Origin of the sequence: Janthinobacterium sp. SUN206 (assembly GCF_030587305.1) — a bacterium.
Classification (GTDB): domain Bacteria; phylum Pseudomonadota; class Gammaproteobacteria; order Burkholderiales; family Burkholderiaceae_D; genus Janthinobacterium; species Janthinobacterium kumbetense.
This window is the reverse complement of the sequence record NZ_JAPWIB010000005.1, coordinates 230,687-344,673: the sequence shown is the minus strand read 5'-3', so window position 1 is coordinate 344,673 and position 113,987 is coordinate 230,687. Positions and strand designations below refer to the sequence as shown.

The window sequence follows — 113,987 nt, the reverse complement described above, 5'->3', positions numbered from 1 at the left end:
ACGCAAACCGTGCATGGCGATCCTTTCGATGGAATAGTCAAAATCATAGCCTGTTTCCCATGCAAAAAGCATCCCGGAACTTTTTTGCATGCGGACAAAAAATCGGCCTATAGTTTCACGACCCCGTGCCGCGCGTACGCCAAGGAGATTGCCATGCAACTGGAAGCGCTGTTCCAGCAACCCCACGCCCTGCCTGCCGCCCCGAAGATCGTCGATGAACTGGTGCGCAGTTTCGACAACCCCGCCATCGCCACCGAAGACATCGCGCGCCAGCTGGGAGCGGACCCGGCCTTGAGCGCCAAACTGCTGCGGCTGGCCAATTCAGCCTATTACCACGTCTCGCGCAGCATCGGCACGGTGGAAGACGCCGTGCTCATGCTCGGCTTTGTTACCGTGCGCACCCTCGTCATCAGCTCGGGCCTGGTCAGCGGCTTCAAGGCCGTGCCCGGCCTGAACCTGCCGCAATTCTGGCGCTACAGCCTGCACAGCGCCGTGTCGGCCCGCTGGATCGCCAGGCAGACGGGCGACAACCAGGACCTGGCGTTCACCATCGGCATGATGCATGCGATCGGCCAACTGGTGATCCATGCCGCCATGCCCGAGCAAGCCATGCAGCTCGACAAGATCGCCCCGCCCCTCGATGCGCGCCGGCTCGACGCGGAGCGGGTCTCGCTGGGCTATGACTATGCACAGGTGGGCGCCGAACTGGCGCGCCGCTGGAAGTTCCCCGGCGCCTTTGCCGACGCCATCGCCGCCTTTCCCGACCCGCTGGCCAAGGCGCCGCTGAACCGCCTGGCCGCCATCATCCACCTGGCCGCCTGGCGCGCCCGCATCGATGAAAACGCCCTGAGCAATGAAGAAATCATCGCCTGCTACCCCGGCAACGTGGCCGAAGCGCTGGGTTTGCCGCCCTCGGTACTGGTCGACAAGATGCCGCCGCCAGCCGAACTGAGCGCGGGATTGGAAGAACTCGTCAAATAAATCCCCCACCGCCGGCATCGCCGACCCTGCATCCATGCGGGTTTGCGGACGATTCCGGCGGATCGCCAAAATTATCCAAATTATTTTCACTTTTTTTTCAAAAACACCCTCAAGTTCCCGTTAAGCACGCCGTTAATCTAGACAAGCGGTAATCCATTCACTAGTTACGGGTGTGCTCATGACCTCCAACGACGTTCTCTCGATGTATGAAAATATTGCAGGAATGACCAATAAAATGGTCGTGGCCGCACGTTCGAGCGACTGGAATGACTTGGATGCCCTGGAAAACCAGTGCGCCAGCGCCGCCAGCACGGTCATGACGGGCAAGGTGCCCGCCCAGGCCGGCGCCTCGCGCCTGCGCAAGATCGACTTGCTCAAGCAAATCCTGGCCAACGACCGCGAAATCCGCACCATCACGGAACCGTGGATGACGCAGTTGCCGAACGCCATGCAAGGTTCGCGCGCCCGCATGTAAGTCATATGGCAGCGCCAGAAACGACAAAAGCACCCGCGGGTGCTTTTTTTACGTCTGCCGCCTTGCCGGGGAGCGCGCCATCTGCGGCGCTCGGGAAACAAGGAGGGGGAATTTGGAAGGCGAGCCCCAGGTATCTCCTGGCGTCGCCTCGCTGCCGGTTGCATCCGGCGTTCGCGAGCACATCGTCGGCATCGCGAACCGCTTCCAGACCCAGGCGTTTATGCAACGCTACACCTGTTTGCCGCGCCACACTATCGTTGGTGACTGCGCCAGGCTGGGGCTGTTTTGTCGTAGAGCAAGTCCACTGAATTAATCATATCACCATATTTAAGAAACAGGCAACACGCGATACAAGCATTTTTCTGTCTTTTTTCAATATCTTTTTTTATATCAAATTCCGGCGCCGCCTTGTCGCAGCCATTGCAACATCATCAACGCGAGAACGGCTCCGGTTCCGGCTCGTCCGCCGCCCCCTCCTCCACCGCCTCCGTCAGCACGGGCGCCTCCTTCTTCTTGCGGCCGAATGGCTTGCGCAGCAAGACCCAGTATTTCGACGGCGCGCCCGGCCCCGCCGCCTGCCTGCGCTTGCGCACGACGTACACGATGAGGGCCGTCAGCAACAGGAAGGCCAGGGTGCCGATACCCAGCCACAGCAAGCCGTTGCCGCCCGCCTTCTTCTCGGCTGCCGGTGCCGCGTGCAGGGGCTTGGGCTTGGGCTTGGCATGCGGCGCCTGCGCCTCAGCCGGCGCAGCGGCGGCAGCAGCGGCGGCAGGCTGAGCCAGCGCCTGTTGCAAGGCGCCGATCTTGCCTTCCAATTCGCCGAGCTTGTCATTCAAAGCCGCGTTTTTCTCGTCCAGCGCCACGCACGCTTGCGCCTGCTCCATATTGGTTTGCGGCGCGCAAGCGGCGACGGGCGCCGTGGCGCGGCGCAACGGCGCCGGACGCAGTGCGGCAGCGGGCGGCGCGGGCGCGGCGGGCGGCGGCACGAACACGCGCGCCGGGCGCACCAGGCCCTCGGCGCGCGCGCGGGCCGCCAGGGCGGCAGCATCGGGCGACGGCGCGGCGGAGACGGCGCGCGGCAATGGCAACGGTTGCGGCACGGGCACGGGCACAGGCGCGGGCGCGGGCGCCGGAACGGCGGACCTGGCTGGCGCGCTGACAGGGGCGACGGCGGCGGGCGGGGCCGGCGTCAGCCACAAGGTGCCCAGGCGCACGACGGCGCCATTGCCACTGCCCAGCAATAAATACAGGTGCACGTGGCCTGCCTGGATCGCTTGCCGCGTTGTCACACGCACATAGTGGCGCCCACCGCGCTCCAGCGGGCTGATGGTCAAGGTTTGCAGGGCCGGATCCATGCCGATGCCGCCGCCGCGGTACACATCGGGCGAGGCCAGGCGCACGGCCACGCCGCCGGCTTCCTCGGGCGCCAGGGCCGTCAGTTCTATCTCGGCCAGCAAGGGCTGGCCCACGTGCGACAGCACGGCCATGTCACCCAGCTCGGCCGCCATGACGGGCGGCAAGGCCAGGCTGGCGGCGGCGCACGCGATCAGGGACCAACGGGGAAAGATGCTGCTCTGCATGGACTGATCGCTTTGATAACAGGATAGGAAGGGGAACTCGCCTGTCTTTAACGGCAGGAAATCGCAAAAATATAGATGGGTCAGGGTAAAAATGATGCAATACAGCATCATCCTGTGCTTTTTTGACGCCTGGAGTACACTCGATCCACCTCTATCGATGAAAGGGATGCCATGAGTAGCAGAATCGAACGCGACAGTTTCGGCCCGATCGACGTACCCGCCGACCGGCTGTGGGGAGCGCAAACGCAGCGCTCGCTCGAGCACTTCCATATCTCCACGGAAAAGATGCCGCCCGAACTGATCGCCGCCCTGGCCACCGTCAAGCGCGCGGCCGCCCACGTCAACCTGGACCTGGGTCTATTGGATGGCAAGAAAGCCATCGCCATCACGCAGGCGGCCGACGAAGTACTGGCCGGCAAGCACGAAGCAGAATTCCCGCTGGCCGTCTGGCAGACGGGTTCTGGCACGCAAAGCAATATGAACATGAATGAAGTGCTGGCCAACCGCGGCTCCGAGCTGATCGGCGGCTTGCGGGGCGAGGGGCGCCTGCTGCACCCGAACGACGACGTCAACCTGGGCCAGTCCTCGAACGACATCTTTCCCACCGCCATCCACGTAGCGGCCGCCCTGGCCGTCGCCAACACCGTCTTGCCGCCGCTGCGCCAGCTGCGCGCCACCCTGGACGCCAAGGCCACGGAATTTGCCGACATCGTCAAGATCGGCCGTACCCACTTGCAGGATGCGACGCCGCTGACCCTGGGCCAGGAATTTTCCGGCTACGTGGCGCAGCTGGACTTTGCCGAGCACATCATCACGGCATCGTTGCCGCCGCTGCTGCAGCTGGCCGCCGGCGGCACGGCCGTCGGCACGGGATTGAACGCCCACGTGGAATTTGCCGGCCGCATCGCCACGGAACTGGCGCGCCTGACGGGCCAGCCGTTCGAGACGGCCAGCAACAAGTTTGCCGCGCTGGCGGCCCACGACGCCTTGGTGGCCGCCCATGGCGCGCTGAAAACCCTGGCCACGGCCCTGATGAAGATCGCCAACGACGTGCGCTGGATGGCGTCCGGCCCCCGTTCCGGCCTCGGTGAAATCACCATCCCAGAAAACGAGCCGGGCAGCTCCATCATGCCGGGCAAGGTCAACCCCACGCAGTGCGAAGCGCTGACCATGCTGTGCTGCCAGGTGTTCGGCAACGATGTCGCCATCACCGTGGGCGGCGCCTCGGGCAATTTCGAGCTGAACGTCTTCAAGCCCTTGATTGCGCACAACTTCCTGCAAAGCGCGCGCCTGCTGGGCGACGGCATGCGCAGCTTCGACGAGCATTGCGCGCACGGCATCGCGCCGAACCGTGAGCGCATCGCCGAACTGATGGAACGCTCCCTGATGCTGGTCACGGCGCTGGCGCCGCACATCGGCTACGACAAGGCGGCGCAAATCGCCAAGCAGGCCCAGCATGAAGGCACGACCCTGAAGGAAGCGGCGCTGGCCCTGGGCTTTGTGACGGAAGAGCAATTCGGTGCGTGGATCGTGCCCCTGGACATGACGCGGCCCAACAAAAGTTAAGGCTCAGCCTGCATTCCTCCTGGCTTCATGTAAACTATGACCTTAGTTGACACCGTCATTAAGTGTTTAAAACACATCGTTGCAATAAGGGATACAATGCAAAAAGTAAGCTTTGATTTAACATCCGAGTTCGTCGAGCTGAACCAGCTGCTGAAGCTGGTCGGCCTGTGCGACAGCGGTGGCGCAGGCAAGGTCATGGTCGATAGCGGCGTGGTGAAGGTCGATGGCAAGAAGGAATTGCGCAAGACCGCCAAGATCCGCGCCGGCCAGGTCGTCAGCGTGGGCGATATCCGTATCACGGTCGTCGCTCCCGCTTGATGCCGGCATGGGGTGCGAAAGCAGCCCCATGCGTCCAGCCGGCGCCCTGCCAGCCGGCTGCCTGGATCAAGCTGCAAACACGTCGTTATTGTCAGATAAATATCGATTGCAGAAGGGAAGCGCCATGGACCATCCCGAACAAGGTACGCGCAGCCAGGAACGCCTGATCGGCGACTTGCGCCAGGTAATAGAAAACGCGGAAGAATTGCTGCGTAACACAGACAAATACACCAGCAGCCTGTACCAGAGCGCGCGCGCCAGACTGGAACTGGCCCTCGTCGCGGCCACGGCCGAGCTCGCCCGCTTTGAAGAAGAACAAGTCACGCGCATGATGGACGCCACCCTGGCCGCGAATGCCCTGTACCGCGATCAGACGGGCGAAGCGCGTCTGCTGCGGGCCTTCGAATAAACAGTCAGGTCGTCAACACCGCATGCGCCAGCCACTGGCGCAAGTGCGCTGCCAGGTCGAATGCCGGGTCCAGCTCGAACGCCGCATCGAGCGCCGCGCCAAACGTCTGCCCCTGCCTTAACGACAGCAAGGCGGCATGCGCAGCCGCATCCAGTAGCAGCACCTGCGCCTTCCAGCCCGGCCGGCATACGAGCGCGCAGCTCGCCACCTGCATATCCTGCGGAAACATCCCCTGCCCTTCTCCCTCCTGATGCGCCTGCCACAGGGCCGCCACTTGCCAATCCGATGCCAGCAAGGCGCAGGCGGGATGCAAGCTGAAGCGCCGCGCTTCCAGCTGATCGGGATGCAAGGCGGCCAGCGACTCGGGCGCCAGACCCTGCGCATCAGCCGCGTAATGGGCCAGGTGCACGGCCCATTCCAGACGCGCCATGTCCGGCAGATAGGGCAAGTCGGAGATATGCGGGAAAGTGGCCAGAAAATCGGCGAAACGGGCGCCAAACTGGTTCAAATCGGCGCTATCGGATGGCATCTGCCGCCCATACGCGCGCGCCAGGCCGCCCAGGAATTCCTCGCCCACCAGCGCCAGCACGACGGGATAGGCGTGCGCCAGGGTGCGGCGCCAGGTGGCGCTCATATTGCCGCGGTACAGTGCGAAACGCTGCGGCACCGCCTCTCCCGCGAACGGTGGCAATGTTGCCTCGGCATTTAGCAAGGCCGTGGCAAACGCTTGCTGGCCGGCCGCCAGCGCATCAAGTGACGCGGGCGGCGGCGCCGGCAGCGCTGCTCCCTGCCGTGACGTATGCGGCGCATGCCACGCCAGCATGGCTTGCGCCTTGTCCGCCTCGCCCAGCAAGACATCGAGGGCGGGCAAGTCCGTATCCCATTCGACCAGCGTGGGCACGGCGCCAAAGCGCTGCAAGGCGGCCGCATACAAGTCCCAGACGGGATCGGCCACGGCGGCGCCGTGATGGTCGATCACGGCATGCGGCGTTACCAGATGGCCGCCCAGGTGCAGCTCGCCCACGCTGCCCGGCGCGATGGACAGCATGGCCGTCAAGGCGTCTTCGCCGTGATTGCACTGGTTCACATACAGGTTATTGATATCGAGCAGCAGCCCGCAGCCGCTGCGCCGCGCCAGCTCCGCCAGGAATTGCGCCTCGCTCATGGCATCGTCGGCAAAACGCAGGTAAGTGGAGACATTCTCCAGCAAGATCGGCCTTTTCAGCACATCCTGCACCCTCCCCACCCTGGCGCACAGCAAATCGAGGGCGGCGCCATTCAAGGCCAGCGGCAACAGATCATTGAGTTGCTGCTGCGCCACGGCGCCCCAGCTCAGGTGTTCCGACACGAGGACCGGCTCGATGCGCTCGACCACGGCGCGCACGCGCTGCAGGTGCGCGTCGGAAAAACCGCGCGCGGATCCCAGCCCCAGGCCCACGCCATGCAGGCTGATGGGGTAATCCTGGCGCAGGGTGTCTAATACATGGTTATCCCAGCCCGACGGCTGCAGATAATTTTCGGTGTGTACTTCCAGCCAGCCCACCCGGGGGCGGCGCGCCAGGAAGTCGCGGTAGTGCGCGGCGCGCAAGCCGACGCCGGCAAGCGCTTGAACTGGCGGCGGCATGGGCAGGCGGCGGATGCTTACGGCTGCGTGGCCGGTTTTGCCGCCTTGCCGGCCTTGATGGGCTTGACGGAGCCGCCCGCCTGTTCGCACGTGCCCTTGGCAACATACGTCCATTCCGTCGGCAAGTTGTCCGCCTCCGCCTGGCCCGCGCAGGAGTGCGCGCCGTCGGATGAGGCGCAATCGTTCTGCCCTGCCTTGGCCACGCCATAACACTTTTCCTTGTCGCCAGGGGCGGGACCATCGTGCGCGGCCGCGTTGAGGGTGGTGCCGGCACAGATGCCCGCGAGGGCGGCGGCGATGAGAGCTTGACGTTTGTTCATGGGGAATCCTCTTGCATGGGTCAAAGTAATGGCACGCCCCGGGCTGCGCTGATGGGCAACGCGAGGTGATGGACGCCATTCTACTGAATCGGCCGTGCCATGGCGAACCATGGTCAATTAATCAACTTGACAGGGGCGGGGAGAAAAATGGAAGGAAAGCAGGAAGACAGACAAAAACGCCCACGCGCCACCGTCGATGACGGTGGTGTGGGCGTAAGCAATGCGAGCGCCAGACGGGCGCCGCGGGACTGCGCTCAGGCGGTCGTGTTGATGCGGTTGCCGAGGTGGGCCGGCAGACTTGGCGCCGACTGTACCGGCGGCAACGCTGCCAGCAAGGCAGTGGCGGTCGAGCTTTGGATATCCTGGGCTTTTTTCAGGACAGTCAAGCCGACGGCTTGCCGCGTGCCTGTCTCCGCCATCGTGGTTGACAGTTGAGCAATGCTTCCGACGTCCATACGTTTCTCCAATGAGGTTCTACCCTTGTTAACGGATGCCGCCGGCAAACCTTTAGCTTATTTTTCCAGCTTATTTTCCAACTGCAGCAGCAGCCAGGCCAGCACGTGTTCGCGCGCATTCAAGTCCAGCCATTGCACGCCCTTGCGCAAGTCGGCCGGCGCAGGACTGTCCGACGCGACGGCGATCACATGCGGGTCATGCGGATACAGGGGCGCCTGCCCCACTGCCGGACGGAATACTTCCAGCTTCGGAATGGGGTCCGTCTTGAAGCCTTCGACCAGGGTCAGGTCTGCCGGCCCCATGCGGGCCAGTTGCTGCGCCAGGCTGGGTTCCGGCGCGCCGCGCAGTTCATGCACGATGGCAAAACGGTACGGTGACGCCACCAGCACTTCCGCCGCGCCGGCCAGGCGCAGGCGGGCGCTGTCCTTCTGTGGCGGTTCCAGCGCCAGGTCATGGTGGCTGTGCTTGACCAGGTTGACGCGCAAGCCGCGCGCCGCCATTTCCTTCACCACAAATTCCAGCAGGGTCGTCTTGCCACTACCGGAACGGCCGATCACACCGAGTACCGGGTGTGCGGGCATCGCATCGTGCATGGTCACTCCTTGATTGAGAAGGAATGATTATACGCAGCCCACCGGCGCTGCCGCCTGGCGCAGGCGCCGCGCATCGCCCGACTCATCGCGCAACTCATCGCGCAACTCAAGCGCCGCCGGATTTCCCGCCATTCCTGGCATTGGCGGGCCCCGGCTTGCCGCCCTGCCGCCGGCGCCTGCCCACCGGCTTCGGCGCTGCCGCTCCCGCCGCTTGACTTGCCGTTTTACTCGCCGTTCTACCATCCACCGCCTGCGCATTCCTCGCCCTGCGCGCCAATTGCCGGTGGGCGGCGATCGCGCCCGCCTCCGCATCGGACTGGAAGGGAACGGCGGCAGCGGCGGCCAGCGCGCCATCCGGCGGGGAGGCAGGCGCCGGCGGGGCGAAATCCTGCGCCCGCACATCCGCTTCCCAGGCGGCGCGCTGCGCCTGCACGGCTGCGGGCACGGCAGGCGCCGCGCGCGGCTGCGCCAGGGTCAGCATGGCGCCCAGGCCGCTGGCGGCCGCCACGCGCGCGCCCATCTGGGGCAAGGCGCCATCGGCGGCGCGGCAAAAGCGCTGCAGGATGGTTTTGATGATCGACGCGTGATCGTAAACCTCGTGGCTGACGCTGCCTGGCGCGATCAGCGGCGACACGAGCAGCATGGGCACGCGCACGCCGTAGCGGCGAAACGCGGGGTCGTCGTCCACGGCGACGGGTGGCGGCACATGGTCGAAAAAGCCGCCGTGCTCGTCATAACTGAGGATGAGCAAGGTGCGCGCCCAGGCGGGACCGCGCGACAGGGCCTGGTAGACCTGCGCCACCAGCGCCTGGCCGGCGCGGATATCGGCCGGCGGGTGGTCGTCATTGTCGAAGAAATGGGGATCGATCCAGCTGACCGAGGGCAAGGCGCCCGCCAGCGCATCGCCGATGAAGCCATAGCGGCGGGCGCTGGAGCCGAACGGTTCGTACATGTCGGACGAGCGGTAATGGTCGTCCGTCAGCGCCAGGCTCCAGGGCTTCCAGGCGGAATAGAACTTCCAGCTGACCTGGGCCCGCTCTAGGTGGCGCACGAAGGATTTGTTCGCATACAGGGGCACGCGCTTGCTGTCCTTGCTGCCGGCCGCCTTGCCGCTGACCGCATACAGGCGGTTGGGCCAGGTGGCGCCCGGCACGGAACTGTAGCAGCGGTCGCAGACGCAGAATTGCTGCGCCAGGAAATCGTACATGGGCAAGTCGACCCCATTGTAGTAGCCCATGACCAGGTCGATGTCGGGGTCGCCCGGATGCGTTTGCGCATAATCGTCGACAAAGCCACCGTTATTGTTTTGCAATTGCTGCGCCACCGACATACCCGTATGCGACGGGTCTTGCTGCGGGCCAAAGGCCGTGCGCAGCAAATGGTGCACGGGGTAGCGCACGCCCGCATGCACGTTGGCATGGCTTGCCTGCAAGCCATCGATATCGGTGCGCCCGCCTTCCAGGCTCAAGTAGCCAAGCATGTGGTCGAACGAGCGGTTTTCCATCATCAGCACGACGATATGGTCGATGCGCGCCAGGTTTCCCAGGCCCTGCGCATCAAGCACACCCTCGCCAGCAGTTGCGGCAGCAATCATCGGACCTCCCCGGCCGCGCACACGGTCGCAGCGACCCTGGTTCGACCAGGCCCCGCCAGTATGGTTCAGCTATGGCGGCCCGGCCTTGATGCACAACAACTCAATATGGCACGCGGTAGCGGTAGCCCTTGAAACTGAAGATGGCCGCCTTCGGCTGCAACTTTTCCAGCACCAGGCCGGGCGCCAGTTCCTCGCCCTCGTGGCGCAAGACCTTGTCGATCAGCAACAGGCGGTCGGCCGGATTCTTCGAATAGATATAGCCGCCAATGGCGATGGCGGGGATTTGCCGCTGTATCGGCTCGGGCAAGTCGCGCATACCGGGCACGCTCTCTTCGGCCGCCGGCGCGGGCGCTGGCGCGGGCATGGCCGGCGCCGGCGCCGGAGCGGGAGCGGGAGCCGGAGCGGGAGCCGGAGCGGGGACAGGCGGAGCGGCCTGGCCTGGCGTCTCCTGCTTCGGTTCCGGCACGGCCCTCGCATGGTGCACGGGCGCGGCGGTGGCCGCTGGCGGCACGGGTACGGGTACGGGTACGGGTACGGGTACGGGTACGGGTACGGGCGCAGCCGCGGGCGCGGGCGCGGGCGCGGGGACAGCAGGCGGCGGCGCTGCCGGCAGCGGTGCGGGCACGGCCTGGGCCAGCAAGGCAGGGGCGACGGCCGCAGGTGCTGCCGCGCCCGCCTGCCACGGCTGCCACAGCAGCAGCGCGGCAGCCACTGCCACCGTCACGCCGCCCAGCGCCAGCCACACGGGCGCGCGCCGCGCAGCGCCGGATGCGGCGGCATCGTGCAGCTGCACTTGCGGTGCGTGGATCGACGGCAACTCGCCCAGTTGGCGCTCGGCCTGCGATTTTTTCAGTGCTTCAAGTATGTAGGACATCTTATTTCCCCGCCACCATCGCCGTCGCAGCGGGCGCTGCCACGGCAGGAGCAGCGCTGCTCAGGCGCGGCTCCGAATTGTCACCCAGCTGCATCAGGCGTATGAATGTTTTCGGGCCCGCCAGGCCATCGGCCCGCAAGTTCTGGCGCTGCTGGAAAGCACGCAGCAGACCTTGCATCTCGGCATCGAGCGGCAGATTGGCGGCCGGCGCAGGCAAACCCTGCTGTTGCGCCAGGCGCTGTGCCAGCCAGTCCACGTCGGCACCGCGGGCGCCCAGCGGCACTTCGTCGCGCCAGCTGCGCGGGGCGCGCCAGAAGGTGGTGAAACTGCCATCGCTGCGCTGCGCCAGCTGGGCCAGCGGCACGCTTTGTGGCTTGCCATCGAGCAGCACGGTGGCGTTCTCGTCCTGCACGCGCGTCAGCAGCGCCAGCTGCTCCGCCCCCTCCCCGTCGCGCAAGGCCAGCAGGGCGGGACGGTCCAGCACGCGCAGCTCGGCGATGCCGCCCCGGCTGTGCAGGCAGCGCAAGCCGGCGCGGGCGCCCGCCTGGCAGGCGTCACCGGCCGGCAACTGCTCGCCCCACAGGCTGGCCAGCTGGCGCAGCACGGCGTTGCGGTCCGGCACGCTGGCCGGTGCGGGCGTGGATGCGGCGGCAACCGCCACGGCGGAGGCGGCCGGCACAGAGGCAGCCACGGCAGGTGCAGGGGGCACGGCGGACGGGCGCGGCATGAAATGCCAGGCCAGCGCGGCCGTGACCACGGCGCCGGCCAGCACGCCACCGGCCACGTGCGGCCAGCGCAGACCCCGTCCGGCAGCCGACTTCCCCTCTTCCGCAAACACTTCCTCGGCGGCGCGGCGCAATATCTGGCGCGTCACCTGCGGCTGGTTTTCCACGTAGGCGCCCAGCAGCGCGCGGTCGCACAGCAGGTTGATGCGGCGCGGCACTCCCTTGCTCAAGGCATGGATCTGCGCCATCAAACGCGGCGCGAACGGCGTCTGCGCCGTGCTGCCCGCCACGGCCAGGCGGTGGCGGATATAGCTGGCCGTCTCGTCCGCCGTCAGCGAACCAAGGTGATAGCGGGCGATCACGCGCTGCGCCAGCTGTTCGAGTTCGGGACGGGCCAGCATGGCGCGCAATTCCGGCTGACCGATCAGTATGATCTGCAGCAACTTGCGCTCGCTCGTCTCCAGGTTGGTCAGCAAGCGCAGCTGCTCCAGCACGGCGGCGGACAGGTTTTGCGCTTCGTCAATGATCAGCACATTATTCTTGCCCTGCGCATGGCTGGCCAGCAAGTGCGCATTGATGGCGTCGACATAGCCTTTCACGCTGGCCACGCCGGGCGCCAGGGCGATGCGGAATTCCTCGCAGATCGACAGCAGCAATTCCTCGACGGACAATTTCGGATTGAAGATGTAAGCGAGCTGGCAATTTTCCGGAATCTGTTCCATGAAGCAGCGGCACACGGTGGTCTTGCCGGCGCCGATTTCTCCCGTCAGCAGCACGAAGCCGCCGCCGCTGCCCACGCCATACAGCAGGTGCGCCAGCGCTTCGCGGTGGCGTTCGCTCATGAACAGGTAGCGCGGATCGGGGGCGATCGAAAACGGCGATTGCTTGAGCTGGAAATAATGCGTGTACATGGAGACCCTGCGGATGAAACGATCAAAATGCGCGGCGGCAAGCCGAACCCCTCATCGGGTGCGGGCGGGCGGCAACGGCTTGTATTTGGCGCAATACACTTTCGCCTTGCTGCGGAAGTAGACGATTTTACTGCCAGGCACGGAACCACGGACAGGAAAGGCGGAATTGTCGAGCTTATTGAAGCGCAGGCCCGAGACGCCGCGAATGGCCGGTTCCAGCTTTTCCGGCGTCGCGTCCGCCACCACGCCCATGAAGACGAGGGGACTGGTGTCGTCGCTGACGATCACGTCGGTAATCGGCGCGCCCCACAAGGTGGCGTCCGTGCGGAACCAGTAAGCGCCCCCTTCATGCTTGTAGGCGGGGCCGAAGGCCGTCAGCAGATACGCATAGAAGGCCTTGTTGTCGATCTGGTCGATGCACAGCACGGCATTGCCCACCACTTGCCCGAACGTGGATGGCGGCGGCTTTTGCTGTGCCAGCACGCCGGACACGGGCGTGCCCACGGCCAGCAGGGCGAACGCCGCCAGCAGGGCCGGCGCACGCCACGGGCGCGACAGTAAGCGACGCAGGCGCATGATCAGCGCTTGCGCTCTTCTTTCTTGACCTTCTTGGCTTCCTTCTTTTCCTTCATGGTCTTGGCCGGTTCCTTCTTGGCTTCCTTCTTGCTGTCCTGTGCCTTGCTCATTATCTACTCCATACCTGGGCGGAAATGCCTGGGCCATTATGACACTCCCCCATGAAAATGCCACCCGAAAAGCAAAACGGCCGCACAAGGCGGCCGTTCCAGTCGCGCGTCAGCGCACTCTCAGTGCAGGCACAGGCGGCGGCGCGTCTTTTCGATCAGCGCCGCATCGTAGGGATACAGGTTCTCGATGAAGAACAATTCCGTTTCCGCTTCGTCTTCTAGGCACATTTCGATCATGACCGGGCCATCGCTTTCGCGGCCCAGGAAATCCTTCGGCCAGCGGTTCTTGCGGTGCGTGCGCATCATTTCCATGCCCAGCGCAGCCAGCGGCGCCGACACGCCAGCGGCCAGCGCCTCTTGCTGCCAGTCGTCCCAGTAATCGCTCTTTGCTGCCTTGTCGTTCATCATGCTCTTCCAACTCAGGTGTAAAAGGCGGACTTTACTCTTCATGGCGTCCCTTGCCAAGCATGCGCGGAAGCAACACTACCGCGCGCGGCGCAGACCAGTCTGGAAAAATTGGCATTAAACAAGGCCAATTTCAATACCATTCGGCAAGCACAAAAATCCCTTTATTAACAATCACTTGCAATCACGCCCTCGGGCATGCGGCGACAGCGCGCAACGCATTTGTTAATACCACTTAAATACCTGTTGACAAGCCATCGGGGCGACAATATAGTGCCTTCAGCTTTTTCGCCGCCCGACAAATAAAAGAACCGAGACAGGCGCAATCAACCAAACGCGGGACTGCACAACATGATCGAATACATAATCGGCGTCGACGGCGGGGGCAGCGGAACCCGCGTACGCCTGGCGCGCCTCGACGGCCAGGAACTGGCGCAGGGACAAAGCGGCCCATCCGGCCTGGGACTGGGCATCGAACGGGCCTGGACGTCCGTGGCGCATGCCGTCACCCTGGCCTTCCGCGCCGCCGCACTGGAACAGCCGCCGCTGCAGCGCATGGCCATCGGCCTGGGCCTGGCCGGCGTGCACAACAAGCAGTGGGCCGCCAGCTTCATCGAACACAATCCCGGCTATGCGGCCGTCGCGCTCGAATCGGACGCCCTGACCACCCTGCTGGGCGCGCATGCGGGCCAGCCGGGCGCCATCGTGGCCATCGGCACGGGCAGCGTGGGCGAAGTGCTGCACGCGGACGGCAGCCGCCATGAAGTGGGCGGCTGGGGCTTCCCGTCCGGCGACGAAGCGGGCGGCGCCTGGATCGGCATGCGCGCCATCAACCATGCGCAGCAGGTGGCCGACGGGCGCGTGCCCGGCAGCGCCTTCGCCACGGCCATCATCGATGCCTGCGGCGGCCAGCGCGACGCCATGCAGGTCTGGCTGGCCGCCGCCAGCCAGACCAATTTCGCGCAACTGGCGCGCCTGGTGCTCGAACACGCGGCCACCAATGCGGTGGCGCGCGCCATCCTGGTGGACGCGGGCCAGCAGATCGCCCTCATCGCCAGGGCGCTCGACCCGGCCGGCGCCTTGCCCGTGGCCCTGTGCGGCGGCCTGGCGGCGCCCTTGTCGGGCTATCTGCCGGCGGCACTGTTGCAACTGGTCGTGCCGGCACAGGGCGACTCGGCCGCAGGCGGCCTGCGCCTGATACGCAAGCACTTGCAGGAGCAATGACCATGCTGGCCAAACTGTCCGCCTTCAAACCCAATCCGGCCAGCGACACGCCGCTCTACATGCAGCTGGCGAACATGCTGTCGGACGGCATCGCCAGCGGCGACTGGCGCGCCAACCAAGCCTTGCCCTCCGAGCGCGTGCTGTCGGACATCCTGGAAATCTCGCGCGTCACGGCGCGCAAGGCCATCGACATGCTGTGCGACCGGGGCATGCTGACGCGCAAGCGCGGCTCGGGCACCTACATCACGCCCAAGCTGGAGCAACCGCTGTCGCGCCTGACGAGCTTTTCGGAAGAATTGCGCCAGCGGGGCTTCACGGCCGGCTCGCGCTGGCTGCAGCGCGACATCGGCGCGGCCGCGCCGCTGGAACTGCTGTCGCTGGGACTGTCGCCGCACATGCCGGTGGCGCGTTTGCGCCGCCTGCGCACGGCCGACGAAGTGGTGATGGCGATCGAAACGACCACCATCCCCGCGCTGTACATGCCGGACCCGCAGCAGGTCACCGATTCGCTGTACGGCTACCTGGAGTCGCGCGGCACCATCCCGATGCGCGCGCTGCAGCATATCCGCGCCGTCAACGCCACGGCGGAACAGGCCAAGCTGGCCAATATCAAGACGGGTGAAGCCATGCTGCACATCACCCGTGTCAGTTATCTCGACAACGGCGCAGCGGTGGAACTGACCCACTCGTATTGCCGCAGTGATTATTATGAATTCGTAGCGGAGTCGCGCAGATGAGCAGCACTATCAAAGGCAATATCCTTACCCCCGGCGGCTGGATCCACGGCGCCATCGCCTTCGGCGAGCGGGTCGACAGCATCACGGGCGATTCGCTCCACCCGTCGGGCAACAGCGACGATTACATCCTGCCCGGCTTTATCGACCTGCACGTGCATGGCGGCGCAGGCAAGGACATCATGGAAGGCGGCGAAGCCGTGTACACCATCGCGGGCATCCATGCGCGCCACGGCACCACCAGCCTGCTGGCCACCACCATGACGGCGCCGCCGGAAGATATCGACATGGCATTGACGGCCATCGGCATCGCCGCCAACCACCGCCGCCCGAACACGGCGCGCGTGCTGGGCGCCCACCTGGAAGGCCCGTACATCAATTCCGGCAAGCTGGGGGCGCAGCCGAACTACGCGCGCGCCGCCAACCTGGCTGAAATCGAGCGCCTGCAAACGCTGGCCAAGCTGCGCGTCATCACCGTGGCGCCGGAAATCGCCGGCCACCTGGACCTGGTGCGCGCCCTGGCCGACGCCGGCGTGCGCGTGCAGATCGGCCACACGCTCGGTTCGTACGAAGATGGCGTGGCCGCGCTGGAACACGGCGCCATGGGTTTCACGCATTTGTTCAACGCCATGAGCGGCCTGCATCACCGCGAGCCGGGCATGGTCGGCGCCGCCCTGGCGCACGCCGAATACGCGGAACTGATCCCCGACCTGCTGCACGTGCATCCGGGCGCCATCAAGGTGGCCCTGCGCGCCATCCCGCGCCTGTACTGCGTCACCGATTCCACCGCCGCCACCGGCATGCCGGACGGCGAATACATGCTGGGCCGCCACGCCGTGCAGAAATGCATGGGCGGCGTGCGCCTGCCCGACGGCACCCTGGCGGGCAGCACCTTGACCCTGGACCAGGCGCTGCGCAACCTGGTGGGGCTGGGACTGGACCTGGCCGACGCGTCCAAGCGCGTGTCGACCAACGCCGCCGATTACCTGGGCCTGGAAGAACGCGGCCGGCTGGCCCCCGGTACTTACGCCGATCTGGTGGTACTCGATCGCGATCTCAAACTCAAAGCTGTGTATATAGAAGGAGAAATCTGTGACCTCAATGATGCTTAAAGAAGCCATTTCCGCCGCCGAATGCGTCGCCCTGCAACTGGCCAGCGACACGGAACGCTACGCGGAACTGGGCCGCAAATTGAGGAGCACCTCGTTCTCGACCGCGCTGACCATCGCGCGCGGCAGCTCGGACCACGCCTGCAACTACGTCGCCTACCTGATCATGGCGCGCCTGGGCCGTGTCGTCGCGTCCCTGCCGATGTCGCTGGTGACGCTGAACAAGTCGCCGCTGGTGACGCGCGACACGCTGGCCATCTCGATCTCGCAATCGGGCCAGAGCCCTGACGTGGTCGAGCCGATCCGCTACTTCCGCGACGGCGGCGCCACCACCGTGGCCCTCGTCAACGACATCGATTCGCCGCTGGCGCACGCCGCCGAGTGGGCCATGCCCCTGCGCGCCGGCAAGGAACAAAGCGTCGCCGCCACCAAGAGCTTCATCACCAGCCTGGTCGCCGGCGCGCGCATGGTGGCGCAGTGGCAGAACGACCCCGAACTGCAGGCGGGCCTGGAAGCGCTGCCCGAAGCGCTGCTCGAAGCGACCCGCGTCGACTGGTCGCCCGCCATCGACGTGCTGGCGCCGGCACGCAACATCATGGTCGTCGGACGCGGCATCAGCTTCCCCGTGGCGCTGGAAGCGGCGCTGAAATTCAAGGAAACCTCGGCCCTTCAGGCGGAAGCCTTCAGCGGCGCCGAAATCAAGCACGGCCCGATGGCCCTGATCGAAGACGGCTACCCGCTGCTGATTTTCGCCACGCGCGGCCCGACGCAAGCCGGCCTGCTGCAGCTGGCAACCGAGATGCGCGGCCGCGGCGCCAAGGTCTTGCTGGCTGCCCCCGCCGACGTGGCCGAGCGCGACCTGACCCTGCCCGTGGCGGCCACGCCGGACCTCGACCCGATCGTCGCCATCCAGTCCTTCTACGTGATGGCGGCCAAACTGTCGGCCGCGCGCGGCATGGACCCGGATGCGCCGCGTCACCTGAGCAAGGTCACCAAAACCAATTAAGCAGCAAGCGGCAGCTGCGCCCCCGGCACGGGGCGCGGCTGCCGTCCGTAGCACCCGAATATAAGCGACGGCAAGGGCATGTACCCGCGCCGCGGACTCATGGACATTGGAGCCACGCGCTCCAGGATAAAAATGACGATCAAGAGACTGTTGGCGGTTGTTGCCTGCGCGGGCCTGCTCGCGCCGCAGGCATGGGCTGCCGAGAAAATCGAATTCTGGACCTTCAGCATGAAGCCCAAGTTCACGCCGTATTTCAATGCGGTGGTGGCGCGCTATGAGGCGCAGAATCCCGGCGTCAAGATCGAATGGATCGACTTCCCGTGGGACGTCATCCAGACCAAGCTGGTCACGCGCATCGTGGCCGGCACGCCGCCCGCGCTGGTCAGCCTGAACGTGCCCTGGGCCGACGAATTCGCGCGCGACGGCTTGCTCACGCCCGTCGATGGCCTGATCGCAGAAGCGCGCGCCAGCTACATTCCCAGCGCCCTGGCGGACTTGCGTTTCAAGGGCGGCACCTACGGTTTTCCCATGTACAGCAATGTCGCGGTGATCGCCTTCAATACCGCCATTTTCAGGCAGGCGGGCCTCGCGCGCGGCCCCGCCAGCCTCGATGAACAGCTGGCGTTCGCGCGCCAGATCGCGCAACGCACGGGCAAGGCCGGCATCGCCCCTGCCCTCTCCAAAATCGACGGCCTGTTCATGCAGCAGGGCCTGGCCGTGATTACCGACAACCGCGCCGTCTTCAATTCGCCGCAGCACGTGGCGCTGGTGCAGAAGCTGGCCGACACCTACAAGGTAGGCGGCCTGCTGAAGGAAAGCCTGTTCGCCGAAGATAACTTCCCCGCCGTGATCGACGCCTACAAGGGCGGCCGCCTGGGCATGCTGCTGGCGCCGCCGACGGCCATGCAGCGCATCCGCGGCGACGCGAAAGACATCTACGCCATCACCGACGTGGCGCCCGCGCCGCTGGGTCCCACCGGCATCGCCGACGGCGGCTGGCTGGTGCACTTCGCCATTCCGAAAGGCGTGCCGGCGCGCCAGTTGCCATCGGTCGGCAAGTTCGCGCGCTTCCTGACGAACGACGAAAACCAGCTGGCGTTCGCGCGCCAGGCCAGCGTCTTCCCCACCACGGTGAAAGCGGCGGCCGATCCGTTTTTCCTCGCCACGCCGACCAACGCGGGCGCGGCCGAAAAGGCGGTCGCCGCCGGCGCCCTGTCGATGGGCCATTCGCGCACCCTGTACGTGGCCGGCATCGACGACTACGACGAGCTGCGCCGCTCGCTGGTGAAAGCCGTCGAGGCGGGCGTGACGGGCAAGCAGGATGTGAAGCAGGCGCTGGACCAGGCCGTCGCCATCTGGAACCGCAAGCTGGCCACCCTGCCGCGCCACTGAGGACACCATGACATTCTCCCACCGCCACACCCTGCAAGCCTGGCTGTTCCTGACCCCCGCCCTGCTGCTGCTGGCCGCCTTTTCCTTCTGGCCCGTCGGCTACGGCTCCGTGCTGGCCTTCACCGACTACAGCCTGATACGCGAAACGCGCTTCGTCGGCCTGGATAACTTCCGCTACATCTTCAACAACGAGATGTTCGTCTCGGGCCTGAAGAATTCGCTGATGTTCCTGCTGATGGTGCCCTTCGTGCAGGTGGGCGCCATCACCCTGGCGGTCTTGGTGAACAACCGCCTGCCCGGCATCCGTCTGTTCCGCGCCGCCTTCTACGTGCCCGTGGTGACGACCGTGTCCGTGGTCGGCATCATGTGGGGCTTCATGTTCCACGAGCAGGGCGCGCTGAACTACGTGATGCTGACCCTGAAACTCGTGAACGCGCCCGTGGGCTGGCTGTCGAACGACAGCCTGGCCCTGTTTGCCGTCATGTTCGTCACCCTGTGGCGCGGCCTGGGCTGGTACATGGTGATGTACCTGGCGGCGCTGCAATCGATTCCGTCGGACATGCCGGAAGCGGCCATGCTCGATGGCGCCAACCGCTGGCAGCGCTTCTGGAAGATCACCGTGCCCATGCTGCGCCCCACCATCATGCTGTGCTCCATCCTGTCCGTGCTGGCGGCCCTGAAGGCGTACCAGGAAGTCGACGTGCTGACCCAGGGCGGCCCGATGAATTCCACCTTCACGGCGCTGTACTACGCGTATGACCAGGGCCTCAAGCACTTGAAACTGCCGCGCGCGCTGGCCGCCAGCTTCGTCGTGTCCCTATTTTGCATCGGCATCGCCCTGCTGTGCCTGCGCTACCTCAAACCCAAGCACCGTTGATCGGGAATGACCATGCAAAAACGTTCCCGCCCCCTGAAAACCCGCCTGCAAATACTGGGCCACTATGCCGTGCTGTGCGCGATCGCCGTCGTCTGCGTCTTCCCGTTCTGGTGGACCCTGGTGACGGCCATTTCCACGGAGGGCAATATCTTCGCCTTCCCGCCCACCTTCTGGCCGAAGGCGCCGTCCTTCGACAACTTCATCGAAGTGTTCAATGCGATCCCGATCTGGTCGTTCTTCAAGAACTCCGTGCTGATCGCCGTGTTCACCGTTTTCTGGAAACTGCTGCTGTGCTCACTGGCCGCGTATCCGCTGGCGCGCCTGAAATTCCGCGGCCGCAAACTGGTATTCGGCCTGATCCTGGCCACGCTGGTGCTGCCGTCGGAAGTGAACTTCCTCGTCAACTTCATCACCATCACGCAAATGAGCCTGGTCGACACCTACACGGGCGTGATCCTGCCCAACGTGGTGACGGCCGTGGCCATCCTGCTGCTCAAGCAGGCGTTCGAGGAAGTGCCGCAAGACCTGATCGACGCGGCCAGGGTCGATGGCGCCTCCGAGTGGGTGATCTTCAGCCGCATCATGCTGCCGCTGATTACGCCATGGCTGGCCACCGTCGGCATCCTGACGGCCGTCGAATCGTGGAATGAATACATCTGGCCGTCGATCGTCATGAGCAAGCCCGATGAATTCCCCCTGTCGGTGGGCGTGCTGTACTTGCGCGGCACCTTCGGCAGCAGCACGCGCGTGATTGCGGCCGGCACCCTGATCACCATCGTGCCGACCCTGCTCGCCTTCCTGTTTACCCAACGCTTCTTCATGCGCGGCATGGACGGCGCAGTCAAATGAAAACGTCTCTCGATAAGGAAGCCTCCATGCACGACAAGCGCACCAACATTGGCAAACGCAGCCCGATTTCCTGGGTGCCGACCTTGTACTTCGCCCAGGGCCTGCCGTTCTACGCCGTGGCCCTGGTGGCCGGCCTGATGTTCAAGAGCATGGGCGTGCCGAACGACCAGATCGCCCGCTGGACGGGCCTGATCGGCTTTGCCTGGGTCTTCAAATCGCTGTGGAGTCCCTTCCTGGAACTGGCATCGAGCAAGAAGACCATGGTGGTGCTGTTCCAGTTCGCCGGTGGCCTGAGCCTGGGCCTGATCGCGCTGGCCCTGCAAACGCCGCTGTGGTTTGCCGCCTGCATCGCCGTGCTGTTCGTCGCCGCGCTGGCCTCGTCCACGCACGACATCGTCTGCGACGGCCTGTATATCGCCAGCCTGTCGGACAAGCAGCAGGCGGCCTACGCGGGCTGGCAAGGCGCCTTCTTCAACGCGGGCAAATTCATCTCGCTGGGCGGCCTGGTGATCCTGGCCGGCTACCTGGAGAAAAAAATCGGCATCAAGCCCGCATGGTCGGTGATCTTCCTGATCATCGGCGCCATGATGCTGTCGCTGGCCGCGTACCACCTGTGGGCGCTGCCGCAGGTGCGCAATGCGACCGTGGCCGACAAGAGCGTGGCCGGCATCAGCCGCACCCTGTGGGACGTGCTGGTGGACTTCCTGAAAAAGCCTGGCATCTGGGGCATGATCGCCTTCATCATCCTGTTCCGCGCCGGCGAGGCGCAAGTGCAGACCATCGGCCCGCTGTTCCTGCGCGAAGCGCGCGAACTGGGCGGACTGGGCCTGTCGACGACGGAAGTGGGCGCCGTGTACGGCACGGCCGGCACCGTCGCATTCCTGCTGGGCAGCATCGGCGGCGGCTACTTCACGTCGTGGCTGGGCCTCAAGCGCGCCATGTTCTTCCTGATCCTGGCCATGAATTTGCCGAACCTGGTGTTTTATTACCTGAGCCACAGCATGCCCACCGATTTGACCCTGATCACGGCCGCGCTCAGCGTGGAGATGTTCGGCTATGGCTTCGGCTTCGTCGGCCTGATCCTGTTCATGATGCAGGTGGTCTCCGTCGGCAAGTACCAGACGGCCCACTATGCGTTCGCCACCGGCGTGATGCAGCTGGGCTTCGTGCTGTTCAAGATGATCAGCGGCGACATCCAGACGGCGCTCGGCTACAAGACTTTTTTCCTGTGGGTGCTGGTGTCGGCCGTGCCCGTATTGATCCTGTCGCGCTTCATGCGCATCGGACCGAAGGATGCCTCCGGCCAGACTGACACGGGCGCCACGTCCGCGCCGGCCAGCGCCAGCTAGGATAGAACCACTTCATGGCACATATCGCGTTAAAGAACATCGTCAAGCTGTACGACGACAAGCACCCGGTCATCCACGGCATCGACCTCGATATCCGCGACGGCGAATTCGTCGTCTTCGTGGGGCCGTCCGGTTGCGGTAAATCAACCCTGCTGCGCATGATCGCGGGGCTGGAAGACATCACGGACGGCGAGCTGCATATCGGCGGCAAGCTGGCCAACGATATCGCGCCGGCCGAGCGGGGCCTGGCCATGGTTTTCCAGAGCTACGCCCTGTACCCGCACATGACGGTATTCGAAAACATGGCCTTCGCCCTCTCGCTGGCGGGGCACAAGAAGGCGGAGGTGCGCGCCGCCGTCGAGCGCGCAGCCGAGATCCTGCAGATCACGCCACTGTTGAAACGCAAGCCGAAGGATCTGTCGGGCGGCCAGCGCCAGCGCGTAGCCATCGGCCGCGCCATCGTGCGCAAGCCGCAAGTATTCCTGTTCGACGAACCGCTGTCGAACCTCGACGCCTCGCTGCGCGTGCAGATGCGCGTGGAAATCTCGCGCCTGCACCAGGAATTGAAGACGACCATGATCTACGTCACGCACGACCAGGTCGAGGCGATGACCCTGGGCGAGCGCATCGTCGTCTTCAACGGCGGGCGCATCGAGCAGGTGGGCAGTCCGCACGCGCTGTATAACAATCCCGGCAACCTGTTCGTGGCCGGCTTCCTCGGCGCGCCGAAGATGAACTTCATCGCTTGCGCAGCCGTCGCCAGCGGCCCCGGTTCGGTGGCCGTGCGCCTGCCTGGCGGCGCCGTGATCGACGTCGAAGCGCAGGGCGGGAGCGTGGCGCCGGGCGACCAGCTGACCCTGGGCGTGCGCGCCGAGCACGTCGTCCTGCAGGACGGGGACGCTGCAGGCGACAACGTCATCGACGCGGCCGTCAGCCATGTCGAATACCTGGGCGACGTGGCCATCGTTTACGCCAGCATGCCGGGCGTGACCGAGATGCTGGCCGTCAAGCTGCCGGCCGAGGAAGGCTTGCGCCAGGCGGGCGACGCCATGCGCCTGCATCTGCCGGCGCAGCGCTGCCTGCTGTTCGATGCCGCAGGGCAAGCCCTGGCGCGCACGTTTGCCGCACCCGCTCAGCCGTTTATGTGACAATAGCCGCTTCGTATCATGCCGCTTCTGTTTGACTTATGCAGGCAGACTGGCAGAATGTGTGTTTTTTCGAGCTTCCTTGCCCCTCTGGCAATGCCACTGCACGATGTTGCGGCTGCCAGTGCAGGTGCGTATTTTTGTTATTGATTGAAGGATTGACCATGTCCCAATTCCGTCTTGCCCGTCTTAGCCTGCTCCTGGCCGCCATCGGCCTGAATGTCCTGCCATCCCTGTCGCACGCGCAGGATGCCAAGCCAGCCGCCGCCGCTGCCGCTCCGGCCGACTCGGTGCGCCCTGAAGTGTTCAAGCTGCTCGATCCGACCGCCGTGAAGGCATCGATGGATGCCAAGAATTACGCCGACGTGCAAAGCCGCATCGACCAGGCTGCCGCCATGCCGGCCCTGACGCCGTATGAAACGTTCGTGCTGAACCGCCTGCGCGTGGCGCTGGCCTCGACCACCAACAATGCGCCTATGGCCATGACGGCACTGGAAGCGGTGATCGAATCGGGCAAGCTGGACAAGAAATCGGAAGGCGACTTCATCCAGGCGCTGGCGAACTATCACTACAACGCCAAGGATTACCCGAACGCCATCAAATGGTTCACCCGTTACCAGACGGCAACGGGCGACGTAGCCTCCGTGCGTCCCTACATCATCCGCGCGTATTACTTCAGCAATGATTTCGCGCGCGCCAAGCAGGAACTGATGGCCGACGTGACGGCCAAGCAGCAAGCGGGCAAGACGCCGACCATCGAAGAACTGCAATTGCTGGCCAACACGGGTTCGAAGAGCAAGGATCCGGCCACCTACCTGATCGCCATGGAAAACCTGGTGCGCTACTACCCGTCGGATGATTACTGGAGCGACCTGCTGGGCCGCCTGCAAGGCAAGGCCGGTTACTCCGACCGCTTCGCGCTGGACGTGCTGCGCCTGCAATTCAAGGCCGTCGACACCATGCCGCCACAGGACTACAGCGACATGGCTGAAATCGCCTTGCAAAACGCCTTCCCGACGGAAGCGAAAAAAGTCATCGACGCCGGCTTTGCCAAAGGCGTGCTGGGCACGGGCGCGAATGCTGCCAAGCACAAGAAACTGCGCGACCAGGCCAACAAGGCTGCCGCCGACGATGCGAAAAACATCGCCAGCGGCGAAGCGTCGGCCATGAAGAGCAAGGATGGCACGGGCTTGATCAACCTGGGCTACGCCTTCGTGACGATGGACCAGTTCGACAAAGGTATCGACCTGATCCAGAAAGGCATCGCCAAGGGCGGCCTGAAACGTGCTGAAGACGCCAAGCTGCGCCTTGGCTATTCCTACGCCATGGCCGGCAAGAAAGACGACGCCATCAAGGTCCTGGAAACGGTCAAGGGCGGCGACGGCGTGGGCGACCTGGCCCGCTACTGGATCCTGTGGCTGAACCGTCCTGCCACGGCAGCGGCGGCGGCACCGGCAGCAGCGGCACAGTAATTCCTGCGCCCTCAAGCAGACGCAAGGCAGTTCCCGGCTCAGGCCGGGGCTGCTTTTTTTTCGACTATCCACCCAAGAATGGGTATCGTCGCCCTGGCCACGCGGCATGGGCTGACGTCAAGTTTCAGACCTTGATATAGATCTTGCGCTTGTCCATCGCGTAGGCGATCAGCCAGCACAGCAACATGAAGCTGACGGCAAACAGCATGGATCCCACGCGCGCCGGCGCCCAGCCCGTAAACCACTGCTGGTACAGCCACTGGTACAGGTTACCGCTGCCGATGCGCACGGTAAACGCAATAATCACCAGCACTTCCGACACCAGGTAGATGAACAGGGTGTTCTTGCCGAAGACTTCAAAGAAGTAGGTCCAGCCCGTCATTTGACGCACGTCAATGATGAACATCAGCAGCGCCAGCAGCAGCAAGTCCAGGCCGATGCCCAGCATCACGTAAGAGCTGCTCCACAGCTTCTTGTTAATCGGAAACACTTCATTCCAGCACAAAGCCACCGCCACGCAAATGGCGCCGGCCACGGCCAGCTGATACAAGCTGGAGCGCAGCCGCGCCGGCGTCGCCTGGCGCAGGAAACTGCCCGCCAGGTAGCCGGCGATCACGTTGACGATAGCCGGCAAGGTGCCGAGGACGCCTTCCGGATCGAAGGCGATGCCTTCGCCGTGGTATAAATGGCTGTCGCCCAGCAGGATCAGGTCCAGCTTGGCCGGCGCATTGCCGTGCAAGCTGTAGTCGCCAAAGCATGCCAGGATGGCCCAGTAGCCGAGCAAGGCGCAGGCGCTGAAGGCCAGCGCGCCCCGCGTCTTCCAGTAATGCAGGATCAGCGCGGCGGCCAGGTAGCATACGGCGATGCGCTGCAGCACGCCGGGGATGCGCGTGTGCGACAGGGGCGACCAGGCGAACTGGCCCGCGTCGTCGATCTTGAAGAAGGGGAACCAGTACAGCAGGAAGCCCAGTAAAAAGATCAGCGCGCTGCGCTTGCACAGCTTGGCCAGCACGGCGCCATGGCCCAGGTTTTCATACTTGCCCAACGCAAAGGCCAAGGCATTGCCGACGACAAACAAAAAGCTGGGAAAGACCAGGTCCGTCAGAGTAAAACCATGCCATTCGGCATGCAGGAACGGGGCATACACGCTGCCCCAGTCGCCAGGCGTATTGACGACGATCATCAGGGCCACGGTCAGGCCGCGCAAGACGTCGAGGGCGAGGTAGCGTTGAGGTGCAATAGTCATGATCAAACAAATCCAAATGAGAAAAACCGCCTTCCTGCTTGCGGCAAGGAGGCGGCAAAAAACCTTGCGCCGCAGGATACAAGCTTGGCAGCGCAAGTCATGCTGGCAACCGGCGGGGACAGCCCAGGCATGAACAAGCCAGAAGCCGCCCAGCCGGTGAGCGCAAAAAAAAAAGCAAGCCCCTGAAGCAGGAACTTGCTTGAAAGACCGAGGAAGACCTGGCCTGACGCGGACGCATCAGGCCTGATCGTCTTGCTTACAGCTTGCCGCGCAAGCCCAGGTAGAAAGTACGGCCATTGCTATAGAAAGCGCGTGGCTGTTCCTTGTTTTCGGCGTACATCTTGATGGTTTCATTGGTCAGGTTAAGCGCATCGAACGTGATCGTGAAGTGTTCGTTGATCTTGTAGTTGAGCGAACCGGCCAAAGAGCTGCTGTCGTCGACGTGCTGGCTGGCGCCACGGTCCACGCCGGCCTTGTAAGCCGAGCGATAGTTATAGGCCAGGCGCGCGCTAAAACCATGTGCTTCATAGAAAGCGGTCAGGTTATAGGTATTTTTTGATGCATTCAGCAGTTCACTGCCATCGTTCAACTTGCCATCGGCATAGGTGTAATTGGCCAGGACGCCGAAATCACCCAGCACCGGTTGCTGGTAGCTCAACTCGACACCCTTGTTCTTGCCCTTGGTATTGAAAGACTCGGTAATTTGATACAGGTTGTTAGCGCCGACCTTGGTGTTGAAATAGGTCGCATTGACGTTGCGCTGTGCCACGATCGAGTTCAAATCCATGTAGAAAATACCGGCCGACACCGCCGATTTCGGTGCGAAATACCACTCGGCACTGACTTCGGCATTATTCGAGCGCACCGGATTGAGATTCACATTCCCCTTGGTGCCGCTGATGGTATCGTCATTCAGCGCAACAGCGCCACCCAATGCGCTATAGTCGGGACGCGCAATGGTCTTTGCCAGGGCCGCGCGCACGACGATATCGCGGTTGACATCAAACTTGATGTTGGCGCTAGGCAGGAAGTCATTGTAGCTGCGCTCGTAGGTGTTTTGCGAGTAATCGCCAAATGCCGTGGAGAGCGGGCCACCGCTGGAGTTGACCGTCGTCGTTTGCTTGGTGTGCACGGCACGCACGCCGAAGTTACCACTCCAGTTATCGCCAGCCACATTGGCCATGCCGTACACGGCCTGGGTTTTTTCTTGCAGTTTGAACTCATCCTTCCAGTTATGGCGCACCACGCGGTCCACGTTGCGGTTGCCTGGCACGGCACCCCAATTGGCCAGCGCCTGGCCATCGTACAGGAAGTAATTGTTTGGCACGTTTCCACCCAAATTGTTACCATAATTGCCTGGGAACATGGTGCCATTCCAGACGGGACCTGGATTGATAAAACCTAACTTGCCAGGGCCGGCTTCATACGGGTGCTCGGCGCTACGTTTATGATCAGTGAAGCGTGCGCCAAACTTGATGGAATCCCAGATGCCGCTCGACAGGCGCAATTCGCCATCGATCTGCGTGTAGAGTTCCTTGTCGACCGATTGCGATTCGCCGCCGCCGATCCAGCCGGTTCCCTGTGGCGAGGAAGTATTACCACCTGGATAGGAAACGGTCGCCGGGTTCATGCCGTTGAGTGCATACGCCATGCCGCCATTGACATTGTTTTGATAATAAACATCGTCGCGGTCGTAACCCACGCCGTGGGTCTTGCCCAGCTTCCCGGTAAAGGTCAGGTCCTTGCTCGCGCGGTACTTGAAATTGAAATCGAGATAGTACGTCTCGCCGCCGGCATCGGGACGGTAGGCATTGTCTACTTCCCCAGCATTGGAGGCGAACGTAGCGCCGACCAAGGTACCGTTCTTGACGGTGTAATTCGTCGGAACAAGGTTCGAACGATCCGCACGGACCGAATTGCCGGGCGCTGCCAGGAAATTGGTATTCTGGTTAGGCGCCTTCAACTGGGAGTAGAAGCCGTTAAAGTCCAGGGTCAAGTCTTTGTTGGGCTTGAATTCGACGTCAAACGCGCCGCCTTCACGCGTTTTCTTTTGGGTGAAATAGCTCGCGCCAATAAACGTAGGCACCCGCACGCCGACCAAGGACGGATCGGCCTTGGCCGCCGCGCTATCCGCAGTGATGCTGGTGTAGCCCAGGATTTCCTGGCCATCGCGGCGTACCGACGTCTTTTGCGAGAATCCCTGCAGCATGACGCCCAGGGTATTGGTATCATTTTTCCAGTTCACCAGACCGGAGAATTGCGGTTCTGTTTTGCTGGACAGGTCATTGTAGACAGCCTGGATCGAACCTTCGGCCGTGATCTGGTTCTTGAATTCCAACGGACGGCGCGTAATCACATCGATCGCACCGGACACGCCGCCTTCCACCAGATCAGCGGTGGCGCTCTTTTTCACCACTACCGAGCTCACCAGCTCGGACGGCAGCAAGGAGAAGCTGCTGCTGCGGCCCACGTTGCCACCGTATTGATTCAAGACAAACCAGTCGCCCGTGCTGATGGCATGGCCGTTGAACAGGGTTTGCTGCAGGCTGGGGCTGGTGCCGCGCAGGCTGACGCGGTCGTTTTCGCCGAAGCCGCCTTCACCACCGGCCGACGATTGGGTATTCACACCTGGCAGGCGCTGGATCGCGTCAGCCACGTTACGGTCAGGCATCTTGCCGATATCTTCGGCCGTCACCACTTCCACCACGGAATCCGCATTGCGTTTTTGCTTCAGCGACTTTTCCAGCGAGGCACGCACGCCGGTCACGGTGACGGTCGTCACGTCGTCGGCGGGTGCTTCTTGCGCCTGCGCCGAAAAAGCCAGACCAGCGACCATCACGGCAACGGCCGCGGCGATCGGCGTACGGCTACGCGATCCGGATTTCACGACGGCAGCTGCAGGTGTCAAATTGCGTTTCATGTACTCCCCCTTGATTTAGGCTCCAGGATTGGAACCTTTTCATTTTTAACGTAGGTCTTCTTTCCAGCCCGCCCACTCACGCCGGCATGCTGCAGACCCTTCGGCACAACCACTTACAAAACCAATTCAACGCCAATATACTACTATCCAATACCAGAACACTACCAGTTGCAACTTTTTTTTTATAACGTTGTTTGAATCACACAGACCACTTTATCTAAATCAATCCGTAGCCCGTATGCGCGGCTTAAATACGGGGGAGGCCAGGCATAAATTGTTGGCCTGATAATTCAAATTGGTTTTATAACGGCCTTTTTTGGTATTATCCAGCGACACAAAACAGATACAGAGCGCGTCTGCAACGCGCCGTAACGGAGACCCTCAGCGTATGACAACCCTCGCTCACATCATGCAAGGCCTGGGGCAGACGAGTAGCCTGCCCCTGTACCAGCAACTGCAGCGCGCGCTGCGCGAAGCGATCGACAAGCGCATCCTCGGCCCCGAGGAAGCCTTGCCGGCCGAACGCCAGCTGGCCAGCGACCTGTCCGTCTCGCGCATCACCGTGCGCAAGGCCATCGATGGCCTCGTCAACGAGGGCTTGCTGGTGCGGCGCCCCGGCTCGGGCAATTTCATCAATACGCGCATCGAGAAAAACTTCGCCAAACTGACCTCGTTTTCCGAGGACATGCGCGCGCGCGGACGCACGCCCCGCAGCGTGTGGCTCAAGCGCGCAGAAGGCACCGTCACGCCGGAAGAAGCCTTGCGCCTGCGGCTGTCGCCGGGCGCGCCCGTGTACCGCTTCCACCGCATCCGCTATGCGGACGAGGTGCCGATGTGCCTGGAATACGCGACCATCGTCGCCAGCTGCCTGCCGAACCTCGACGCTGTCGATATCTCCATGTATGACGCGCTGGAACAGGCGGGCAACCGGCCCGTGCGCGCCTTGCAGCGCCTCAGCGCCTTGTTGTTGACGGGGGAGCAGGCCAGCCTGTTGCAGGCGGAGGAAGGCGACGCGGGCTTGTCGGTGGAAAGGCTGGGCTTTTTGCGCGATGGCCGCGCCGTGGAATTTTGCCGCTCCTACTTCCGCGGCGATATGTATGACTTCGTGGCTGAATTAAGTACCAATTAATACCGGATGCGCGAATTTCTCAATACCAGATAACACCACTTATTGCAGTGCAATATATATGCCGGTATCCCACCTATAATATGCACGGCAATGGTGCAATTATCAACGGCGATTATGTGGCCGCCCGCGCAGAATATAAAAGAAGACCGTGCAATACGGTTTTGCGCATTGCAACAAAACGGGGCGTTATACGTCAAACGGCGGGCGCGGCGCGGCGGCCCACGCACAGCAGGATCACGCTTAGCGCCACGCACAGCCAGCCGAATAGCGGCCCCAGCCAACCGGCCCACGTGGCCACGGACCGCGCTGCCGGCAGCGGCGCCAGCAAGGTGCTGCCCGGCATGGCGCTGCTGGCCCGCTCCGCCAGCACGTTCCCATACGCATCGCTGACCGTCAGCACGCCCTCGCGCGCCGCGCGCAGCACCGCATAACCGTTTTCCACGCCGCGCACCACGGTCATGCGCGCGCCCATCCAGGCGTCCAGCTGGAAATCCCAGGCCGGCACCAGCATCGCTTGCGCACCGGCCGCGCCATACGCCTGCCCCAGGGGCGCAAAATGCATGTCCTTGCAGATGGCCAGACCCATGGCCTGTCCCGCCACCGGCTGCACGGCATACGCGCTGCCAGCAAGAAACTCGCGCTCGGGCGGCGCCAGATGATGTTTTTGATAGCTGACCGGCGCGGCGCCATCGGGCGCGAACAGCCAGGCCAGGTTGCGCCGGCCGGCAGCGTCCTGCACGCCGATACCCAGGATAATCCACGCGCCCGTGCTGCGCGCCAGCGCCTGGAAACGTTGCCGCACGGCGTCCGCCTGCGCAGGGGCCAGCACGGCTATCTTTTCCGGCAACAGCACCAGCGTGGCGCCCTGCCCGGCCAGTTGCCCGACATGGCGCGCGTACTGGTCCCAGACGGCTTGCGCGCGCGCCGGCGGCGTGGCCGGACCGATAAAGTCATCGATGGCCACCAGTCCCGCCAGCGGCCCGCCAGGCGCCGGCGCGCCAGAGTTTCCCTGCACGCGCCAGGCGCCGCCAGCGAACGCGGCCGCCAGAAGCAGCGCGGCCGCGCCCGCCGCTGGCGCATATGCGCGGCCGCCCGCCAGCAGCAAGGCCAGCGCGGATGGCGCCAGGCACAGCAAGAACAACAGGCCAGGCACGCCCGCCAGGGCCGCCACCTGCAGCACGGCAAGGTTATCCGCTTGCGAATACGCGAGGCTGCCCCAGTTACCATCGGGCAGCAAGGCCGCCATCGCCGTATCGATGGCCACCCACAGCACGGGATAGGCCAGCACCGTCCAGCCGGAGCGGTAGCGCAGCACGAGACGCCGCGTGGCCAGCACCACCAGCAGCCACAGCAGTGCCTTGACGAACATCACGGCCAGCATGGCCGGCAAGGGCATGAGCAGGCGAAAATAGGCAACGTTCGATGACAGACCCAGCAAGGCGGCCAAAAACGTCATCCAGGCCGCATCGCGGCGCGACGAGCGCAGGGCCAGCCACAGCACGGGCAGCGGCGCGCACCAGGCCAGCCAGCCCAGCGGCTGCGGCCCCAGCACCCAGTACAGGGGCAGGCCCGCCGCCAGCGCGGCGGCGGTTTGCAACAGGCGCTGGCGCAGCGCGGTGCCGCCGGCAGCCGGCGCAGACAAGGTATGGAGCATGGTCATGCTTTCAAGGGGAGCCAGATTTCCACGCCGCCGCTGCCGCTGACGGGATCGAAATGCTGGTCGTAGCGTTCAAAATCGGGCGCGTCGGCCACTTCCAGGCCGGACCGGGGCAACCACTCGTTCCACACCGTGTGCCAGGTGGCGCGGATGGTGGAAATGTGACCGCGGTGATGAAACACGGCATAGCGCCGCGGGGCGATGCGCAGCCGCGTCCAGCCGTCGGGGGCCTGGGAAAAGTCGTTCACGGGCATGGCGCACAGGTAATCGAAATTGCCCGCATCGTCATTGTTGCAGCACACGCCATATACGAGCTGGCCGGGCGCCGCATGGGGCAGGAAACGCTGCCACAGGGCGGGAATGCCGGCAACCGTTTCTGCGCGATAACGTTCGACGAGACCCGCCACCAGCAAGGCGGGACCCTGTTCGAAACGGGGTGCTTCCAGGGCCACGCCTGGCGCCACATCCAGTTTGATGGCCTCCACCAGCGCGAGGTTGGCGACATGGCGCTGGGCCCGCACCATTTCCGGCGTGCGCTGGAACTGCTCGCGGAAGGCCCGCGTAAATGCCTCGTGGGAACTGTAGCCAGCCTGCAGGGCGACGGCGAGGATGTCTTGCGCGCCCTGCGCCAGCGCGCGGGCCGCCTCGCTGAGCCGGCGCGCCCGCACATAGCGCATCACGGAATGGCCCGTGGCCAGGCCAAACGCGCGCGTCAGGTGACACGGCGAGGCGCCGCCCACGTGGGCGATGTCGCCGAGCGAGATATTCTCCGCATAATGCGATTCGATATACCAGAGTGCCTTGGCCAGATAGTGCATGGACGCTTCCCGTTGAACGAGCTGCGACTGTAGCATTTTCAGATCACGAGGATTTGACTGAAATTGCGCAATGCGGGCTTATTTGCGCGTGCGCTTTTCGTAAACCAGCTGGCCGCTGCTGATGCGCGCCAGTTCGGCCATTTCCTGGGCCAGGAAGGCAAGCAGGTCGTCGATGCTGACGACGCCGGAAAGCGCGCCCAGGCTGTTGACCACGGGCAAGCGGCGGATGCCGTTGACGCGCATGCGTTCGATGATGTCATAGACGTCTTCGTCTTCGCTGGCCGTGAGCAGTTGCGCGCTCATGATGTCGCCCACCAGCAGGCTGGCGGGGTCGAGGCCCAGGGCGATGACGGAAATGACGATGTCGCGGTCGGTGAGGATGCCGATGGGAACGCGCTCGCCGTTCGGCTGTTCGGCCACGATCAGGTCGCCCACGTGGTGCTGGCGCATCAGCAGCGCCGCGTCTTGCACGCTGGTGTCACGCTGGCAATGGATGGTGTGCAGGGTACAGATGTCGCCGATGCGCATGTCGCCACTCCGTTTGAGGCAGAGTGTCCACGCTACGCCAGCCCACCGTGGCGGGCTTGAGGCAAATCAATGGAGCGGTACTTACTTTTCTTCGGGAGGCGGCAGGAAGCAGGCTTCGACGATCTGCAGGTCGTTATCCTTGGCGAACTCGCGCACGAAGTGAAACGCCATCGGCTCGATCTCGCGCAGCTTGGTGTTGACGACCACCGACTTGACGCCGTTGACGACGGTCGGCCGCACGTAGGGCGAATACTGGAGGTGCGCATTGCGCCCGCCGCCTTCGGGATTGAAACAGGACATCACTCCGCAAAGGCGCTCGGCCCAATCGCTGGGTCGGAATTGCTTGCCATTGCTGGTGAGACCAAGGATGAAGAACTCGTCTGAGAGTTCCCCTGTTTTTTGAGATAACTCGGCCATGTGGCTTGTCGGGACTGGATTGCGTGAATGGCCCCGGCGGGTAAGCCGGGCTGGTAATTCAACTACGTTTGCTGCGGTAAGCCAGTATTATATCTTATAGAAGACTTGGGTTCTACCTCGATCTGCCCTGACGATGCAAACAGGGGCCGGCACGCGTAACGCGCCAGCCCCTATTTTAACCTTGTTCCAAGCGCCAGGCGCATGGATGGCGCGTGTGCGTCCGCGTCAGCCGAGGAAAACGGCGCCCGACATCAACAACAGCAGCAGCATCCACAACAGCAAGGCGCGCCAGACGAGGCCCACCGTGCTCTGCAAGGCGCGTGCGCCTGGCTCTTCGCCCGGCAGGATATCGCTTTCGCTGTCGCTGTCGTCGACGGCCATGTCGGGCGTGACGACCACGCGGGCCGCCGTTTCCGCCGGCGTGCCCAGGCGCACGCCCATGGCGCCGCCGCCGGCCGTCAGGATGATGCCGATGGCCTCGTCCTGCCAGCGCTGGGCGAAATTGCGCCAGGCGTAGATGGCATCCTCGAAATTGCCGACCACGGCAAACGCCACGGCCGTCAGGCGCACGGGAATCCAGTCGATCAGGTAAAAGGCGCGCGCGGCGAACTGGCCGAACGCTTCATTGCGCATGTGCTCGGGCTCGTTCCAGGCGCGCGCCAGGTATTCGGCCACGCGGTACATCACGGCGCAGGCAGGGCCCAGCGGCATGAGGAACCAGAAGAACACGCCAAACACATTGCGATGCGTGGTGATCAGGGCTTTTTCCACGGCGATGCGGGCGATTTCGCTCGCTTCCATGCCTACCGTGTCGAGCTTGGTCCACTCGGCCAGCAAGGTCCGCGCGGACGCCTCGTCGCCGGCGCTCAGGGCCAGCTGGATCGACGTGAAGTAATGGCTGTAATGGCGAAAACCCAGGGTCAGGTAGACGATGAGGACATTCCAGACGAAGGCCAGGGGGGTCAGCTGGTAATGCCGCAAGAGCCAGTACACGCCGGCCGTCGGCACCATCAGCACGCCGATCATGAGGAACCAGCCCATGCGGCCGTGGTTGGCGTGGCCGGCATTGAACCAGGTCTCCATGCGCATTGCCAGGCTCTTGATTTCGGCGTAGATCGGATTGTCCGCGCGCAAAGGTTTGAGCTGCTCGATCAGCAATGCGCAAAGTATGGAGAGAAATGTCATCAATGGTCCTTTTTGTCTTTTTCAGCAATACCGCAATGCCCGCTACGATAGCGCAGTGCAGTGCTGGAATCAAACTTATTACGTGCGGGGTGCCATTTTACGCGCGCAAGAGGTGAAACAGATTGCGCAGCATGCCGGCGGTGGCGCCCCAAATGTAGAAGCGCTCGTAGGGCATGGCGTAGAACGAGCGCCGTCCGCCGGGCAATTCCACCGACAGGCGCTGGTGGTTGAGGCCATCCATGAGGAAGGCCAGCGGCACTTCGAAGATTTCCGCCACTTCCGACGGGTCGGCGCGCAGCTCGAACGGCGGCGTCACCAGGCCCACCACGGGCGTGACCTGGTAGCCGGTGCCCGTCAGGTAGTCGGGCAGGCAGCCCAGCACTTCAATGTGTTCGCGCACCAGGCCCACTTCTTCTTCCGTTTCGCGCAGGGCCGTGGCCACGGGCGAACCATCGAACGGTTCGCTGCGCCCGCCCGGAAAGCTGACCTGGCCCGCATGGCTGCTCAGGTGGTCCGTGCGCATCGTCAGCAAGATGGTCAAGCCCTGTGGCCGTTGCACCAGCGGAATGAGCACGGCGGCGCGCACGGGCACGGCGCGGGCGGACAGGAAATCCTGGGTAATCTCGGGCTGCCAGTCCGGCTGTTCGGCCAGGCGCCGGCGCAGCCAGTCCGGCGTCAGGCGTTCGGCGTCCAGCGCCGCCTCGCCGGCGATCGAATCGATGGCGAGTTGTTTGGGATCAAATGCGACGGTGGCCATGGCAGCTTGCCTCAATAGCAATTCAGAATAAAAAAGGGGCGCCGAGAGGCACCCCTTTTCCCAACGCAGACGCTGATATTACGCGCTTGCTTTCGCCACAACGCGGCGATTTGGCAATTTTTCTTTGATACGCGCCGATTTACCCGAACGCTCACGCAGATAGTACAGCTTGGCGCGGCGAACATCACCACGGCGTTTCACTTCGATCGAAGCGATCAGCGGCGAGTACAGTTGGAACGTACGCTCAACGCCTTCGCCGGACGAGATCTTGCGAACGATGAAGTTCGAGTTCAGGCCACGGTTACGACGGGAGATAACGACGCCTTCGTAAGCCTGGGCGCGCTTGCGCGTGCCTTCGACTACGTTGACGCTGACGATAACGGTATCGCCTGGTGCGAAGTCAGGAATCGATTTACCCAGACGGGCGATCTCTTCTTGCTCTAATTGTTGAATCAAGTCCATTTTTATAACTCCGAAAACCATCATGCCGGCGCACTGTGGATAGCGTGCTATCCGCCCGGTAGAGGATGGGTATTACCAATTTGGGCAACATGCCCGGCACTGCAAAGCCACCCTGCTGGCCGTCCGAGGACGGTTTACAGGCTGGCCAGGAATTTTTCGTCGGTCTTGCTGAGCAAGCCGGCGGCGCGCGCACTGACCAGCAGGTCAGGCCGCTTTGTCGCGGTCGCTTCCAGCATGCGCTGGCGGCGCCACTTGACGATCTCGGCATGATTGCCCCCCATCAAGACGGGCGGCACGGCCATGCCTTCATAGCTTTCCGGCCGCGTGTAGTGCGGCGAATCGAGCAAGCCATTGACGAAGCTGTCCTCGATGGCCGATGCCTCGGTGTTCAAGACACCCGGCAACAGGCGGATCACCGCATCCATCAGCGCCATGGCGGGCAGTTCGCCGCCCGACAGGACGAAGTCGCCGACGCTGATTTCTTCGTCGACGCAACGGTCCAGCAAACGCTGGTCCACGGCTTCATAGCGGCCGCACAGGATCACCAAACCGGGTTCGGCTTTCAACTGCGTGACGCGCTCGTGCGTCAGCGGACGGCCTTGCGGCGACATGAACACCACGCGGGGCGCCGCCAGGCCGAGATCGGACTGACGTTGCTTCGCGGCATTAATTGTCGCTTCGAGGGGACGGGCCATCATCACCATGCCGGGGCCGCCGCCATACGGGCGGTCATCCACGGTACGGTGATTGTCGGTGGTGAAATCGCGGGGATTCCACAGCGACAAGCCACATTTCCCCTGCTCGAAGGCGCGCCGGGTCACACCCGACTGCGTCAGCGCGGCAAACATTTCCGGGAACAGGGTCACGACATCAAATTGCATCGCTCACCATCCTGCAAAGTTTGCCCGGCGCAAAGTTAAGCGCAGGCGGTTTAATAATCGAGGCCCCAGTCGACCGTGATCTTGCTGGCAGCCTTGTCAACGTTAATGACAAACTGACCAACAAACGGGATCAGGCGCTCAGGCGCCTTTTCAACGGTCTCATCGGCAGTGGCGACGGGCGTAACGCGCAAGATCGACTGCGGACCATTGCTCATCATGTCGTGCACTGTGCCGAGGCACTCGCCTTGCAAATTCTCGACTGTCAGTCCGATCAGATCGGACCAATAAAATTCATCGGCCGACAGCGTCGGGAAATGGCTACGCGGAATTTGCACAGAGACGCCTTTCAGCGCTTCTGCGGCATCCCGCCCGACCACACCCACCAGCTGGGCCACGACGTCGCCGCCGTGTAACTTCGCTTGCCTGACTTGAACATCATGCAAGGTCGGTTTATCAAACCACCAGGTTTTGACGCTTAATAATGCATCCGCGTCGTCGGAGAAAGGAGTGATCCTAACCCCGCCAGCAATGCCATAAGCACCGGAGACATAGCCTACCTGTACCAGGTCATCGGGGACTTTCACCCCGGATGCAGTCTTGACCGTCAAACCAGTGATCTAATTAAGCTGCTGCTTTGTTGTTGCTAGCTACCAAGCGAGCAACGGTTGGCGACAATTGTGCGCCAACGCCTTGCCAGTAGGCCAGACGGTCTGCGGTGATACGCAGTGGAACTTCGCCACCTTGCGCCATCGGGTTGTAAAAACCGATACGCTCAATGAAGCGACCATCGCGGCGATTGCGCGAGTCAGTAGCGACGATGTTGAAGAACGGGCGCTTCTTGGCGCCTCCACGAGCTAAACGAATAACGACCATAATATTTCCAAAAAGTGTGCTGAGGCGGAAAAAGCCGCAAATTATAGCGCGCTTTACCGCCAGGCAGCAAGCGTTATGATGACGGGCGTGTAATTTGGGCTAATCAAACATTATGACCAGTCATGGCCGAAGACGCAATAGGCGCGTGCGTCTATCGTGCCTGCCATGTCACGTCCAGGCGTTGATATTGCACGACAGCATCGCCTGAACGCTGCCTGAAAGTGCTATCGTTGCAGCAAGCAATGACCGATACTGGCAATCTTTACCGATGAGCAACTCTGGAGTCCCATGACCACCGCTACCATTTTGCAACAGTCGCACAAGAACAAGGCCTTCACGACACTGCTGGCCTTCCTGCTGGGCATGCTGGGCGCCCACCGCTTCTACCTGCACGGCGCCAAGGACCGCTGGGGCTGGCTACACCTGGCCGCCCTGCCCGCCTCGCTGCTGCTGCGCCAGCTGTTTCCCGAAGCGGACTGGTTTTACCAGATATTGCCGCTGACCCTGTCCGCCCTGGGCGGCTTCCTGGAAGCGCTGGTGCTGGGCCTGATGCCGGACGACAAGTGGGATGCGCGCTACAACACCTCCTCCAGCCGCCAGTCGGACACGGGCTGGCCCCTGGCCGTGGTGCTGGTCGCTACCTTGATGCTAGGCGCAGGCGTGCTGATCGCCACCATGGCGCGCCTGTTCGACTTGCTGTATACAGGCGGCGCCTACGGTTAATTTCCACCCGGAAATAGCATCGGATCACGCCTGCCGCACGCACATGTAAGTGTTGGTAAGCAATCATGATTTTCCTCTATACTGCATTCACAATGCCGACATTACTGGCACATTCAACACCCCCTAGGAGAAGATCATGATTCGTCGCCCACTCGTCCTCGCAGTCGCCGTCACGGCCCTGCTCAGCACCTCCGCCTTCGCGCAAAACCTGTCGCCGAAAGCGCAATACGCGTACGACACCAAGCAAGCCAACACGCGCTATGCGGACGACAAGAAACTGTGCGCAGAAGAAACCAGCTCGAAAGCCCGCATGCAATGCCTGCGCGACGCCAAGGGCGAATACGACCAGGCCATCATCAACGCCAAGGCCGCGCAAAAGGCGGGCAACTCGTATGCGGGCCAGAACAGCAAACCAGCCCAGCAACAGATCTGCGCCGAGTGCGGCAAGGTGCTGGCAGTCAACGTCGCTGAAAAAGCGGGCGAAGGCGGCGCGCTGGGCATGATCGGCGGCGGCGTGGCCGGCGCCCTGCTGGGCCGCCAGGTTGGCGGCGGACGCGGCAAGGACCTGGCCACCCTGGCCGGCGCCGCCGGCGGCGCTTTCGCGGGCAAGCAAGTCGAAGGCCACATGAAAAACAGCAAGGTGTGGACCGTTACCGTGCAGTACGAAACGGGCGCCAAGGCTGACTTCGCATTCGACCAGGACCCGGGCCTGGCCGCTGGCGACTTGGTGCGCAATTCCGGCAACGGCATCGCCAGAAGATAAGCTTTTGAAAGAGTAAAAAAAAGCGCTGGAGAGTGATCTCCAGCGCTTTTTTGCATTAGGCCAGCTTGCGCCGGCCAAGTTTCAACTTAAAACTGCTCTTCCGACAAGGCCATCACGCCGGCGCTGCCGTCGATGATGGTGGCGCGCAAGCCTGGCGCCTGTGACAGGATGTGGTCGGCAAAGAAGCGCGCCGTGGCGATCTTTGCCTTGTAGAACGAAGCGTCGCCGCTGCCTTCACCGAGCTTTTGCTGCGCCACCACGGCCGCACGGGCCATTTGCCAGCCGCCCAGCACGATGCCGGCCAGTTTCAAATAGGGCACGCTGCCCGCGAACACGGCCTTGATATCCGTCTTCATGTTCGCCACCACATACTCGACTACCGCTTCGAGGGCCGCGCTGCCTTCGGCCAGGTGGCGCTGCATGGCCTGGAAGTCGGCGCCGGACAGTTCGCCCAGCTGGGCTTCCGTGGCGCGCACCTGGGCGATGATGGCTTTCGCCACGGCGCCGCCGTCGCGCACCGTCTTGCGGCCCACGAGGTCGTTCGCCTGGATGGCCGTCGTGCCTTCGTAAATGGTGAGAATCTTGGCGTCGCGGTAATGCTGGGCGGCGCCTGTTTCTTCGATGAAACCCATGCCGCCATGCACTTGCACGCCGTCGCGCGTGACGTCTTGCGACATTTCCGTGGCCCAACCCTTGATGACGGGCACCAGGTATTCATACGTCGCCAGGCTTTCCGCACGCACTTCCGCGTCCGGATGGTGGTGCGCCACGTCGCTGATGGCCGCGCCCACGTAGGCCAGCGCGCGCGCCGCCTCCGTTTGCGAGCGCATCGACATCAGCATGCGGCGCACGTCCGGGTGGTGGATGATGGAGACGGGACCAGGCGAACCGGCCAGGTCGCGCGACTGCACGCGGTCCTTGGCGAACGCCACGGCTTGCTGGTAGGCGCGCTCGGCCAGGCCGATGCCTTGCAAACCGACGCCGAAGCGGGCCGCGTTCATCATGATGAACATGTATTCGAGGCCGCGGTTTTCCTCGCCCACCAGGGTGCCGATGGCACCGCCGTGGTCGCCGAACTGCAATACGGCCGTCGGACTGGCCTTGATGCCCAGCTTGTGCTCGATGGAAACGCAATGGGCGTCGTTGCGCGCGCCCAGGCTGCCGTCAAGATTGACGAGGAATTTCGGCACGATGAACAGGGAAATGCCTTTCACGCCGGCGGGCGCGTCCGGCGTGCGGGCCAGCACCAGGTGGACGATGTTTTCCGCCATGTCGTGCTCGCCGTACGTGATGAAAATCTTCGTGCCGAACACTTTATACGTGCCATCGTCCTGCGGCACGGCGCGCGTGCGCACGGCAGCCAGGTCGGACCCCGCTTGCGGCTCCGTCAGGTTCATCGTGCCCGTCCACTTGCCCGACACCAGGTTTTCCAGGTACACCGCTTTCTGTTCATCGCTGCCGGCCGTCAGCAGCGCTTCGATGGCGCCGTCCGACAGCAGGGCCACCAGGGCGAACGAGATGCTGGCCGAGTTGAGCATTTCGATGCACGGCGTGGCCAGCAGCTTGGGCAAGCCCTGGCCGCCGAATTCCGTCGGATGCTGCACGCCCTGCCAGCCCGCTTCGCCGTAGGCCTTGAACGCTTCCTTGAAGCCTTTCGACGTCGTGACTTGCCCGTCGTGCCAGAAGCTCGGTTCCTTGTCGCTGGGGCCGTTCAAGGGGGCCACCACGCCGCCGCAGAACTTGGCGTTCTCTTCCAGCACGGCTTCGGCCGTGTCGGGCGTCGCGTCTTCGCAGCCGGGCAAGGTGTGGATTTCGGCCAGGCCGGCCAGTTCGTTCATCACGAACAACATGTCTTTCAGCGGGGCTTGATAGCTCATCTTCTTTTCTCCAAGAAAAAAGCCACGCGCGGCTCGCCGTGTGGGGCGGGCCGGCGTGGCTTTGTCAGTAACAAAACCGGAAGGGGTGCGACTTAACCCAGTTCTTTGACCAGTTGCGGCACGATCTCGAACAGATCGCCCACGATGCCGTAGTCGGCCACGGCAAAGATCGGCGCTTCCGGATCCTTGTTGATGGCGACGATGGTCTTCGAATCTTTCATGCCGGCCAGATGCTGGATCGCGCCCGAGATACCGACGGCGATGTACAGCGATGGCGCGACGATCTTGCCCGTCTGGCCCACTTGCCAGTCGTTCGGCACGAAGCCGGCGTCGACGGCGGCGCGCGAAGCACCCATGGCGGCGCCCAGCTTGTCGGCCAGCGGTTCCAGGATGTGGAAGTTTTCCGCCGAACCCATGCCACGGCCGCCCGACACGATGATTTTCGCGGCGGTCAGTTCAGGACGGTCGGACTTGGCCAGTTCGCGGCCCACGAAGGCGGACTTGCCCGCGTCGGCGACGGCGGCAACGGTTTCCGTGGCAGCCGAACCGCCGGTGGCGGCAGCGGCGTCGAAACCGGTGGTGCGCACGGTGATGACCTTGACCTTGTCGCCAGATTGCACGGTGGCAATCGCGTTACCGGCGTAGATCGGGCGCTCGAAGGTGTCCGGCGAATCGACCTTGGTGATTTCCGAGATTTGCGCGACGTCCAGCTTGGCGGCCACGCGCGGCAGGATGTTCTTGCCGTAGGCGGTGGCTGGCGCCAGGATGTGGCTGTAGTTGCCGGCGATGGCCAGCACTTGCTCGGCCACGTTTTCGGCCAGGCCGTCGGCAAAATATGGCGCGTCGGCGACGATGACTTTCGTCACGCCGGCGATTTGCGCGGCGGCAGCGGCGGCAGCCGATGCGTTCGAGCCTGCGACGAGCACGTGCACGTCGCCGCCGCATTGGGCAGCCGCGGTCACGGTGTGGTGGGTGCTGCCCTTTAAGGTAGCGTTGTCGTGTTCAGCAATAACTAATGCGACCATGATATGTCCTGTAATTGTTCTGGGTAGACGGCAAAGCCGCTTAGATGACTTTGGCTTCGGTACGCAGCTTGGCGACCAGGGTAGCGACGTCCGGGACCTTGATGCCGGCCGAGCGCTTGGCTGGCTCGACGACTTTCAGGGTCTTCAGGCGTGGCGCAACATCGACGCCCAGGTCTTCCGGCTTGACGGTCTCGAGCGGCTTTTTCTTGGCCTTCATGATGTTCGGCAAGGTCACATAGCGTGGCTCGTTCAGGCGCAGGTCGGTGGTGATGATCGCTGGCAAGGTCAATGCCAGGGTTTCCAGGCCGCCATCGACTTCGCGGGTGACGGTGACTTTACCGTCTTCCAGCACGACTTTCGAGGCGAACGTGGCTTGCGGCCAACCCAGCAGGGCTGCCAGCATCTGGCCGGTCTGGTTGCTGTCATCATCGATGGCTTGCTTGCCCAGGATGATCAGTTGCGGCTGTTCTTTCTCGGCCAGGGACTTGACCAGCTTGGCCACGGCCAGCGGTTCCAGTTCAGTCGTCGTTTCCACCAGGATGCCGCGGTCGGCGCCGATGGCCATGGCCGTGCGCAGGGTTTCCTGGCACTGCGTCACGCCGCAGGAGATGGCGACCACTTCAGTGACCTTGCCGGCTTCTTTCAGGCGCATCGCTTCTTCCAGCGCGATCTCATCGAAAGGGTTCATCGACATTTTGACGTTGGCGGTATCGACGCCAGTGCCGTCACTCTTGACGCGGACTTTGACGTTATAGTCGACCACGCGTTTGACGGGTACCAAGACTTTCATAGCTATGCCTTTGGGAAATTATAAAAATGACGGATCAAGTGCTGATTGTGCGTTCGATTATAAGAGAAATTTGAATCTTGAACCGAATTTAAGCACGATCGTGCGATTTTTTGTTAGAGCAATCCATCTAAACTGTCCAGCTTTGAGGATTTCAGGGGAGTCCGCCGCTACGCTGCAAGGCAGCAAAAGGGCATGAAAGTGACGCACACGGCAGGGTATTCACCAGGCCGCGCCACGGCGGCCCCGGCTGGCAGAATTATTTGCGTTGCATCAGGAAGACGAATTCGGTACCCGTCTGCACATGCGACAGCAGGGCATTGCCCGTTTGCTTGGCAAAAGCCTGGAAGTCGCGCACGGAACCGGGATCGGTTGCCATGATGCGCAGCACTTCCCCGCTCTGCAGCTCTGACAAAGCCTTTTTCGCCTTCAGAATCGGCAAGGGGCAATTCAAGCCCCGCGCGTCGAGTTCTTTATGAAATTCCATAATCTCGGTATCAAGTAGTGTGTCGCTCATCATCAATATCCCGCCATTTTTGTTGTACTGATTTTCGACATACTACTCTAAATCAGGGGCATTGACGCGCTGCACCAAAATAGTTCATCGGCTGTTGTGGTGTCACAACGAGATTCCACACGGCAAAACGGCCCGCAAACACCGTCTGCGGGCCGTTTTCAAGGGGCTGTGGGGCGAAAACCCCGCATGGAGCCTAGCTTACGCCTTATTTCGCGCGTTCGCCGACCCAGGCCGGCACGCCGGCCAGGGCGTTCGCCAGGCCGCTCGGATCGGTGCCGCCCGCTTGCGCCATATCGGGGCGTCCGCCGCCTTTTCCGCCCACTTGCTGTGCAACGAAGTTCACCAGCTCGCCCGCTTTGACCTTGCCAGTCGCGTCGGCCGTGACGCCGGCGATCAGGCTGACCTTGCCGTCGGCCACGCTGGCCAGCACGATGGCGGCCGTTTTCAGCTTGTCCTTCAGCTTGTCCATGGTTTCGCGCAAGCGGGCCACGTCGGCGCCGTCCAGCACGGCTGCGAGCACCTTGATGCCGTTGACATCGACGGCTTGCGTGACCAGTTCATCGCCCTGGCCCGACGCCAGTTTCGATTTCAGCGCGGCCAGTTCCTTCTCCAGCGCCTTCACGTGATCCTGCACCTGGCCGATGCGGGCAGTGAGCTCTTCCGGCTGCGCCTTCAGGGCATTGGCCGCCTCGACCAGGCGGCGGTTGATGGTTTGCACCAGCGCCAGCGCGCCCTCGCCCGTCACGGCTTCCACGCGGCGGATGCCGGCGGCCACGCCGCTTTCGGCGATGATCTTGAACAAGCCGATGTCGCCCGTGCGCTGCACGTGGACGCCGCCGCACAGCTCTTTCGAGCTGCCGATGTCGAGCACGCGCACTTCGTCGCCGTATTTCTCGCCGAACAGGGCCATCGCGCCATGCTTGACGGCATCGTCAAACGACATCAGGTGCGCTTGCGTGGCGCGGTTTTCCAGGATCTCTTTATTGACAATGGTTTCCACGGCGGCGATTTGCTCTGCCGTCATCGGTGCATTGTGGCTGAAGTCGAAACGGGTTTTATCGGGGTCGACCAGCGAACCCTTTTGCGCCACGTGGCTGCCCAGCACTTCGCGCAAGGCCTTGTGCATCAAGTGCGTGGCCGAGTGGTTGCGGATGGTGCGCGCGCGCTTGGCCGTGTCGACTTGCGCCGAGACGGCGTCGCCCACCTTCAGCACGCCCGATTCCAGCACGCCGTGGTGGCCGAAGACGTCGGCCTGGATTTTCAGGGTGTCGCTGACGGCAAAGCTGCCCGCGCCCGAGGAAATCACGCCCTGGTCGCCCACCTGGCCGCCCGATTCCGCGTAGAACGGCGTCGTGTCGAGCACGACGATGCCCGCTTCACCGGCTTTCAGTTCCTGCACGGGCGTGCCGGCCGCGTACAGCGCGACGACCTTGCTGCTGAACGTCAATTGATCGTAGCCGACGAAGGTGTTTTTCTCGCCCGTGTACTCGACCTTGCTGTCCTTGTGCGTCTTGCCGCCCTTGCGCGACAGTTCCTGGCTTTCCTTCAGGGCCGCGTCGTAGCCGGCCTGGTCGAACGTGATGTCGCGTTCGCGGCAGATGTCCGCCGTCAAGTCCGGCGGGAAGCCGTAGGTTTCGTACAGGGTGAAGGCGGTGGCGCCGTCGATGCCCGTGGCATCCTTGGCCAGCTGCGCTTCCAGCACTTTCATGCCCGTTTCCAGGGTTTCGCCGAAACGCTCTTCCTCGGCTTTCAGCATGTTGGCGACGTTGTCCTTCGCTTCTTCCAGCTCAGGATAGGCGCCGCCCATCTCGATGGCCAGATCAGCCACCAGCTTGTAGAAGAACGGTTTCGTCTGGCCCAGCTTGTGACCATGGCGCAAGGCGCGGCGGATGATGCGGCGCAATACATACGCGCGGCCTTCGCTGCCCGGGATGATGCCGTCGACGATCATGAAGGCGGCGGCGCGGATGTGGTCGGCGATCACGCGCAGCGACTTGTTTTCCAGGTCCGTGGCGCCCGTTTCGCGCGCGGCAGCCTTGATCAGGTGCTGGAACAGGTCGATTTCATAGTTCGAATGCACGTGCTGCAGCACGGCGGCCAGGCGCTCCATGCCCATGCCCGTGTCGACGCACGGCTTCGGCAGCTTGTGCATGACGCCCGCTTCGTCGCGGTTGAACTGCATGAACACCAGGTTCCAGATTTCAATGAAGCGGTCGCCGTCTTCGTCAGGCGAGCCCGGCGGGCCGCCAGGAATGTCGGCGCCGTGGTCGTAGAAGATTTCCGTGCATGGACCGCATGGGCCCGTGTCCGCCATCTGCCAGAAATTATCCGATGCGTAGCGCGCACCCTTGTTGTCGCCGATGCGGATGATGCGCTCGACGGGCACGCCGATTTCTTTCGCCCAGATATCGTACGCTTCGTCATCTTCGATGTACACGGTGACGGTCAGCTTATCGGCCGGCAAGCCATATACCTTGGTCAGCAGTTCCCACGCGTATTGAATCGCGTCGCGCTTGAAATAGTCGCCGAAGCTGAAGTTGCCCAGCATTTCAAAGAAGGTGTGGTGGCGCGCCGTGTAGCCGACGTTTTCCAGGTCGTTGTGCTTGCCGCCGGCGCGCACGCAGCGCTGCACGGAAGTGGCACGCGTGTACGGACGGCTGTCCGTGCCCGTAAACACATCCTTGAATTGCACCATGCCGCTGTTCGTCAACAGCAAGGTCGGATCGTTGCCTGGCACCAGGGAACTGGAACGGACGATGGAATGGCCCTTGGACTCGAAAAATTTGAGGAACTTGTCGCGGATTTCAGTTGATTTCATGTTTTTTTGGCAAAGAGTGGCGGCAGCTTTAAAGGGAAGATTATACGTGATATGGGGTGCGGCAATGACGGCGGGCCAGGGCATTGTTGCGCCCGTGCCAACATCGACAACCTGCCCGCTCAGGCTGGGTCGTGGTGGCTGGCGCAGGCGTGCGTTGCAGGCGCGGCCTTGGCCGCCGCAGCGGATGGCGTAGGGCCGGCGGCCGCATTGCAGTCGGCGCAGCGGCCGTACAGGGTCAGTTCGTGGCGCTCGACGACAAAGCCTTGCGGCGCCATGCGCTTCAAGTCGCCCGGGCAATCATGCACGTCGAACACGCGCTGGCACGTGGTGCACTGGAAATGGTGGTGGTGGTGATTGGCGGCCGTGTTCGACTCATAGCGCGGGTTTTCACCCGGCAAGGTCACCACGTGCACCTTTTCTTCCAGCACCAGCGATTTCAAGTTGCGGTAAACGGTGGCGATGCCCAGCTGCGTCACCTGCAAGCTGGCCTGTTCGAGGATTTCCTGCGCCGACAAGGGGCGCTGGGCCGACTCGATGGCGGCTTGAATAGCGGTTTTTTGACGTGTTGTGCGTTCCATAGCCGACAGAATACACCATCCGCCTGACTCCCCTGCCCGGAAAAACTGTCACACAGTAATGATAATGGGTTATCATTATCATCTTCTGGCAGCCACCCCATCCGGCAATGGCCTGCCCCGACCCGTCAAACCGATCGCCGATAAAGGAATTCTTGCCCATGTCCGTCCGTCCTCACCAACCCACTCCCCTCGCGCTGGCCATCATGCTGGCCTTTGCCGCCCCTGCCAGCGCCCTGGCGCAGCAAGCGACAACCTTGCCCGCCGTGACCGTCTCGGCCAGCGCCCTGGCCCTGGGCAGCGACGACATGAGCACGCCCGTCACCGTGCTCGAAGGCGAGGAACTGGTGCGCGCCCGCGAAGCGACCCTGGGTGAAACCCTGGCCGGCCAGCCGGGCATCACCTCCAGCCATTTCGGCGCCGGCGCCAGCCGTCCCATCATCCGCGGCATGGATGGCCCGCGCGTGAAAGTGCTGTCCGATGGCGCGGAAGTGCAGGACGCGTCGACCATCAGCCCCGATCATGCCGTCGCGGCCGAACCGATGCTGTCGGAACAGATCGAAGTCTTGCGCGGCCCGTCCGCGCTGGCCTACGGCGGCGGCGCCGTCGGCGGCGTGGTCAACGTGATCGACAAGAAAATCCCCACGCGCGTGCCGGCGAAAGGCTTTGAAGGCAGCGCGGAAGTGCGCGCCAACTCTGCCGCGCGCGAAAAGGCGGGCGCCTTTGAAGTCACTGGCGGCTCCGGCAACATCGCCTTCCACGCGGAAGGCGTCAAGCGCGATGCGAAGGAATACAAGGTCGGCAGCGGCTGGGAAGGCGGTTCCAAGGTGGCCGGCAGCTACAACAAGACGGACACGGGCAGCGTGGGCGTGTCGTGGGTGGGACAGCGCGGCTTCCTGGGCCTGGCCTTCACGAGCCAGCATGCGGAATACGGCTTGCCTGGCCACAACCACGAATTCGAAAGCTGCCACCCGCACGGCACGCATCTGCATTGCGGCGGCCACGAAGGCCACGGCCATGGCGATGAGGAAGAACACGACCATGACCACGAAGATGGCGCCGTTCCCTACGTGAAACTCAAAAGCGAGCGCTGGGACGTGCGCGGCGAATTGCGCGACCCCGTGCCCGGCTTCGCCAAGCTGCGCCTGCGCGCTTCGTTTACCGATTACAAGCACGATGAAATCGAAGGCACGGAAATCGCCACCACCTTCAAGAACAAGGGCCACGATGCACGCCTGGAAATGGAACACCATCCCGTCTTCGGCTGGCGCGGCGTGGTGGGCCTGCAAACGTCGAAACGCGATTTCTCCGCCCTGGGCGAAGAAGCGTACGTGGCGCCGACGGTAACGAAGAAACACGCGGCCTTCCTGGTCGAGGAATACAAGCTGGACCAATGGCGCTTCGAAGCGGGCTTGCGCCACGAATGGCAAGACATCACGGTCGACAGCGCCACCCTGCAAGACCGCAGCGCCAAGGGCACGTCCATCTCGCTGGGCGCCGTGTGGAAATTCGCACCGCAGTATTCGCTCGGTTCGACCATTTCCCGCACGCACCGTTTGCCCAGCGCCGAGGAACTGTATGCGCACGGCGTGCACATGGCGACGGCCACGTATGAGCTGGGCAATCAAAACCTGGGCAAGGAAACGTCGAACAATATCGACTTGACCTTGCGCAAATACGCGGGCGCCACGACCTTCTCGGCCAGCGCCTACCGCAACAAGGTGGACAATTACATCTTCGGCAGCACGCTGGACAGCCACGAAGGCTTCCAGCTGATCCAGTACGCCCAGCGCGACGCGACCTTCACGGGCGTGGAAGGCCAGATCCGCCAGCAATTGAACCCCATGTTCGGCGCCAGCGTGTTCGGCGACTACGTGCGGGCCAAGCTGGCCGACGGCGGAGGCAACCTGCCGCGCATCCCGGCCCAGCGCGTGGGCGTGAAGGTCGACGCCAACTGGCAGGCATGGAGCGGCGTGGCCGAGTTCTACCGCGTGGGCAAGCAGGATAAAGTGGCAGCGTTCGAAACGGCCACGCCGGGCTACAACATGCTGAACCTGTCCGCCAACTACGACACGCGCATCGGCACGACGCCGGCCCAGTTCTACATCAAGGCGAACAACCTGACGAATGAACTGGCGTACAGCCACACCTCGTTCATCAAGAATGCGGCGCCTTTGACGGGGCGCAACTTGACGGTCGGCATGCGTATCACCTTTTAATGTTTGACTAGACGGCAACTGCTGGGGTCAGCCCCGTCCGGGGGAATTTTTTCCAATGGGGAAAATTCCACTCCCGAAGGGACTGACCCCGGATTTCCGCTGAGTATGCATCGCATTATTCCGTCGCTCCGATCAGATCGATCCTGTCCGTACAAAACCCGTCCACACCCCAGGCCAGCAGCTCACTGGCCCGCTCGGGGGTGTTGACGGTGTAGCAAAACAATCCCAATCCCTCTTCCTTCACGGCAGCCGCCAACTCCGGCGTCAGCTGCTGGTGGTCGCAATGCAGCGCCACCACGCCCAGTTTGCGGGCCGTCCGCGCCCAGCCATCCGGTATCTGTTCGACCAGCCAGCCGCGCGCCAGTTCCGGCGCCGCCTGGCGCGCCGCCTCCAGCGCCGCAATGCTGAACGACGACAGCAGCGGCAATAATTCCCCTGCAGCAATTTCCTTCGAAAAATGATCGCGCGTGGCCAGCGCCACGGTCTTGCCCGTCGGCACGTCGAAGCCGGGCGCCGGCTTGATTTCGATATTCATCCAGATGCGCTGCGCCTTGCAGTAATCCACCACGGCGGCGAAGGTGGGCACGCCTTCACCCGCGAAAGCGGGGCCGAACCAGGCGCCCGCCTCCATCGCGCCCAGTTGCGCGGCCGTGTAATCGTTGACAAGGCCGCTGCCGGCCACGGTACGGCCCAGTTCGGGGTCGTGCACGACGACGGGCACGCCGTCGGATGCCAGCATGACGTCGAATTCCACGGCGCGGTAGCCGTAAGCCAGGCCGCAGCGCAGGGCGGCCAGGGTGTTTTCAGGCGCCAGGGTGCCGCCGCCGCGGTGCGCCAGGGTGCGTGGATAAGGCCACATGATGCTTCCTTTATAGCAATTCCATGGATACAGACTGTCTTGCCATACTATTGCGTGCCTGCCCTGAAAAGTAAAGCGGCCCCGTTTGGCGATCCTCCGCGGCGAATGGCGGCGCGCCAGCCCCGTTTCGTCGCAGCCCGGTTGCGCCCAGGCTTGCGCTGGCACACAATGCCCCATCGCTACCAGCAGACACCACCATGAAAACCGATGCAACATCCGCCGCAGCGCCAGCAGCCAAGGCCAGGTCTCCGTACTACCGCATGCTGCCCGACGCGCGCTATGCGCTGGCGCTGAACGTGATTTGCGCGCTGGTCATTACCTTCATCCTCAATCCGGGCAGCCATTTCGGGCAAAACCTGATCGCCTCGATGTGCATCGGCACGATCGCCTTCTTGCTGATCGACGGCATGCGCCTGACCCTGTGGGGCGAAGGCCAGCGGCCGAAATTCCTGCCCTTCATGCTCATCATCCTCATTTCCGTGCCCGTGGCGCAAATGCTGGGCCTGACCCTGTTCAGCTGGCTGACGGGCGTGGACGTGGGCGGCTTCGAAAGCCTGCTGCCTACCCAGATGATCAGCACGCTCGTATTCACCCTGCTGGCCACGGGCGGCGCCGTGCTGTTTTTCTCCAGCCGCGAAAAAATTGCCCGCCTGCAAATGGAAGCCGCCCAGGAAAAGGCCCGCGCCGAATCCGTGGCGCGCCAGGCGATGCAAGCCCAGCTGCAGCTGCTGCAGGCGCAGATCGAGCCGCACATGCTGTTCAACACCCTGGCCAACCTGCAAGGCCTGATCAGCTTTGACCCGGAGCGCGCCCAGTTGCTGCTCGACCAGCTGATCCAGTATCTGCGCGCCACCCTCTCTTCCTCGCGCGCCGGGTCCACCACCCTGGAGCAGGAATTTTCCCTGATGCAAGCCTACCTGGGCCTGATGTCGATACGCATGGGTGCGCGCCTGCGCTTTACGCTGGACTTGCCCGACACTTTGCGCCAGATCAAGGTGCCCCCCATGCTGCTGCAACCGCTGGTGGAAAACGCCATCCAGCACGGCCTGGAACCGAAGATCGAAGGCGGACACATCCACGTGCAGGCATCCACGGACGCTGGCGTGCTGCTGCTCACCGTCAGCGACGATGGCCTGGGCCTCGACCATCCGGGCCAGACCAAGGGCACCCACCTGGGCGTGGCGAATATCCGCGAACGCCTGCGCGGCATGCACGGCGACGCCGCCAGCCTGTCGCTGACCGCCAACCATCCGGCAGGCGCGACCGCCCGCCTGACACTTCCCCTTCCACCCACCATCACGAGCCACCTCGCATGAGTCCACATACTCCACGCGCGCCGCGCGCCCTGATCGCCGAAGACGAACCCATCCTCGCCGCCGCCCTCGCACACGCCTTGCAACGGCTGTGGCCGGAGCTCGACATCGTTGCCACTTGCCCCAACGGCGTGGAAGCCTTGCGGCAAGGCCTGGCGCTGCAACCCGACATATTATTTCTCGACATCAAGATGCCGGGCAAGACGGGCCTGGAAGCGGCCGAGGAACTGGCGGAACAGTGGCCGGACGGCGTGCCTTTCCCCCACATCGTGTTTGTCACCGCCTACGATGAATACGCGCTGGCCGCCTTCGAACACGCGGCCGCCGATTACGTCTTAAAACCCGTCAACGATGCGCGCCTGGGCAAGACGGTGGAACGCCTGCAGCAACGCTTGCGCGACAGCGCTGGCGGCAACGGCAACGCTACAGCTACGGCAAGCCCAACGCCAGCGACGTCGGCAGCCGAATCCGCCAGCGACGGCAACATGGCCCGCCTGCTGAGCCAGTTGCAAGCCATGCTGCCGCCAGCGCCGCGCCTGCAAATGATACGGGCCGCCGTCGGCAACAGCGTGCGCATGATCGCCCTGGCCGATGTCGTGTATTTCGAAGCGCTGGACAAATACATCAACGTCGTGTGCCAGGACAGCGAAGCGCTGATACGCACGAGCCTGAAGGAGTTGCTGCCCCAGCTGGACCCGCAACAATTCTGGCAAATCCACCGGGGCACCATCGTCAACGCCAGCGCCATCGCCACGGCCGTGCGCGACGATGCCGGCAAGCTGTCGCTGACCCTGCGCCAGCATCCGGCGCAGCTGCGCGTCAGCCCTTTATATGCCCATTTGTTCCGCCAGATGTAAAACCGTTAATGCAGCTGGTGCTTCAAGTCCGACAATTCATCGTGCACCTTGAGCACGGCGCTCTTCATTTCCGGCGTCACGCTGGCCGCCGTGCCGCATGCCCGCTTGGCGCGGTCGCCCAGCGATTCCATCTGGTCGACGGCTTGCCGGATGCGCGCATCGTCCTGCGTGTCGATGGCTTGCCGCACGGCGTTCTTTTGCTGGTCCAGCTGGTTGATGCAATCCTTCAAGTCCATCGGCATGCCCTGCTGCTTGCCGCACAGCTGGGCCGCCTGGCCGATCGCATGTTCAATGGCGCCAAAGCGCCGTGCCACTTCCTTTACTTGCATCATGATGATCTCCTGTTCGCGTGGTGTCCGGGTTGGATCACCAGACTGGCGCAGGGTTCCCCGCCAGCCGCCATGGCTTCGAAATTTCCACATGGCACTTTTTTGTAAGCACTGGTGACATTTTAGATAATTATCAAATCCTTCAGATACATTGGCGTACCTGAACCACCATGTCCTCCATGACCTCGCCAACTACCCTGCCCCGCCGCGCTCCCAGCCTGCTGCTGATCGTCCTGCTGCACCTTGGCTTTGCGTATATCGTCTTGCAGTCGCGGCCCCGCGCCGTCATGGATGAACACTTGCCGCAGGGTCCGGCCATCGCCTGGCTGCGCCACACGCTCCCGGCGCCGCCCAAGCCGCCCCCCGTACGGTTGCCCGACGCAAAACCGGCCGCCGCACGCCCGCCGCGCCTGCCCGTGCCGGCGCCCGTCAACCGCCCCTTGCCCGTTCCCGCCGCCGAACAGGCGCCGGCGCCGGCAATGCCGGAAGCGATCACGCTCGTCGCGCCGCCCAGCGCGGCCGACATCCTGGCGCAAGCCAAGCGCGACGTGGGCAAGATCGACAAGGAGCTGCGCAAGGAATTCCCGCAACGGGGTGGGGAGAAATTCGACGACACGGGTTTCAAGCGCATGCAACAGGGATTTGCCGAGGCCTACGCGGCCGTGCCGCCGAAATGGTACGAGGCCTCAAAAATCGAGGAAGTGGGCGCGAACGAGGCCAAGGGCAGCCGCACCTATAAAATCACCAGCGCGCTGGGCACCTTGTGCGTGACCACGCGCGCGGGCAAGCAGGGGGAAACGATGATCGGCAACTGCCCCAAATAACCGTTCAGCCGACGGCTTCGCGCGCGCCCAGCGGCTGCAAATGGCGCAGGCGCAAGGCGATCAGCACGCCGCCGCCCAGGCACAGGCCCAGCATGACGACCACGCCCGTCCAGCCGTCGAAGCCCCACATCATGCCCGAGGCGGACCCGATCAGGCTGGAACCCAGGTAATAGAACAGCAAATAAAAGGCCGAGGCCAGCGCCTGCGGCGCGCGGGCGCGGCGGCTGACCCAGCTGCTGGCGATCGAGTGCGAGGCAAAGAAGCCGAAGGTGGCCAGCGCCATGCCGATGACGATCAGCGGCAGCGAGTCGAACAGGGTCAATACAATGCCGGACAGCATCACCGACAGCATGATCCACAGCACGCCCCGGCGCCCCAGGCGGTCCACCAGGCGACCGGCCCAGACGGAACTGAAGATGCCGATCAGATACAAGAAGGCCAGCAAGCCGACCGTGCTCTGGCGCAAGCCGAAGGGCGCGGCCAGCAGACGGTAGCCGATGTAGTTATACAGGCTGACGAAACAGCCCATCAGCACGAAGGCCAGGCAGAACAGCCACGGCAAGCCCTTATCCGAAAAATGCTGCTTGATGGCATGCGGCAAGGCATTCCAGCCCTTGGTGCTGGGCACGAAGTTCTTCGACGCGGGCAGGCTGCGCCAGAATTCCGCCGCCGCCAGCACGCCGGCCACGCCCAGCACGCCCAGGGCCCAGCGCCACGACAGGAAATCGCTGAGCATGGACGCTACCAGCCGTCCCGACATGCCGCCAAACGCGCTGCCGGCGATATACAGTCCCATCGACAGGCCCAGCGACGGCCCTTCGATTTCCTCGCCCAGATACGCCATGGCCACAGCCGGCATGCCGCCCAAGGCCACGCCCAGCGCGGCGCGGATGGCCAGCAACTGCGCATAATCCTGCGCGAACGCAGACAAAATGGTCAATATTGCGGCGGAAAACATCGACGCCACCATCAGCGGCTTGCGCCCGACCCTGTCCGACACGGCGCTCAGCAGCACCAGCGAGATGGCCAGCAAGCCGCTCGACACGGACAGGGACCAGCTGCTTTGCGCCGGCGTCAGATGGAACTGGTGCGACAGCAGCGGAAACAGGGGCTGGATGCAGTACAGCAAGCTGAAGGTGGAAAAGCCGCCGAAGAACAGCGCGCGGTTGCTGCGCTTGAATTCGATGGAACCCTTGGCGATGGCCGTGCGGGGAGCGGGAGCGGCAGGCGAAAGCGCCGGAGTGACGGCGGAGGCATAAGCGAGCGATGAATCAGACATGGCCGTGTTCGTGAAAGAAGCGAGTCTTCATCTTAGGATTGCCAACTCATATCGTCCAATATATATTTAAGGCCCAACTCATACTTTAAAACGATTACTGGACGAATATGGAACTGCGCCACCTGCGTTATTTTGTCGCCGTCGCCGAGGAGTTGCACTTCACGCGCGCGGCCGAGCGCCTGCACATCGGCCAGCCGCCGCTGAGCCAGCAAATCCAGGCGCTGGAAGCGGAATTGGGCGCGCAGTTGTTCGAGCGCAACAAGCGCTCCGTGCGGCTGACGCAGGCGGGCACGCTGTTCCTCGACGATGCGCGGCGCATCCTGGCCCTGTCGGAGCAGGCGGCCGTGACGGCACGCCGGGCGCAGCGGGGCGAAGCGGGCGAATTGCGCATCGGTTTTACCTTTTCCACGCCGTTCACGCCGTATTTCGCCACCGTCATCAACCGCTACCGCCAGCTCTTTCCGCACGTCACATTGACCCTGCACGAAATGGCGACATTGCATCAACTCGAAGCGATCTCGGGGCGGACCATGGACCTGGGTTTCGTGCGCCCGCCGGAAACGACGTACCCCTCCGATATCAAGCTGACGCAACTGCGCCAGGACCCGCTGTTCCTCGTGCTGCCCGTCGCCCACGCGCTGGCGGCCAAGGAGGCCATCGCGATTGCCGACATGGCGGGCGAAGGTTTTGTCATGTATCCCAAGGATGCGGGCACGGGGATTTATCCGCAGATCTTTCGCCTGTGCAAGGCGGCCGGCTTCGTGCCCCAAGTGGCGCAGGAAGCGGGCGAGGCGTCGACCATCATCGGTCTGGTGGCGGCCGGCTGCGGCATTTCCGTGCTGCCCGCCTCGTTCGACCGCATCCGCATGGATGGCGTGTGCTACCGCCCCATCGACGACCCGCAGGCGACGACCAGTCTGTTACTGGCGCAAAGGGAAGAAGAAACGTCGCCGCTGGTGGCGGCATTCGTGAAACTGGCCGAGGAAGCGGCGCTGGAAGGGGGAGCGTAGGCCGGCAGGCGCCGGCCCACGTACTGCATTACGAGTAGTCGGCGTCCAGCTCCGAACCCGCATAGTTTTCCAGGTCCTCGAACAGGCTCTTCATGCTGGCCCGCGTGAGGATTTTATGCACGACGGTGCAGCTGCGGCGGTACGAAGCGATGCGGTCGAGCAACACCGGGTGATGCTGCACGGGCACCTTGGCCACCAGGGCGGCCCAGCCTTCCTCGAAGTCGGGCTTGTTCTTGCGCACGGAACGCACGAAGCGCTCGAACTCCTTCTGCCCCGTGCGCGCGATGACGCGCCCGCCGCCTTCGATGGCGAAGATGATGGCCAGGGCGATGACGCCCTCGGCATTCAAGTCGCTGTCGCTGACGGGGCCATTGTCGTGGTGGCGGCGCAGCCAGCCGGCCAGGCGCACGACGGCTTGCACTTCCTTGCGCTGTTGCAACTGCAACGCATACTTTTCATAGCCGGCCCAGTTCTGGTTCGGGTCGGCCTGGCAAATATCGATGAACAGCTCGCGCAGGCGCCGCTGCAGGTAGACGGGATCCTGGTCGTATTCGCCGACGAGGGCGTCTTCCGGCAGCTGCGACAATTCCTTGATCAGGCGAAAGCCCACCTGGAACGCGTGCTCGGCGCCGTGCTCGACGAGGAAATCGAGCGCGGCCTGGTCGCCTTCATGCGTGACGGCCTGCTCCAGGCCCAAGGACACGCCGCCCACCGTCAAATACAGCGCTTTCTGGATGCCGTCGGCCGTGCGTTCATTCGTGAACTTCTCGGCCACCATGGCCGTGATGCCCGTCAATTCATCGGCCAGGTTCAGGGCCGCGTCTTCGCGCGGGTCGCCCGGCAACAGTTTGATGGCGCGCACCAGGCGCGGAAGATTCTCTACAACAATTGCTGGCAGCATTAGACGTTCCCTGCTTTCATTACGAGAAAATGCCCGTGCCCAGGCTGCGGCGCGTGCTGGAACGCGGCGCGCTGCGCGTGCTCGGCACTTGCTTGCGCAGGCGGTACAGCAATTCCTTGGTACTGCGCTGCAACATGGTCGGCTCTTCGTCCGGGTCGTCCGAGTATTCCGCGTCGGCCAGGTCGGCGCTGTGGCGGAAGTCGGGGAACAGTTCGAACAGCGAGCGGTCCCAGCCGTCTTCATTCGCTTGCGCCAGCTCGATGGCCAGCGGCACGACGTCGTTGTCGGACGAGGTCACGCCCGTCACATACGGTCCCTTGATGACGATCTCGCCCGCCACTTCGAGGATTTCCTTCGGCGCCATCGAGAACAGGATGGCGAACGCCGTGGCGCCCCAGTCGGTGGCGGACGCTTCGAGCAGCAGCTCGCGGCGGCGCTCGGCGTCGTCGGTGGAAAACACGACGCCGTGGATGTGCGCGAACAGGGCTTCGGCGATGCGTTCCGGATCATCCTCGATCTGGTCGTCGCTCCAGGTGGCAGCGATGAAGGCCAGGCTGTCGGCCCAGGCTTTCGGCGGCACCAGCAAGGTCGCCAGCGACATCTTGCCGCCGTCGAAGCCGGCCAGGTGCAGGGCCGTCACTTGCGGCGGGATGGCATTCAACACTTCCACCACGGCAAGATCGCCGTACTGGTCGGCCGCGTCGGCAAACGCCTGCTCGGCGTGGCCCAGCGAACCGGACAGCACCAATTCCGTGACTTGTTTCGTCAGCGCGGGAAGATTGCTCTTTTGATCCGCATTTTGCTTGTCATTATCGGCCATGGTCATCTCCATCCTGGTCAAACATCTGGGCGAAATCGTCGGTCGCTTCGTCTTCATCGTGCTCGTCGTCGCCGTCGTCATTGGCGGCCAGCTGGTCCAGCGACTGGTCGTCGTCGTCCCACAGGCGGGGATTCTTGTGCAGGAAGGCCGTGATGATGGCCTGGCGCGCCAGGTCGGGGAAGCTTTCCTCGATGGCGGCGTACATCTTGGCCGCTTCCGGCGCGGCGCACGCGGCCATGGAAAACACGCGGGCCGTATCGCCGAATTCGTAGTCTTCGCTTTCGGCCAGCAAGCCCTTCGGGTCGCTGAAGGTGATGTGGTCGACCAGCGCGAAGGCCAGCATGTTCACGTCTTCGATGCCGCCGCCGCTCGCGTATTCGCCCACCAGCGCGTCGACCATGCTCTTGTAGTTCTTGCGGTTCGGCGGGTCGCCGAGGATGCCTTCGATCTGGCCTTCCAGCTCGCGCGACTGATACGCGAATTCAGGGTGTACTCTTCTCATGCTGTGCTTTCCAATGTGATGCGCGGCGCTGGATGAACAGCGCCGTTGTTGTTGTTTTTCAAGTAATTCTGGCCGGCCGATGCTGGCTACGTCCGTTAATCGGCAGGCAATACCGTGCCATGCAGGCGGAACACGCCGCACCACAGGGCATAGGCTTCCGCTTCCGGATCGATGATGATGCGGTGGTTCACGCTCTGGTCGTATTCGGCGCGCTTGGCCGGGTCGGCCAGGATCTCATACGCCTTGGTGACGCTCTTGAAGCGCGCCTCGGCGCCGGGGGCCTGGTTGCGGTCGGGGTGGAAGCGCATGGCCAGCGAGCGGTAAACCTTCTTGATTTCATCGTCGCTGGCATTGGGCGCGACACCGAGGACGTTATATAAATTTTCCATAAAAGGCTCCGGGGTCACGTTTTTCTACTAATTAAAGGCGAATTATCCTATAGAACGGCGTCCGCGTCGCTTGCATGCCGGGAAATGGGGGCAAATACGTGCTTATAAAGCGCTTGCGGTACGGTAAAATGCTTTTTACTGTCACTCTTCCGCATTGATCAATGAGCAACGATAAACCGAATAACGCCGCGCCGGCGCTGGCGCCCAATTTCTTGCGTAACATCATCGAAGCCGACCTGGCTGCCGGCGCCCATGTGCGTCCCGGCCTGCCCCAGGTGATCACGCGTTTCCCGCCGGAGCCGAACGGCTACCTGCACGTGGGCCACGCCAAGTCGATCTGCGTCAACTTCGGCCTGGCGCGCGACTACGCCGGCCAGTGCAACCTGCGTTTCGACGACACCAATCCGGCGAAGGAAGAGCAGGAATACGTCGACACCATCATGGACAGCGTGAAATGGCTGGGCTTTGACTGGGAACCGAAGCAGGCCGATGGCCAGAGCCACCTGCATTACGCGAGCGACTATTTCGACCAGCTGTACGCGATGGCCGAATACCTGATCACGGCCGGCTTTGCCTATGTGGACAGCCAGAGCGCCGAAGACATGGCCGCCAACCGGGGCAATTTCGGCCAGGCAGGCAAGAATTCGCCGTTCCGCGACCGTCCGCGCGACGAATCGCTGGCCCTGTTCCGCGCCATGAAGGCGGGCCAGTTCAAGGATGGCGAACACATCCTGCGCGCGAAGATGAGCGAAGATGCCATGAGTTCGCCGAACATGAACTTGCGCGACCCGGCCATCTACCGCATCCGCCATGCGCACCACCACCGCACGGGCGACGCCTGGTGCATCTATCCGATGTACGACTACACGCACCCGATCTCGGACGCGCTGGAAAACATCACGCATTCGATCTGCACCCTGGAATTCCAGGACCACCGCCCATTCTACGACTGGCTGCTGGAAACCCTGTCGGCCGGCGGCTTCTTCCAGCAACCGGTGCCGCACCAGTTCGAATTCTCGCGCCTGAACCTGACCTATATCGTCACCAGCAAGCGCAAGCTGCGCCAACTGGTGGAAGAAAAAATCGTCGACGGCTGGGACGACCCCCGCATGCCGACCCTGGTGGGCATGCGCCGCCGCGGCTACACGCCGGAAGCGATTCAACTGATGTGCGAACGCACGGGCGTGACGAAATCCGATGGCTGGATCGACTACAGCGTGCTCGAAGGCTGCCTGCGCGAAGACCTGGACCCGAAGGCGCCCCGTTCGGTGGCCGTGCTGCGTCCGTTGAAACTGATCATCGACAATTTCCCTGAAAACGACAGCGTGGAATGCACGGCGCCCGTGCACCCGCACTTCCCGGAGCGCGGCTTGCGCACCTTCCCCATCTCGCGCGAGCTGTGGATCGAGGAAGACGACTTCATGGAAGTGCCGAACAAGGGCTATTTCCGCCTGTATCCGCCGATCGACGACAAGCCGGGCAGCAAGGTGCGTTTGCGCTACGGCTACGTGATCGAGTGCACGGGCTACGACAAGGATGCGGACGGCAAGGTCATCGCCGTGCATTGCACCTACTTCCCGGACAGCAAGTCGGGCACGGAAGGCAGCGCCAATTACAAGGTCAAGGGCAATATGCACTGGGTCAGCGCGCCGACGGCCATTCCCGCCGAAGTACGCCTGTACGACCGCCTGTTTACGGACCCGCAGCCGGACGCGGGCGGCAAGGACTTCAAGCTGGCCTTGAATCCGCTGGCCAAGGAAGTCGTGCAAGCGTGGCTGGAACCGGGCGCGGAACTGGCCCAGCCGGAACAGCGCTTCCAGTTCGAGCGCCACGGCTATTTTGCGGCCGACCGGGTCGACAGCCAGCCGGGCAAGCCCGTCTTCAACCGCATCGTCACCCTGAAAGACAGCTGGCAGCCCGCCAAATAAGGGCTGGACGGCACACGAAAAAAACCGCTGCGGCGGTTTTTTTTCGTTTCAAAGAGAAATATTGCCTGTTGACTATATTCACGATAGTTTTGTATATTAGGCAGCTATTGAGCAATTTGCAATTTCGATAGTCCTTGTGCAACTGAGTACAGCCACCACCACACAGGCGGCACCCGATTCCTCTTCCTGATGCGGATGGCGATGTCTTCTACTGCCGGCGAACACCCCTTAGCTGCTGAAAAAAGACCGCTGTGGCTGTTCGGCTTTGTCGTGTCGACGATGGTGGGCCTGCTGTTCTACATGGCCGCTTCGCTGTCGATCGAAAGCGATGCCAGCGAACAATTCAACAATCTGGCGCGCAACACCCAGAAAAACATCGAATCGCGCACCAAGTCGTATGCCAACCTGCTGCGCGGCACGGCCAGCCTGTTCCAGGCCAACGAACACGTGAGCCGCGAGCAATTCCACCGCTACGTGGCCAACATCGCCCTGCAACAGAACTATCCGGGCGTGATGAATCTCAATTACAGCCAGGAACTCGACGAGACGCAGCGCGCCGCTTATGAAGCGGCCATGCGGCGCGACTATCCGCCCGGGCGCGACGGCTATCCGGCGTTTGCCATCCACCCGCCCGGCCCGCGCGCCCAGTATTCCGTGCTCGTATACATCGAGCCGATCGCCAGCGCCCCGGAAAAGTATGGCTACGACATCGCCTCGCGCCCGCAGATCGCCGAAGCGCTAGCGCAGTCGCGCGATTCCGGCCACATCAGCAATTCCGGCGTGCCCGTGCCGATGGACGGCCGTCCCCAGCTGACGGGCATGGCCATGCGCCTGCCCGTGTACCGCTTCGGCATGCCCGTCGAGACGGTGGAGCAGAGGCGCGCGGCTTACCAGGGTTCCGTCGGCATCGGCTACGACCTGGTGACGATGATGCGCAGCGCGCTGGCCGACATGCCGGTACGCAACGTCCGCCTGACCCTGTTCGATATCGGTCCGCAGGCGCTGCAACAGCGGGACGTGCCGCTGCAATTGCCGCACGACATGCGCCCCATCTTCGACAGCACGGCGGCGGGCATGCATGCGCCATGGTGGCAGCCCGGCAGTTCGGGCCGCTACCTGAGCAGCACGCTGCTGATCGAGCACAATGGCCGCGCCTGGCAAGCGCTGTTCAGCGTGCGCAAGAGCGACCTGTATTCCCGCTTCGACGCCTTCCTGCCGTGGCTGGCCCTGCTGATCGGCTTTGCCAGCACCATGCTGCTGTACGTGCTGTTCCACACCCTGGCGTCGTCGCGCCGGCGCGCCATCCAGATGGCGACGGGCATGACGGAGGAGTTGCGCGCCAGCCAGATCCGATTGCAACTGTCGCACCAGAAACTGCGCCGCCTGGCCGCGCACGCCGACCAGATCAAGGAAGAAGAGCGCAAGCGCATCGCGCGCGAAATTCACGACGACCTGGGACAGAATCTGCTGGTCCTGCGCATCGACGCCGACATGCTGGCCTCGCGCACGCAGCGCCGCCACCCGCGCCTGAACGCCCGCGCCCGTTCGACCCTGGAGCAGATCGACGCCACCATCAAGAGCGTGCGGCAGATCATCAACGACTTGCGCCCTACCGTGCTGGACCTGGGCGTGAATGCGGCCGTCGAATGGCAGGTGGCGCAATTTCGCCAGCGCACGGGCATCGCCTGCGAAGTGAGCGAAAGCCATGACGACATTTGCCTCAGCGACCAATGCGCGACGGCCCTGTTCCGCATCCTGCAAGAGTCGCTCAGCAATATTTCCCAGCATGCGAATGCCAGCCGCGTGCAGGTCAAGCTGGAAAAATGCCGCGATACGGTGTCGATGAGCGTCAGCGACAACGGCGTGGGCGCGGCCATCGACGGGCGCAACAAGCTCGGCTCGTTTGGCCTGGTGGGGATAGAAGAACGCATCAAGTTGCTAGGTGGCACTTTTTACATCGAAAGCAGCCCCGGCGCCGGCATGAGCGTGCACGTCAGCGTGCCGCTGGGCGCGGACGCCACCGCGTTTCCCTACGAGGAAGAAAGCCGGGCCAGCGGCTGACCGGCACGCGCCCCGCATGAATCAAGCTCAGCTTGCATATTTCGTAATAAGATGCAATATTGATGTAGAACAACTTAGCGCCTGCCCGCCATGGGCAAGGCATTCCTTGACTACTTGCCAGGAGTACACACGCGCCGCTTTCCCTTGTTTCACCGTATTTCCCACAACGCTCTTTACCAAAGGACATTCATGGATACGAACGACAGTTTCAAGGCTATTGCCGATTTGAATTTGGACGCGATCAAGGTCAAACTGATGCACCGGGAGTCAGGCGAAGGATGGAGTCTGGAGAAGGCCAACGCGGTGGAATTCGAATACCGCCGCTTCCTGATCCTGATGAAACAGTTTCCGCAAGAAGAGACGGCGCCCTTGATGGACGTCGATACCTTCTGGCACTACCACATCCTCGACACCCTGAAATATGCGGCCGACTGCGAACAGGTGTTCGGCTACTTCCTCCATCACTTCCCCTACATCGGCTTGCGCGGCGAAGACGACGAAGCGGCGCACCATCGCGTGGGCGAGCGCATGAAGCAGTTGTATGAACAAACGTTCGGGGAAGACTATATCCGCGCTGAAACGGCGTATTCGGGGCGCGCCGTACAGGCGGCGTATTCGGGACGTGCGGTGCAGGAGACGGCTTACTCGGGCCGCGCCGTGCAAACGGCGTTTTCCAGTGCGGCGGTGCAAGCGACGGCTTACTCGGGCCGGGCCGTGCAAACGGCGTTTTCCAGTGCGGCGGTACAGGCGACGGCGTATTCGGGCCGCGCGACCGGGGCTGCCAACACCGCATTTTCCAGCGCCCCTGCCTCACTGGCCGCAGCGGTGGTCAAGTCGTCCTCGACTGGCCTGGAAATGGGGCGCTTCTATGTCGATCGTCCAGTGCTGAACCGCGACCCGCAATAGAAAAGCGGAAAACAGATGTGGCTGCCGCACGCGGCAAGCCTGACGTACCCAGACGGCACCTCTCAGTTTGCCGTCTGTCAGGCGCTCTTAGGCAGCCATCAACTCGCGCAGTTCACGAATGCTGAAATCGCTGATTTCATGCATGCGGATGAGGATCGTGGCGCCGATCGGCAAGGTATTGTGACGAATCTTGCTGATGACCGGTGGCGCCACTTCCAGGGCTCGCGACAAGGCGGCATCGTTTTTCAGTTGCAGCTTGTCGATGATCGCATCGAGGACGCGATTCGGGTTGTAGGTAGGCAAAGAGGTAATTTGTTTGAGAGACATGATCGAAAATCCGTACTTGTTGTATTAGAGCAAAAAGAAACCGAATGTCTCTTCTGCAATAATTCAGGGTAAACACACTAAAAAGCGCCATCACTTATGCGGCTTTTACGCCGCAAACAATATAATACACGCTATTGTTGATTTTTGCGTAACTTAACGCAAAATTGTGATAATTGAAGAGAATTGACGCACTTGGAATGTGCTAGAGGATAACTCAAATTGGAAAAATTTGCTGCAAGTCATCAATTTTTACGATGAGCAACACCGCTATGCATGAGCCAAGCTATGGCCATGAGGGCGCTCAGGCGCGCCATTTCGGCAGATAGATGCCAGCCTTGCGCGGCCACGCCGGCCGGGGTGGCAAGCGGGCACGTGCCCGAAACGGCATCCACGCGGCACCAGGCCAGTTGCCGGCGGATTTCATCGGGCGGCGGCGGCGGCTGCAGCGCACGTTCGCGACGGCGCATGTAAGCGCGTACCTGTTCCTTGCTGGGGTGACTCGTAGCTCGCATGGCTCGCTCCTGCTGACGGGAAACAGCGTCACGCTATGCAGAGCCCGCCACAAGAGCCCAGACGCGTGACGACATTGCTCACCATATCGCCAGCGCGCCATGACGCGTTTGCGCTGCGTCAAAGGTCACGGCCCCGGTGTTGCGCCGAGACCCGTACTGCGCCATGGCCCCAGCGGCCAGGCCCACATTCCTATTTCTTTTGCTGGCGCACGCGCTGCTGCTGCTTTTCCTGCGTTTGCTGGCGATTCTGCTTGCGCTCGAACAAGGTGACCGCATCTTTCTTGGCTTGTTCGACGGTACGCATTTCCTCATGCGCATCGTGCGGGACAAAAAATTCGGCGTCCTGCGCGGCCACGACGAGCTTGATGGCGGCCTCGTCGTCGAGGTCGTACAGTTCCGTCAGGACGGTGGTGACCTCGTCCAGGTATTCTTCGTAAGTGAGGGTGCTCATGCTGTAGTCCTTAAGTGAGTGGCGCAGCGCGGGAACGGCGCGCTGCGCGCCGGCCCAGCAAAGTGCGCAGATAACCGGCCATTTTACCCGATGCCGGCGCCATCGGCTGCCATCGCCTGCAAGGCATCGGCCACGCGCGCGTAGCGCAGGCGCACGCCCAGCTCGCGCTTGAGGCGGGTATTGTGCAGGCGGCGCGATTCGGACATGAACGACAGCAGCATCGGCGTGACCACTTGCCGCAGCTCGGCCCGCGGCAGGCGCGGCGGGCGCGGCAAGCCAAACGTATCGGCCACGGCATCGAAATACTCGGCCATCCTGAGTTCACTGTCATCGCTGGCGTGATACACGCGTCCCGGCTTGCCCCGCCACAGGGCCCGCTCGATGACGCGCGCCAGGTCATCGGCATGGATATGGTTGGTGTACACATCGTCGCTGGCTTCCAGGGCTGGCGTGCCTTCGCGCAAGCGCTTCAGCGGCAGGCGGTCTTGCGCATAAATGCCCGGCACGCGCAGGATGGCCACGCTGGCGCCGCGGCGCGCGCCCCAGCCGCGCAAGACCTGTTCGGCGTCCACGCGCCGCTTCGCGCGCGCATTCGCCGGCGCCGTCGGCCGCGTCTCATCGACCCAGGCGCCGCCGCAATCGCCATACACGCCGCTGGTGCTCACATACACCATGCGTGCATGCTCGGGTAAAATGGCGACCAGATTGCGCGTGCGCCGGTCCAGCAAGCCCGACGACATGGGCGGCGCCAGGTGCACGACCATCGTCGCCAGTCCCGCCAGCCGTTTCAGGCTGGCGCGCTCGTCGAGGTTGGCCACGATGGGCACGGCGCCGGCCGCCCGCAACTGCGCGCAGCGCGCTGGCTGGCTGGTGACGGCAAAGACGCGAAAGCGCGCGCGCAGCAGGGGCAGCAGCCGCATGCCGACGTCGCCGCAGCCCAGGATCAGCAAGCGCGGCAAGCCTGACGGCTTGCGCAAAGAGTGCATTAACATATTTTTCATCTCAAGGATTGTATGACTTTTCAAATTACTGTTCAGCCCAGCGGCCACCAATTCAGCTGCGAAGCGGACGAAACCGTCCTGTCGGCGGCGATACGCGCCGGCGTCGGCCTGCCGTACAGCTGCAAAAGCGGCGCCTGCAGCTCCTGCAAGGGCAAGATCGTGTCCGGCAGCGTACAGCATAAGCCATACCAGGCCCGCTCCCTGACGGAAGATGAAGCGGCGGCCGGCTACTCGCTGCTGTGCTGCGCCGTGCCTCAGGGCGACCTGGTGGTGCAGGCGCGCGAAGTGGCGGGCAGCAGCGACTACCCGATCAAGAAAATGCCGTCGCGCGTGACCACCATCGAAAAAGTCGCGCCCGACGTCGTCGTGCTGACCCTGCAATTGCCAGCCAGCGAGCGCCTGCACTACCGCGCCGGACAGTATATCGAAATCATGCTGCGCGACAACAAACGCCGCAGCTACAGCATGGCCAGCGCACCCGTCGAAGGCGGCCCCGTGAGCCTGCACGTCCGCCACATGCCGGGCGGCCTGTTCACCGACCAGGTGTTCGGCAGCATGAAGGAGCGCGACATCCTGCGCTTCGAAGGCCCGATGGGCACCTTCTTCCTGCGCGAAGATTCCGACAAGCCCGTCGTGCTGCTGGCCTCGGGCACGGGCTTTGCCCCCTTGAAAGCCATCGTCGAGCACATGATCAACGAGCAGTCGCCGCGTCCGATCACCCTGTACTGGGGCGGCCGCCGTCCGCACGACCTGTACATGGACGCCCTGTGCCGCCAGTGGGCCGCCGACTTGCCGCAGTTCACCTATGTGCCCGTCGTGTCGGACGCCCTGCCGGAAGACGCGTGGCAAGGCCGCACGGGCTTCGTGCACCAGGCCGTCATCGCGGACTTGCCCGACATGTCCGCATATCAGGTGTATGCCTGCGGCGCACCGATCGTCGTCGAGTCGGCCAACCGCGATTTCGTGCAATTGTGTCAATTGCCGGCCGACGAGTTTTACGCGGACGCCTTCACCACGGAAGCCGACCTGGCCAAGTAAGCATCCAGACAACGGGGTGCTGCTGGCGCGGCATCCGCTGCCGCTCCACCCCGCTGTTTCCTGGAAATTTCATGTCTCTCGCCTCTGCCGGCAACGGCTTCAGTATCCTGCGTCACCGCAACTTCGCCTGTTATCTTTCCGCCCGCGTGCTGGGCACGGTGGCCGTGCAGATGCAAAGCGTGGCCATCGGCTGGCAGGTGTACCAGATCACGGGCAGCCTGTTCGACCTGGGCCTGATCGGCCTGGCGCAATTCGCCCCCTTCCTCGTGCTCATCTTGCCGGCCGGCCACGTGGCCGACCGCTACAACCGCCGCAATATCATCGCGTGGTGCCTGGCGGCGCAACTGGCGTGCGCGCTGGCCCTGCTGGCGTTTACGTTAAGCAATATTTCCATCGTCTGGCCCGTGTTTGCCGTGCTGGTGCTGTTCGGCAGCGCGCGCGCCTTCATGATGCCGGCCACGCAAGCCGTGCTGGTCAACATGGTGCCCACGCAACACTTCAGCCGCGCCGTCGCGCTCAGTTCATCCAGTTCCCACGTGGCCATCATCCTGGGGCCGACTTTGGGCGGCTTGCTGTACTACTTCGGCCCCAAGGTCGTGTATCTGATCTCGTCCGCGCTGCTGGTCGTGTCCGTCCTGCTGATGCGCGCCACCACCCCGGCGCCGCAAGTGGTGAAACGCGAACCCGTCAGCTGGCATACCCTGCTCGAAGGCTTGCGCTTCGTCTGGTCGAAGCCCATCGTGCTGGGCGCCATTTCGCTCGACCTGTTTGCCGTGCTGTTCGGCGGCGCCACGGCCCTGCTGCCGGCGCTCGCGCATGACGTGCTGCATGCCGGACCCAGCGGCCTGGGCTTGCTGCGCACGGCGCCGGGCGCCGGCGCCGCCCTGTGCTCGATCGCGCTGGCCATGTTTCCCATCACGCGCCGCGTGGGCGCGTGGATGTTCGGCGGCGTGGCCGTCTTCGGCCTGGGCACCCTGGTGCTGGGCAGCACCAGCTATTTCCCGCTGGCCCTGGCGGCGCTGTTCCTGATGGGCGCCGGCGACATGGTCAGCGTCTACATCCGCCACCTGCTGGTGCAGTTCGAGACGCCGGACGAGATCCGCGGCCGGGTCAGCGCCGTGAACGCCGTCTTCATCGGCGCCTCGAACGAGCTGGGCGAATTCGAATCGGGCTTGACGGCCGGCTGGTTCGGCCTCGTGCGCGCCGTGCTCTTCGGCGGCGCCGCCACCCTGGCCGTGACGGGTATCTGGGCCGTGCTGTTCCCCGTACTGTCGCGCATGGACCGCTTCCCCCACCACGAGAAGGAAGCGGCCGCCAGGACGGCCACCGCGGCGAGCGCATAAGGTCTAAGATGCGCTATCCTCACTGACGAATCCGCACCATGAAAATCACGCTTCCATTCCACGGCTTCATCCGCAGCCGCCCCCACCTGAGCATGGCCACGGCCATCGGCGTGGCGGCCGGCCTGCTGCTGCCCGCATCCTGGCAACAGATGACGCGCCTGCTGACGGCGTGGAATGTCGCCGTCTGGTTCTACCTGGCAACGATGGCCTGGATGATGATGCGCGCCAACCACCACAAGGTCAAAGCCATGGCGGCGCGCCAGGATGAGCGGGCGGCAACCGTCCTGTCGGCCCTGTCCGTCGCATCCGTGATGAGCCTGGTAGCCATCGTTTCGCAGCTGTCCTCGATGAAAGACATGGCGCCGGACGAGCGCGCGCTGCATTACGGCCTGACGATACTCACCCTGGTCGGCTCCTGGTTCCTCGTCGGCACCCTGTTCTGCTTTCACTATGCCCACCTGTACTACCAGGCCGATCCCGCGCTGCGCCCCCTGAAGTTTCCCGACGACGAGCAAAGCCCCGATTACTGGGATTTCCTGTATTTCGCCTTCACCATCGCCGTCGCCGTGCAAACGTCGGACGTTTCCGTGCAGACGCGCATGATGCGGCAAATCGTGCTGGGACAATCCGTGCTGAGCTTTTTCTTCAACCTGGTCGTGCTGGGACTGTCGATCAATATCGCGGCCGGCCTCATCAATGGCTGAGGGTAAATAATTTCGTAGTGGAAACTTGACCTGGCTGAAGGGTTAAGCTCATCTTAATCGTGCGCACCCTCTTGAAATACTGGAAAGAGGAGTAAGATAAGTCATGCACAGGGATCAAGTGCATGAGGCAAGAACCAGGCGCCGACGCGCCCTGGCAGCGGGTTTGACCACTGCCATGCAAGGCGCCTGAGATGGGTTTTTTTTGAATTGACAGGAGTAAGCATATGCAAATCAATATTCATACCGACAGCACCATCGCCAACACCGCTGGACTGAACGAACATGTGCAATCCGTACTTGAAAGCGCACTGAACCGCTTCCGCGACAACCTGACCCGCATCGAAGTCCACATCAGCGACACGAATGGCCCGAAAGGCGGCGCCGACGATATCCGCTGCGTCATGGAAGCACGCGTTGCTGGCTATCAACCGATCGCCGTGACCGAACAGAACGCCACCGTGCATCAATCCGTTGCCGGCGCCACCGATAAACTGAAACGCGCCATCGATAGCGCCCTGGGCCGCCTGCAAGACAGCAAGCGCCACGCCACCGGCAAGAATGCCGTGATCGATACGGCCGAAGCGGAAGAAACCGCCGAGTAATCCCCACCCGCAGGATTTCCAGAGACTGAGGCAGCCGTTCAAGGCTGCCTTTGCACATCCGGCCCGCCTTTCGCGCGCGGCAACATCCATAGCAAAACCGCAAGCATTCCTGTGTATTGACGCGGCAATGAAATAATTGTCGTATTTCTCACAGTAAGTGACCTCAAGCAAGCCTTTGGCGTTACAGCCAAGGCCGCTTTACGCTATCATGAAGCTACCGGCCCCCTGCTCGCGCGCCGGCTTTTTGAAAGTGTGATTGTGGAACAGATCGGCAACTTCGGCGCTTCAGGCTGCAACATCGGCGATTTACAGCTATTTCGCGATGGGGCGGATAGCCAGACGGCCGCCATGCTAGCGCCCTGCCCCGTGATGCGCCTGGAAGCGGGCGAAGCCATTGCCGACACGCAAGGCGCCAGCCTGTACATCGTCCTGCGCGGCTCGCTGGCCGTGGCCGCCGACACCCACACGGGCATGGATGACGGCACCGTCAGCAAGGTCTTGCCCGGCGAAAGCGTGGGCGAACAATCGGTGCTCGATGAAGCGAGCAACCTGGCCGCCATTTCCGCCCTGGAAGAAACCGATTTGCTGGTGATCGACGCGGCCATCGTCTGGGAATTGATCGAACAGTCGAACGGCCTGGCGCGCAACCTGCTGCGGCTGCTGTCCTTCCGCATCCGCGCCGCCAATGCCCTGCTGCGCCGGCGCCAAAAACTGGGCGAATTCTACCGCCAGCTGTCGATGGTCGACAGCCTGACGGGCTTGTACAACCGCGCCTGGCTGACGGATTTACTGCCCAACATGATCGTCACGGCCCACGCCAGCGGCTCGCCGCTGTCGCTGGTGATGATAGACCTCGACCATTTCAAGCGCTTCAACGACACGCACGGCCACCAGGCGGGCGACCAGGCACTGCGCATCGCCGCGCAAGTGCTGGGCGCCGCCCTGCGGCCCACGGATTTTGCCGTGCGCTACGGTGGCGAGGAAATGATGGTGATCTTGCCCGATACCAACGAACACGTGGCCTTGCGGGTGGCCGAGCGCTTGTGCGAGCGCATGCAGCTCGCCGTCATCTTCGCCGACATGCGCAGCGCCTTGCCGCACATCACGGGTTCCTTCGGCGTGGCCAGCCTGGCGGCCGAACAGGACGACCATGCGCTGATCGCCGCAGCCGACGCGGCGCTCTATCGCGCCAAAGCATCGGGCCGCAACAGGGTCATGCTGTAGTTCAGGCAGCCTTGCTGTCGGCCGGCTTGCCAGCATCCGGCTTGGCGGCATCATCCTTCTTGCTGCTGTGCGCGGCGATGAAGTCGGCATAGCCCTTTTGCACCAGCTCGTACGTCTTGTCGATATTGCCGGCGATGTCGCCATTCAGCACTTTCAAGCCGCCCAGGATGTCGCGCGCTTCCTTGAAGCCTTTTTCCATGCCGCCGCTGATGGTGTCCATGAACTTGGTCAAGGCCGTATCGTCGTCCAGGCCGGGATTCTGTTTCTTGAAAGCATCAAAAAATCCCGTCGACAGCGATACAATGCGGTTCGCCGTCGCTTCGGCGCTGTTATCCTGCGAAGCCGCGTTCTGGATCGCATCCTCGCCGTACTGACCCTTCAGCGCTTCATTGATGTTGGTGATGGCCGTCTTGTACAGCAGCGCCAGCGGTTCGTTCTCGGAACCGATCGACACGTTCAGCGACGCCTGCATGATGGAAGCGTTCAATTGCAGCTTGGTGCGGTCATTCACGCTCATTTCAGCGTTGACGCCGTCCTTTTGCTGGACTTTATCGTCCTTGCCGGCAACGCCCGTACTGACGGAAGTCACGGAAGGGGTGGAATTGCCGCTTGCGGCGATGGGAATTGACACGATAGACCTCCTTGAACGGGCAATGTATGCCACCATGCGGGAAACGCGATGATGACCATCCTCTCGTGTAGTATCGGCAGGTTTTCAGAAAACTGTAGCAGCGGCCGCTTTTGGCGGCCCGGATAACCAATCAAGCAACGACCATCAATGACTAACCAGACCTTTCTTTGGCACGACTACGAAACCTTTGGCGCCCAGCCGCGCCGCGACCGCCCGGCCCAGTTCGCCGCCATCCGCACGGATGCCGACCTCAACGAGATCGGCGAACCCATCATGCTGTATTGTCAGCCTGCCAATGATTTCCTGCCCGACCCGCAGTCGTGCCTGATCACGGGCATCACGCCGCAGCAGTGTCTGCAGCTGGGCGTGCCCGAACACCAGTTCGCCGCCACCATCGAAGCGGCCTTTTCGGAGCCAGGCACCATCGGCGTGGGCTACAACACCATCCGTTTCGACGATGAAGTCACGCGTTTCCTGTTCTGGCGCAACCTGATCGACCCGTATGCGCGCGAATGGAAGAACCATTGCGGCCGCTGGGACATCCTCGACGTGGTGCGCATGACGCACGCGCTGCGCCCGGAAGGCATTCAATGGCCGAAGCGCGACGATGGCCAGACCAGTTTTAAACTGGAACACTTGAGCAAGGTCAATGGCCTGGCCCACGAAGCGGCGCATGATGCACTGTCCGACGTGCGCGCCACCATCGCCCTGGCGCGCCTGATCAAGGAAAAACAGCCGAAACTGTTCGAATTCTGCCTGGCCCTGCACAAGAAGGACCGGGTCGCCAGCGAAATGGGCATGCACCTGGCCGCCGGCGAGCGCCAGCCTTTCCTGCACGTGTCGGGCATGTTCCCCGCCGAACGGGGTTGCCTGGGCATCGTCTGGCCGCTGGCCACGCACCCGAGCAATAAAAATGAAATCCTCGTCTGGGATTGCGCCTACGACCCGCGCGAGTTGTTCCAGCTGGACGCCGACACCATCCGCACGCGCTTGTTCACGCGCAAGGACGCCATGCCGGAAGGCATGACGCGCCTGCCCGTGAAAAGCGTGCACCTGAACAAGTCGCCCATGCTGGTCGGCAATTTAAAGACCTTGTCGCCGGCCATGGCCGCGCAATGGGGCATCGATCTGGACGCGGCGAAGGTCAACGCGCAATTCGCCGCCGCGGCGCCGAACATGGATGCCGTCTGGGCCGAAGTGTTCCAGCGCCCGGGCGCGAATGCCGCGCTGGACGTGGATGAAGATTTGTACAATGGTTTCGTCAGCAACGACGACCGCCGCCTGCTCGAATCCTTGCGCCGCGACACGCCTGCCAAGCTGGCCACGGCCCGCCCCTCGTTTGCCGATGAGCGCCTGCAGGAACTGCTGTTCCGCTACCGCGCCCGCAATTTCCCGCAAACCCTGAGCGAAGCGGAAAGCCTGCGCTGGGAACAGCACCGCGCCGCCCGCCTGTTCGACGGCGACGCCGGCGCCCGCACCATCGAAATGCTGTTTACGGAAATCGACGTGCTGTCGGAATCCGTCGATGAGCGGGGCGAGGAAATTCTGGGAGAACTCTACGATTACGCGGAGATCGTCGCACCACAGCGTGACTAAATGCAAAATGCCGGGCTAGCCCGGCATTTTTTATGGATGACAAACAACAGTCATCACGGTGCCTGACAGAAGCGTAGCGAGCGGATGGGAGTTGCGGCCGAGAAGCGCAACTGTGCTATGGCACAGTGAGCATCGCCGGCCGCAAATCTCGACGCGCAGTAGCTTATGTCAGCCACCATCAGACGCGCGGTGCGCGTTGATGGCATCGCGCGTTTCAATGGCCACGCGGCGCGCCGCGTCGGCGAAGTCTTCGCCCGCCTGCGGCGTGGCGTAGATGATGGCGCGCGACGAGCTGATCATCATGCCCATGCCGTTCGCCGTCTGGCCCGCGCCGACGGTGGCGGCGATGTCGCCGCCCTGGGCGCCGATACCGGGCACCAGCAGCGGCATGTCGCCGACGATGGCGCGCACCTGCGCCAGTTCTTCAGGGAAGGTGGCGCCGACGACGAGCGCGCACTGGCCGTTTTTATTCCACTTCTCGGCCACCAGGCGCGCCACGCGCTGGTACAGCGGTTCGCCGTCCGTATTCAGGAATTGCAGGTCCGAGCCGCCCGGGTTCGACGTGCGGCACAGGATGATCACGCCGCGGTCTTTCCACGCCAGGTAGGGATCGAGCGAATCCTCGCCCATGTACGGGTTCACGGTGACGGCGTCGGCGCCGTAGCGCTCGAACGCTTCGCGCGCGTATTGCGTGGCCGTCGCGCCGATGTCGCCCCGTTTCGCGTCGAGGATCAGGGGGATGTGCGGATAATTCTCGCGCACGTAGCGGCAGATGTCTTCCAGCTGCTTTTCCGCGCCCAGCGCGGCAAAATACGCGATCTGCGGCTTGAAGGCGCAAGCCAGGTCGGCCGTGGCATCGATGATGCGCGTGCAAAAGGTGGTGATTCCATCAGGCAGGTCGCGCAGTTCGGCCGGCAGTTTCGCCTGGTCGGGGTCCAGGCCCACGCACAGCAGGGAATTATTGGCCGTCCACGCGGCGGATAATTTATTGATGAAATTCACGGCACACCTTCTCTATATTCAGTTGCAAACCCCGTATTGTAACGCGGCGCAGGCTTGCCACGGCGTCACAAGGCGGTCGGGGCCGGCGGCCGGCGCTTATTAAACCGACATTACGGGCCGTTTCAGGTATATTTGCCTCACCTCCCTTACTCTGCACGGAACCCATCATGCAAATCACCAATCAATTCACCAAATGGCTGCGCCTGGCGCTGAGCGTCACCGTCCTGGCCGGCGTCCTGACGGGCTGCGGCTACAACGACTTCCAGAGCAAGGATGAGGCCACCAAGGCCGCCTGGGGCGAAGTGGTCAACCAGTACCAGCGCCGCGCCGACCTGATCCCCAACCTGGTCAATACCGTCAAGGGCTATGCCACGCACGAGCGCGAAACGCTGGAAGCGGTGACCAAGGCGCGCGCCGCCGCCACCAGTTTCCAGATCACGCCAGAAGTGCTGAACGACCCGGCCGCGTTCGAGAAATTCCAGCAAGTGCAGGGGCAGCTGTCGTCGGCCCTGTCGCGCCTGATGGTGGTATCCGAGAAGTACCCGGACTTGAAGGCCGACACAAGCTTCCGCGACTTGCAGTCGCAGCTGGAAGGCACGGAAAACCGCATCACCGTGGCGCGCCAGCGTTACATCGTTGCCGTGCAGGATTACAACGTGCATGCGCGCAGCTTCCCGAACAACCTGACGGCCATGGTCTTCGGCTACAAGGTCAAGCCATCGTTCACGGTGGAAAATGAAAAAGCCATCTCGACCGCACCGACCGTCAACTTTGGCAAATAAGATGAAAGCCTGGTCCTATCTCGCGGCGCTGGCGACGGCGCTGCTGCTGTGGACGATGCCGCCAGCCGGCGCACAGGGCTTGCAGCCCGTGCCGCCGCTGGCCGCGCGCGTGACGGACAACGCCGGCATGCTGGACGCCAAGCAAAAGGCGGCGCTGGAAGGCGTGCTGGCCGATTATGAAGCCAAGACGGGCAGCCAGATCGCCGTGCTGCTGGTCAAGAGCACGGAACCGGAAGCCATCGAGCAATACAGCATCCGCGTGACGGATGCCTGGAAGCTGGGCCGCAAGGGCGTCGATGACGGCGTGCTGCTGATGGTGGCGAAGGACAACCCCTCGTCCCTGCGCCGCCTGCGCATCGAGGCGGGCCGCGGCGTGCAGGGCGTGCTGACGGATGCGCAATCGAAACGCATCCTGCAAGACGTGATCGCCCCCCATTTCAAGCAAAACGATTACTACGGCGGCCTGGTGGCCGGCGTGGGCTCGATTGCCACCCTGCTGAACCAGGAGCAATTCCCCGCTGCGGCACAGCAAAAGGCGCCAGCCACCGTGGAAGCGGGCGGCATGACCTTTTGGCTGCCGCTGCTGTTCTTCGGCTTCCTCGTCGTGCTGACCCTGTTCCGCTCGCGCGGCGGGCCGACGCGCCTGCAGCGCGGCAGCAACTGGTCCAGCGGCGCCACCGGTGTCGTGCTGGGCAGCATCCTCAGCCAGGCGCTGAACAACCGCGGCGGCGGCGGCTTCGGCGGCGGCGGTTTTGGCGGTGGCAGCAGTGGCGGCGGTGGTTTCGGTGGCGGCGGCGGCGGTTTTGACGGCGGCGGCGCCTCGGGAGATTGGTAATGACGAAACAACTGACATTCGGACAACGCTGCGGACGGGCATTGAAACATTTGCGGGGCACGCCGGCGACGGCGCGCCACGCCTTTCCGGAACGCACCCTGAAAGCCATCGAGACAGCCATCGCCGGCGGTGAAGCGATGCACCAGGCGGAAGTGCGCCTGATCGTCGAAGCAGCCCTGACGCCGGGCATGGCGTACCAGGGCGTGAGCAACCGCGAGCGGGCGCGCGAACTGTTCGCCCAATATGGCGTGTGGGATACGGAAGACAACGTCGGCGTGCTGATCTACATCAACCTGGCCGAGCACCAGGTCGATATCGTGGCCGACCGCAACGTGGGCCGCCGCGTCACGCCGGAACAGTGGCAAGCCGTGTGCCGCACCATGACCAAAGGGTTCAAGGATGGCAATTACCACGACAGCACCCTGGAAGCGCTGGCGCAGCTCAATACCCTGCTGCAAAGCCACTTCCCCGCCAACGGCACGCGCGGCAACCAGTTGCCGAACGAGCCCATCCTCCTCTGATTCCTGCCCAGGGATTAAAATCTGCCCATTGCCGCGCGGGCTGGTGTTCCTGTCAGCGCGGCCCCCATCCCCCGCCGAGGAGCACACATGAAATTAGTCAATAAAACCGCCATCGTCACGGGCGCCACGCAAGGCATCGGCCTGGCTTGCGCCACCCGCCTGATCGCCGAAGGGGTGCAAGTGATGCTGGTCGACATCAAGGAAGAAGGCGCGCAAGCGGCCGCCGCCCTCGGCCCGCAGGCGCGCTTCTTTTGCGCCGACGTCAGCCAGAAGGCGGATGTGGACGCCATGCTGAAGGAAACCCTGGCGCAGTTCGGCCACATCGATATCCTCGTCAACAATGCGGGCGTCACGCACGCGGCCGATTTCCTCGACGTCTGCGAAGACGATTTCGACCGGGTCATGCGCATCAACCTGAAATCGATGTTCCTGTGCGGCCAGGCCGTGGCGCGCGAAATGGTCAAGCGCAACAGCGGCTGCATCATCAACATGTCCAGCGTGAACGCGGAACTGGCCATTCCGAACCAGGTGCCGTACGTGGTGTCGAAGGGCGCCATCAACCAGCTGACCAAGGTCATGGCCCTGAACCTGGCCTCGCACGGCGTGCGCGTCAACGGCATCGGGCCGGGCACCATCCTGACGGAACTGGCCAAGCAGGCGGTGCTGTCGAGCCCGGAAGCGCGCCACACGATTTTGTCGCGCACGCCGCTGGGCCGCTGCGGCGAACCGGAAGAAGTGGCCGGCATCGCCGCCTTCCTGGCCAGCGACGACGCCACCTACATGACGGGCCAGACCATCTATGTCGATGGCGGGCGCATGGCGCTCAATTACACGGTGGCCGTGAAGGAATGAAGGCAGGCGCGGCAAGTTATATCAAAAAAGAATAATGGTTATCCGAAAAGATCATTAGACACATATCGTGCAACGCAGCATAATGCACCTGTCTCCACTATTCTCCTCCAAGAAAATAGTTTTAAGCCCGCTTTCACCAGCGGGCTTTTTTTTCGCTATCAATCTTGAAACATGGCTATTCTTGCCATTCCCCACACTCTTTCCGACAATTTGCGCTGCCGCAAAAAAATGTTGCGGCGTGTCATCAGGCCGTCATCTTCGCCCCCTATACTTGCTTCATCTGCTGTACAGGCAACCGATATGCCTGACTACAGACAGGTGTGCCGCGATGGCACACCACTCCCCTTTCATGACCGTGGCGGGCGCCCGCAAGGCGCGCGACATGGTAAGTACCGAGCAACTCTCAACTCTTGACCCATTTCATTTGGGTTTTTGGCCCGCGCCCCCGCGGGCCTTTTTTTTGCCTGTCCAGCAAGCTCTTGCGCAAAAACACGATGGCCCGCCACGCGCATGATATTGTGGCGTCCTTTCCACCTGTCCTAGCGCCTCATGCCTGCACCCTTGCCCGAACTGTGTTTTGCCGACCGTTACGAACGCCTGCGCTACCGCACCGCGCTGGTGCTATATGTGCTGGTGATCCTGATCGGCGACATTCCCGGCGTGCGCGCGGACGTGGGCCAGTATGCGTCGGGCGGCGTGCTGCATTCCTTCGGTTATGGCGTGCTGGCCCTGATCCTGTTCAGCGGCACGGGCGGCGGCATGGCGCGCCGGGCACTGCTGTCGGTGCTGATGGTGGCGGCCATGGGCGCGCTGGACGAATTCATCCAGAGTTTCCTGCCCTACCGCCATGGCGCCGTCAGCGACTGGGTGGTCGATGTCACGGCCGCCGCGGCGGTCTGCCTGCCGCTGTATTTCCTGTGGCCGAAAATGGTCGCCGCTGCCCTTGGCAAGGACGCGCCGCTGCCCGAAGCCTGAACGGGGGATGGCTCGCGCCCGTCAGGCGCGATCCGCTTCGCTATCCTGCAATGCCAGCCGCAACTGTCCCTGGCCCCGCTTGCCCAGTCGCCGCATCAGGGCGCGCGTCTCGCGCCGGCTGCCGGCCCCCATGGCGCGTGCCGTATCGCGCTGCATCTCCAGCAACTGTTCCGAGCGCGCCAGCCGCACCAGGCCATGCAAGGCCTGGGCCAGCACATGGCGCGCACGGACATCGTGCGCAGTGCCGCCGATGGCCAGCACCAATTCATCGATCAGTTTTGCTGTAGGGCCAGATGACATTTTTTCTCCCGATTGAACAGTGAGGAAACGTGCAGCCGCACGAAGTGGTAATTGCCAGCATCGTTTATACCAAGCACGGCAATTAGACACTTGATCTAGCTCAATCGACAATGACGGCCGCCGAACATCCCTGTTCCGCCATGCTCTTACATGCAGCAATCGCCGCCATCCGCATCACCGCGGGTGCCGATCCTGAGTGTGCGACCATGAGGAGACCAAGATGAGATCAAAAACCACCCTGCTGCTGACCGGCCTGACATGCGCCTTGCTGGCAGCCTGCCATTCCACGGACAAGACCAGTCTGGCGCGCAGCAATAGCGGCGAAACCTATGCCGCACCGGCCGGCACGACGCCGCAAAGCAGCACGGCCAGCACCGCCAGCAGCACGGCCGCCGATACGAGCAACGCCCAGAGCAGCATGAGCAGCGACATGCGCAACGACGCGAACCAGGCCACCATGAACATCAGCTCGGCCACGGTGCAGTCGATAGAAACCGTGCCGCGCAGCATGGACCAAGGCAGTGGCGACATGCAGGCGGGCACGTCGGGCACGGCCGGCAGCACTTCGGGGGCGGCGGGCAACATGCTGTACCGCGTCACCTTGCGCCTGGACGACGGCACGACGCGCACCTTTGTGCAAAACACCCAGCCCGCCTTCCAGATCGGCGACAAGGTCAGCGTGCAAAAAGGCGTGATGCAGCGCTATTGATCGGTATATTGATCGGTATCAACGCTGGCCGGCGCTGGCCGATTTCCTCCACGCCTGGCCGCCACTTGGCATGTATTTGGCACGCACTTGATACGCATTTGGCACGCAGTTGCCACGCAGTTATCATTTTCAAGCCAAGGCCAGGGTCAGCGGCCGGCTGCGCCCCTGCACCAGGGCCGAGGGCCAGGCCGGGTCATGCGTCAGGTTGTGCAATTGGCTGCCGTCGAGCAAAAACGTGTCTTCCACCGTACTGCCGGGCAGGCTGGGGTGGAAGGCCAGCGCCATGCCCCGCTTGAGGATGATTTCCGTGTGCGCGCCGGCCGCCACTTCGGGCGCCAGGTAGCCGTGGATGCCGCCCTGCCGGCTGGTGCGCACCGTGTCGGGCTGGCCTGCATACGCGTAGGCGCTGTCTAGCGCGTGATACACCATGCTCAGCGCATGACCCGTTTCGCAAGCGTCGAGCGCCACCGCTTCCAGCGCCAGCATGGCCGCATCGGCATCGTCCATGACCACCGCCGCGCCATCGGCGCGATGCTGCGCCGGGCCGAAGCGCCGTTGACGGCTGAGGCTAGCGCACAGGCCGAAACGCCGCGCGCACAGGGCCAGCACGGCTTGCGGGCCCAGCTCCACCTGGGCTGGCGGTGCGCGACGATACCGCTGTTGACGCTCCGCCCCGCTGACAAGCACGTGCACGGCCTGCAAGCCCCGCAGCCACAGCGCGCGCGCGCAGACGGCAGCCAGTTCCAGCTCGCTCCAGTCGGGGCGGGCCTGGCGCAGCGCATCCGCGGCCGCGCGGGCAGCCAGCTGCCCCACCTGCCGGTAGCGCAGCTGTTCCGATTCCAGCAGCACCAGCCGCTCTTCGCGCAAGGCTACGGGCAGGCTGCGTTCGTGCAAGCCCGGCCGGTCGGACAGGACCGGCGCGCCACCGGCCGCATGCTGCACGAAATGCTCGCGCAATTCATAGAGCTGCGGCTGCATCCAGGGCGACACTTGCCACGTCCATGGCCCGCGCACTTCTTCCTCGCGCATGCGCATGGCTTCGGCTTCGTCCGTCAAGATATAGGCCGCGTCGCGCGTCACCAGCACTTCCGCGCAGCCGCACTCGGCGGTATGGTAGTGGCTGTTCGACGCGCCCGCAGTGGCCCAGGCAAACCAGTCCCCGCCGCGCAGGCGCACGGCGCCGGCACGCTGGTCTTCCAGCCAGCCCCGCATCTGCGCCAGCTTGTGCGCCACTTCCAGTTCCAGCGGCCAGTTCATGACCGCCCCTCGTGCGGGCTCCGGCGCGGCGCGACGCCGCCTGCCCTGCCTGGCGCCAGCCGGGTCTCCTGTTGTGCATGCATAGCTGCTCCCTTCCTACATGGAAACGTAAGACCGGCGCCCCTATCAAAAGTTCAGTGCCCGGATGCGTCTCAGGCTTGCAGTCTATGACTTCCCTCTGTTTTTGCAAGCCGCTATTTCGCCAGTTCGATCAGGACAGCCGTGTACATCTGCAGATTCAGCAGCAGCTGTTTTTCCGTGATGAACTCGTGTTCGGAATGCCCCGTGTACACGGTGTGCGGCATGGCCGGACCGAAGCTGACGGCGTTCGGGAACAGGCGCGAATTGGTGCCGCCGCCGATGGCGACCGGTTGCGGATGCGCGATACCCGTGTAGTGCTCGAACACGGACAGCAGGGTGGGAATCTGCGGCGCGTCCGTCTGCAGCCACGGTTCGCCGATCTGCACCTGCAGGGTAGCGGGCACCTGGCGCCGCGCCTTCCAGCCATCGAAGGCGGCCGTCACCTGCTGCTGCAGCACGGCCGCCGTCTTGCCTTGCGGACGGCGCAGGTTGATGTTCAGTTCCAGCGCGCCGCCATCTTGCTTGAGCACGGTAGGCGCTACCGTCATCGGCCCCATGAAGCCGTCGCGATAAGCGATCTGGCCAAAGCGCTCGCCGTAGATGCCGGTGCCCACCAGTTCATTCAGGAACGACAGCATGTCGGCCGCCTGCGTGCCCTGCCACGGCTGCACGGCCAGCGCGTCGGCCAGCATGCTGATGGCGTTGACGCCGTCTTCCGGCTTCGACGAGTGGGCCGACACGCCCAGCGCCGTTACCGTCAAGGTATCGCCAGTGCGCGCGTAGCTGTAGCGCACGCCCTGCTGGCCCTGCGCGCGGGCGCGGATGGCCGCTTCCAGCGCGGCTGGCGCGTGGTCGATCACGGCTTGTGCGTCTTCCGGGATCTGGCTGCCGAAAAAGCCGCCCGCCAGGCGCGTCAGCACGGCGCCGCCCTTGGCCGGCAAGGCCGTGCGCGGCGGCAGGGTCAGCTTGATGGAACCGTAGCCCTTCTCGGCCGTCACCACCGGGTATTCCGCATCGATGGTGATGTTCACTTGCGGCGGCGTGTGGGTTTTCAGGAATTGTTTCAACGGTTCCCAGTCCGATTCCTCGGCCATGTAGACGTACAGCTCGATGCGCTTGCTCAGCGGCACCTGCTGGTCCTGGATAGCCTTCATCGCGTACAGGGCCGTGGCGATGGGCCCCTTGTCGTCTTCCGTGCCCCGTCCCAGCAGCTTGCCCGGTTCGCTGCTGCGATCCAATTCGAACGGCGAACGGGCCCATTTCGCGGGGTTAACCGGCTGCACGTCGCCATGCGTGATCACGCCCACCCGTTCGCTGCCGCTGCCCATGCCGATGATGAGCACGTGGCCGTGATCCTGGAAGTCGAATCCCAGGCGCTGCGCCTCGGCCGCCAGGTAGCGCTTGAAGCCCGTGTGCTGTGGATTGCCGGCAAAGGGCACGGCCGGGTCGGCCACCGTGTTGTAGCTGATCATCTTCGCCAGGCTGGCGATCAGCGGTTCCGGATAGGTGGCCAGCGCGTAGCGGGCCGTGTCCTGCGCCTGCTGGCTGACGGGCGCGGCGTGAACGGAGGGCTGCAGCAGCAGGCTCATCAAAGTCAGCAGGATGGGTTTCTTGAACATGGCGGGGCGCATAAAGTGGGGAGGCCAACTCTAGCATCGCCCGCACCGATTTCCAATCGATACGAGTTTTTTACCGATCAGTACGCAAATTCCCGATTCGCATTATCATGTGCACAGCCTGTCATCCCTGCCGCTTCCAAGGCCGACCCTACTGGGGTCAGGGGATAGACAAATCGTCCATTGTGATTTTCCACCACGTCCCGATATCGCTACCATGATTCCATTTTCCATACTCGACCTGGCCCCCATCGCCGAAGGCAGCGACGCCAGCCAGTCGTTCAAGAACACGCTCGACCTGGCGCAGCACGGCGAACGCTGGGGCTACAACCGCTACTGGCTGGCCGAACACCACGGCATGCCCGGCATCGCCAGCGCCGCCACGGCCGTCGTGATCGCCCATGTGGCGGCCGGTACCAAGACCATCCGCGTGGGCGCGGGCGGCGTGATGCTGCCGAACCACTCGCCGCTGGTCATCGCGGAACAGTTCGGCACCCTGGAAGCGCTGCATCCGGGCCGCATCGACCTGGGCCTGGGCCGCGCGCCCGGCTCCGACCAGACGACGGCGCGCGCCCTGCGCCGCGACCTGCAGTCCGATGCGGAACAGTTCCCGCAAGACGTGCTGGAATTGATCGACTACATGTCCGACGAGCCGCGCCAGCGCGTGCTGGCCGTGCCCGGCAAGGGCGCGAAAGTACCCGTGTGGATACTCGGATCCAGCCTGTTCGGCGCCCAGCTGGCCGCCCACCTGGGCTTGCCGTATGCATTCGCCTCACACTTCGCGCCGCAGATGATGATGCAAGCCGTGGCGTATTACCGCGAACACTTCAAGCCGTCAAAACAATTGGCGAAACCGTACGTGATGCTGGGCTTTAACGTGTTTGCCGCCGACACGGATGAGCAAGCGCACTTGCGCGCCACGTCGATGCAGCAAGCGTTCGTCAACCTGCGCACGGGCCGCCCGTCGCGCCTGCAGCCGCCCGTGCCCGGTTATCTGGAGCAATTGGGTCCGCAGGAACGCGCCATGCTCGATTCCGTCCTGTCATGCACGGCCATCGGCGCACCGGACACCGTCAAGGCGAAGATGGCCGCCTTCATCGCCGAAACGGGCGCCGACGAGCTGATGATCACTTCGCAGATCTTCGACCACCAGCACCGGCTGCGCTCGTATGAAATCACGGCACAGGTGCATGCGGAGCTGGCGAGCGCTCGTTAAGTTTTAACTCTCCCCCGGTATATCCCCCTATACCCTTTTCCCGGCCGTCGGCAACGATCGCCGGGATTTTTTTGCCTGGCGTGTTTAGCTGCCGTTTTGCCGGCCGTCTTGCCTGCCCCCTGCCGCAAAATCGGCCCTACCCGGCAGGAAATGTGCAGCCCCGCTATCATGCTCATCCAAAAGCATTATTCCAAGAAAGCTGTACCGCATGAAATCTGCAAGCTCTTCCGTCGATGCCAGCATCCTGCTGAGCTCCACCCGCATCCTGTTATTCGCCCTGTCCGCCGGCGTGCTCGTCGCCAGCCTGTATTACGTGCAGCCGCTCACGTCCATGCTGGCTGCCTCGTTCGGCGTCAGCGTGCCGCAAGCCGGTTACCTGGTCACGGCCACGCAGATCGGCTACGTGCTGGGCATCGTGTTCCTCGTGCCCCTCAGCGACGTGCTGAACCGCCGCCAGTTGCTGACGTGGATGCTGATCGCCAAGATCGGCGCCCTGCTGCTGGCCGCTACCAGCCAGAATATTATCGTCTTTGCCATCGCCAGCGTCTTGATGGGGATCACGTCCAGTGCATTGATGGTGGTCACGGCCATGGTGGCGTCATATGCGCCCGACCACAGCCGGGGCCGCATGGTGGGCACCGTCATGACGGGCTTGTTGCTGGGCATCTTGCTGGCGCGTACCGTGTCCGGCACGGTGTCGCAGATCAGCGGCGGCTGGCGCACCGTCTACGTGCTGGCCGCCATCGTCGTGGCCGCCCTGCTCATCATGCTGCGCCGCATCCTGCCAAACGAAGCACCACGCGGCAAGCTGCAATACGGAAAATTGATGGCCTCGCTGGCCGACATCATCCGCCAGGAACCGCTGCTGCGCCAGCGCGCCCTGTTCTCGGGCCTGGGCCTGGGCACCTTCAGCGTGTTCTGGACGGGGCTGACCTTCTTGCTCAGCGGCGCGCCGTATCACTACTCGGAAATGCAGATCGGCCTGTTCGGCCTGGCCGGCGCCACGGGCGCCTTTGCCGCGAATACGGCGGGCCGCATGGCCGACCGCGGCTATGCGCGCCAGGCCACCTGGCTGCTGGCCGTCGCCTCGATCGCAGGCTGGGCCTTGATCGGCTTTGGCGCCCATTCGCTGGTGCTGTTGTTGATCGGCATCGTCCTGCTGGACATGGGCGTGATGGGCCTGCAAGTAACGCACCAATCCATCATCTATAAACTGGCGCCGCATGCGCGGGCAAGGGTTACCACCGTCTTCATCGCGGGCGGCTTCATCGGCGCCTCGGCAGGTTCGGCCCTGGCCAGCGCCAGCTTTGCCGCCGGCGGCTGGCCCGCCCTGTGCATGGTGGGCGGCGCCATGCCGCTGCTGATGCTACTGGTGTGGAGCAAGTATCGCCACACGCAGCGCCGGCTGGAACGGGCAAGCGCCACCTGAACCAGCGCGAAAAAAAACCGCTCGGCCGAGCGGTTTTTTTTCGTCCCTATTTCGCTGGCGCGCGCGCCTTGCCGAACGCATCGCCCGCCTTCCAGGCCGGCATCTTCGCGCCATTTGCCACGGCTTGCCCCAGGTTCAGGGTGAACTGCGCCTGCTGCGTCATGCCGGACAAATCCCAGCTGGCATCGTACTCATCCGTGACTTGATGGTAGCGGGGGCCGTAGGCGGCCGCCTTGGCTTTCGATGCCTCGACATCCTTGATGTACTCGCGTCCGCCATTGATGGAAAACGCGGGCACGCCCGCCTTGGCAAAACTGAAATGGTCGCTGCGGAAATAACCGCCGGCCAAGTCGGGGCGGGCTGCCGCGATGTGCATGCCCATGGCTTTGGCCACCGTGGCGGCGATCGCGCCCAATTCCGTGCGCTCGCTGCCCTGTGCGCCGATGTCGCGCGTGGCGCCCACGAAATTCAAGCTGTCGAGGTTCAGCGCGGCCGCCGTCTTGTCCAAAGGCCACAGCGGGTCGGCCGCGTAGGCGGCGCTGCCCAATAACCCTTGCTCCTCGGCCGCCACCCACAGGAATATCTGCGTGCGCTTCGCGGGCTGTTTCACGGCTTCCTGCGCCATGGCCAGCAAGCCGGCCGTGCCCGAAGCGTTGTCGACGGCGCCGTTGTAAATGGTGTCGCCCGTTTCACCTTGCTTGCCCAGGTGGTCCCAGTGGCCGCTGTAGATGACGGCTTCATCCTTCAGTTTCGGGTCGGTGCCCGGCACCATGCCGGCGATATTGAATTGCTCCACCTTGCGCACGGCCGACTTCATTTCGCCCGACAGTTTGGCGTTCAGCGCGACGGCCTTGAAGTCCTTGTTTTCCGCCTGCGCGCGCAAGGCGTCCAGGTCCTGCCCGCCAGCCGCAAACAGACGGCGCGCCGCCTCTTCCGCGATCCAGCCCTGCAGCGGCGTGCCGGCCGTGCGGTCCGCCAATTGGAAGCGCTCGCTGCCGCTCCAGCTGTTCTGCACCACGCTCCAGTCATACGATGCGGACGGTTTCGTGTGAATCAGCAACACACCCGCGGCGCCCTGGCGCCTGGCTTCCTCGAATTTGTAGGTCCAGCGTCCGTAATAGGTCAGCGCCTTGCCGGCGAAACGGTTCGGATCAAGCGCGGTCGGCTGCGGGTCGTTGACCATCATGACGACGATCTTGTTTTTGACATCGGCCCCCTTGAAATCGTTCCAGCCTTCTTCCGGCGCCGTGATGCCGTAGCCGACGAACACGAGCGGCGCATCGAAGGTATGCGCGGCAACGGAGTCGCCCGTGGCCCAGACCCAGTCCGGGCCGAACGCCAGCGGCACGGCCTTGCCGCCCGCCACGACTTGCAGGCTGCTCTCTTGCGGCAAGGATTTCACGCCGGCAATTTGCACGCTCTGGCGGTAGCTGCTGCCGCGCACGGGTTGCAGCCCGGCCATCTGCGCCTGGGTTTCCAGGTAAGCCACCGTCAGGTCGGCGCCGCGCTGGCCCGTGCCCCGGCCTTCCAGCAAATCGTTGGACAGGAAGGCCAGGTGGGCGCGCAGGGGCGCTTCCTGCACGATGGGCAAACCGCTGGCGGCTTGGGCGGAAAACGCCAGCGCAGTCAAGGCGAGGGAAGAAAACAGCTTCTGCATAATATCCTTTGGGTAAGAGGAGGAAAGCGGTCCGGCGGATGGCCGAGCCGGCGATTGTATGCCATGGGGAAAGATGGATCAAAATGCGGACGAAAAAAATCCCCGCGGCAAAGGCGGGGATGGACGATGGAAGCTGCGTCAGACCAACAAGGCGGCCGCCAGCGATTCGATCTCTTCCGCCGATTCGTCGAGGATGGTGTGCAAGGTGCTGCCGCCGATGCCGAAGTCGATCTTCGCGGCCGCCTGGCGCCGCGCGGCGCTTTCCGGCGGATGCAGGGGCGAGCCGACAGGCGACAGATCGTTGGCCAGCACCAGGGTCGCGCCCAGGGTGCGGGGCGGGAACGGGCTGCCGCCATGCCACATGCCTTCCACGGCCTGCAAGACCATGTCCGGCACTTGCAGCTGGCGCAGCACGCCGCGGCCGATCAGCTTTTCGCCGTATTCGATCCAGTCTTCGGTATTGTCGTCCAGCAAACCCGGATATTCCTCGGCGCGCGACAGCAGATAAAAGCCGCCCACTTCGTGCACGATGGCGGCGAACATGGCCGTTTCCACATCGACATGCGTGACTTTCCGCGCGATCACCTGGCTCAGCGCGGCCACGTGGGCCGTGTGTTCCCACAGCTTGGCCGCCTTGGCGCGCAATTGCGGGTCCGTGATCTGGCTGCCCAGCTGGCGCACGATGACGGACGCCACCATCGACTTTAACGTGGCAAAGCCCAGGCGCGAGACAGCCGCGCGCACGTTGGCGATTTCATTGCCGGAACGGTTGTAGGCGGCCGAGTTGGCCAAGGCCACGACCCTGGCCGACAGCAGCGGCTCGGCCATGACCATGCGGGCGGCCGCTTCGATATGGCAATCGGGGTCGTCCAGCGCTTCCTGCAGCTTCAAGGTGGCCTTGACGTTGGCGGGGAACGTCAGCTCGCCCTTGCTCGCTTGCAGCGCGATAATCTTGAATACTTCCAGTCTATCCATGGGTCAATCTCCGGTACGGGCTTGTTCAAGCTCTGCTCTGTGGGTGGGCCGGGAACGCGCATGTATCCCCGGCCCTGCTCCCGTTTCCGGCAATATTACAGCAAGTTTATACTCAAACCTATTACTTTCCGGAAACTTTCCCTGCCACGCCTTCGACAAAATAATCCATCTTCGTCAGCGCCGCATCGTCCAGCACGCCTTTGTCCAGGCGCACTTTGCCATCGTTATCCTTGATCGGCGCGCTGAAAGGATTGAGCTTGCCAGCTACCAAGTCTTTCTCGCGCGCTAATACAAACTGTTTCACATCGGCGGGCACGGCGGCGTTGATGCCTTCCAGCTTGACCATGCCATCCTTGATGCCGCCCCAGGTGCTGCTGGACTTCCACGTGCCGTCCAGCACGGCTTGCGCCTGCTTCGTATAGTAGTCGCCCCAATGGTGGGTGACGGCGGCCAGCTGCGCCTTCGGACCGTACTTTTTCATGTCCGAATGGTAGGCGATCGCATACTTGCCCTTCTCTTCCGCCGCCTGCACCACGGCGGTCGAGTCCGTGTGGTGGGTGACCACGTCGGCGCCCTGGCCAATCAGCGTGATGGCCGCGTCGCGCTCCTTGCCCGGGTCGAACCAGCTATTTACCCACACCACTTTCACTTCCGCCTTGGGGTCGACGCTGCGCATGCCGCGCGTGAAAGCGTTAACTCCCTGCAACACTTCGGGGATCGGGAAGGCCGCCACATAACCGGCCACATGGGTCTTGCTCATCTTGCCCGCCAACACGCCGGCCAGGTAGCGGCCTTCATAAAAACGCGCATTCGTGTTGGCCACGTTGACGGCGGTCTTGTAGCCAGTCAGGTGGATGAACTTCACATTAGGAAATTGCTTCGCTACTTTCAAGGTGGGATTCATGTAGCCGAACGAGGTCGTGATGACGAGCTTGCTGCCCGTTTGCGCCAGGTCGCGGATCACCCGCTCCGCATCGGCGCTCTCCGGCACGTTTTCCACATACTTGGTGGTGATCTTGCTGCCCAGCGCCTTTTCCATTTCCTTGCGGGCCAGGTCATGCTGGGTGGTCCAGCCCGCGTCGCCGATGGGGCTGATATACACGAAGCCGACATTCAGCGGCACCGTCGCGGGAGCGGCGGCCATGACGGGCATCAAAACAGCACTGCAAACGGCGGCGCATACTAGTTTCTTGGACATGGTTTTCCTTGTGGTGAGTGATTAATTTCCGGGATTGAAATTTTTCCCCAGCGAAGCGGGCATGTTGAGCTTTATGTAATTGGCATTGCTGGAAATGAGCACCAGCACGACGATGGCCGCCAGATACGGCAGCATCGACAGCAGTTGCGACGCGATGGGCACGCCCAGCGCCTGCGCGTGGAAAGTCAATATCGTGATGCCGCCGAACAGGTAGGCGCCGCCGACCACGCGCGCCGGGCGCCAGGTGGCAAAGGTGGTCAGCGCCAGCGCGATCCAGCCCCGCCCCGCCACCATGCCCTCGACCCACAAGGGCGTGTAGACGAGCGACAAAAAAGCGCCGGCCAGGCCGCAGCAGGCGCCGCCGAACAGCACGGCCGCCAGGCGGATGCGCCGCACGGGATAGCCGAGCGCATGCGCGGAAGCGGGCGACTCGCCCACGGCGCGCAGCACCAGGCCCGCCCGCGTGCGGTACAGGAACCAGGCGATGGCCACGCACAGCAGCAAGGACAGATACACCATCGCATGCTGGCGGAACAGGGCCGGCCCCAGCACGGGAATGTCTTCCAGGTAAGGGATGCCGAAGCGGCCATTCTGCAAGCTGTTGCCCACATACTTCAAGCCGATGTACGTGGACGCGCCCGCGCCGAACAGAGACAGGGCCAGGCCCGTCGCGTACTGGTTCGTGCCCAGCCATACGGTCAGCCAGGCAAAGAAGCCGGACAGCAGCATGCTGGCGCCCGCCCCCGCCAAGAAACCCAGGGTGGGACTGCCCGTGTTGACGGCCACGGCAAAGCCCGTGATGGCGGAAACCAGCATCATGCCTTCCGCGCCCAGGTTCACCACGCCCGCCTTTTCATTCACCAATAAACCGAGGGCGGCCAGCATCAGCGGCGTGCCCGCATTGATGCTGGCGGCGATCAGGGGCGCGATGGTGAAAGCCAGGTTATCCATGTTTCCTCCAGCGCAATTTGTATTGGATCAGCACGTCGCAAGCGAGCAAGGCGAACAGCAAGATGCCCTGGAACACGCCCGTGATGGCGCTGGGCAAGCCGAGGCGCGATTGCGCCAGTTCGCCGCCGATATAAAACAGGGCCATGACGAAGCTGGAAAAAATCACGCCCACCGGATGCAGCCGCCCCACGAAGGCGACGATGATGGCGGCAAAGCCGTAGCCGGGCGACACCGTGGGCGTCAGCTGCCCCATCGGCCCCAGCACTTCGCAGGCGCCCGCCAGGCCCGACAGGGCGCCGCAGATCAGCAGCGATGACCACAAGGTCTTGCGCGAGGAAAAGCCCGCATAGCGGGCCGCGGCCGGCGCCATGCCGCCCACGCGCAGGCGGAAACCGGCAATGCTGCGCGACAGATACAGCCAGCCGCCCAAGGAGGCCAGCAAGGCGAACACGATGCCGATGTGCAAGCGCGTATCGCTGATGAGCATCGGCAGCAGCAAGCCGTCGGACAGCAGTTTCGACTGGGGGAAATTAAACCCTTCCGGATCGCGCAGCACGCCATACACGAGATAGCTGAGCAGCAATTGGGCGATGTAGACGAGCATCAGCGAGACGAGGATTTCGCTGGCGTTGTAGCGGTCGCGCAGCCAGGCCACCAGGCCCGCCCACACCATGCCGCCGGCCATGCCGGCCAGCAAGGACACGCCGATGATGGCCGCGCCGCCGACACCGTCATCGAGGTACAGGGCGGCCGCGCCGCCGCAGATGGCGCCCAGGGTCAGCTGCCCTTCCGCGCCGATGTTGTAGATGTTGGCGCGAAAGCAGATGGCCAGGCCCACGGCGATCAAGAGCAGGGGCGCCACCTTGATGCCCAGCTCGGACCAGCCATGCGCGTCGCGCAAGGGTTCCACGAAGAAGACGGCCAGTCCCGCCAGCGGATCGTGTCCCAGCGCAAGAAACAGCAGCGCGCCGCACAGCACCGTGAGCAGCACGGCCAGCACGGGCGACAGCCACGACATCAACCGCGACGGTGTCGGACGGGCTTCCAGCCGCAAAGCGAACTTAGCCATGGATGGCCTCCTGCGGCCACAGCCCGCTCATCCATTGTCCCACCTGCGCCACGCTGGCCTCGCCCACGTCGAGGGACGGCGAGATCTTTCCCTTTGCCATCACCAGCAAGCGGTCGCTGATGTCGAACAATTCATCGAGTTCCTCCGACACGACCAGCAGCGCGCAACCCGCGTCGCGCAGCGCCAGCAATTCGGCGCGGATTTGCGCGGCCGCGCCCACGTCCACGCCCCAGGTCGGCTGCGCCACCACCAGCACGGTGGGCTCGCGCATGACTTCGCGTCCGACTATGTATTTCTGCAAGTTGCCGCCCGACAAGCTGCGCGCCAGCGCCTGCGGCCCGCCCGCCTTCACCTGGAAGCGGGCGATGATGGCGGCCGCCCGCTGCGCGATGACCTTGTGGCGCACGAAGCCGTGGCGGATGGTGGCGGGGGTCTGCAAACTCAGCAGCACATTGTCGGCCAGCCCCATGTCGGGCACGGCGCCCCGTCCCAGCCTCTCTTCCGGCACGAAGCCGAAGCCCAGGGCGCGCCGGCGTCCCGGCGGCAAGCGGCCCGCCGGCGTGCCGTTCAGCACGATGCTGCCGGCGGCCGCGCGCATGTCCTCGCCCGACAGCGCAGCCAGCAATTCTTGCTGGCCATTGCCGGACACGCCCGCGATGCCGACAATTTCTCCCGCGCGCACGTCGAAATTGATATCCGTCAATTGCGTGGCGAACGGGTGGCTCTTCGGCAGGTCCAGCTGCCGCACGCTCAGCATGGCAGCGCCCGGCGTGCGCGCCACGCGCGTGACGGCGGGCGGCTCGGCGCCGATCATCATGCGCGACAGGCTGGCCGCCGATTCCTGCGACGGGTCGCACACGCCCGCGTTCTTGCCGGCGCGCACCACCGTGCAGGTATGGCACAGGGCGCGGATCTCGTCGAGCTTGTGGCTGATGTACAGGATGCTGCAGCCTTCCGCCGCCAGCTGGCGCAAGGTGGTAAACAGTTTTTCCACGGCGCCCGGCGTCAGCACGGACGTCGGTTCATCGAGGATCAGCAGTTGCGGCTTGGCCAGCAGGGCGCGCACGATTTCCACGCGCTGGCATTCGCCGACGGAAAGCGTGTGCACGTGGCGCTGCGGTTCCAGGTCCAGGCCGTACTGGCGCGCCGTCGCTTCGATGCGCTGCGCCAGCTCCGCCATGTTGGTACCGGCAGGCAAGCCGAGGGCGATGTTTTCCGCCACCGTCAAAGTGTCGAACAGGGAAAAGTGCTGGAACACCATGGCGATGCCGAGCGCGCGCGCGGCCGACGGGTTGGCGATTTCCACTTCACGGCCATTCCACAGGATCCGGCCGCCATCCGGTTGCACGGCGCCGTAGATGATTTTCATCAAGGTCGATTTGCCGGCGCCGTTTTCGCCGAGCACGGCGTGGATTTGTCCGGGCGCGACGGTGAGGCAGATGCCGTCATTGGCCACCACGGCCGGATAGCGCTTGCTGATATCGAGTAATTCCAGGCGTGCCGTCATTGTTTTTTTCGTGCCTCGCTGCAAGGTCGCCGGCATCGTCGCCGGTGGAGAAATTCAAGCTGTTGTCTCTATCGTATCGGCATCCGCGGCGCTTGGGGGATGACGCGACGGCGCGCATTTCTATTTCCACAAAAAAACAACACCTGTATACAATTTTGAAAAAAATTATCAGCTTTACAGCGGCCGCCTTGCCCCGCAAGGGCGAGAAGGTGCGATGATTATATGCAAGAACTGATAGTAAGTATGCAGCCAAGACATATCGCCCGACGCGGCGCTTCTCGCATCATGGATTGAACGGCGCGCAATATGCCCCATCGCAGCGCTTCATGCGGGCTACGCCCCCTGCTATTTCATTTCCCGTTTTCCAACACCGCCATCAGGAGCCGAAAGTGCCAAAAACCATACCGTGTCTATTGCTCTGCCTCACTACCACCCTGGGCATGGGCGCGACCGCCCAGGCTGCCGAATGGAGCGATACCGCGCTGAGCTGGCGCGCCGGCAATGACTACCGCGAGCCGTTCAATCCGGACGACATCAAGAAAAACATCTTTGCCATCACGCACGCCAGCGGCTACAAATACGGCAGCAACTTCGTCAACCTCGATTTCCTCATGTCCGACAGCAAGGACCCTGGCGCGCTCGGTAAAACCTCCGGCGCGCAAGAGGCGTACCTGGTCTACCGCAACACCATCGACATCGGCAAGGTGCGCGGCAGCGACATCAAGTTCGGCCCCGTGCGCGGCGTCGGCGTCACCCTGGGCTTCGACGTCAACACGAAAAATGACGTCGGCTACAACTCGCGCAAGCGCATGCTGGTGGCCGGCCCCACCCTGATGTGGGACGTGCCCGGTTTCTTCAACACCAGCCTGCTGTTGCTGCGCGAAAGCAACGCCCCCAGCGGCGCCTTCCCTCCCATCTCGCAAGTGACGGGCCGCTACACGTACAAAACGCACGCCATGCTGACGGGCGCCTGGGGCATTCCCCTGTCGCCGCTGTTCTCGTTCGAAGGTTTCTTCAATCTCATCGATTCAAAAGGCAACGATGAAGTGGGGCGCAAGACGGCAGTGGAAACGAATATCGACATGCAAGTGATGTTCGACGTGGGCGCGGCCCTGGGCAGCGCCAAGAACACCTTCCGCGTGGGCCTGGAATACCAGTACTGGAAGAACAAGTTCGGCAACTCGCCCGCCACCACGGGCAACGTGGGCCAGACGGCGAAGACACCGATGATACGCGCGGAGTACCATTTCTAAAATTCATTGTTACGCATCAACACACACAGTCGCGCCTGATGCCAGCATGGAGCTTTCCTGCTGGCGGAGAGCGCGACCGTGGAACAACTATTGCCGTATTACGAGCGTGAGCTGGGCCTGTTCCGCCAGTACACGCGCGAGTTTTCCAGCCGCTATCCGAAGGCGGCCGGGCGCCTGCTGATCGCCGGCGAGACGTGCGAAGACCCGCACATCGAGCGCCTGATCCAGTCCGTCGCCCTGCTCACGGCCAGGGTCGCCAAGCGCCTCGACGACGCCTATCCGCAATTTACCCATTCCCTGCTCGAAACCCTGTATCCGCACTATCTGCGGCCGTTTCCCTCGTGCTCCATCGTGCGCATCGCCGCCGACGAAGCGCCGGGCGGCGGCCAGCTGGCCCAGCTTGCGCATGTGGCGCGCGGCACGGTGCTGCGCTCGCAGCCCGTGCAGGGCGTGGCTTGCAAGTTCACCAGCGCGTATGACGTGACCCTGGCGCCGCTGACCATCTCTCGCCTGCATTTTTCACCGCTCCTCGACGCGCCGCCCGGCCTGCGCCTGCCCGCCGGCGCCAGCGCCTTGCTGAGCATTCAGTTCACCAGCAGCAGCGAGCAGTACCACCTGGATCAGGCCGGCTTTTCCAGCCTGCGCCTGTTTGCCGATGGCGAACCGTCCGTGCGCGCGGCCCTGCTCGACGCCCTGTTCCTGCACGGCGCGGGCGCCTACGTGGCGCTGGACGAACACGGGCCGTGGCAAGCCGTCGCTGGTACCTTGCTGGCGCCGGCCGGCTATGCGGACGACGAGGCGCTGATTCCCATTTCCGCCCGATCGCACCCGGCCCTGCGCCTGCTGACCGAATACTTTGCCTTTCCGGAAAAATTTCACTTCATCGATATCGGATGGTCGCTGCTGGCGCCCCTGCTGCCAAAACAGTGCCGCCAATTCACCTTGCACCTGCCGCTCAAGGGCGTGCGCAGCGACAGCCACGAAGCGCGGCTCTTGTCCGGCGCCAGCCGCGACAATCTGCTGCTCGGCTGCACGCCCGTCGTCAACCTGTTTGCCAAGTCCGGCGTGCCGATCCGCCTCACGCATACCGAGCCCGACTACGCCCTGGTGACCGATGCCACGCATGCGTTTGCCTACGACATCCACAGCATCGAAGCCGTCACCGTGGTGCGCAAGGATCAGGCCGGCGATCGCCTGAGCGCCTTCCTGCCGCTGTATGCCTCGCTGCAAGGCGCCCAGGCCGAATATGACCAGGAGTATGGTCAATACTGGCTGGCGCGCCGCGACGAAGCCGTGGCGGCCATCAGCCCCGGCCATGAAATGCGCCTGAGCCTGATCGACCCGCAATTCTCCCCGGACTGCGCGGCCAGCGCCACCGTCTCGACGCAGCTGCTATGCAGCAACCGCGACTTGCCCACGCAGTTGCATTACGGCTTGCCCGGCGGCGACCTGCTGGCCGAAGACGTGCCCGACGGCATCCCCGCACGCTTCCTGCGCAAACCGTCACCGAGCATGCGCTTTCAGGCAGACACGCACTGGCGCCTGATTGCGCACCTGTCGCTCAATTACTCGAGCCTGACGCAAGCGGGCCTGGGCGAATTCCAGAAAATGCTCAGCCTGTACGACCTGCCCCGCTCGCCCGCCACGCAGCGCCTGATCCAGGGCATCGTCACGCTCGACCACGGCAGCACGCGCGCGTGGATGCCCACCGTACCGTTTCCCACGCTGATGCCCGGCATCGCCATCCGCCTGGGCATCGACGAGCAAGCCTTCGTCGGCTGCAGCATCTATATTTTTGCCCAGGTGCTGCAGCGCTATTTCGCCCTGAACAGCCAGCTCAACTGCTTTAGCCAACTGACGCTGCGGTCCCAACGCAGCGGCGAGGAAATCCTGCGATGCCCGGAACGCAGCGCCGACGCCACGCCAGCGTGATCCAGCAATTGCTCGACGCACCGCAGCGCTTCGAGTGCTTCCAGGCGCTGCGCCTGCTGCTGGCCTGGCTGGCCGCACACGGCGTCGACGAGCACACGGCGCTGGCAAAGTTCGTGCGCTTCGACAATAGCGTCTCGCTGCGCTTTCCCGCCAGCCAGGTCGAGGCGCTCACGACCAGCGGCATAGCCGATGCCGATACCCTGCTGCAAGCGCTGCTGTCCGGTCACGGCCAGCCCATCCACCTCACACCCGCCTTCATGGGCCTGCTTGGTTGCCAGGGCAGCTTGCCCAGCCACTATTCGGAGCGCATCGCCGCGCACCAGCATAGCGAACGCGAGAATGGCCCGCGCGCTTTTCTCGACCTGTTTTCCAGCCGCGCCGTCGCCCTGTTTTACCAGGCCTGGCAAAAATACCGCATCGAACAAGCCGGCCATGCGGGCGACTTCCTGTCGCGCCTGCTGGCCCTGGCCGCTTGTCGCCCGGGCCAGGACGAGGCGGCGGCCGGCCTGTACAGCGGCTTGCTCCAGCAGCACGACGTCTCGTCCATCGTCATGGCGCGCATCCTCGGCGACCATTTCGGCGTGCCCTGCCACATCGACGAGGCGACGGGCGCCATGGATGTACTGGCGCCGCGCGAACAAACGGCGCTGGGCAGGGAAAACGCCGTGCTGGGCCAGCGCGCCCTCGTCGGCGAGCGCTGCCGCCGTCCCGACCTGGCCGTGCGCCTGCGCCTCGGCCCGCTCACGGCGCAGCAGCACGCCAGCTTCCTGCCCCGTGCCCCGGCCAGCCAGGCGCTGCGCCACATGCTGATGCTGTTCGGCCAGCCGCTCGTGCGCTACGACATCGTGCTGGTGCTGCGCGCCAGCGAGGTGCGGGGAATGGCGCTGACGGCCGCGCCACAAGGCGGCCTCGGTTGCAACAGTTTCCTCGGCGATACGGCAGCGCCGCGCCACCGCGATGACATGCACTACGAAATGCAATTGATGCCCTCATTCAACGATTGAACCTTGCGGCCGCGCAAAACGCTTGTGTTCGCTATTGCTACAGTCGGCCAACGATCCCTACCGTGAAGCGATGCACGATGAGCCAGTTCCCCGATACGACGGCGGCATGGACGGCAATAACGGGCGACATGCAGGGCCAGCGCCTGCTGCGCCTGCACTTTCCGCAGGGCGATGGCCCCGCCGGTATCCAGTTCCTGGCCAACAGCCTGGCCGCGAGCGAAAGCCTGTCGCGCGACTTTTCCTACGTGGTGGAAGTGCTGTCCGACGACGCCAGCGTTGCGCTCGACAAAGTGATGGGCAAGATGGTGACCGTCGACCTGGTGCGCGAAGACGGCACCTTGCGCTACTTCAATGGCTACGTATTTGAATTTCGCTTCCTGCGCACGGACGGCGGTTTCGCGTTTTACGAGATCGTGCTGGAACCGTGGCTGTCGCACCTGCACTTGCGCCAAAACAATGTCGCCTTCCACGGCTTGACGGTGGCGGCGCTGACGGACAAGGTCTTCGATGATTACCTGATGCGCGACTACAAGCTGGCCGCCGGCGGTCCGGATCCCGCCATCACCTACACGTGCCAGCACAACGAGAGCGACCACAACCTGTTGCACCGCCACTGGGAACAACTGGGCTGGCACTACCGCTACGAACACCGCCTTGACGGCCACACCTTGTGGCTGTCCGACGACAGCACATCCGGCAAGCCCATCGATGGTGATCTGAGTGAAATCCCCTTCCAGCATCAGGCCGGCTCCCTGGAAGACGATGGCGTGCATCAATGGAGCACCGTGCGGCGCATGGCGCCAAGCCAGATGACGGTAGCCAGCTTCAATTTCAAGAACCCGCGCAGCGCCCGCGCCAGCCGCGACTCGCTGAACCGTCAGGGCGCCGTGCCATCGCTGGAAGTGTATGAAAACACGGGCAGCTACGGTTTTAAAAACATCGACGATGGAGAACAGCTGGCCCGGCGCCGCATGGAAGAGCGCGACGCCCAGGGACAGCTGTTCGAGGCGCAAGGCAACGATCGCACGGCGCAACCGGGACGCTGGTTCACCCTGGGCGGGCATTTCGACAGCGCCGCCAGCGAATACCTGATCCTGTCCGTACACCACTACGCCAGCAACAACTATCAGCAAGGACACGGCGCCACTTCGCACTACAGCAACACCTTTACCTGCATCGCCCGCGCCATCCCCTGGCGCCCCGGCCGCAATTTCCACAGCCGCGAACCGAAGATCTACGGCGTGCAGACGGCCACCGTCGTCGGGCCGCCCGGCGAAGAAATCCACACGGACGGCTACGGGCGCGTGAAGGTGCAATTCCACTGGGACCGCCTGGGTACCTTCGACGACAAGAGTTCGCCGTGGATACGCGTGATATCGAACTGGGCCGGCCCGAATTTCGGCCACATCAGCCTGCCGAGGGTGGGCATGGAAGTGGCCGTGCAATTTCTCGACGGTAACGTCGCCATGCCCCTCATCATCGGCTGCGTCTACAACGCGCGCAACATGCCGCCGTGGGAGCTACCGGCGAACAAGACGCAGAGCGGCATGCTGAGCCGTTCCTCAAAGAAAGGTTCGACCGCGCATGCCAACGCCTTGCGCTTCGAAGACCGCAAGGATGCGGAAGAACTGTGGCTGCATGCGGAAAAAGACCAGCGCATCGAAGTCGAGCATGACGAATCGCACTGGGTGGGCAATAACAGGCGCAAAACCGTCGACCGCGATGAAACCGTGCACGTCAAGCGCGACCGCACGGAAACGGTGGACCACGATGAAGACATCACCGTGCACAACAACCGCCGTGAGCGCGTCGACCATGACGAACACATCGACATTGGCGACAACCGCCGCGAACACGTGGGCGGCAACGAGCAGGTGCAGATCGACGGCCACCGCACGGAACGGGTGACCCTGGCCAAGGACGAAACCATCGGCCTGGCCAAGGTGCTGACCATCGGCGCCGCCTACCAGACCACCGTCATCGGCGCCATGAACACCACCGTGGTGCTGGCACAGGCCGAGCAGATCGGCCTGGCGAAAAGCGTCATCGTCGGCGCCGACAGCACACTCACGGCCGCCGACTCGCACACGATGACGGTGGGCACGTCCAGCATCACCATCACGCCGGGTCGCATCGAACTTGTTGCCGATGAAATCATCATCCGCGGCAGATCGAAGGTGCAGATCCATGGCGATGACATCGACAACAATCCGGGCTGACGATGAACGACGCCGGCACAGCCCATTTCAACATCCCCAACCTGCTGTTCGACAACCGCACGCCGCACGCGGCCAGCCAGTTCGACATGCTCGACCAGTTTGGCGAGGCCTTCCATGTGGTGGTGGCGCGCATGGGCTACACGCTTGGCCCCTGCGGCGCGGACGGCCTGGCCAGCCTGCTGCCCATGGCGCGCCAATCGCCGCTGGCCACGCAAGACCTGCACCTGGACGACGACACGCAGGCGGGCATCGTGCAGGAAAGCGACTTCGCGCCCTATAAACCGCGCTGCGACGTGATCGTCAATGGCGTGGCGCACGCGCCGCGCGGCCAGGCGATGCCGCAATTTCTCGTCAACCTGAAGGTACAGTCGGAAAAGAAAACCCTGATCGACAAGACCCTGCAAGTGTGCGGCGAACGCGCCTTCCGCAAGAAAGCCGCCCTCACGCGCCTGGTGCAAGGCTGCGCCCGCATCGCCACCGTGGGCTTGCTGCGGCCCAATCCGTGGCAGCTATCCGCACCGTTAGCGTTCCTGCAATTGCCGCTGCACTATGCCTACGCGTATGGCGGGCAATGCCGCATCGCGGCCGATGACTGCACCGCGGCGGCGCACGACTCCTGCCAGGCCAATCCCCTGGGACGCGGTTTCGCGCGGCACTGGTACCTGGATGGAAAACATATCGATGAGCTGCCCGCGCCCCGTATCACGCAGCCGTCGCTGCCGTGCACGGCCGCCCAGTTCTGGCAAGGCGCCGGCGGCAAGGAATTGCCGCCACCAGCGGGGCTGGCCGTTATCGGCCGTGGCTGGCTGCCGCGCCGCGCGCTGGCCGGCAACATCGTCGTCAAGGTTCAATGGGATGCCGACGACATCCCCGCCCTGCCGGAAGACTTCGATTTCGCCTACTGGAACAGCACGCCGCCCGACCAGCAATGCACGCATCTGGCGGGACTGGAACAATTCACCTTGACCAATCTGTGCCGCCACGACCATCGCTCGGCCCGCATCGACCCGCGCGGAAACACGGTGCTGCGCTTTTCCCTGCCTCGGCAGGTGCTGTGTTTGCTGCTGGCGGACAAGAACGACCAGTTGCTCGTCCGGCGCCTGGCCATCGATACGGTGCTGGTCGATCCCGAGGCCGCCACCGTGGAACTGGTGTGGCGCGCCATCGTACCGGCCGACGCGGGCCAGGTCGCGTCGCGCCTGCTGCACGTGATGGAGCCGGCGCAAATCGCCCGCATCGAACTGCTGGAACAGGCGCAGGAAGCGCTAAGCGAAGCCGCCGGGCAAGGCAAGAAACCATGACGAATGAAACCGTCACCAAGGCCTCGCGCTTCTATTGCGTCAGCCTCAGCCCCGACATTTGCAAGACACCCGTCGGCTCCAGCACGCCACCTATTCCCTACAACATCATCGGCGAATTTTCAGAGGCGCAAAACGCCTCGCCCAACGTCAAGTCGCACAGCGAGCCCGTCATCCTGCACCAGCGCAGCATCATTCCCACCGTCAAGGGCGACGCGGCCGGCAAGGCGGGCGGCATCAAGAGCGGCACCGTCGGCAAGCAGGTCGACACCAAGGTGGCCAGTCCCATCCACCGCGCCAATGGAGCCAAGCTGGTGCAGATGGGGCGCGAAGTGTGGATGAATTCGCGCAATACCGTGGGCAAGATTTATGAACGGGGTGGGGAGGCGGCGAAGCCCGTGCTCAAGGAACTGAAGACGGCGATACGGGAAGCGGCACAAGATTACAAGGATCATGGCTCCAGGAAAATGCATGGCGCCGCCGAAGATCTGGTAGACGTGGGCGGCACCGTCCTGACAGGCAGCGCCGTGCTGGGTGTCGCCGGACTGGGCGTTGCGGCAACGGGAGTCGGCGCCCCCGCTGCCGCCGCGATGGAAGCGGGCGCGGCAGCGGGCGCTGTGGCCGGCACGGCGACCGTTGCGACAGGCACGGCCATGGATGCATCGGCCACGGTGCTCGACCAGGCGGCCGATTACATATTGACAGGCAAGACCCCTGATTTACTCAATACGGCCTCGGACATCGTCACGAATGCGGCAGGCACATTACTGCAAACAGCGGTGTTCAGCAAGATTCCTGGTGGAAAAATACTGAGCAAGTTTCTCGGCAAAAAAGCGGCGCCGACCATCAACAAGGTGAAGGAAAAGCTGGTCGGCAAAAAGCCGGACAAGCCGCCGCCAAAACTCGACAAACCTCCCCCAAAAAACGGCGGTGACGACGGCAAGAGCCGTGGCAAGAAAGAACCAAAATCGGAGCCGCCGTCCGACTGCTGCCCCAAGGATAGCGGTCCCGCGAAAAAACCCGTCAAGGGCCGCAAGCCCGTGCATTTCGGCACGGGCCAGGAAATCCTGTACCAGACGGATTTCGCGCTCGAACGCAGCATCCCCATCGCCTGGACGCGCTGCTACCGTTCCGGCGCCGAATGCGAAGACGGGGGCTTGCTGGGCGCGCGCTGGTCCACGCCCTACACCACCAGCCTGTCGCTGTGCGAGGCCGGCATCGTCTACCACGACGACAGCGGCCGCGCCCTGCGCCTGCCTGGTTTGGAACCGGGCAAGCGGCACGACAGCCGCAAGGAAGGTTTTACGCTCATGCGCGACGGCGCCGACACCTTTACCGTGCTGTGGCGCGACGGCAGCATCGACCGTTATGCGCGCGCTGAAGGCGGCTGGCTGCCGCATGGCTACGACGGCGTCAACGCCATGCTGGCCCCGTCCGCACCCATCGCCACGCAGCGCTTTGCACTCGTGCGTAGCGAAGGGCGCGACGGACGCGGCATCAGCATCGACCGCTTGATCGATGCCAAGGCGGGCGAAGTGCTGCTGCGCCTGCGCAGCGACGATGGCGGCGTGCTCGAAGCCATGCGCGGGGAAGCGGAACAGGCCATCCATATCGGCAGCATCGACGAGATCTTGCCCGACGGCAGCCGCCTCTGCCACGTCCGCTACGCCTATGCCATCGAGACGAACGATGCGCTGTCCCCCTTCCCGCCACGCCACAACCTGATCAGCCAGTCAAATGCGCTGGGCGACACGCGCAACTATGCCTACCGTCACCATTTGCTCACGTCGTGCAGCAGCTACACAGGCTTTGCCTACGAACTCGATTGGATCAGCCTGGATGCGCTGCGCGCCCGCTGGAGCGGTTCCCCATTGAACGAACCGGAGCTGGCCGAACGTTTCCCCATTACCCTGGCCAACAGCTACCAGGCGCGCGCCATCGCCACGCGCGCCCAGGACGGCAGCGAGCACACGCGCATCGATTACGTGGACAACGACACCAGCCGCGTCACGGAAAACGGCGACGTCCTCGAATACACCTTCGACGCCAACTGGCTGGTCACCGAAGTGCGCCGCGTCATCAATGGCAAAACCGCCTCGCTGGGCCGGCGCGAATGGGACCGCGACGGCATGCTGCTGGCCGATATCGACGCCAACGGCGCCGCCATGCGCTATGCCTACGATGCTGCCGGCAACCTGACCCGCAGCACCGATGCCAAGGGACACAGCAGCAGCATCGCATACGATGCCGGAAATCAACCTATCGCCTTCACGGATGCGCTGGGCAACACAACCTTGCGCGAATACGACGCGGCAGGCCGTCCCTTCAGCATCACGGATGCACTGGGCCACGTCACGCGCTACCGCTACGACGAGCGCGGCCAACTGGTGGAACTGATCGACGCCAGGGGCGGCAGCAAGCATTTTCAGTACAACCGCCAGGGCTCGCTGACCAGCTACACGGATTGCTCCGGCCACACCAGCGAATACCGCTACGATGCACTGGGGCGGCTGGCAACAGCCCGCGATGCACTGGGCCATGCCACCCGCTATGCCTATGACGCGCTGGGCCGGCTGATCCGTCTCACGGCGCCCGATCAAACTTGGGAGCAATACGCCTATGATGGGGACGGCAATCTGCTCCTGCACCTGGATGCGGCCGGTCAGCAAACGCGCTACCGCTACAACGGCCAGGGCTTGCCCGTCGAACGCACGGACGCCATCGGCCAGACCTTGCAGTATCGCTACGATGGCGCGCTGCAACTGACGGAATTGATCAATGCCAAGGGCGAAAGCTACCGGCTCGCGTATCACACGGAAGGCTGGCTGACGTCGGAAACAGGCTTCGACGGCAAGCGCACCGAATACAGTTACGACCAGGCCGGCAACCTGACGGCCACCGAGTGCGGCAGCCAGCGCACGCAGTTGCTGCGCGACGCGCTCGGTTTGTTGCAAGTCAAGACCACGGCGGACGGCATGGTGCGCTACGCCTACGATGCGCTGGGCCGCCTGACGGCAGTGTCCTCCCCGCAAGCCGAACAGCGCTTTATGCATGATGCGCTGGGCCAGCTGATCGAGGAGCGCAGCGCCTGCTTTATGCAAACGCTGCCCGAAGCTCCACGGTTGCCGAATGCCCCGCGCGTACCGGACGCCAGCTTTGTCATGACGCATGCCTATGATGAACTGGGCAACCGCATCCAGACCATCCTGCCGAACGGTCGCCGCATCGACACCCTGCGCTATGGCTCCGGCCACTGGCATGGTGTGCTGTGGCAGGGCCAGACCGTGGTCGACGTGGAGCGCGACAAGCTGCACCGGGAAAAGCAGCGGCAGCTGGGCAGCAGCGGCTTGCTGGCCACGCGCCAGTACGACCCGCAATCGCGGCTCACCCAGCTGACCCTGGCACGCGGCGCCAATGCGCCCGCCCCTGTGCGCGAACGCCGCTTCGACTACGATGCGCAAGGCAACCTGACCACTATTTTCCAAACGGGTTCCACGGCTGCCGCCCCGCTCGGCAAACTCAGCTACGCCTATGACCCCGTCGGCCAGTTGCTGTCCGCCGTGCAAGCGGGCCTGGCCGAACACTTCACCTTCGATCCGGCCGGCAATCTGGTCGACACTGCGCCCGCTACCGGCAACGTCCTGCAACGCTACGGCGATACGGAATACGACTACGACGAGGAAGGCAATGCCACCGGCAAGCGCTTCCATCCACCGGGCAGGGAATCGACGTGGAGCGACCTGGCACTTGAATACGACGCCGAAAACCGCCTCCGCCACACCACTAGGACAGAACGCCAGTCGCGCCACCGCGCCCGCTATTTTTATGACGCCTTCAGCCGCCGCATCGCCAAGCAGGTAGAAGAAGCACGCTGGAGCAATCGGCAAGACATCACCAAAGACCAGCCCGCCCGCAAGAACGCCACCACCACCTTCTTCGTCTGGGACGGCGACACGCTGGCGCAGGAACTTGGGCACGAAGAAACGGTCACATATTTGTACGAGCCGGACAGCTTCGTGCCGCTGGCCAGGATCAGTTCGCCAACCTGCCGCCAGGCAAGTGCGGTCTACCTGCCGCGCATCGCACAGTGGGATTTACCCGCCACCCTGCACGACGCCGAACTGCAGGCAGCCATTGCGCAAGAACAGGAGGACATTGAAGCGCATCATGTATCGGCATGGCAAGGTATCCAGGCAGCAGCTGACGACGCGGCAGCACACGACCGCATCACCCACTACCACTGCGACCACCTGGGCACGCCACGCGAGCTGACGGATGCGCAAGGGAAGGTAGTCTGGAGCGGGCGCTACAAAGCCTGGGGGCGCTTGCTGCATGTGGAAGGGGAAATCGAGCAGCCGCTGCGGTTTCAGGGGCAGTATGAAGATCAAGAGACTGGGCTGTTTTACAATCGCTATAGGTATTATGCCCCTGAGCCAGGACGTTACCTGACGCAAGATCCCATCAAATTACTGGGAGGATTAAATAGCTATAGATATGCAACAAATCCAACTGGTTGGGTCGACCCACTAGGGTTATCAAAAAAATGCAATAAAAATACAAATTGCGATCCATGTATTGGCAAAAATCCAGCAGCTTGGGCAAGCCAATGGCAAGGACATGGTATATACAAAGGTAGAGACAACTGGAAAAATACGATCTTGAAAGCAAATACCATTATTTACGGAGGAGTTCCAGGACAATCAGGATTTTATTTTGACGATGATACATTGACAAAAGCATCTGGAAGCAAGTCAAAGCTAGGTGAATTACTGCAAGTATTACCGCATAGAAAATTTGGTTATCGTCCAGACGTACAGGCTTATAAAGTTAAAAAAGATACGTGTGTAGCAACTAGCATTGCAATGGCTCAAGATGCCACTATTTTTGGCAATGGTGGAGGCAAACAATTTTTCCTATCCGATTTCAAAACCAAGGTTGTAAAAATTGGTCCAAAAATAAAATTAAAATGAGATAAATTATGAAAATAAATACTACTGACGGATCCATCAATATCGGAAAATTCATTACCTTATTCAGAGGTATGAAACGAAATGATTTACTATCACAATCAAAAAAACAAATATGGAAGGATTGGATAAAAAGAGATGGCGAGATAATATCTTACAAGACAACATTAAAAAACGAAAATAAACCGAAAGAAACCATAATTGCAATTGTTTTTTTTGAAAAAAATAATGGCCATATAAAATTCTGGGATATTGGACCAGAAAAAAATACTAATGAAATTCAATCAAAACCGGAAGGGAAATACACGAAAAAAATGAGGGGATGGTTTTTTGAAAACTTCCAACTTACTCTTCCACAATCTGGATCATGGGGCGAGGTAGATGCATTTTATGACCCTCACAATCTTACGACATCAATTATTTGCCACTATCTATATTAGTATGCATGGAAGACAATTTAAAAAACTATTTTTAAGAGCAAAAAATTAAAAAATCAAGTTCGAATTTGACTTACTTTTCACTCTGAACGATACTTTCCATTGCAGACTTACAATATGCCAATCAACTCTGCGACACCAGCACATCAGATTTTCATAAAAATTTTTGCATGACCTCAACGCCCGTCCCCCACATCGGCCGCTTCGCCCCCTCGCCCTCCGGCCCACTGCACATGGGTTCGCTCGTTGCCGCCATGGCCAGTTATCTCGATGCGAAGGTGCATCAAGGAACGTGGCTGCTGCGCATCGAGGATCTGGACTATGACCGCAATGTCGAGGGTGCCGATCTGGGCATCCTGGCCAGTCTGCAGCGCTGCGGCATGCTGTGGGATGGCGAGGCGACGTGGCAGAGCAAGCGCTTGCCGCTGTACGAGGCGGCGCTGAAACAGTTGCAGGACGATAGTCTCGTGTATGCGTGCGGCTGTTCGCGCAAGGAAATCCAGGATTCGGTGCTGCAGGCGGGAGGCCCCAAGGGTGGGGCCGCCGTGTATCCGGGCACTTGCCGCCATGGCTTGGCGCCGGGCAAGGCGGCGCGGGCCTTGCGAGTACGGGTACCGCAGGGAGCGGACGCGGTGTACGCTTTTGCCGACCGCTGGGCGGGTCCGCAGCGGCAGGACCTGGCCAGCGAGGTGGGCGACTTCATCGTGCTGCGCGGCGATGGTTACTGGGCGTACCAGCTGGCCGTCGTGGTCGACGATGGCGCGCAGGGCATCACGCAGGTGGTGCGCGGCGCGGACTTGCTCGATTCCACGCCGCGCCAGCTGTATCTGCAGGATGTGCTGGGCTTGCCCCACCCCGGTTTCCTGCACGTGCCTGTCGTCACGAACGACAGCGGCGAAAAGCTATCCAAGCAGACTGGCGCCCTCGCCTTCGATACGGCAAGCAATGCCGCCGACCTGCTGGCGTCGGCGCTGCTGCCGGCGGCCCGCTTCCTCGGCCTCGAGGTGCGCGCCGACAAGGTGGAAGACTTCTGGCGGCAAGCCATTCCCGCCTGGGCGCAGCGGCTGGCGCAGCTTCCCGAGCATCCATAAAAAAACCCGCCGCGGCGAACCGGGCGGGTAGCAATGCAGGCGCCAGCACATGGCCGGCACCTGGAACCGAACACTTAAGAAAACCGTAGCGAGCGGCAGTGAGTTGCGGCCAAGACGCGCAACTGTGCTTGGCACGGGGCCGCCGAGGCAGTGAGCATCTCAGGCCACAAATCGCGACGCGCAGTAGGTTTGCTTATGTGTTCTTAGAAGTTGCCTTTAAATTGAACGCCAAACTGACGCGGCTCATTGATGAAGCCCGTGCGGTTGTTGAAGTCGATGGCGCCCGTGATACGCTGGGTGTCGGTGATGTTGCGGCCAAAAACGGCCATTTCATACTTGCCGGCATCCCAGGTGTAGCCCACGCGCAAGCCACCTTCGACCATCGGCTTGCCGGTGAATTCGGTGGACTCGTACAGGAAGAAGTTGATCTTGCTGCGGTAAGCCCAGTCCGTGAAGACGAAGAATTCGCCGTTTTCCATCGGGATCGAATAACGGCCCGTGGCGGTGATCGTCCACTTCGGCGCTTGCGGCAACGGATTGCCATTGATGATGGCGAAGCCGGCGGCGTTTTTCGGATCGGTCACGGTGCAGCTGCGGCATGTGGCCACCGACAGGCTCGGATCCTTGATTTCCGTGAAGTTGTAGCTGCCGCCCAGGGACATCTTCAGGCTAGGCGTGACAAAACCTTCCAGTTCCAGTTCCGCGCCGCGGCCATTCGTCTTGGCTGCATTGATCAAACGCGTCACGTTCGAGGTGCCGCCAACGACCGTCAGTTGCTGGTTTTTCACCTGATAGTTGTACAGGCTGAAAGCAACGCGGGCACGGCGCTCGAACAGGTCGGCCTTGATGCCCGCTTCGACCGAGGTGATGGTTTCCGCGTCGGCAACCGTTACGGACACCTTGTCGCTGGCTGGCGCAATACTTGGCGCGCGGAAACCGGTAGCGACACGGCCGTAGAAGTTCACGTCCTTGTTGTACTTGTAGGTACCGCTCAGGTCCCAGTTGACCTTAGCTTTGCTGACATCGGCGCTGGTCGGAGAAATCTGGACGATACGGTCCGCTTCAACGGTGTTGAAATCCTTCTTGTCCTTGGTGTAACGCAAGCCGGCACGCAGCACGAAGTCATCGTTGACGGCATAGTTGACGGAACCGAAGGTGGCCCAGGCACTGTTTTTCTGGCGGCTGGCCAGGTGCGAAACGAGCGCATGGTCGCTACCGCCGAAGTTATCCGTGTAGCCGTTGGCATCTTCGTTGAAGTAGTACACGCCAGCCTGCCAATTGAGCGGACCGGCATTTTTCGATTCGGCGCGGAATTCTTGCGAGTACTGTTTCACGCTCTTGATGCCGCCAGCAGTTTCCACCGGGAATGGAATCGCTGGCACCATGCCTTTTGCGCCGCCATCGATGTCGCCATGCGACACATACTTGCCCACGCGTTCGAAACCGGTGATCGAGTACAGCTTGACGCCGTCGAGTTCCCAGCTCAGGCGGGCGCTGGCGCCATTGGTGCGCAGTTCCTGGAAATTCAAGGCATCGGTGTAGGATTTGGTCGGATTGAAACCGTCGACCAGGTCATTCGTGCCCAGCTTGATGGCGTTGGCGAAGAACACGCGCGCGCTGCCCGTGGTGCTGCGCTGATGCACGTTGAACAGGGCGTTGAACGTGCCGTTCGGCGCATACATCAATTGCACGCGTTCCGCGTGTTCGTTGTAGCCGTCCAGCGCATTTTTCTGGCCCGTAAACGTGTTGTCGACGTAATCGTCGCGGTGCTGACGCAAGGTCGAAACACGCATGGCCCATTCTTTGCTCAGCGGCACGTTGACGGCGCCGTCGAAATTGGTGGTGTTGTGCGTGGCGGCGGAAACGTTGTAATAGCCTTCAACCTTGTCCAGGTTCGGCTTGACGGATTCGAACTTGACCACGCCGGCAGGCGTATTGCGGCCGAACAAGGTGCCTTGCGGGCCGCGCAGCACTTCCACGCCAGCCACGTCGAAAATCGGATAGCCCTTGAGGATAGGATTTTCTTGCACGACATCGTCGTAAATCAGGGAAACAGGTTGCGATGCAAAGATGTTGAAGTCGGTATTGCCATAGCCGCGGATGTAGAAGCGGGGGAAGGTGCGGCCATTCGACGATTCCACGTTCAGGCTCGGCACTTTGCCGGCCAGCACGCGAATGTCTTGTCCACCGGACACCAGCACGTCGAGCTTTTCATCACGCAGCAGCGACACGGAGACGGGCACGTCGCGGATATTTTCCTTGCGGCGCTGCGCCGTCACGGTCACGGTTTCCAGCTGGCTGGCGGCAGGGGTCGTATCAGCAGCGACTTCATCAGCATAAGCCGAGCCGATAGGCAAGGCAGCGGACAGTGCCAGCATAGCAGCGCTTTTGGCGCACAAACGCTTGTGCATCTTGGACATCTTGATCATGTTGTTTCCCAGAAGTTTAAAAAAGAATTGCGAAACCTGTCTCCGGGTTATGTACGGCGCTGGATGATCGTTTGCACCATTTTGGTGCAACAGCGCGAGCGGATGTTTCTCCGCTCTCGGCGTCACTGGCTCTGCCCTGGCTGTCGTCCAAGCTGACAGCGGTTCTGGCCGCATCTCCGGGATGTCTGATGAACACCAACTTTTAAGTAAGGCGCCAATTTAATTCAAGCGCCTTATGCGCTGCAAGAATATTGTTATGTAAAATATTCATTCATCAACATAAAGGCCAGACTAGTGGTTATTCAGCCACAATAGCGTGCTCGCCTTGCTATTTCCTCCGATGCCATGCCGCGTGACGCGCCTTTTCGCCAGGCCAGCCGAAAGCGGAATTGCTGCCCTGCGAGACAGCCCCGAGGGTAAAAATAGTTGTAATATCGCCAGAATGAAGTTGCCAGACCGCCCCATTCCAGTGCGGCGGCGGCCCCCTGCACCATCGTCGATAGCCTCCATGCCAGAACCCAGCCAGCCCAGCAACGCCGTCCCGTCCTCCACCGTCGCCGCCCAGGCGGCGCATCTGCTGCTGAGCGCCCATTGCGACATCGTCTGGAGCACGAAAACCTTCGGCCAGTTCGATGCCGACCAGCCATCCTGGCGCGCCTTCACGGGCCAGACCGAGGCCGAACTGCTGGGCCGCGGCTGGGTCAATGCCCTGCATCCCGATGACCGCAACTTGCCTTACGTCATGCCATCGCACCTGACCAGCGTGTTCGAAGCGGAATACCGGCTGCGCCACGTCAGCGGCGCCTACCGCAACATGCTCGTGCGCATGCTGCCCGTGCTGGCGCCCGATGGCAGCATCGTTGAGTGGCTGGGCTCGCATAGCGACGTGACGCGGCAACGGCAGACGGAACAGCGGCTGCGCCTGGCCATGCAGGGCGGCCGCATGGGTACGTGGGAGATCGACCTGGGCAGCGGCAGCATGGCCGGCTCCGACGCCTTCAAGGCGAACCTGGGCCTGCCACCTGACAGCCGCATCGATTACGCGCAGTTGACGGGCGCCATGCTCGACGGCGACCTGCAGCACTGGCAGACGGTGGTGCACGCGGCCATCGCCAGCGCCAGCGATTTCGAAATCGACATCCGTGTGCGCTGGCCCGACGGTTCACTGCACTGGGCGCACATGCGCGGCACCTGCGCCAGCGATGGCGCCGGCAACGTGATCGCCCTGTCCGGCATCTCGCTCGACCTGACGACCAGCAAGCAGAACGAGGAAACCCTGCGCCTGACCCTGGCGGCCGGCGAAGTGGCCACCTGGAACTGGGACATCGTTGCCGACCGGGTCACGGCCGACAGCAATATGGCGCGCTTGTTCCCCGTCAATGCCGATGCGGCCACGGCGGCGCCGCTGGCGCGCTACCTGGACATCATCCATCCCGATGACCGCGAGCAAGTCAGCGCGCAGATTGCCCAGGCGCTGCAGGCGCACGCGCCGTTCGAGGCCAGCTACCGCGTCGGCGCCGGCGATGGCCAGTACCGCTCGGTCATCGCGCGGGGCCGCGCGGAATACGCGCCCGATGGCACGCCCCTGCAATTGCCCGGCGTCTTGCTCGACATCACGCGCCAGAAACAGGTGGAAGATGCGCTGCGCCGCAGCGAGGAACGCTACCGCACCCTGATCGAGCTGATGGACCAGGCTTTTTGCGTCATCGAAATGCTGTACGACGAGCAAGGCCGCCCCGTCGATTTCCGCTACCTGGAAGGCAACCCCGCCTTCGTCAAGCAATCGGGACTAGACAATGCCATCGGCAAGACCATCCGCAGCTTCGTGCCCGACCACGACCAGCACTGGTTCGACATGTACGACCAGGTCGTCAAGACCGGCGAGCCCGTGCGCTACGAAAACGAAGCCGTGGCCATGGAGCGCTGGTTCGAAGTCTTCGCCGCGCGCCTGGGCGGCCCCGGCAGCCGCCTGCTGACGGTATTGTTCAGCGACATCAGCGAGCGCAAGCGCTCTGAGCAGCAATTGCGCCAGCTGGCCGACAACCTGTCCGAAATGGACCGGCGCAAGACGGAATTCCTGGCCACGCTGGCGCACGAACTGCGCAACCCGCTGGCGCCCATCCGCAACGGCTTGCAAATCATGCGCCTGGCCGCCGACAAACCCACCACCGTGGCGAGAGTGCGCGACGTGATGGAGCGGCAAGTCAATCAGATGGTGCATCTGGTCAATGATTTGCTGGACGTGGCACGCATTACGCGGGGCCAGATCGAACTCAAGCTGGAACGCGCGGACTTGAAAACCATCATCGCCAGCGCCGTGGAAACGAGCATGCCGCTGATCGAGGCCAGCCGCCATCAATTGCAGGTGCAAGTCGATGAACAAGCGCTGCCGCTCGAGGCCGACCCCACGCGTCTGGCGCAAGTGCTGGGCAATCTGCTCAACAATGCCGCCAAGTACACGCCGGCCGGCGGCCAGATCAGCTTGCGCGCGCGGCGTGATGGCAACGAGGCATTGATCGAGGTCAAGGACAGCGGCGTCGGCATTCCCGCCGAGTCGATCACGACCGTGTTTGACATGTTCACCCAGGTGGGACAGAACATGGGCCGCGCGCAGGGCGGGCTGGGCATCGGCCTGTCGCTGGTGCGGCGCCTGGCTGAGTTGCATGGCGGCAGCGCCACGGCGGCCAGTCCCGGCGCCGGCCTGGGCAGCACCTTCAGCGTGCGCCTGCCCCTGCTGGCGGAGGCAGCGGCAGCGCCCGCAACAGTGGCCACGCCAGCCAGCGCCGCCGCCGGTCCGCATTTCCGCGTGCTGGTGGTCGACGACAATGTCGATGCGGCCGATACCCTTGCCGCCGTGCTCGACATGATGGGCCATGCCACGCAAGTGGCCCACGACGGCGCGCAAGCCCTGGCCGTGGCGCCGCAATTTTTACCGGACGTCATCTTCCTCGACATCGGCTTGCCCGGCATGAACGGCTATGAAGTGGCGCGCGCGCTGCGCCGGATACCGGCCGGCGCCAACGTCGTGCTCGTTGCCTTGACGGGCTGGGGCGCCGAAAACGACCGCAGCCAGTCGAGCGCGGCCGGCTTCGACCACCATCTGACCAAACCGGCCAACCTGCTTGCCATCGGCGAACTGCTGGCCACCCTTTCCACTCCAACAACACTGACCGACCATGACTGAATCCCTGAACCACGTCCGCCGCCACCTCCTGCTGGCCGGCGGCACCGCCCTGCTGTGCCCGACACCGCTGCTGTTTGCCGCGCCCGCCACCGGCATCGCCGCCGCACAGACGCAGCTGGCCGCGCTGGAACAGGCCGCAGGCGGACGCCTCGGCGTTGCCGCCTGGCGCCACGGCAGCGAACAGCGCGTTGCCTATCGCGCCGACGAACGCTTTCCCCTGGCCAGCACCTTCAAGGCGATGCTGGCGGGCGCCGTGCTGGCCCGCAGCGTCAGCCAACCGGGTTTGCTGGATCAGCACGTGCGCTACGAGAAAAAAGAACTGGTCACGTATTCGCCCATCACGGAAAAGCATCTGGCCGACGGCATGAACGTGGCCGACCTGTGCGCCGCCACCTTGCAGTACAGCGACAATAGCGCGGCTAATTTCTTGATGAAAATATTGGGCGGACCGCAAGCCGTGACGGCGTTTGCGCGCAGCATCGGCAATACGGTGTTCCAGCTGGAACGCTGGGAAACGGAATTGAATAGCGCCATCCCCGGCGAAGTGCGCGACACGGCCAGCCCCGCATCCATGGCGCACAGCTTACAGCAATTGTTATTGGGAAATAGCTTGCCAGCACCGCAGCGCCAGCAACTGGATGCCTGGATGCGCGGCAACACGACGGGCGACAAGCGCATCCGCGCCGGCGTGCCTGCCGGCTGGCAGGTGGCGGATAAAACGGGTTCGGGCGCGTATGGCAGCGTCAACGACATCGGCGTGGCCTACCCGGCCAGCGGCGCGCCGCTGATCATCGCCGTGTACTACACGCGCGAACAGAAAAAAGCGGACACGAACCAGGACATCATCACGGCCGCCACGCGCATCGTGACGGCCGCATTGACGTAATTCGTTGACGTAATTACTTCGGTAACGCGGCCATGAAGCCTGCATACGTGGACCAGGCGGGGTCGGCCGCGCTGCGGATTTCAATCGGGAACTTTGGACGCGGCGCCAGCGCCGTGTTCAGGCGATTGAAAAACTCTTCGCCCGACTGCGTGTAATAGATCCATTCGCGCAGGTTCTCGCCCGTCGACACCAGCGCCAGCGTGGCGAAGCCTTGCTCTTCCACCACGGGCGCCAGCGCCGCTTCCAGCTCTTCCATGTGCTCGCGCTCGTTCGGCGCGGGCATGCCCGTCTCGTCCTCATAACGCCAGGCGATGATGATGCGGTCCGGCTGCGACGACAGGTCCCAATCGTCATGGAAAGTGTCGACATAGCGGTAGATGATGGCCATCTCGTCGCTGTGCGTGACGATGGTGCCCCAGCTGCGGGCGGAAGTGGAATTTTCGTTCATGGTTGCAACAGTCAAAAAAACAATCGAGGGGGCGCAGCTTACAGCACTGGCGGGCAAGTCACATTCCACGCGTCATACTGGGCACCGCTCTTGCGCAGCCAGACGCGGGCGTAGCTGTCGCGATCGCTCTTGAACACGAGCGCATAGCGCTCTTCGGCACGCGGTGCGGCGGCGCCCACGTCGACGGCCGCCAGCGAAAACTTCAGCGCCCGCAACGGGGCGCAGGCCGTATTGCCCGCCATCAATAAGCGCGCCCGCTCCAGCAGCGGCTTCTGGTACAGCAGCACGCCTTCCAGTTCCGCATCGGGGACGCGCTGCAGCATGCGCACGGGTTCGGCCACGGGGCGGCAAGTGCCGCGGTCGAGCCAGGCAAAATATTCCATGCCCGCCTCCTGCCAGCGCGCCTGCTTGCCCTCGCCGTGCAGCACGAACTTGGTGCGCTGCGTGCGGCACAGCGCGCCATGACCGCGATACGGCGCCGTTTCCACGCTGCCCACCACTTCGCTGCCGCGTCCGCCCACCACGGGCACGCTCTCGAACACGGTGCGCGCAGCCGGCTCGCCCGGATATTGCTGCGCATAAAATTCCAGCAAGGACGCGCGCTGCTGCGCATCCACCGCCACCACCTCGGCGGCACCGGCAGAGAGGCACACAGCCGACACTACGCACAGCGCCAAGGGGCGCACGATATATCTAGGCATGGATCCAGGCATGGCATTCCTTCAATCGACGTTCAAGGGCGGGTATCGCCCAAGCGCAGATTATATAGTTACCAGGAAATACCAGGAGCGTACGGGATCGGGAGGTGCCGAAGCTGGCGAAACCGGCTTGTTCTTCAGTCAGCAGTTGACTTGCTGTCCAGTACTTGCCGCAAGACGTGCCGCTTGGCCGCCAGCGCCGCATCCGCCAGGCTCCATTGCTCCAGCCGCAACGCATACGCGGGCGTCATCATCCAGCCGAACACTTCCGCCTTGTCTTCCTCGGGGCCATAGGCTGCGTACAGGCTGACGAGGCCCGGCTGCGGGTGGCCCAGGTTCTGGAAGCCCTTGCCATAGGCCGTGGCGCCGCCCTGGCCGTAGGCTGTGCCGGGCGGGTTCAGGGCCAGCCAGGCGGGGTCGCGGTAATAGAAATCGTTGAACAGCCGGTATTCGATGAAGTGGTAGTACTCGTGGTGCACGCGCAGCTCCATGCCGGATGGACACATCGCGGCCAGCAGGTTGTCGGCGTAGACGACGCTGTCGATTTCCGGCGCCGGCATGGCCAGGCGGCGCTGGCCGTCCACGCTCAAATCCTTGACCAGGACGACGTGGCGCAAGCCCGTGCGCGCGAAGACGCCGGCCGGGTAGCGCTCCATGGCCGGCAAGACGATGCTAAGAAGCAATTGCAGCCCGGCACGGTCTTGCTCCGACTCCGTAAAGGCGTGCGCCGCGCTGCCGGGCATGGACAAGGTCCAGGCGGGCGCCAGTTGCAAGGCCGCCAGGCGCGCCGTGGCGATGGCCTGCAGCTGCGCCACGCTGGCGTCCCTGGGCGCGACGGGCGCATAGCGCACGTTCCAGTCGCATTCGCTGCGCATGCTGTCTTGCTGGGCGGCACGCTCGAGCGCTTGCGCCTCGGCGGCCGATGGGGCGGGCGGGCCGCCACTGGCGCAA

105 protein-coding genes (2 of these 105 running past the window's edge) are annotated in these 113,987 nt (G+C 63.1%); 50 read left to right on the top strand and 55 right to left on the bottom strand.

Going from position 1 to position 113,987, the window contains the following annotated elements:
• Positions 1-15: the start of a M13 family metallopeptidase gene (locus tag O3300_RS24845; RefSeq protein WP_305054403.1), read on the bottom strand. 2,049 nt of this gene lie to the left of the window's left edge; only the first 15 of its 2,064 coding nucleotides appear in the window; its start codon is at positions 13-15; its stop codon lies beyond the left edge, outside the window.
• A 138-nt stretch (positions 16-153) separates the two neighbouring features.
• On the opposite strand from O3300_RS24845, the gene O3300_RS24840 reads away from it, so the two are divergent.
• Positions 154-981 (top strand): HDOD domain-containing protein, encoded by an 828-nt coding sequence (locus tag O3300_RS24840; RefSeq protein ID WP_099668200.1) that lies wholly within the window; start codon positions 154-156, stop codon positions 979-981.
• A gap of 223 nt (positions 982-1,204) precedes the next feature.
• A complete protein-coding gene (locus tag O3300_RS24835) occupies positions 1,205-1,456 on the top strand; it encodes a flagellar protein FliT (protein ID WP_257218715.1) in 252 nt (83 codons plus the stop codon).
• 431 nt (positions 1,457-1,887) lie between these two features.
• Here the strand turns inward: O3300_RS24835 and O3300_RS24830 are convergent, their stop codons facing one another.
• Positions 1,888-3,036 (bottom strand): FimV family protein, encoded by a 1,149-nt coding sequence (locus O3300_RS24830; protein ID WP_305054402.1) that lies wholly within the window; start codon positions 3,034-3,036, stop codon positions 1,888-1,890.
• 171 nt (positions 3,037-3,207) lie between these two features.
• Here O3300_RS24830 and fumC point away from each other — a divergent pair, with 171 nt between their 5' ends.
• The 3 genes from fumC (at position 3,208) to O3300_RS24815 (ending at position 5,329) form a co-directional block, all read left to right on the top strand.
• A complete protein-coding gene (fumC, locus tag O3300_RS24825; protein ID WP_305054401.1) occupies positions 3,208-4,602 on the top strand; it encodes a class II fumarate hydratase in 1,395 nt (464 codons plus the stop codon).
• Between the two features lie 96 nt (positions 4,603-4,698).
• On the top strand, positions 4,699-4,920 hold the full coding sequence (locus tag O3300_RS24820) for an RNA-binding S4 domain-containing protein (protein ID WP_071079051.1): 222 nt from the start codon (positions 4,699-4,701) through the stop codon (positions 4,918-4,920).
• Positions 4,921-5,044: 124 nt separating this feature from the next.
• Positions 5,045-5,329, top strand: coding sequence for a hypothetical protein (locus tag O3300_RS24815; protein WP_034759786.1), 285 nt, complete (start codon positions 5,045-5,047; stop codon positions 5,327-5,329).
• Between the two features lie 4 nt (positions 5,330-5,333).
• On the opposite strand, the gene O3300_RS24810 is transcribed toward O3300_RS24815, so the two are convergent.
• From O3300_RS24810 to O3300_RS24770, 9 genes are all read right to left on the bottom strand, one after another.
• A complete protein-coding gene (locus tag O3300_RS24810) occupies positions 5,334-6,953 on the bottom strand; it encodes a DUF692 family multinuclear iron-containing protein (RefSeq protein ID WP_305054400.1) in 1,620 nt (539 codons plus the stop codon).
• Between the two features lie 17 nt (positions 6,954-6,970).
• Positions 6,971-7,273, bottom strand: coding sequence for a DUF2282 domain-containing protein (locus tag O3300_RS24805; protein WP_077400619.1), 303 nt, complete (start codon positions 7,271-7,273; stop codon positions 6,971-6,973).
• Between the two features lie 254 nt (positions 7,274-7,527).
• Positions 7,528-7,728: a YjfB family protein gene (locus O3300_RS24800; RefSeq protein WP_034781856.1), complete on the bottom strand. Its 201-nt coding sequence runs from the start codon at positions 7,726-7,728 to the stop codon at positions 7,528-7,530.
• A gap of 57 nt (positions 7,729-7,785) precedes the next feature.
• The gene (gene mobB / locus O3300_RS24795) at positions 7,786-8,322 is read right to left on the bottom strand and encodes a molybdopterin-guanine dinucleotide biosynthesis protein B (protein WP_305054399.1); all 537 of its coding nucleotides are present in this window, start codon (positions 8,320-8,322) and stop codon (positions 7,786-7,788) included.
• Positions 8,323-8,428: 106 nt separating this feature from the next.
• Positions 8,429-9,916 (bottom strand): alkaline phosphatase family protein, encoded by a 1,488-nt coding sequence (locus O3300_RS24790; protein WP_305054398.1) that lies wholly within the window; start codon positions 9,914-9,916, stop codon positions 8,429-8,431.
• Between the two features lie 100 nt (positions 9,917-10,016).
• Positions 10,017-10,790: a general secretion pathway protein GspB gene (locus tag O3300_RS24785; protein ID WP_305054397.1), complete on the bottom strand. Its 774-nt coding sequence runs from the start codon at positions 10,788-10,790 to the stop codon at positions 10,017-10,019.
• 1 nt (position 10,791) lies between these two features.
• Positions 10,792-12,426, bottom strand: coding sequence for an AAA family ATPase (locus O3300_RS24780; RefSeq protein WP_305054396.1), 1,635 nt, complete (start codon positions 12,424-12,426; stop codon positions 10,792-10,794).
• A 51-nt stretch (positions 12,427-12,477) separates the two neighbouring features.
• Positions 12,478-13,002: a hypothetical protein gene (locus tag O3300_RS24775; protein WP_099665198.1), complete on the bottom strand. Its 525-nt coding sequence runs from the start codon at positions 13,000-13,002 to the stop codon at positions 12,478-12,480.
• Positions 13,003-13,232: 230 nt separating this feature from the next.
• Positions 13,233-13,520 (bottom strand): hypothetical protein, encoded by a 288-nt coding sequence (locus tag O3300_RS24770; protein WP_029496217.1) that lies wholly within the window; start codon positions 13,518-13,520, stop codon positions 13,233-13,235.
• Positions 13,521-13,868: 348 nt separating this feature from the next.
• Between O3300_RS24770 and O3300_RS24765 the strand changes: the two genes are divergently transcribed.
• The 10 genes from O3300_RS24765 (at position 13,869) to O3300_RS24720 (ending at position 24,674) form a co-directional block, all read left to right on the top strand.
• Positions 13,869-14,741, top strand: coding sequence for a BadF/BadG/BcrA/BcrD ATPase family protein (locus O3300_RS24765; protein ID WP_289906252.1), 873 nt, complete (start codon positions 13,869-13,871; stop codon positions 14,739-14,741).
• Between the two features lie 2 nt (positions 14,742-14,743).
• The gene (locus O3300_RS24760; protein ID WP_070282815.1) at positions 14,744-15,478 is read left to right on the top strand and encodes a GntR family transcriptional regulator; all 735 of its coding nucleotides are present in this window, start codon (positions 14,744-14,746) and stop codon (positions 15,476-15,478) included.
• A complete protein-coding gene (nagA, locus tag O3300_RS24755) occupies positions 15,475-16,587 on the top strand; it encodes an N-acetylglucosamine-6-phosphate deacetylase (RefSeq protein ID WP_099665200.1) in 1,113 nt (370 codons plus the stop codon). The genes O3300_RS24760 and nagA overlap by 4 nt, the downstream gene beginning before the upstream one ends.
• Positions 16,577-17,590 (top strand): SIS domain-containing protein, encoded by a 1,014-nt coding sequence (locus tag O3300_RS24750; RefSeq protein ID WP_071079063.1) that lies wholly within the window; start codon positions 16,577-16,579, stop codon positions 17,588-17,590. Before nagA ends, O3300_RS24750 begins: the two co-directional genes overlap by 11 nt.
• A 132-nt stretch (positions 17,591-17,722) precedes the next feature.
• Positions 17,723-18,982 carry an ABC transporter substrate-binding protein gene (locus O3300_RS24745; RefSeq protein ID WP_305054395.1) on the top strand — a complete coding sequence of 420 codons (1,260 nt, stop codon included), beginning with the start codon at positions 17,723-17,725 and terminating at the stop codon, positions 18,980-18,982.
• A gap of 7 nt (positions 18,983-18,989) precedes the next feature.
• Positions 18,990-19,859 carry a carbohydrate ABC transporter permease gene (locus O3300_RS24740; RefSeq protein WP_305054394.1) on the top strand — a complete coding sequence of 290 codons (870 nt, stop codon included), beginning with the start codon at positions 18,990-18,992 and terminating at the stop codon, positions 19,857-19,859.
• Between the two features lie 12 nt (positions 19,860-19,871).
• On the top strand, positions 19,872-20,708 hold the full coding sequence (locus O3300_RS24735; protein ID WP_251349902.1) for a carbohydrate ABC transporter permease: 837 nt from the start codon (positions 19,872-19,874) through the stop codon (positions 20,706-20,708).
• Between the two features lie 26 nt (positions 20,709-20,734).
• Positions 20,735-22,057 (top strand): MFS transporter, encoded by a 1,323-nt coding sequence (locus tag O3300_RS24730; protein WP_305054393.1) that lies wholly within the window; start codon positions 20,735-20,737, stop codon positions 22,055-22,057.
• 14 nt (positions 22,058-22,071) lie between these two features.
• Complete coding sequence (locus O3300_RS24725) at positions 22,072-23,205, top strand: ABC transporter ATP-binding protein (RefSeq protein WP_305054392.1); 1,134 nt, start codon at positions 22,072-22,074, stop codon at positions 23,203-23,205.
• Between the two features lie 161 nt (positions 23,206-23,366).
• Complete coding sequence (locus O3300_RS24720) at positions 23,367-24,674, top strand: hypothetical protein (RefSeq protein WP_099665204.1); 1,308 nt, start codon at positions 23,367-23,369, stop codon at positions 24,672-24,674.
• A 124-nt stretch (positions 24,675-24,798) separates the two neighbouring features.
• Here O3300_RS24720 and O3300_RS24715 read toward each other — a convergent pair whose 3' ends face one another.
• A complete protein-coding gene (locus O3300_RS24715) occupies positions 24,799-25,920 on the bottom strand; it encodes an acyltransferase family protein (RefSeq protein WP_305054391.1) in 1,122 nt (373 codons plus the stop codon).
• A gap of 256 nt (positions 25,921-26,176) precedes the next feature.
• Positions 26,177-28,840 carry a TonB-dependent receptor gene (locus tag O3300_RS24710; protein WP_099665205.1) on the bottom strand — a complete coding sequence of 888 codons (2,664 nt, stop codon included), beginning with the start codon at positions 28,838-28,840 and terminating at the stop codon, positions 26,177-26,179.
• A 388-nt stretch (positions 28,841-29,228) separates the two neighbouring features.
• Between O3300_RS24710 and O3300_RS24705 the strand changes: the two genes are divergently transcribed.
• Positions 29,229-29,969, top strand: a complete 741-nt coding sequence (locus O3300_RS24705; protein ID WP_034781815.1) for a GntR family transcriptional regulator — start codon at positions 29,229-29,231, stop codon at positions 29,967-29,969.
• A gap of 193 nt (positions 29,970-30,162) precedes the next feature.
• Here O3300_RS24705 and O3300_RS24700 read toward each other — a convergent pair whose 3' ends face one another.
• The 10 genes from O3300_RS24700 to rpsP all read right to left on the bottom strand — a co-directional run bounded on the left by O3300_RS24700 (position 30,163) and on the right by rpsP (position 37,547).
• Complete coding sequence (locus tag O3300_RS24700) at positions 30,163-31,629, bottom strand: nitrilase-related carbon-nitrogen hydrolase (RefSeq protein ID WP_305054390.1); 1,467 nt, start codon at positions 31,627-31,629, stop codon at positions 30,163-30,165.
• A complete protein-coding gene (locus O3300_RS24695) occupies positions 31,626-32,444 on the bottom strand; it encodes an AraC family transcriptional regulator (protein ID WP_305054389.1) in 819 nt (272 codons plus the stop codon). The genes O3300_RS24700 and O3300_RS24695 overlap by 4 nt, the downstream gene beginning before the upstream one ends.
• A 78-nt stretch (positions 32,445-32,522) precedes the next feature.
• Positions 32,523-32,972: a CBS domain-containing protein gene (locus O3300_RS24690; protein ID WP_035825422.1), complete on the bottom strand. Its 450-nt coding sequence runs from the start codon at positions 32,970-32,972 to the stop codon at positions 32,523-32,525.
• An 81-nt stretch (positions 32,973-33,053) separates the two neighbouring features.
• Positions 33,054-33,389: a DUF3579 domain-containing protein gene (locus O3300_RS24685; RefSeq protein ID WP_029496213.1), complete on the bottom strand. Its 336-nt coding sequence runs from the start codon at positions 33,387-33,389 to the stop codon at positions 33,054-33,056.
• A 225-nt stretch (positions 33,390-33,614) separates the two neighbouring features.
• Complete coding sequence (locus O3300_RS24680) at positions 33,615-34,574, bottom strand: CobD/CbiB family protein (RefSeq protein WP_099665209.1); 960 nt, start codon at positions 34,572-34,574, stop codon at positions 33,615-33,617.
• 97 nt (positions 34,575-34,671) lie between these two features.
• Positions 34,672-35,331 carry a CoA pyrophosphatase gene (locus O3300_RS24675; protein ID WP_305054388.1) on the bottom strand — a complete coding sequence of 220 codons (660 nt, stop codon included), beginning with the start codon at positions 35,329-35,331 and terminating at the stop codon, positions 34,672-34,674.
• 78 nt (positions 35,332-35,409) lie between these two features.
• A complete protein-coding gene (gene rplS / locus O3300_RS24670; protein WP_035825414.1) occupies positions 35,410-35,793 on the bottom strand; it encodes a 50S ribosomal protein L19 in 384 nt (127 codons plus the stop codon).
• Positions 35,794-35,927: 134 nt separating this feature from the next.
• Complete coding sequence (gene trmD / locus O3300_RS24665; protein ID WP_251349893.1) at positions 35,928-36,674, bottom strand: tRNA (guanosine(37)-N1)-methyltransferase TrmD; 747 nt, start codon at positions 36,672-36,674, stop codon at positions 35,928-35,930.
• 50 nt (positions 36,675-36,724) lie between these two features.
• The gene (gene rimM, locus O3300_RS24660) at positions 36,725-37,282 is read right to left on the bottom strand and encodes a ribosome maturation factor RimM (protein ID WP_077400554.1); all 558 of its coding nucleotides are present in this window, start codon (positions 37,280-37,282) and stop codon (positions 36,725-36,727) included.
• A gap of 13 nt (positions 37,283-37,295) precedes the next feature.
• Positions 37,296-37,547 (bottom strand): 30S ribosomal protein S16, encoded by a 252-nt coding sequence (gene rpsP / locus O3300_RS24655; RefSeq protein ID WP_010395524.1) that lies wholly within the window; start codon positions 37,545-37,547, stop codon positions 37,296-37,298.
• Positions 37,548-37,835: 288 nt separating this feature from the next.
• On the opposite strand from rpsP, the gene O3300_RS24650 reads away from it, so the two are divergent.
• Both O3300_RS24650 and O3300_RS24645 read left to right on the top strand, forming a co-directional pair.
• The gene (locus O3300_RS24650) at positions 37,836-38,270 is read left to right on the top strand and encodes an NINE protein (RefSeq protein WP_305054387.1); all 435 of its coding nucleotides are present in this window, start codon (positions 37,836-37,838) and stop codon (positions 38,268-38,270) included.
• Between the two features lie 136 nt (positions 38,271-38,406).
• The gene (locus O3300_RS24645; protein WP_305054386.1) at positions 38,407-39,033 is read left to right on the top strand and encodes a glycine zipper 2TM domain-containing protein; all 627 of its coding nucleotides are present in this window, start codon (positions 38,407-38,409) and stop codon (positions 39,031-39,033) included.
• Between the two features lie 86 nt (positions 39,034-39,119).
• Here O3300_RS24645 and O3300_RS24640 read toward each other — a convergent pair whose 3' ends face one another.
• The 6 genes from O3300_RS24640 to O3300_RS24615 all read right to left on the bottom strand — a co-directional run bounded on the left by O3300_RS24640 (position 39,120) and on the right by O3300_RS24615 (position 46,635).
• Positions 39,120-40,910 carry an acyl-CoA dehydrogenase gene (locus tag O3300_RS24640; RefSeq protein WP_251349892.1) on the bottom strand — a complete coding sequence of 597 codons (1,791 nt, stop codon included), beginning with the start codon at positions 40,908-40,910 and terminating at the stop codon, positions 39,120-39,122.
• Positions 40,911-41,002: 92 nt separating this feature from the next.
• Entirely contained in the window at positions 41,003-41,935 is a 933-nt protein-coding gene (locus O3300_RS24635; RefSeq protein ID WP_077400542.1) for an electron transfer flavoprotein subunit alpha/FixB family protein, read from the bottom strand.
• A 40-nt stretch (positions 41,936-41,975) separates the two neighbouring features.
• The gene (locus O3300_RS24630; RefSeq protein WP_034759884.1) at positions 41,976-42,725 is read right to left on the bottom strand and encodes an electron transfer flavoprotein subunit beta/FixA family protein; all 750 of its coding nucleotides are present in this window, start codon (positions 42,723-42,725) and stop codon (positions 41,976-41,978) included.
• Positions 42,726-42,981: 256 nt separating this feature from the next.
• Positions 42,982-43,209, bottom strand: a complete 228-nt coding sequence (locus O3300_RS24625; RefSeq protein WP_010395510.1) for a sulfurtransferase TusA family protein — start codon at positions 43,207-43,209, stop codon at positions 42,982-42,984.
• A 235-nt stretch (positions 43,210-43,444) separates the two neighbouring features.
• Positions 43,445-46,057 (bottom strand): alanine--tRNA ligase, encoded by a 2,613-nt coding sequence (alaS, locus tag O3300_RS24620; protein ID WP_305054385.1) that lies wholly within the window; start codon positions 46,055-46,057, stop codon positions 43,445-43,447.
• A gap of 119 nt (positions 46,058-46,176) precedes the next feature.
• Positions 46,177-46,635, bottom strand: coding sequence for a Fur family transcriptional regulator (locus O3300_RS24615; RefSeq protein ID WP_305054384.1), 459 nt, complete (start codon positions 46,633-46,635; stop codon positions 46,177-46,179).
• A 158-nt stretch (positions 46,636-46,793) separates the two neighbouring features.
• On the opposite strand from O3300_RS24615, the gene O3300_RS24610 reads away from it, so the two are divergent.
• Positions 46,794-48,851, top strand: a complete 2,058-nt coding sequence (locus O3300_RS24610; protein WP_305054383.1) for a TonB-dependent receptor domain-containing protein — start codon at positions 46,794-46,796, stop codon at positions 48,849-48,851.
• 115 nt (positions 48,852-48,966) lie between these two features.
• On the opposite strand, the gene ugpQ is transcribed toward O3300_RS24610, so the two are convergent.
• Positions 48,967-49,710, bottom strand: coding sequence for a glycerophosphodiester phosphodiesterase (ugpQ, locus tag O3300_RS24605; RefSeq protein ID WP_305054382.1), 744 nt, complete (start codon positions 49,708-49,710; stop codon positions 48,967-48,969).
• A 197-nt stretch (positions 49,711-49,907) separates the two neighbouring features.
• On the opposite strand from ugpQ, the gene O3300_RS24600 reads away from it, so the two are divergent.
• Complete coding sequence (locus O3300_RS24600) at positions 49,908-51,026, top strand: sensor histidine kinase (RefSeq protein WP_305054381.1); 1,119 nt, start codon at positions 49,908-49,910, stop codon at positions 51,024-51,026.
• Positions 51,023-51,880 carry a LytTR family DNA-binding domain-containing protein gene (locus O3300_RS24595; protein WP_305054380.1) on the top strand — a complete coding sequence of 286 codons (858 nt, stop codon included), beginning with the start codon at positions 51,023-51,025 and terminating at the stop codon, positions 51,878-51,880. Before O3300_RS24600 ends, O3300_RS24595 begins: the two co-directional genes overlap by 4 nt.
• Positions 51,881-51,885: 5 nt before the next feature.
• On the opposite strand, the gene O3300_RS24590 is transcribed toward O3300_RS24595, so the two are convergent.
• A complete protein-coding gene (locus O3300_RS24590; protein ID WP_070257487.1) occupies positions 51,886-52,212 on the bottom strand; it encodes a hypothetical protein in 327 nt (108 codons plus the stop codon).
• Positions 52,213-52,379: 167 nt separating this feature from the next.
• Between O3300_RS24590 and O3300_RS24585 the strand changes: the two genes are divergently transcribed.
• Positions 52,380-53,033: a hypothetical protein gene (locus tag O3300_RS24585; RefSeq protein ID WP_305054379.1), complete on the top strand. Its 654-nt coding sequence runs from the start codon at positions 52,380-52,382 to the stop codon at positions 53,031-53,033.
• A gap of 4 nt (positions 53,034-53,037) precedes the next feature.
• Here O3300_RS24585 and O3300_RS24580 read toward each other — a convergent pair whose 3' ends face one another.
• Complete coding sequence (locus tag O3300_RS24580; RefSeq protein WP_305054378.1) at positions 53,038-54,312, bottom strand: MFS transporter; 1,275 nt, start codon at positions 54,310-54,312, stop codon at positions 53,038-53,040.
• Between the two features lie 107 nt (positions 54,313-54,419).
• Between O3300_RS24580 and O3300_RS24575 the strand changes: the two genes are divergently transcribed.
• Positions 54,420-55,322 carry a LysR family transcriptional regulator gene (locus O3300_RS24575; RefSeq protein ID WP_077400521.1) on the top strand — a complete coding sequence of 301 codons (903 nt, stop codon included), beginning with the start codon at positions 54,420-54,422 and terminating at the stop codon, positions 55,320-55,322.
• Between the two features lie 28 nt (positions 55,323-55,350).
• Here O3300_RS24575 and O3300_RS24570 read toward each other — a convergent pair whose 3' ends face one another.
• The 4 genes from O3300_RS24570 to O3300_RS24555 all read right to left on the bottom strand — a co-directional run bounded on the left by O3300_RS24570 (position 55,351) and on the right by O3300_RS24555 (position 57,934).
• The gene (locus O3300_RS24570; protein WP_077400518.1) at positions 55,351-56,223 is read right to left on the bottom strand and encodes a hypothetical protein; all 873 of its coding nucleotides are present in this window, start codon (positions 56,221-56,223) and stop codon (positions 55,351-55,353) included.
• A gap of 19 nt (positions 56,224-56,242) precedes the next feature.
• Positions 56,243-57,043, bottom strand: a complete 801-nt coding sequence (locus tag O3300_RS24565; protein ID WP_034781755.1) for a hypothetical protein — start codon at positions 57,041-57,043, stop codon at positions 56,243-56,245.
• Positions 57,033-57,545, bottom strand: coding sequence for a hypothetical protein (locus O3300_RS24560; RefSeq protein WP_034781751.1), 513 nt, complete (start codon positions 57,543-57,545; stop codon positions 57,033-57,035). Before O3300_RS24560 ends, O3300_RS24565 begins: the two co-directional genes overlap by 11 nt.
• A 95-nt stretch (positions 57,546-57,640) precedes the next feature.
• A complete protein-coding gene (locus O3300_RS24555; RefSeq protein ID WP_010395442.1) occupies positions 57,641-57,934 on the bottom strand; it encodes a DnaJ domain-containing protein in 294 nt (97 codons plus the stop codon).
• A gap of 161 nt (positions 57,935-58,095) precedes the next feature.
• On the opposite strand from O3300_RS24555, the gene O3300_RS24550 reads away from it, so the two are divergent.
• From O3300_RS24550 to O3300_RS24540, 3 genes are all read left to right on the top strand, one after another.
• Positions 58,096-59,862, top strand: coding sequence for a glutamine--tRNA ligase/YqeY domain fusion protein (locus tag O3300_RS24550; protein ID WP_305054377.1), 1,767 nt, complete (start codon positions 58,096-58,098; stop codon positions 59,860-59,862).
• 201 nt (positions 59,863-60,063) lie between these two features.
• On the top strand, positions 60,064-61,923 hold the full coding sequence (locus O3300_RS24545; RefSeq protein WP_257218718.1) for a CHASE domain-containing protein: 1,860 nt from the start codon (positions 60,064-60,066) through the stop codon (positions 61,921-61,923).
• A gap of 189 nt (positions 61,924-62,112) precedes the next feature.
• Positions 62,113-62,829, top strand: coding sequence for a hypothetical protein (locus O3300_RS24540; RefSeq protein ID WP_099665221.1), 717 nt, complete (start codon positions 62,113-62,115; stop codon positions 62,827-62,829).
• An 87-nt stretch (positions 62,830-62,916) separates the two neighbouring features.
• On the opposite strand, the gene O3300_RS24535 is transcribed toward O3300_RS24540, so the two are convergent.
• The 4 genes from O3300_RS24535 to O3300_RS24520 all read right to left on the bottom strand — a co-directional run bounded on the left by O3300_RS24535 (position 62,917) and on the right by O3300_RS24520 (position 65,120).
• The gene (locus tag O3300_RS24535) at positions 62,917-63,156 is read right to left on the bottom strand and encodes a hypothetical protein (RefSeq protein WP_029496207.1); all 240 of its coding nucleotides are present in this window, start codon (positions 63,154-63,156) and stop codon (positions 62,917-62,919) included.
• Positions 63,157-63,398: 242 nt separating this feature from the next.
• Positions 63,399-63,668, bottom strand: coding sequence for a hypothetical protein (locus O3300_RS24530; protein WP_077400508.1), 270 nt, complete (start codon positions 63,666-63,668; stop codon positions 63,399-63,401).
• Between the two features lie 190 nt (positions 63,669-63,858).
• Positions 63,859-64,119, bottom strand: coding sequence for a hypothetical protein (locus O3300_RS24525; protein WP_034759943.1), 261 nt, complete (start codon positions 64,117-64,119; stop codon positions 63,859-63,861).
• An 83-nt stretch (positions 64,120-64,202) separates the two neighbouring features.
• A complete protein-coding gene (locus O3300_RS24520; protein WP_099665223.1) occupies positions 64,203-65,120 on the bottom strand; it encodes an SDR family oxidoreductase in 918 nt (305 codons plus the stop codon).
• Between the two features lie 12 nt (positions 65,121-65,132).
• Here O3300_RS24520 and O3300_RS24515 point away from each other — a divergent pair, with 12 nt between their 5' ends.
• From O3300_RS24515 to O3300_RS24495, 5 genes are all read left to right on the top strand, one after another.
• Positions 65,133-66,158 (top strand): CDP-6-deoxy-delta-3,4-glucoseen reductase, encoded by a 1,026-nt coding sequence (locus tag O3300_RS24515; RefSeq protein ID WP_251349880.1) that lies wholly within the window; start codon positions 65,133-65,135, stop codon positions 66,156-66,158.
• Positions 66,159-66,229: 71 nt separating this feature from the next.
• Entirely contained in the window at positions 66,230-67,501 is a 1,272-nt protein-coding gene (locus O3300_RS24510) for an MFS transporter (protein ID WP_305054376.1), read from the top strand.
• A gap of 38 nt (positions 67,502-67,539) precedes the next feature.
• Positions 67,540-68,205: a DUF1345 domain-containing protein gene (locus O3300_RS24505; RefSeq protein WP_099665226.1), complete on the top strand. Its 666-nt coding sequence runs from the start codon at positions 67,540-67,542 to the stop codon at positions 68,203-68,205.
• A gap of 224 nt (positions 68,206-68,429) precedes the next feature.
• Positions 68,430-68,807 carry an HPF/RaiA family ribosome-associated protein gene (locus tag O3300_RS24500; protein ID WP_034781728.1) on the top strand — a complete coding sequence of 126 codons (378 nt, stop codon included), beginning with the start codon at positions 68,430-68,432 and terminating at the stop codon, positions 68,805-68,807.
• A 258-nt stretch (positions 68,808-69,065) separates the two neighbouring features.
• On the top strand, positions 69,066-70,031 hold the full coding sequence (locus O3300_RS24495) for a GGDEF domain-containing protein (protein WP_099389628.1): 966 nt from the start codon (positions 69,066-69,068) through the stop codon (positions 70,029-70,031).
• A 1-nt stretch (position 70,032) separates the two neighbouring features.
• Here the strand turns inward: O3300_RS24495 and O3300_RS24490 are convergent, their stop codons facing one another.
• Complete coding sequence (locus O3300_RS24490) at positions 70,033-70,662, bottom strand: DUF5610 domain-containing protein (RefSeq protein WP_257218719.1); 630 nt, start codon at positions 70,660-70,662, stop codon at positions 70,033-70,035.
• Positions 70,663-70,809: 147 nt separating this feature from the next.
• Between O3300_RS24490 and sbcB the strand changes: the two genes are divergently transcribed.
• Positions 70,810-72,258, top strand: coding sequence for an exodeoxyribonuclease I (gene sbcB / locus O3300_RS24485; protein WP_305054375.1), 1,449 nt, complete (start codon positions 70,810-70,812; stop codon positions 72,256-72,258).
• 168 nt (positions 72,259-72,426) lie between these two features.
• Here the strand turns inward: sbcB and pyrF are convergent, their stop codons facing one another.
• Positions 72,427-73,260, bottom strand: coding sequence for an orotidine-5'-phosphate decarboxylase (gene pyrF, locus O3300_RS24480; RefSeq protein ID WP_305054374.1), 834 nt, complete (start codon positions 73,258-73,260; stop codon positions 72,427-72,429).
• A gap of 167 nt (positions 73,261-73,427) precedes the next feature.
• Here pyrF and O3300_RS24475 point away from each other — a divergent pair, with 167 nt between their 5' ends.
• From O3300_RS24475 to O3300_RS24455, 5 genes are all read left to right on the top strand, one after another.
• Positions 73,428-74,042 carry a LemA family protein gene (locus O3300_RS24475; RefSeq protein ID WP_034781723.1) on the top strand — a complete coding sequence of 205 codons (615 nt, stop codon included), beginning with the start codon at positions 73,428-73,430 and terminating at the stop codon, positions 74,040-74,042.
• 1 nt (position 74,043) lies between these two features.
• A complete protein-coding gene (locus O3300_RS24470; protein WP_305054373.1) occupies positions 74,044-74,877 on the top strand; it encodes a YgcG family protein in 834 nt (277 codons plus the stop codon).
• Positions 74,877-75,398 carry a TPM domain-containing protein gene (locus tag O3300_RS24465; protein ID WP_251349873.1) on the top strand — a complete coding sequence of 174 codons (522 nt, stop codon included), beginning with the start codon at positions 74,877-74,879 and terminating at the stop codon, positions 75,396-75,398. The genes O3300_RS24470 and O3300_RS24465 overlap by 1 nt, the downstream gene beginning before the upstream one ends.
• 87 nt (positions 75,399-75,485) lie before the next feature.
• A complete protein-coding gene (locus O3300_RS24460; protein WP_305054372.1) occupies positions 75,486-76,250 on the top strand; it encodes an SDR family NAD(P)-dependent oxidoreductase in 765 nt (254 codons plus the stop codon).
• A gap of 549 nt (positions 76,251-76,799) precedes the next feature.
• Complete coding sequence (locus tag O3300_RS24455) at positions 76,800-77,225, top strand: VanZ family protein (protein ID WP_251349872.1); 426 nt, start codon at positions 76,800-76,802, stop codon at positions 77,223-77,225.
• A gap of 21 nt (positions 77,226-77,246) precedes the next feature.
• Here the strand turns inward: O3300_RS24455 and O3300_RS24450 are convergent, their stop codons facing one another.
• Positions 77,247-77,525, bottom strand: coding sequence for a hypothetical protein (locus tag O3300_RS24450; protein WP_143451371.1), 279 nt, complete (start codon positions 77,523-77,525; stop codon positions 77,247-77,249).
• A 220-nt stretch (positions 77,526-77,745) separates the two neighbouring features.
• Between O3300_RS24450 and O3300_RS24445 the strand changes: the two genes are divergently transcribed.
• Positions 77,746-78,234: a hypothetical protein gene (locus O3300_RS24445; RefSeq protein WP_305054371.1), complete on the top strand. Its 489-nt coding sequence runs from the start codon at positions 77,746-77,748 to the stop codon at positions 78,232-78,234.
• A gap of 129 nt (positions 78,235-78,363) precedes the next feature.
• Here the strand turns inward: O3300_RS24445 and O3300_RS24440 are convergent, their stop codons facing one another.
• The gene (locus O3300_RS24440) at positions 78,364-79,491 is read right to left on the bottom strand and encodes a peptidase M24 (protein ID WP_305054370.1); all 1,128 of its coding nucleotides are present in this window, start codon (positions 79,489-79,491) and stop codon (positions 78,364-78,366) included.
• 194 nt (positions 79,492-79,685) lie between these two features.
• Positions 79,686-81,191: a dipeptidase gene (locus O3300_RS24435; protein WP_305054369.1), complete on the bottom strand. Its 1,506-nt coding sequence runs from the start codon at positions 81,189-81,191 to the stop codon at positions 79,686-79,688.
• Positions 81,192-81,405: 214 nt separating this feature from the next.
• Between O3300_RS24435 and O3300_RS24430 the strand changes: the two genes are divergently transcribed.
• Entirely contained in the window at positions 81,406-82,404 is a 999-nt protein-coding gene (locus O3300_RS24430; RefSeq protein WP_305054368.1) for an LLM class flavin-dependent oxidoreductase, read from the top strand.
• Between the two features lie 208 nt (positions 82,405-82,612).
• Positions 82,613-83,833 carry an MFS transporter gene (locus tag O3300_RS24425; protein ID WP_305054367.1) on the top strand — a complete coding sequence of 407 codons (1,221 nt, stop codon included), beginning with the start codon at positions 82,613-82,615 and terminating at the stop codon, positions 83,831-83,833.
• A gap of 46 nt (positions 83,834-83,879) precedes the next feature.
• On the opposite strand, the gene O3300_RS24420 is transcribed toward O3300_RS24425, so the two are convergent.
• The 6 genes from O3300_RS24420 to O3300_RS24395 all read right to left on the bottom strand — a co-directional run bounded on the left by O3300_RS24420 (position 83,880) and on the right by O3300_RS24395 (position 91,190).
• A complete protein-coding gene (locus tag O3300_RS24420) occupies positions 83,880-85,490 on the bottom strand; it encodes a M28 family peptidase (protein ID WP_305054366.1) in 1,611 nt (536 codons plus the stop codon).
• Between the two features lie 138 nt (positions 85,491-85,628).
• A complete protein-coding gene (locus O3300_RS24415; RefSeq protein ID WP_077400451.1) occupies positions 85,629-86,465 on the bottom strand; it encodes an HDOD domain-containing protein in 837 nt (278 codons plus the stop codon).
• A 121-nt stretch (positions 86,466-86,586) separates the two neighbouring features.
• The gene (locus O3300_RS24410; RefSeq protein WP_305054365.1) at positions 86,587-87,663 is read right to left on the bottom strand and encodes a BMP family ABC transporter substrate-binding protein; all 1,077 of its coding nucleotides are present in this window, start codon (positions 87,661-87,663) and stop codon (positions 86,587-86,589) included.
• A gap of 21 nt (positions 87,664-87,684) precedes the next feature.
• Positions 87,685-88,614 (bottom strand): ABC transporter permease, encoded by a 930-nt coding sequence (locus O3300_RS24405; RefSeq protein ID WP_099665241.1) that lies wholly within the window; start codon positions 88,612-88,614, stop codon positions 87,685-87,687.
• A complete protein-coding gene (locus tag O3300_RS24400; RefSeq protein WP_305054364.1) occupies positions 88,607-89,683 on the bottom strand; it encodes an ABC transporter permease in 1,077 nt (358 codons plus the stop codon). The genes O3300_RS24405 and O3300_RS24400 overlap by 8 nt, the downstream gene beginning before the upstream one ends.
• Positions 89,676-91,190: an ABC transporter ATP-binding protein gene (locus O3300_RS24395; protein WP_305054363.1), complete on the bottom strand. Its 1,515-nt coding sequence runs from the start codon at positions 91,188-91,190 to the stop codon at positions 89,676-89,678. Before O3300_RS24395 ends, O3300_RS24400 begins: the two co-directional genes overlap by 8 nt.
• Positions 91,191-91,630: 440 nt before the next feature.
• On the opposite strand from O3300_RS24395, the gene O3300_RS24390 reads away from it, so the two are divergent.
• From O3300_RS24390 to gluQRS, 8 genes are all read left to right on the top strand, one after another.
• Entirely contained in the window at positions 91,631-92,443 is an 813-nt protein-coding gene (locus tag O3300_RS24390) for an outer envelope protein (RefSeq protein ID WP_081922859.1), read from the top strand.
• Between the two features lie 78 nt (positions 92,444-92,521).
• Entirely contained in the window at positions 92,522-94,375 is a 1,854-nt protein-coding gene (gene tssF, locus O3300_RS24385; RefSeq protein WP_305054362.1) for a type VI secretion system baseplate subunit TssF, read from the top strand.
• Entirely contained in the window at positions 94,339-95,379 is a 1,041-nt protein-coding gene (gene tssG / locus O3300_RS24380) for a type VI secretion system baseplate subunit TssG (protein ID WP_305054361.1), read from the top strand. The genes tssF and tssG overlap by 37 nt, the downstream gene beginning before the upstream one ends.
• A gap of 77 nt (positions 95,380-95,456) precedes the next feature.
• The gene (locus O3300_RS24375) at positions 95,457-97,598 is read left to right on the top strand and encodes a type VI secretion system Vgr family protein (protein WP_305054360.1); all 2,142 of its coding nucleotides are present in this window, start codon (positions 95,457-95,459) and stop codon (positions 97,596-97,598) included.
• A gap of 2 nt (positions 97,599-97,600) precedes the next feature.
• Positions 97,601-98,899: a DUF2169 domain-containing protein gene (locus tag O3300_RS24370; RefSeq protein ID WP_305054359.1), complete on the top strand. Its 1,299-nt coding sequence runs from the start codon at positions 97,601-97,603 to the stop codon at positions 98,897-98,899.
• Complete coding sequence (locus O3300_RS24365; protein ID WP_305054358.1) at positions 98,896-103,866, top strand: RHS repeat-associated core domain-containing protein; 4,971 nt, start codon at positions 98,896-98,898, stop codon at positions 103,864-103,866. The genes O3300_RS24370 and O3300_RS24365 overlap by 4 nt, the downstream gene beginning before the upstream one ends.
• A gap of 8 nt (positions 103,867-103,874) precedes the next feature.
• Positions 103,875-104,303 carry a hypothetical protein gene (locus O3300_RS24360; RefSeq protein WP_305054357.1) on the top strand — a complete coding sequence of 143 codons (429 nt, stop codon included), beginning with the start codon at positions 103,875-103,877 and terminating at the stop codon, positions 104,301-104,303.
• 167 nt (positions 104,304-104,470) lie between these two features.
• Positions 104,471-105,391, top strand: coding sequence for a tRNA glutamyl-Q(34) synthetase GluQRS (gene gluQRS, locus O3300_RS24355; protein WP_305054356.1), 921 nt, complete (start codon positions 104,471-104,473; stop codon positions 105,389-105,391).
• Positions 105,392-105,594: 203 nt separating this feature from the next.
• Here the strand turns inward: gluQRS and O3300_RS24350 are convergent, their stop codons facing one another.
• On the bottom strand, positions 105,595-107,820 hold the full coding sequence (locus O3300_RS24350; RefSeq protein ID WP_305054355.1) for a TonB-dependent receptor: 2,226 nt from the start codon (positions 107,818-107,820) through the stop codon (positions 105,595-105,597).
• Between the two features lie 508 nt (positions 107,821-108,328).
• On the opposite strand from O3300_RS24350, the gene O3300_RS24345 reads away from it, so the two are divergent.
• A complete protein-coding gene (locus O3300_RS24345; protein WP_305054354.1) occupies positions 108,329-111,004 on the top strand; it encodes a PAS domain-containing protein in 2,676 nt (891 codons plus the stop codon).
• Positions 110,997-111,890 carry a class A beta-lactamase gene (bla, locus tag O3300_RS24340; RefSeq protein WP_289899901.1) on the top strand — a complete coding sequence of 298 codons (894 nt, stop codon included), beginning with the start codon at positions 110,997-110,999 and terminating at the stop codon, positions 111,888-111,890. Before O3300_RS24345 ends, bla begins: the two co-directional genes overlap by 8 nt.
• A gap of 13 nt (positions 111,891-111,903) precedes the next feature.
• Here the strand turns inward: bla and O3300_RS24335 are convergent, their stop codons facing one another.
• From O3300_RS24335 to O3300_RS24325, 3 genes are all read right to left on the bottom strand, one after another.
• Entirely contained in the window at positions 111,904-112,338 is a 435-nt protein-coding gene (locus O3300_RS24335) for a DUF695 domain-containing protein (protein WP_289899900.1), read from the bottom strand.
• A gap of 38 nt (positions 112,339-112,376) precedes the next feature.
• Positions 112,377-113,039: a hypothetical protein gene (locus O3300_RS24330; RefSeq protein ID WP_305054353.1), complete on the bottom strand. Its 663-nt coding sequence runs from the start codon at positions 113,037-113,039 to the stop codon at positions 112,377-112,379.
• A gap of 134 nt (positions 113,040-113,173) precedes the next feature.
• Positions 113,174-113,987: the 3' portion of a hypothetical protein gene (locus O3300_RS24325; RefSeq protein WP_305054352.1), read on the bottom strand. 50 nt of this gene lie beyond the right edge of the window; only the last 814 of its 864 coding nucleotides appear in the window; the start codon falls outside the window, past its right edge; its stop codon occupies positions 113,174-113,176.

What these genes read in the sequence shown, in the direction of transcription:
- O3300_RS24840 (WP_099668200.1), top strand. Translation starts at nt 154, where the DNA reads ATGCAACTGGAAGCGCTGTTCCAGCAACCCCACGCCCTGCCTGCCGCC.
- O3300_RS24835 (WP_257218715.1), top strand. Translation starts at nt 1,205, where the DNA reads ATGACCAATAAAATGGTCGTGGCCGCACGTTCGAGCGACTGGAATGAC.
- O3300_RS24830 (WP_305054402.1), bottom strand. Translation starts at nt 3,036, where the DNA reads ATGCAGAGCAGCATCTTTCCCCGTTGGTCCCTGATCGCGTGCGCCGCC.
- fumC (WP_305054401.1), top strand. Translation starts at nt 3,208, where the DNA reads ATGAGTAGCAGAATCGAACGCGACAGTTTCGGCCCGATCGACGTACCC.
- O3300_RS24820 (WP_071079051.1), top strand. Translation starts at nt 4,699, where the DNA reads ATGCAAAAAGTAAGCTTTGATTTAACATCCGAGTTCGTCGAGCTGAAC.
- O3300_RS24815 (WP_034759786.1), top strand. Translation starts at nt 5,045, where the DNA reads ATGGACCATCCCGAACAAGGTACGCGCAGCCAGGAACGCCTGATCGGC.
- O3300_RS24810 (WP_305054400.1), bottom strand. Translation starts at nt 6,953, where the DNA reads ATGCCGCCGCCAGTTCAAGCGCTTGCCGGCGTCGGCTTGCGCGCCGCG.
- O3300_RS24805 (WP_077400619.1), bottom strand. Translation starts at nt 7,273, where the DNA reads ATGAACAAACGTCAAGCTCTCATCGCCGCCGCCCTCGCGGGCATCTGT.
- O3300_RS24800 (WP_034781856.1), bottom strand. Translation starts at nt 7,728, where the DNA reads ATGGACGTCGGAAGCATTGCTCAACTGTCAACCACGATGGCGGAGACA.
- mobB (WP_305054399.1), bottom strand. Translation starts at nt 8,322, where the DNA reads ATGCACGATGCGATGCCCGCACACCCGGTACTCGGTGTGATCGGCCGT.
- O3300_RS24790 (WP_305054398.1), bottom strand. Translation starts at nt 9,916, where the DNA reads ATGATTGCTGCCGCAACTGCTGGCGAGGGTGTGCTTGATGCGCAGGGC.
- O3300_RS24785 (WP_305054397.1), bottom strand. Translation starts at nt 10,790, where the DNA reads ATGTCCTACATACTTGAAGCACTGAAAAAATCGCAGGCCGAGCGCCAA.
- O3300_RS24780 (WP_305054396.1), bottom strand. Translation starts at nt 12,426, where the DNA reads ATGTACACGCATTATTTCCAGCTCAAGCAATCGCCGTTTTCGATCGCC.
- O3300_RS24775 (WP_099665198.1), bottom strand. Translation starts at nt 13,002, where the DNA reads ATGCGCCTGCGTCGCTTACTGTCGCGCCCGTGGCGTGCGCCGGCCCTG.
- O3300_RS24770 (WP_029496217.1), bottom strand. Translation starts at nt 13,520, where the DNA reads ATGATGAACGACAAGGCAGCAAAGAGCGATTACTGGGACGACTGGCAG.
- O3300_RS24765 (WP_289906252.1), top strand. Translation starts at nt 13,869, where the DNA reads ATGATCGAATACATAATCGGCGTCGACGGCGGGGGCAGCGGAACCCGC.
- O3300_RS24760 (WP_070282815.1), top strand. Translation starts at nt 14,744, where the DNA reads ATGCTGGCCAAACTGTCCGCCTTCAAACCCAATCCGGCCAGCGACACG.
- nagA (WP_099665200.1), top strand. Translation starts at nt 15,475, where the DNA reads ATGAGCAGCACTATCAAAGGCAATATCCTTACCCCCGGCGGCTGGATC.
- O3300_RS24750 (WP_071079063.1), top strand. Translation starts at nt 16,577, where the DNA reads ATGATGCTTAAAGAAGCCATTTCCGCCGCCGAATGCGTCGCCCTGCAA.
- O3300_RS24745 (WP_305054395.1), top strand. Translation starts at nt 17,723, where the DNA reads ATGACGATCAAGAGACTGTTGGCGGTTGTTGCCTGCGCGGGCCTGCTC.
- O3300_RS24740 (WP_305054394.1), top strand. Translation starts at nt 18,990, where the DNA reads ATGACATTCTCCCACCGCCACACCCTGCAAGCCTGGCTGTTCCTGACC.
- O3300_RS24735 (WP_251349902.1), top strand. Translation starts at nt 19,872, where the DNA reads ATGCAAAAACGTTCCCGCCCCCTGAAAACCCGCCTGCAAATACTGGGC.
- O3300_RS24730 (WP_305054393.1), top strand. Translation starts at nt 20,735, where the DNA reads ATGCACGACAAGCGCACCAACATTGGCAAACGCAGCCCGATTTCCTGG.
- O3300_RS24725 (WP_305054392.1), top strand. Translation starts at nt 22,072, where the DNA reads ATGGCACATATCGCGTTAAAGAACATCGTCAAGCTGTACGACGACAAG.
- O3300_RS24720 (WP_099665204.1), top strand. Translation starts at nt 23,367, where the DNA reads ATGTCCCAATTCCGTCTTGCCCGTCTTAGCCTGCTCCTGGCCGCCATC.
- O3300_RS24715 (WP_305054391.1), bottom strand. Translation starts at nt 25,920, where the DNA reads ATGACTATTGCACCTCAACGCTACCTCGCCCTCGACGTCTTGCGCGGC.
- O3300_RS24710 (WP_099665205.1), bottom strand. Translation starts at nt 28,840, where the DNA reads ATGAAACGCAATTTGACACCTGCAGCTGCCGTCGTGAAATCCGGATCG.
- O3300_RS24705 (WP_034781815.1), top strand. Translation starts at nt 29,229, where the DNA reads ATGACAACCCTCGCTCACATCATGCAAGGCCTGGGGCAGACGAGTAGC.
- O3300_RS24700 (WP_305054390.1), bottom strand. Translation starts at nt 31,629, where the DNA reads ATGACCATGCTCCATACCTTGTCTGCGCCGGCTGCCGGCGGCACCGCG.
- O3300_RS24695 (WP_305054389.1), bottom strand. Translation starts at nt 32,444, where the DNA reads ATGCACTATCTGGCCAAGGCACTCTGGTATATCGAATCGCATTATGCG.
- O3300_RS24690 (WP_035825422.1), bottom strand. Translation starts at nt 32,972, where the DNA reads ATGCGCATCGGCGACATCTGTACCCTGCACACCATCCATTGCCAGCGT.
- O3300_RS24685 (WP_029496213.1), bottom strand. Translation starts at nt 33,389, where the DNA reads ATGGCCGAGTTATCTCAAAAAACAGGGGAACTCTCAGACGAGTTCTTC.
- O3300_RS24680 (WP_099665209.1), bottom strand. Translation starts at nt 34,574, where the DNA reads ATGACATTTCTCTCCATACTTTGCGCATTGCTGATCGAGCAGCTCAAA.
- O3300_RS24675 (WP_305054388.1), bottom strand. Translation starts at nt 35,331, where the DNA reads ATGGCCACCGTCGCATTTGATCCCAAACAACTCGCCATCGATTCGATC.
- rplS (WP_035825414.1), bottom strand. Translation starts at nt 35,793, where the DNA reads ATGGACTTGATTCAACAATTAGAGCAAGAAGAGATCGCCCGTCTGGGT.
- trmD (WP_251349893.1), bottom strand. Translation starts at nt 36,674, where the DNA reads ATGCAATTTGATGTCGTGACCCTGTTCCCGGAAATGTTTGCCGCGCTG.
- rpsP (WP_010395524.1), bottom strand. Translation starts at nt 37,547, where the DNA reads ATGGTCGTTATTCGTTTAGCTCGTGGAGGCGCCAAGAAGCGCCCGTTC.
- O3300_RS24650 (WP_305054387.1), top strand. Translation starts at nt 37,836, where the DNA reads ATGACCACCGCTACCATTTTGCAACAGTCGCACAAGAACAAGGCCTTC.
- O3300_RS24645 (WP_305054386.1), top strand. Translation starts at nt 38,407, where the DNA reads ATGATTCGTCGCCCACTCGTCCTCGCAGTCGCCGTCACGGCCCTGCTC.
- O3300_RS24640 (WP_251349892.1), bottom strand. Translation starts at nt 40,910, where the DNA reads ATGAGCTATCAAGCCCCGCTGAAAGACATGTTGTTCGTGATGAACGAA.
- O3300_RS24635 (WP_077400542.1), bottom strand. Translation starts at nt 41,935, where the DNA reads ATGGTCGCATTAGTTATTGCTGAACACGACAACGCTACCTTAAAGGGC.
- O3300_RS24630 (WP_034759884.1), bottom strand. Translation starts at nt 42,725, where the DNA reads ATGAAAGTCTTGGTACCCGTCAAACGCGTGGTCGACTATAACGTCAAA.
- O3300_RS24625 (WP_010395510.1), bottom strand. Translation starts at nt 43,209, where the DNA reads ATGGAATTTCATAAAGAACTCGACGCGCGGGGCTTGAATTGCCCCTTG.
- alaS (WP_305054385.1), bottom strand. Translation starts at nt 46,057, where the DNA reads ATGAAATCAACTGAAATCCGCGACAAGTTCCTCAAATTTTTCGAGTCC.
- O3300_RS24615 (WP_305054384.1), bottom strand. Translation starts at nt 46,635, where the DNA reads ATGGAACGCACAACACGTCAAAAAACCGCTATTCAAGCCGCCATCGAG.
- O3300_RS24610 (WP_305054383.1), top strand. Translation starts at nt 46,794, where the DNA reads ATGTCCGTCCGTCCTCACCAACCCACTCCCCTCGCGCTGGCCATCATG.
- ugpQ (WP_305054382.1), bottom strand. Translation starts at nt 49,710, where the DNA reads ATGTGGCCTTATCCACGCACCCTGGCGCACCGCGGCGGCGGCACCCTG.
- O3300_RS24600 (WP_305054381.1), top strand. Translation starts at nt 49,908, where the DNA reads ATGAAAACCGATGCAACATCCGCCGCAGCGCCAGCAGCCAAGGCCAGG.
- O3300_RS24595 (WP_305054380.1), top strand. Translation starts at nt 51,023, where the DNA reads ATGAGTCCACATACTCCACGCGCGCCGCGCGCCCTGATCGCCGAAGAC.
- O3300_RS24590 (WP_070257487.1), bottom strand. Translation starts at nt 52,212, where the DNA reads ATGATGCAAGTAAAGGAAGTGGCACGGCGCTTTGGCGCCATTGAACAT.
- O3300_RS24585 (WP_305054379.1), top strand. Translation starts at nt 52,380, where the DNA reads ATGTCCTCCATGACCTCGCCAACTACCCTGCCCCGCCGCGCTCCCAGC.
- O3300_RS24580 (WP_305054378.1), bottom strand. Translation starts at nt 54,312, where the DNA reads ATGTCTGATTCATCGCTCGCTTATGCCTCCGCCGTCACTCCGGCGCTT.
- O3300_RS24575 (WP_077400521.1), top strand. Translation starts at nt 54,420, where the DNA reads ATGGAACTGCGCCACCTGCGTTATTTTGTCGCCGTCGCCGAGGAGTTG.
- O3300_RS24570 (WP_077400518.1), bottom strand. Translation starts at nt 56,223, where the DNA reads ATGCTGCCAGCAATTGTTGTAGAGAATCTTCCGCGCCTGGTGCGCGCC.
- O3300_RS24565 (WP_034781755.1), bottom strand. Translation starts at nt 57,043, where the DNA reads ATGGCCGATAATGACAAGCAAAATGCGGATCAAAAGAGCAATCTTCCC.
- O3300_RS24560 (WP_034781751.1), bottom strand. Translation starts at nt 57,545, where the DNA reads ATGAGAAGAGTACACCCTGAATTCGCGTATCAGTCGCGCGAGCTGGAA.
- O3300_RS24555 (WP_010395442.1), bottom strand. Translation starts at nt 57,934, where the DNA reads ATGGAAAATTTATATAACGTCCTCGGTGTCGCGCCCAATGCCAGCGAC.
- O3300_RS24550 (WP_305054377.1), top strand. Translation starts at nt 58,096, where the DNA reads ATGAGCAACGATAAACCGAATAACGCCGCGCCGGCGCTGGCGCCCAAT.
- O3300_RS24545 (WP_257218718.1), top strand. Translation starts at nt 60,064, where the DNA reads ATGTCTTCTACTGCCGGCGAACACCCCTTAGCTGCTGAAAAAAGACCG.
- O3300_RS24540 (WP_099665221.1), top strand. Translation starts at nt 62,113, where the DNA reads ATGGATACGAACGACAGTTTCAAGGCTATTGCCGATTTGAATTTGGAC.
- O3300_RS24535 (WP_029496207.1), bottom strand. Translation starts at nt 63,156, where the DNA reads ATGTCTCTCAAACAAATTACCTCTTTGCCTACCTACAACCCGAATCGC.
- O3300_RS24530 (WP_077400508.1), bottom strand. Translation starts at nt 63,668, where the DNA reads ATGCGAGCTACGAGTCACCCCAGCAAGGAACAGGTACGCGCTTACATG.
- O3300_RS24525 (WP_034759943.1), bottom strand. Translation starts at nt 64,119, where the DNA reads ATGAGCACCCTCACTTACGAAGAATACCTGGACGAGGTCACCACCGTC.
- O3300_RS24520 (WP_099665223.1), bottom strand. Translation starts at nt 65,120, where the DNA reads ATGAAAAATATGTTAATGCACTCTTTGCGCAAGCCGTCAGGCTTGCCG.
- O3300_RS24515 (WP_251349880.1), top strand. Translation starts at nt 65,133, where the DNA reads ATGACTTTTCAAATTACTGTTCAGCCCAGCGGCCACCAATTCAGCTGC.
- O3300_RS24510 (WP_305054376.1), top strand. Translation starts at nt 66,230, where the DNA reads ATGTCTCTCGCCTCTGCCGGCAACGGCTTCAGTATCCTGCGTCACCGC.
- O3300_RS24505 (WP_099665226.1), top strand. Translation starts at nt 67,540, where the DNA reads ATGAAAATCACGCTTCCATTCCACGGCTTCATCCGCAGCCGCCCCCAC.
- O3300_RS24500 (WP_034781728.1), top strand. Translation starts at nt 68,430, where the DNA reads ATGCAAATCAATATTCATACCGACAGCACCATCGCCAACACCGCTGGA.
- sbcB (WP_305054375.1), top strand. Translation starts at nt 70,810, where the DNA reads ATGACTAACCAGACCTTTCTTTGGCACGACTACGAAACCTTTGGCGCC.
- O3300_RS24475 (WP_034781723.1), top strand. Translation starts at nt 73,428, where the DNA reads ATGCAAATCACCAATCAATTCACCAAATGGCTGCGCCTGGCGCTGAGC.
- O3300_RS24470 (WP_305054373.1), top strand. Translation starts at nt 74,044, where the DNA reads ATGAAAGCCTGGTCCTATCTCGCGGCGCTGGCGACGGCGCTGCTGCTG.
- O3300_RS24465 (WP_251349873.1), top strand. Translation starts at nt 74,877, where the DNA reads ATGACGAAACAACTGACATTCGGACAACGCTGCGGACGGGCATTGAAA.
- O3300_RS24460 (WP_305054372.1), top strand. Translation starts at nt 75,486, where the DNA reads ATGAAATTAGTCAATAAAACCGCCATCGTCACGGGCGCCACGCAAGGC.
- O3300_RS24455 (WP_251349872.1), top strand. Translation starts at nt 76,800, where the DNA reads ATGCCTGCACCCTTGCCCGAACTGTGTTTTGCCGACCGTTACGAACGC.
- O3300_RS24450 (WP_143451371.1), bottom strand. Translation starts at nt 77,525, where the DNA reads ATGTCATCTGGCCCTACAGCAAAACTGATCGATGAATTGGTGCTGGCC.
- O3300_RS24445 (WP_305054371.1), top strand. Translation starts at nt 77,746, where the DNA reads ATGAGATCAAAAACCACCCTGCTGCTGACCGGCCTGACATGCGCCTTG.
- O3300_RS24440 (WP_305054370.1), bottom strand. Translation starts at nt 79,491, where the DNA reads ATGAACTGGCCGCTGGAACTGGAAGTGGCGCACAAGCTGGCGCAGATG.
- O3300_RS24435 (WP_305054369.1), bottom strand. Translation starts at nt 81,191, where the DNA reads ATGTTCAAGAAACCCATCCTGCTGACTTTGATGAGCCTGCTGCTGCAG.
- O3300_RS24430 (WP_305054368.1), top strand. Translation starts at nt 81,406, where the DNA reads ATGATTCCATTTTCCATACTCGACCTGGCCCCCATCGCCGAAGGCAGC.
- O3300_RS24425 (WP_305054367.1), top strand. Translation starts at nt 82,613, where the DNA reads ATGAAATCTGCAAGCTCTTCCGTCGATGCCAGCATCCTGCTGAGCTCC.
- O3300_RS24420 (WP_305054366.1), bottom strand. Translation starts at nt 85,490, where the DNA reads ATGCAGAAGCTGTTTTCTTCCCTCGCCTTGACTGCGCTGGCGTTTTCC.
- O3300_RS24415 (WP_077400451.1), bottom strand. Translation starts at nt 86,465, where the DNA reads ATGGATAGACTGGAAGTATTCAAGATTATCGCGCTGCAAGCGAGCAAG.
- O3300_RS24410 (WP_305054365.1), bottom strand. Translation starts at nt 87,663, where the DNA reads ATGTCCAAGAAACTAGTATGCGCCGCCGTTTGCAGTGCTGTTTTGATG.
- O3300_RS24405 (WP_099665241.1), bottom strand. Translation starts at nt 88,614, where the DNA reads ATGGATAACCTGGCTTTCACCATCGCGCCCCTGATCGCCGCCAGCATC.
- O3300_RS24400 (WP_305054364.1), bottom strand. Translation starts at nt 89,683, where the DNA reads ATGGCTAAGTTCGCTTTGCGGCTGGAAGCCCGTCCGACACCGTCGCGG.
- O3300_RS24395 (WP_305054363.1), bottom strand. Translation starts at nt 91,190, where the DNA reads ATGACGGCACGCCTGGAATTACTCGATATCAGCAAGCGCTATCCGGCC.
- O3300_RS24390 (WP_081922859.1), top strand. Translation starts at nt 91,631, where the DNA reads ATGGGCGCGACCGCCCAGGCTGCCGAATGGAGCGATACCGCGCTGAGC.
- tssG (WP_305054361.1), top strand. Translation starts at nt 94,339, where the DNA reads ATGCCCGGAACGCAGCGCCGACGCCACGCCAGCGTGATCCAGCAATTG.
- O3300_RS24375 (WP_305054360.1), top strand. Translation starts at nt 95,457, where the DNA reads ATGAGCCAGTTCCCCGATACGACGGCGGCATGGACGGCAATAACGGGC.
- O3300_RS24370 (WP_305054359.1), top strand. Translation starts at nt 97,601, where the DNA reads ATGAACGACGCCGGCACAGCCCATTTCAACATCCCCAACCTGCTGTTC.
- O3300_RS24365 (WP_305054358.1), top strand. Translation starts at nt 98,896, where the DNA reads ATGACGAATGAAACCGTCACCAAGGCCTCGCGCTTCTATTGCGTCAGC.
- O3300_RS24360 (WP_305054357.1), top strand. Translation starts at nt 103,875, where the DNA reads ATGAAAATAAATACTACTGACGGATCCATCAATATCGGAAAATTCATT.
- gluQRS (WP_305054356.1), top strand. Translation starts at nt 104,471, where the DNA reads ATGACCTCAACGCCCGTCCCCCACATCGGCCGCTTCGCCCCCTCGCCC.
- O3300_RS24350 (WP_305054355.1), bottom strand. Translation starts at nt 107,820, where the DNA reads ATGATCAAGATGTCCAAGATGCACAAGCGTTTGTGCGCCAAAAGCGCT.
- O3300_RS24345 (WP_305054354.1), top strand. Translation starts at nt 108,329, where the DNA reads ATGCCAGAACCCAGCCAGCCCAGCAACGCCGTCCCGTCCTCCACCGTC.
- bla (WP_289899901.1), top strand. Translation starts at nt 110,997, where the DNA reads ATGACTGAATCCCTGAACCACGTCCGCCGCCACCTCCTGCTGGCCGGC.
- O3300_RS24335 (WP_289899900.1), bottom strand. Translation starts at nt 112,338, where the DNA reads ATGAACGAAAATTCCACTTCCGCCCGCAGCTGGGGCACCATCGTCACG.
- O3300_RS24330 (WP_305054353.1), bottom strand. Translation starts at nt 113,039, where the DNA reads ATGCCTAGATATATCGTGCGCCCCTTGGCGCTGTGCGTAGTGTCGGCT.